The 115,343-nt window shown below is 37.1% G+C and carries 88 protein-coding genes, 1 tRNA gene and 1 pseudogene (2 of these 90 cut by a window edge); 35 read left to right on the top strand and 55 right to left on the bottom strand.

Translation table 11 applies throughout. From position 1 onward, the window contains the following. The 7 genes from ACZ1GR_RS10255 to ACZ1GR_RS10225 form a co-directional block, all read right to left on the bottom strand. Positions 1 to 61, bottom strand: partial view of a WecB/TagA/CpsF family glycosyltransferase gene (locus ACZ1GR_RS10255; RefSeq protein ID WP_472608891.1) — the start only. 677 nt of this gene lie to the left of the window's left edge; only the first 61 of its 738 coding nucleotides appear in the window; the start codon lies at positions 59 to 61; the stop codon falls past the left edge of the window. After that, positions 48 to 920: a delta-aminolevulinic acid dehydratase gene (locus ACZ1GR_RS10250; protein WP_472608890.1), complete on the bottom strand. Its 873-nt coding sequence runs from the start codon at positions 918 to 920 to the stop codon at positions 48 to 50. Before ACZ1GR_RS10250 ends, ACZ1GR_RS10255 begins: the two co-directional genes overlap by 14 nt. A gap of 315 nt (positions 921 to 1,235) precedes the next feature. Continuing rightward, positions 1,236 to 3,386, bottom strand: a complete 2,151-nt coding sequence (locus ACZ1GR_RS10245; protein ID WP_472608889.1) for a bi-domain-containing oxidoreductase — start codon at positions 3,384 to 3,386, stop codon at positions 1,236 to 1,238. A 10-nt stretch (positions 3,387 to 3,396) separates the two neighbouring features. Further along, complete coding sequence (locus tag ACZ1GR_RS10240; protein WP_472608888.1) at positions 3,397 to 4,737, bottom strand: phenylacetate--CoA ligase family protein; 1,341 nt, start codon at positions 4,735 to 4,737, stop codon at positions 3,397 to 3,399. 5 nt (positions 4,738 to 4,742) lie between these two features. Then, on the bottom strand, positions 4,743 to 5,786 hold the full coding sequence (locus tag ACZ1GR_RS10235; RefSeq protein ID WP_472608887.1) for a CapA family protein: 1,044 nt from the start codon (positions 5,784 to 5,786) through the stop codon (positions 4,743 to 4,745). Further along, positions 5,783 to 6,892, bottom strand: a complete 1,110-nt coding sequence (locus ACZ1GR_RS10230; protein WP_472608886.1) for a glycosyltransferase family 4 protein — start codon at positions 6,890 to 6,892, stop codon at positions 5,783 to 5,785. The genes ACZ1GR_RS10235 and ACZ1GR_RS10230 overlap by 4 nt, the downstream gene beginning before the upstream one ends. Next, positions 6,867 to 7,760, bottom strand: coding sequence for an O-antigen ligase family protein (locus tag ACZ1GR_RS10225; protein ID WP_472611811.1), 894 nt, complete (start codon positions 7,758 to 7,760; stop codon positions 6,867 to 6,869). The genes ACZ1GR_RS10230 and ACZ1GR_RS10225 overlap by 26 nt, the downstream gene beginning before the upstream one ends. On the opposite strand from ACZ1GR_RS10225, the gene ACZ1GR_RS10220 reads away from it, so the two are divergent. Then, on the top strand, positions 7,699 to 7,965 hold the full coding sequence (locus ACZ1GR_RS10220; RefSeq protein WP_472611848.1) for a hypothetical protein: 267 nt from the start codon (positions 7,699 to 7,701) through the stop codon (positions 7,963 to 7,965). The genes ACZ1GR_RS10225 and ACZ1GR_RS10220 overlap by 62 nt on opposite strands. Positions 7,966 to 8,127: 162 nt before the next feature. Here the strand turns inward: ACZ1GR_RS10220 and ACZ1GR_RS10215 are convergent, their stop codons facing one another. The 15 genes from ACZ1GR_RS10215 to ACZ1GR_RS10145 all read right to left on the bottom strand — a co-directional run bounded on the left by ACZ1GR_RS10215 (position 8,128) and on the right by ACZ1GR_RS10145 (position 23,662). Beyond that, positions 8,128 to 9,012, bottom strand: coding sequence for a hypothetical protein (locus tag ACZ1GR_RS10215; protein ID WP_472608885.1), 885 nt, complete (start codon positions 9,010 to 9,012; stop codon positions 8,128 to 8,130). A gap of 242 nt (positions 9,013 to 9,254) precedes the next feature. Further along, positions 9,255 to 9,416, bottom strand: a complete 162-nt coding sequence (locus ACZ1GR_RS10210; protein WP_472608884.1) for a hypothetical protein — start codon at positions 9,414 to 9,416, stop codon at positions 9,255 to 9,257. Between the two features lie 73 nt (positions 9,417 to 9,489). Next, positions 9,490 to 10,398, bottom strand: coding sequence for a hypothetical protein (locus tag ACZ1GR_RS10205; RefSeq protein ID WP_472608883.1), 909 nt, complete (start codon positions 10,396 to 10,398; stop codon positions 9,490 to 9,492). A gap of 1 nt (position 10,399) precedes the next feature. Further along, on the bottom strand, positions 10,400 to 11,245 hold the full coding sequence (locus ACZ1GR_RS10200; RefSeq protein ID WP_472608882.1) for a hypothetical protein: 846 nt from the start codon (positions 11,243 to 11,245) through the stop codon (positions 10,400 to 10,402). A gap of 75 nt (positions 11,246 to 11,320) precedes the next feature. Further along, entirely contained in the window at positions 11,321 to 12,625 is a 1,305-nt protein-coding gene (locus ACZ1GR_RS10195; RefSeq protein WP_472608881.1) for a polysaccharide biosynthesis protein, read from the bottom strand. Next, positions 12,622 to 13,848 (bottom strand): UDP-N-acetyl-D-mannosamine dehydrogenase, encoded by a 1,227-nt coding sequence (gene wecC / locus ACZ1GR_RS10190; protein ID WP_472608880.1) that lies wholly within the window; start codon positions 13,846 to 13,848, stop codon positions 12,622 to 12,624. The genes ACZ1GR_RS10195 and wecC overlap by 4 nt, the downstream gene beginning before the upstream one ends. A gap of 2 nt (positions 13,849 to 13,850) precedes the next feature. Next, positions 13,851 to 14,927, bottom strand: a complete 1,077-nt coding sequence (gene wecB / locus ACZ1GR_RS10185; protein WP_472608879.1) for a non-hydrolyzing UDP-N-acetylglucosamine 2-epimerase — start codon at positions 14,925 to 14,927, stop codon at positions 13,851 to 13,853. A gap of 95 nt (positions 14,928 to 15,022) precedes the next feature. Next, a complete protein-coding gene (locus tag ACZ1GR_RS10180; RefSeq protein WP_472608878.1) occupies positions 15,023 to 16,012 on the bottom strand; it encodes a hypothetical protein in 990 nt (329 codons plus the stop codon). 118 nt (positions 16,013 to 16,130) lie between these two features. Next, positions 16,131 to 16,994, bottom strand: a complete 864-nt coding sequence (gene rfbD / locus ACZ1GR_RS10175; protein ID WP_472608877.1) for a dTDP-4-dehydrorhamnose reductase — start codon at positions 16,992 to 16,994, stop codon at positions 16,131 to 16,133. Then, positions 16,991 to 17,536 (bottom strand): dTDP-4-dehydrorhamnose 3,5-epimerase, encoded by a 546-nt coding sequence (gene rfbC, locus ACZ1GR_RS10170; protein ID WP_472608876.1) that lies wholly within the window; start codon positions 17,534 to 17,536, stop codon positions 16,991 to 16,993. Before rfbC ends, rfbD begins: the two co-directional genes overlap by 4 nt. Then, a complete protein-coding gene (gene rfbA, locus ACZ1GR_RS10165; RefSeq protein WP_472608875.1) occupies positions 17,533 to 18,402 on the bottom strand; it encodes a glucose-1-phosphate thymidylyltransferase RfbA in 870 nt (289 codons plus the stop codon). Before rfbA ends, rfbC begins: the two co-directional genes overlap by 4 nt. 35 nt (positions 18,403 to 18,437) lie before the next feature. Further along, entirely contained in the window at positions 18,438 to 19,481 is a 1,044-nt protein-coding gene (gene rfbB / locus ACZ1GR_RS10160; RefSeq protein ID WP_472608874.1) for a dTDP-glucose 4,6-dehydratase, read from the bottom strand. Positions 19,482 to 19,548: 67 nt separating this feature from the next. Beyond that, positions 19,549 to 21,234, bottom strand: coding sequence for a DUF6909 family protein (locus tag ACZ1GR_RS10155; protein ID WP_472608873.1), 1,686 nt, complete (start codon positions 21,232 to 21,234; stop codon positions 19,549 to 19,551). A gap of 59 nt (positions 21,235 to 21,293) precedes the next feature. After that, entirely contained in the window at positions 21,294 to 22,787 is a 1,494-nt protein-coding gene (locus ACZ1GR_RS10150) for a GH3 family acyl-acid amido synthetase (RefSeq protein WP_472608872.1), read from the bottom strand. A gap of 5 nt (positions 22,788 to 22,792) precedes the next feature. Then, complete coding sequence (locus tag ACZ1GR_RS10145) at positions 22,793 to 23,662, bottom strand: M23 family metallopeptidase (RefSeq protein WP_472608871.1); 870 nt, start codon at positions 23,660 to 23,662, stop codon at positions 22,793 to 22,795. A gap of 176 nt (positions 23,663 to 23,838) precedes the next feature. On the opposite strand from ACZ1GR_RS10145, the gene ACZ1GR_RS10140 reads away from it, so the two are divergent. The 3 genes from ACZ1GR_RS10140 to ACZ1GR_RS10130 all read left to right on the top strand — a co-directional run bounded on the left by ACZ1GR_RS10140 (position 23,839) and on the right by ACZ1GR_RS10130 (position 26,737). After that, positions 23,839 to 24,033, top strand: a complete 195-nt coding sequence (locus ACZ1GR_RS10140; RefSeq protein ID WP_377767577.1) for a twin-arginine translocase TatA/TatE family subunit — start codon at positions 23,839 to 23,841, stop codon at positions 24,031 to 24,033. A gap of 209 nt (positions 24,034 to 24,242) precedes the next feature. Then, on the top strand, positions 24,243 to 26,279 hold the full coding sequence (locus ACZ1GR_RS10135; protein ID WP_472608870.1) for an OmpA family protein: 2,037 nt from the start codon (positions 24,243 to 24,245) through the stop codon (positions 26,277 to 26,279). 287 nt (positions 26,280 to 26,566) lie between these two features. After that, entirely contained in the window at positions 26,567 to 26,737 is a 171-nt protein-coding gene (locus tag ACZ1GR_RS10130) for a DUF6747 family protein (RefSeq protein ID WP_377767579.1), read from the top strand. Between the two features lie 55 nt (positions 26,738 to 26,792). Here ACZ1GR_RS10130 and ACZ1GR_RS10125 read toward each other — a convergent pair whose 3' ends face one another. From ACZ1GR_RS10125 to ACZ1GR_RS10115, 3 genes are all read right to left on the bottom strand, one after another. Next, positions 26,793 to 27,785, bottom strand: coding sequence for a DUF4837 family protein (locus ACZ1GR_RS10125; RefSeq protein WP_472608869.1), 993 nt, complete (start codon positions 27,783 to 27,785; stop codon positions 26,793 to 26,795). A gap of 245 nt (positions 27,786 to 28,030) precedes the next feature. Then, entirely contained in the window at positions 28,031 to 29,647 is a 1,617-nt protein-coding gene (locus tag ACZ1GR_RS10120) for a LysM peptidoglycan-binding domain-containing protein (protein ID WP_472608868.1), read from the bottom strand. 107 nt (positions 29,648 to 29,754) lie between these two features. Then, a complete protein-coding gene (locus ACZ1GR_RS10115; RefSeq protein WP_472608867.1) occupies positions 29,755 to 30,945 on the bottom strand; it encodes a phosphoglycerate kinase in 1,191 nt (396 codons plus the stop codon). A 350-nt stretch (positions 30,946 to 31,295) separates the two neighbouring features. On the opposite strand from ACZ1GR_RS10115, the gene ACZ1GR_RS10110 reads away from it, so the two are divergent. The 15 genes from ACZ1GR_RS10110 to ACZ1GR_RS10040 all read left to right on the top strand — a co-directional run bounded on the left by ACZ1GR_RS10110 (position 31,296) and on the right by ACZ1GR_RS10040 (position 43,060). After that, the gene (locus ACZ1GR_RS10110) at positions 31,296 to 32,024 is read left to right on the top strand and encodes a hypothetical protein (protein WP_472608866.1); all 729 of its coding nucleotides are present in this window, start codon (positions 31,296 to 31,298) and stop codon (positions 32,022 to 32,024) included. A 1-nt stretch (position 32,025) separates the two neighbouring features. Continuing rightward, positions 32,026 to 32,760: a DUF6090 family protein gene (locus tag ACZ1GR_RS10105; protein WP_472608865.1), complete on the top strand. Its 735-nt coding sequence runs from the start codon at positions 32,026 to 32,028 to the stop codon at positions 32,758 to 32,760. Continuing rightward, entirely contained in the window at positions 32,753 to 33,523 is a 771-nt protein-coding gene (locus tag ACZ1GR_RS10100; protein WP_472608864.1) for a DUF6090 family protein, read from the top strand. Before ACZ1GR_RS10105 ends, ACZ1GR_RS10100 begins: the two co-directional genes overlap by 8 nt. Before the next feature lie 8 nt (positions 33,524 to 33,531). After that, positions 33,532 to 34,284 (top strand): DUF6090 family protein, encoded by a 753-nt coding sequence (locus ACZ1GR_RS10095; protein ID WP_472608863.1) that lies wholly within the window; start codon positions 33,532 to 33,534, stop codon positions 34,282 to 34,284. 31 nt (positions 34,285 to 34,315) lie between these two features. After that, positions 34,316 to 35,065, top strand: coding sequence for a DUF6090 family protein (locus tag ACZ1GR_RS10090; RefSeq protein ID WP_472608862.1), 750 nt, complete (start codon positions 34,316 to 34,318; stop codon positions 35,063 to 35,065). A 320-nt stretch (positions 35,066 to 35,385) separates the two neighbouring features. Then, positions 35,386 to 35,661: a GIY-YIG nuclease family protein gene (locus ACZ1GR_RS10085; protein ID WP_472608861.1), complete on the top strand. Its 276-nt coding sequence runs from the start codon at positions 35,386 to 35,388 to the stop codon at positions 35,659 to 35,661. Then, on the top strand, positions 35,658 to 36,476 hold the full coding sequence (locus tag ACZ1GR_RS10080; RefSeq protein ID WP_472608860.1) for a DUF6090 family protein: 819 nt from the start codon (positions 35,658 to 35,660) through the stop codon (positions 36,474 to 36,476). The genes ACZ1GR_RS10085 and ACZ1GR_RS10080 overlap by 4 nt, the downstream gene beginning before the upstream one ends. 31 nt (positions 36,477 to 36,507) lie before the next feature. After that, positions 36,508 to 37,521 (top strand): DUF6090 family protein, encoded by a 1,014-nt coding sequence (locus ACZ1GR_RS10075; protein WP_472608859.1) that lies wholly within the window; start codon positions 36,508 to 36,510, stop codon positions 37,519 to 37,521. A 44-nt stretch (positions 37,522 to 37,565) separates the two neighbouring features. Beyond that, positions 37,566 to 38,243 (top strand): DUF6090 family protein, encoded by a 678-nt coding sequence (locus ACZ1GR_RS10070; protein WP_472608858.1) that lies wholly within the window; start codon positions 37,566 to 37,568, stop codon positions 38,241 to 38,243. 31 nt (positions 38,244 to 38,274) lie between these two features. Beyond that, entirely contained in the window at positions 38,275 to 38,970 is a 696-nt protein-coding gene (locus tag ACZ1GR_RS10065; RefSeq protein ID WP_472608857.1) for a DUF6090 family protein, read from the top strand. A 196-nt stretch (positions 38,971 to 39,166) separates the two neighbouring features. Next, complete coding sequence (locus ACZ1GR_RS10060; RefSeq protein ID WP_472608856.1) at positions 39,167 to 39,904, top strand: DUF6090 family protein; 738 nt, start codon at positions 39,167 to 39,169, stop codon at positions 39,902 to 39,904. Beyond that, on the top strand, positions 39,904 to 40,665 hold the full coding sequence (locus tag ACZ1GR_RS10055) for a DUF6090 family protein (protein WP_472608855.1): 762 nt from the start codon (positions 39,904 to 39,906) through the stop codon (positions 40,663 to 40,665). The genes ACZ1GR_RS10060 and ACZ1GR_RS10055 overlap by 1 nt, the downstream gene beginning before the upstream one ends. Next, positions 40,662 to 41,441, top strand: a complete 780-nt coding sequence (locus ACZ1GR_RS10050; protein ID WP_472608854.1) for a DUF6090 family protein — start codon at positions 40,662 to 40,664, stop codon at positions 41,439 to 41,441. The genes ACZ1GR_RS10055 and ACZ1GR_RS10050 overlap by 4 nt, the downstream gene beginning before the upstream one ends. A 54-nt stretch (positions 41,442 to 41,495) precedes the next feature. Further along, complete coding sequence (locus ACZ1GR_RS10045; RefSeq protein ID WP_472608853.1) at positions 41,496 to 42,647, top strand: DNA polymerase III subunit; 1,152 nt, start codon at positions 41,496 to 41,498, stop codon at positions 42,645 to 42,647. An 11-nt stretch (positions 42,648 to 42,658) separates the two neighbouring features. Further along, positions 42,659 to 43,060: a DoxX family protein gene (locus ACZ1GR_RS10040; protein WP_472608852.1), complete on the top strand. Its 402-nt coding sequence runs from the start codon at positions 42,659 to 42,661 to the stop codon at positions 43,058 to 43,060. Between the two features lie 7 nt (positions 43,061 to 43,067). Here the strand turns inward: ACZ1GR_RS10040 and ACZ1GR_RS10035 are convergent, their stop codons facing one another. From ACZ1GR_RS10035 to ACZ1GR_RS10000, 8 genes are all read right to left on the bottom strand, one after another. Next, positions 43,068 to 44,393 carry a hypothetical protein gene (locus ACZ1GR_RS10035; RefSeq protein WP_472608851.1) on the bottom strand — a complete coding sequence of 442 codons (1,326 nt, stop codon included), beginning with the start codon at positions 44,391 to 44,393 and terminating at the stop codon, positions 43,068 to 43,070. A 215-nt stretch (positions 44,394 to 44,608) separates the two neighbouring features. Next, complete coding sequence (locus ACZ1GR_RS10030; protein ID WP_472608850.1) at positions 44,609 to 45,115, bottom strand: OmpH/Skp family outer membrane protein; 507 nt, start codon at positions 45,113 to 45,115, stop codon at positions 44,609 to 44,611. A gap of 223 nt (positions 45,116 to 45,338) precedes the next feature. Continuing rightward, positions 45,339 to 46,169: a class I SAM-dependent methyltransferase gene (locus tag ACZ1GR_RS10025; RefSeq protein ID WP_472608849.1), complete on the bottom strand. Its 831-nt coding sequence runs from the start codon at positions 46,167 to 46,169 to the stop codon at positions 45,339 to 45,341. Beyond that, positions 46,147 to 46,689 carry a hypothetical protein gene (locus ACZ1GR_RS10020; RefSeq protein WP_472608848.1) on the bottom strand — a complete coding sequence of 181 codons (543 nt, stop codon included), beginning with the start codon at positions 46,687 to 46,689 and terminating at the stop codon, positions 46,147 to 46,149. The genes ACZ1GR_RS10025 and ACZ1GR_RS10020 overlap by 23 nt, the downstream gene beginning before the upstream one ends. A 77-nt stretch (positions 46,690 to 46,766) precedes the next feature. Further along, the gene (locus ACZ1GR_RS10015; protein ID WP_472608847.1) at positions 46,767 to 47,195 is read right to left on the bottom strand and encodes a hypothetical protein; all 429 of its coding nucleotides are present in this window, start codon (positions 47,193 to 47,195) and stop codon (positions 46,767 to 46,769) included. 38 nt (positions 47,196 to 47,233) lie between these two features. Further along, positions 47,234 to 49,102 carry a tRNA uridine-5-carboxymethylaminomethyl(34) synthesis enzyme MnmG gene (mnmG, locus tag ACZ1GR_RS10010; protein ID WP_472608846.1) on the bottom strand — a complete coding sequence of 623 codons (1,869 nt, stop codon included), beginning with the start codon at positions 49,100 to 49,102 and terminating at the stop codon, positions 47,234 to 47,236. Positions 49,103 to 49,107: 5 nt separating this feature from the next. Next, entirely contained in the window at positions 49,108 to 49,530 is a 423-nt protein-coding gene (ybeY, locus tag ACZ1GR_RS10005) for an rRNA maturation RNase YbeY (RefSeq protein ID WP_472608845.1), read from the bottom strand. Beyond that, positions 49,520 to 52,984 (bottom strand): hypothetical protein, encoded by a 3,465-nt coding sequence (locus ACZ1GR_RS10000; protein WP_472608844.1) that lies wholly within the window; start codon positions 52,982 to 52,984, stop codon positions 49,520 to 49,522. The genes ybeY and ACZ1GR_RS10000 overlap by 11 nt, the downstream gene beginning before the upstream one ends. A 74-nt stretch (positions 52,985 to 53,058) precedes the next feature. On the opposite strand from ACZ1GR_RS10000, the gene ACZ1GR_RS09995 reads away from it, so the two are divergent. Together ACZ1GR_RS09995 and gltX are read left to right on the top strand one after the other, a co-directional pair. Next, positions 53,059 to 54,105: an alkane 1-monooxygenase gene (locus ACZ1GR_RS09995; protein ID WP_472608843.1), complete on the top strand. Its 1,047-nt coding sequence runs from the start codon at positions 53,059 to 53,061 to the stop codon at positions 54,103 to 54,105. A 49-nt stretch (positions 54,106 to 54,154) separates the two neighbouring features. Beyond that, positions 54,155 to 55,687 (top strand): glutamate--tRNA ligase, encoded by a 1,533-nt coding sequence (gene gltX / locus ACZ1GR_RS09990; protein ID WP_472608842.1) that lies wholly within the window; start codon positions 54,155 to 54,157, stop codon positions 55,685 to 55,687. A gap of 4 nt (positions 55,688 to 55,691) precedes the next feature. On the opposite strand, the gene ACZ1GR_RS09985 is transcribed toward gltX, so the two are convergent. From ACZ1GR_RS09985 to ACZ1GR_RS09975, 3 genes are all read right to left on the bottom strand, one after another. Beyond that, entirely contained in the window at positions 55,692 to 56,087 is a 396-nt protein-coding gene (locus tag ACZ1GR_RS09985; RefSeq protein ID WP_472608841.1) for a hypothetical protein, read from the bottom strand. 142 nt (positions 56,088 to 56,229) lie between these two features. Continuing rightward, positions 56,230 to 56,901 carry a DUF4386 domain-containing protein gene (locus ACZ1GR_RS09980; protein ID WP_472608840.1) on the bottom strand — a complete coding sequence of 224 codons (672 nt, stop codon included), beginning with the start codon at positions 56,899 to 56,901 and terminating at the stop codon, positions 56,230 to 56,232. A gap of 119 nt (positions 56,902 to 57,020) precedes the next feature. Beyond that, positions 57,021 to 57,647, bottom strand: coding sequence for a hypothetical protein (locus ACZ1GR_RS09975; RefSeq protein ID WP_472608839.1), 627 nt, complete (start codon positions 57,645 to 57,647; stop codon positions 57,021 to 57,023). A gap of 180 nt (positions 57,648 to 57,827) precedes the next feature. On the opposite strand from ACZ1GR_RS09975, the gene ACZ1GR_RS09970 reads away from it, so the two are divergent. Beyond that, positions 57,828 to 58,754, top strand: coding sequence for an SPFH domain-containing protein (locus ACZ1GR_RS09970; RefSeq protein WP_377767610.1), 927 nt, complete (start codon positions 57,828 to 57,830; stop codon positions 58,752 to 58,754). Then, complete coding sequence (locus ACZ1GR_RS09965; protein WP_472608838.1) at positions 58,747 to 59,874, top strand: FG-GAP repeat domain-containing protein; 1,128 nt, start codon at positions 58,747 to 58,749, stop codon at positions 59,872 to 59,874. The genes ACZ1GR_RS09970 and ACZ1GR_RS09965 overlap by 8 nt, the downstream gene beginning before the upstream one ends. Positions 59,875 to 60,042: 168 nt before the next feature. Here the strand turns inward: ACZ1GR_RS09965 and ACZ1GR_RS09960 are convergent, their stop codons facing one another. Further along, on the bottom strand, positions 60,043 to 61,728 hold the full coding sequence (locus tag ACZ1GR_RS09960; RefSeq protein ID WP_472608837.1) for a glutamine--tRNA ligase/YqeY domain fusion protein: 1,686 nt from the start codon (positions 61,726 to 61,728) through the stop codon (positions 60,043 to 60,045). 245 nt (positions 61,729 to 61,973) lie between these two features. On the opposite strand from ACZ1GR_RS09960, the gene ACZ1GR_RS09955 reads away from it, so the two are divergent. The 6 genes from ACZ1GR_RS09955 to ACZ1GR_RS09930 all read left to right on the top strand — a co-directional run bounded on the left by ACZ1GR_RS09955 (position 61,974) and on the right by ACZ1GR_RS09930 (position 82,172). Continuing rightward, positions 61,974 to 64,232 (top strand): T9SS type B sorting domain-containing protein, encoded by a 2,259-nt coding sequence (locus ACZ1GR_RS09955; protein ID WP_472608836.1) that lies wholly within the window; start codon positions 61,974 to 61,976, stop codon positions 64,230 to 64,232. A 7-nt stretch (positions 64,233 to 64,239) separates the two neighbouring features. Further along, complete coding sequence (locus ACZ1GR_RS09950; protein ID WP_472608835.1) at positions 64,240 to 66,405, top strand: PorP/SprF family type IX secretion system membrane protein; 2,166 nt, start codon at positions 64,240 to 64,242, stop codon at positions 66,403 to 66,405. 408 nt (positions 66,406 to 66,813) lie between these two features. Continuing rightward, positions 66,814 to 80,505 (top strand): T9SS type B sorting domain-containing protein, encoded by a 13,692-nt coding sequence (locus tag ACZ1GR_RS09945; RefSeq protein ID WP_472608834.1) that lies wholly within the window; start codon positions 66,814 to 66,816, stop codon positions 80,503 to 80,505. Between the two features lie 17 nt (positions 80,506 to 80,522). Then, the gene (locus ACZ1GR_RS09940) at positions 80,523 to 81,470 is read left to right on the top strand and encodes a PorP/SprF family type IX secretion system membrane protein (protein WP_472608833.1); all 948 of its coding nucleotides are present in this window, start codon (positions 80,523 to 80,525) and stop codon (positions 81,468 to 81,470) included. 38 nt (positions 81,471 to 81,508) lie between these two features. After that, positions 81,509 to 81,865, top strand: coding sequence for a dihydroneopterin aldolase (folB, locus tag ACZ1GR_RS09935; protein WP_472608832.1), 357 nt, complete (start codon positions 81,509 to 81,511; stop codon positions 81,863 to 81,865). A 236-nt stretch (positions 81,866 to 82,101) separates the two neighbouring features. Further along, positions 82,102 to 82,172, top strand: a tRNA-Cys gene (locus ACZ1GR_RS09930). 21 nt (positions 82,173 to 82,193) lie between these two features. Here ACZ1GR_RS09930 and ACZ1GR_RS09925 read toward each other — a convergent pair. Genes ACZ1GR_RS09925 through rnr form a run of 3 tightly spaced genes read right to left on the bottom strand, consistent with a single transcriptional unit; the run spans position 82,194 to position 85,807 of the window. Continuing rightward, the gene (locus tag ACZ1GR_RS09925; RefSeq protein ID WP_472608831.1) at positions 82,194 to 82,865 is read right to left on the bottom strand and encodes a LysE family translocator; all 672 of its coding nucleotides are present in this window, start codon (positions 82,863 to 82,865) and stop codon (positions 82,194 to 82,196) included. A gap of 8 nt (positions 82,866 to 82,873) precedes the next feature. Then, entirely contained in the window at positions 82,874 to 83,563 is a 690-nt protein-coding gene (locus tag ACZ1GR_RS09920; RefSeq protein WP_472608830.1) for a head GIN domain-containing protein, read from the bottom strand. A gap of 54 nt (positions 83,564 to 83,617) precedes the next feature. Then, the gene (gene rnr, locus ACZ1GR_RS09915; RefSeq protein WP_472608829.1) at positions 83,618 to 85,807 is read right to left on the bottom strand and encodes a ribonuclease R; all 2,190 of its coding nucleotides are present in this window, start codon (positions 85,805 to 85,807) and stop codon (positions 83,618 to 83,620) included. Positions 85,808 to 86,401: 594 nt separating this feature from the next. Here rnr and rpiB point away from each other — a divergent pair. Both rpiB and ACZ1GR_RS09905 read left to right on the top strand, forming a co-directional pair. Further along, complete coding sequence (rpiB, locus tag ACZ1GR_RS09910; protein WP_377766956.1) at positions 86,402 to 86,833, top strand: ribose 5-phosphate isomerase B; 432 nt, start codon at positions 86,402 to 86,404, stop codon at positions 86,831 to 86,833. Positions 86,834 to 86,849: 16 nt separating this feature from the next. Then, positions 86,850 to 87,289: pseudogene (locus ACZ1GR_RS09905) on the top strand (GNAT family N-acetyltransferase). 5 nt (positions 87,290 to 87,294) lie between these two features. Here ACZ1GR_RS09905 and ACZ1GR_RS09900 read toward each other — a convergent pair. The 10 genes from ACZ1GR_RS09900 to ACZ1GR_RS09855 all read right to left on the bottom strand — a co-directional run bounded on the left by ACZ1GR_RS09900 (position 87,295) and on the right by ACZ1GR_RS09855 (position 102,189). After that, on the bottom strand, positions 87,295 to 87,909 hold the full coding sequence (locus tag ACZ1GR_RS09900) for a hypothetical protein (RefSeq protein ID WP_472608828.1): 615 nt from the start codon (positions 87,907 to 87,909) through the stop codon (positions 87,295 to 87,297). Next, on the bottom strand, positions 87,910 to 89,136 hold the full coding sequence (gene dcm / locus ACZ1GR_RS09895; protein WP_472608827.1) for a DNA (cytosine-5-)-methyltransferase: 1,227 nt from the start codon (positions 89,134 to 89,136) through the stop codon (positions 87,910 to 87,912). A 91-nt stretch (positions 89,137 to 89,227) separates the two neighbouring features. Beyond that, entirely contained in the window at positions 89,228 to 91,078 is a 1,851-nt protein-coding gene (locus ACZ1GR_RS09890; RefSeq protein ID WP_472608826.1) for a PAS domain-containing protein, read from the bottom strand. A 138-nt stretch (positions 91,079 to 91,216) separates the two neighbouring features. Continuing rightward, positions 91,217 to 91,603, bottom strand: coding sequence for a response regulator (locus tag ACZ1GR_RS09885; protein WP_472608825.1), 387 nt, complete (start codon positions 91,601 to 91,603; stop codon positions 91,217 to 91,219). Between the two features lie 3 nt (positions 91,604 to 91,606). Beyond that, positions 91,607 to 95,620: a chemotaxis protein CheB gene (locus ACZ1GR_RS09880; protein WP_472608824.1), complete on the bottom strand. Its 4,014-nt coding sequence runs from the start codon at positions 95,618 to 95,620 to the stop codon at positions 91,607 to 91,609. Between the two features lie 110 nt (positions 95,621 to 95,730). Further along, the gene (locus ACZ1GR_RS09875; RefSeq protein ID WP_472608823.1) at positions 95,731 to 97,359 is read right to left on the bottom strand and encodes a S41 family peptidase; all 1,629 of its coding nucleotides are present in this window, start codon (positions 97,357 to 97,359) and stop codon (positions 95,731 to 95,733) included. Continuing rightward, positions 97,343 to 97,729, bottom strand: coding sequence for a ribonuclease P protein component (gene rnpA, locus ACZ1GR_RS09870; RefSeq protein WP_472608822.1), 387 nt, complete (start codon positions 97,727 to 97,729; stop codon positions 97,343 to 97,345). Before rnpA ends, ACZ1GR_RS09875 begins: the two co-directional genes overlap by 17 nt. Before the next feature lie 68 nt (positions 97,730 to 97,797). Next, complete coding sequence (locus ACZ1GR_RS09865; RefSeq protein ID WP_472608821.1) at positions 97,798 to 99,654, bottom strand: M1 family metallopeptidase; 1,857 nt, start codon at positions 99,652 to 99,654, stop codon at positions 97,798 to 97,800. A gap of 1 nt (position 99,655) precedes the next feature. Further along, entirely contained in the window at positions 99,656 to 101,305 is a 1,650-nt protein-coding gene (locus ACZ1GR_RS09860; protein WP_472608820.1) for a S8 family peptidase, read from the bottom strand. A 23-nt stretch (positions 101,306 to 101,328) separates the two neighbouring features. Next, positions 101,329 to 102,189: an MBL fold metallo-hydrolase gene (locus ACZ1GR_RS09855; RefSeq protein ID WP_472608819.1), complete on the bottom strand. Its 861-nt coding sequence runs from the start codon at positions 102,187 to 102,189 to the stop codon at positions 101,329 to 101,331. A gap of 133 nt (positions 102,190 to 102,322) precedes the next feature. Between ACZ1GR_RS09855 and ACZ1GR_RS09850 the strand changes: the two genes are divergently transcribed. Together ACZ1GR_RS09850 and ACZ1GR_RS09845 are read left to right on the top strand one after the other, a co-directional pair. Continuing rightward, entirely contained in the window at positions 102,323 to 104,527 is a 2,205-nt protein-coding gene (locus tag ACZ1GR_RS09850; protein WP_472608818.1) for an amino acid permease, read from the top strand. A gap of 48 nt (positions 104,528 to 104,575) precedes the next feature. After that, entirely contained in the window at positions 104,576 to 106,411 is a 1,836-nt protein-coding gene (locus ACZ1GR_RS09845; RefSeq protein WP_377766966.1) for a cation:proton antiporter, read from the top strand. Between the two features lie 6 nt (positions 106,412 to 106,417). On the opposite strand, the gene lepA is transcribed toward ACZ1GR_RS09845, so the two are convergent. After that, on the bottom strand, positions 106,418 to 108,214 hold the full coding sequence (gene lepA / locus ACZ1GR_RS09840; RefSeq protein ID WP_472608817.1) for a translation elongation factor 4: 1,797 nt from the start codon (positions 108,212 to 108,214) through the stop codon (positions 106,418 to 106,420). Between the two features lie 99 nt (positions 108,215 to 108,313). Between lepA and ACZ1GR_RS09835 the strand changes: the two genes are divergently transcribed. Next, on the top strand, positions 108,314 to 110,734 hold the full coding sequence (locus ACZ1GR_RS09835; protein ID WP_472608816.1) for an outer membrane beta-barrel protein: 2,421 nt from the start codon (positions 108,314 to 108,316) through the stop codon (positions 110,732 to 110,734). A gap of 237 nt (positions 110,735 to 110,971) precedes the next feature. Here ACZ1GR_RS09835 and ACZ1GR_RS09830 read toward each other — a convergent pair whose 3' ends face one another. Genes ACZ1GR_RS09830 through ACZ1GR_RS09815 form a run of 4 tightly spaced genes read right to left on the bottom strand, consistent with a single transcriptional unit; the run spans position 110,972 to position 114,417 of the window. Then, complete coding sequence (locus ACZ1GR_RS09830) at positions 110,972 to 111,175, bottom strand: hypothetical protein (protein WP_472608815.1); 204 nt, start codon at positions 111,173 to 111,175, stop codon at positions 110,972 to 110,974. Continuing rightward, on the bottom strand, positions 111,172 to 112,566 hold the full coding sequence (locus ACZ1GR_RS09825; RefSeq protein WP_472608814.1) for a radical SAM protein: 1,395 nt from the start codon (positions 112,564 to 112,566) through the stop codon (positions 111,172 to 111,174). The genes ACZ1GR_RS09830 and ACZ1GR_RS09825 overlap by 4 nt, the downstream gene beginning before the upstream one ends. Then, positions 112,538 to 113,308, bottom strand: coding sequence for a prolipoprotein diacylglyceryl transferase family protein (locus ACZ1GR_RS09820; RefSeq protein ID WP_472608813.1), 771 nt, complete (start codon positions 113,306 to 113,308; stop codon positions 112,538 to 112,540). The genes ACZ1GR_RS09825 and ACZ1GR_RS09820 overlap by 29 nt, the downstream gene beginning before the upstream one ends. Next, positions 113,296 to 114,417: a TolB family protein gene (locus ACZ1GR_RS09815; protein ID WP_472608812.1), complete on the bottom strand. Its 1,122-nt coding sequence runs from the start codon at positions 114,415 to 114,417 to the stop codon at positions 113,296 to 113,298. Before ACZ1GR_RS09815 ends, ACZ1GR_RS09820 begins: the two co-directional genes overlap by 13 nt. Before the next feature lie 123 nt (positions 114,418 to 114,540). On the opposite strand from ACZ1GR_RS09815, the gene ACZ1GR_RS09810 reads away from it, so the two are divergent. Continuing rightward, a protein-coding gene (locus ACZ1GR_RS09810) for a M28 family peptidase (RefSeq protein ID WP_472608811.1) crosses the window boundary here: on the top strand, positions 114,541 to 115,343 show its 5' portion. The gene runs 418 nt beyond the window's last position; 803 of the gene's 1,221 nt are visible here — the first part of the coding sequence; it begins with the start codon at positions 114,541 to 114,543; its stop codon lies off the right edge, out of view.

Below are 115,343 nucleotides of genomic sequence, written 5' to 3'. Positions count from 1 at the left end.
TCAGTGTTTCAGACATACTCAAATTATCAATATACGTCTGAAGAATTTTAATTCGAGCCATTATTTTTTTGATTTATTATATAGTAACTCATTGAATACATCATCCATGATTGAGCCCATCTCATATAAGGGATTTTAGAACTTATCACTTTCTTTTTCTGGTAGTAAAAGAAGCCTCTTTTATCCTGCATATTTTCTATTGTCCATCCCAAAACTTTTTCTATTAGTTCCTTGTTTTCTTGGAAACAATTCATTTTGCAAATGGTAACAATTAGTTGAGCTGGAGCGTGAATATCTATTGGGTATGTCTTATTGTTGTAATATTTAGCCCTACCGTCTTCAAGAAAAAAATTTTCCAGATAATATTTTAATCCTTTATTAATGCTATTTTGAAAAGCTTTATCCCCTGAAATTTTAGTGTATACATAAAGACATTCAAGGTTAAATCCAGTGTGAAAGCTATCAATCCACTGATGGTGAGGAAGGTTGCTATAAACCCAAGAGCCATCCTTATTTTGTTTATTGCTAACATAGTTACAGATTTTTTTTGCCTCACTTAGGTATCTGTAGTCCCCACTGTATTTATAACATTGAGAAAGCAGTTTTGCCCCCAATAAACCTGCATTAAAAACCTGAGTTTTGTCTAAGGGAGAATATGAAAGTGTGTAGTTTTTGTTTTCATCATAAGTTCTATTCAGGTCATTAAGCACAAATTTTGAGCTGCTAAGAGCAACTTTTTTGTATTCGTCTTTTCTGGTAAGATCAAAAGCCATAAATAACGCTTCAACAACAAAACTAGTAGCAACTACTGTTGGTGTTCCTTTGGGCTGAAAAAAAGCTCTGGCTTGCCAATCGAAGTTATATCCCCAACAAGCGCCGGAATAGTCGCTTGAACTTAGCTTCACTAATTTATTTGCCAAGAATTCAATCTTTTTTAGGGATTCCTTCTGGTCAATTTTCGCTTTGTACATATTAGAATAAGCAATGACAAATAACCCGAGCCCTTTAGGATTATAACCTTTACTTACTCCAAAAACATTCCTTAGATTAACAGGGTTTCTTTTGAAAAGTTGTATCCAGGCTAGTCTAAAGTAACTCGATTTTCCTAAAAAAGTATGCTGAATTAGCCAACTATTCAATCCATCATAAGGATCCCAACCTTTATAGTTTTCTTTCTCACAATATTCTCTAAGTCTTTTAAAAGATTCGTTTATAATGAACATCACGGAAGAAAATCAATTTATTTGTTGTGGAAGTCCCGTAGCTAAAGAGTCCAGGATTTTAAATGTAACCAGCGTGGTGTAATAAATAGATTCAAAAGTCAATGGTGTTTCTTTTTCTTTATCCTTTAATGAGTTTAAAAAAGCATTTACTTCTTGTCTATGGCCTTTCCCTGATTCCTTTAGCTTGGTTTCTTTGTTGTTCTTATGTATAGAACCTTTCCTAAAATCAAAAATTCTTCCAATTTTACCTCCAGAAAATACTTCTACCAATTCTTTTGGCATAGATTTATCCCCATTGCCCAAATAAAGTAAGTTTCCTACGGAACCATCTTCAAATGAAACAACCACCGAAATATTGTCCTCAGGTGTAATCAGGGCATTACTGGTTTTTATACTCTCCGCATAGACCTTAATTGGTTTTGCGTCGGCAAAAAATTGAAAAAGGTCTATAAAGTGGCACATCTCTCCAATAACACGACCTCCCCCGAGTTCTGGGTTTTGCGTCCAATGTTCCTTTGGTATAAATCCAGCATTTACCCTAATGTTAATGACCTTTGGCTCGCCATTGCTTTCAAATTCATTTTTTATTTTGGTTGCCAATGGAGAAAACCTTCTATTGAACCCTACCATTAATTGGCCTTGATTTAGTTCATAGGCATTCTTCACCTCTAAAAGCTCATCAAGGTTCATGGCTAAAGGCTTCTCAACAAAAACATTTTTCCTCGCTTGTAAACACTCAATAACATATTTAGCATGAGAATTGTGTGGGGTAGCTATGAAAACCGTGTTAATTTCATCATTGCCAACCACATCCACAGAAGAAGTAGAAGCATGGTTAAACGAAAACTTAGAAGCTACATTTTTTGCAGATATCCCTTTTGTAGTGACCACCGTTTCCAAAGAAGCACCCCATGATTTCACAGAAGGAATAAGGTAACTTTGGGCAAAACTTCCAGCTCCGATAAACCCTACGTTAATAATTCCAAGCGCATTATTATTGGACATCGAAACCAATGTGGAGTCCCTACCTTCTGATTTTGGATAAGACAGTAGAATTCCTATGTGCGGTTCTGGATTATTTCCCATTACAATCTCATAGGCTTTTTCCGCTTCCAATATGTCAAAAACATGGGTGGTCAGTTCATTAAGTTTGATTGCTCCTTGAGAAACTAAATCTAAAAAAGCTTCCATGTTTCTTTGCTCTGTATAACGTACATAGGCTAGTGGATAGTCCTGTCCATTCTCTTCATAGTTCACGTCATACCTCCCTGGGCCGTAAGAACAAGACATTTTTAATTCTAATTCTTTCCTATAAAAGTCTGGATCTCTCGGGACATCCATTTTAACCGCTCCAACGACAATTACTTTCCCTTTTTTTCGACTAATAACAGCTGAAAGTTCTATCGGATCATTTGAAGTTGTGGCTGCGGTTATTATTACACTGTCAAAGCCGTGTCCATTGGTGAAATTGTCCACTGCTGTCAACAAATTTTCGTCATTTCGTAAAAGCGCTTCATCCGCTCCACTGTTCTTTGAGATTTCCACCAAATTTGGAGATAAATCCATACCGAAAACCCGACAACCATTTGCTTTGAGCAATTGAACCGTAATTTGGCCCAAAAGCCCCAATCCTATAACACATATCCTATCTCCGAGCCTTGGTTCAGCTTGTCGAACTCCTTGTAGGGCTATTGCACCAAGAGTTGTATAGCTGGCTTGTTCGAAACTAACATTATCAGGGATTCTGGCAATTAAATTCTGGGGCACTCCAACAAATTCTGAATGGGATGCATAATCTTGACCTGCACATGCAACCCTGTCCCCAGGTTTGAACGCCCCATTGCTATCAAGGGATGCTTTTACAATGCCAGAAGTACTATAACCTAGTGCCTTGAGAGAATCAAGTTTTGTACGTACCTTTTCCAGGGTTGCTTTTACTCCCTCCTTCTTCATGTTTTGAAGGACTTGCGCAACCAAATCTGGCCTTTGTTTGGCTTTGCCTATCAGATTGGCTTTTGCAACTTTTACGGTTCCTCTCTCCGTTCCAGAACTGATAAGTGAAAATTTGTTCTCTACCAAAACCATCTTATCTGTAATTGCGGGAACAGGAACATCATCTATATATAAGTCTCCTGTTTTAAAATTTTGTATGACCTGTTTCATAGTTCAATTTCTAGTCACTGATTTTTTGTATTAGAAAAATATGTTTTCCAGTAGGTGTTTTTTCTATATTGTCACAAACCTTCAAATTTACACTTAGTTTTCCATTGACAGAATTTTCAAGCTTTTGCCTAAAAAGGATAGTATCAAAATTTATTTCATCTTCCAAGACAATTCTAACCAACAATTTACCTTTTTCCGCTTGTTCTAATTGCAACTCTTTGATTAATGCAAATTCATCGAAATGTTGTCCAAAAATAAATGCTGTCAAAGATACCTTTGTTTTGTCATCTAAGTAAATATAATCTTGTTTTCTGCCATGAATTCTTCTAAAGCTTCTTCCTTTAAATCCACATTTACAGGAATCAGTATCCGCATATTCCGCCTCGTCACCTGTATCATAACGAATTAAGGGCATCGCTTTGTTATCATATCCAGTAGCTACAATTCTTCCTTTTACAAATGGTTGGGTAATTGGCTGATTTCTTTCGTTTAAAAGCTCCGTAAAACCATAAAAAGGGTAAATGTGAAAGTCATTTGAATATGCACAGTTGCCGGCATGCACCAGTCTTTCCGAATGACCATACCAATGTACTATTGTTGCATTGGTTTTGGTTTTGATATATTCGCGGTCTTTTTCGGACAACCCTTCAGAACCTAAAAACATGGCCAATATGGAAGAAGGTAGCTCTTTACCAAAATCATCAACTATTTTTATAAGATTTTTAAGTGCAGATGGATAGGCATGAATATATTTTGGTGAAAAGTTTTTGATTCTTTCAAGTACTTGTCCAACATTGTCTTTGTTCAAAAGATAACAAGAAATAGCCAGTTTATTACCTATTGGTTGATACTCATACAGCTTGTTGTTAGATAGTGCCTCACCTCTTACCATCAATACTTTATCTCCATCCTTATAACCAAATTGTCCCCAGTACCAATCAAAATGGGCTTTTTCCTTTGGGCGAGAAATATCGGACTCAAGATAAAATTCGAATGGGGTTCCACTGGAACCTCCCGTATTGGAAAGCAATCTCTTTGTATGGTTCGAATTACAAAAGTCTTCAAAGTTATCACGTACCATGGTTTTGTCGATGACTGGAAAATCCGAAAGCTCTTGGAGTTTCTTTCCCTTATAAAAACCTATACTTCTAGTCGCGATACTCAACTGTTTCATTAATAAGTGCTCAAAATTAGCGTTGAAATCAATTCTCCGTCCGTACTTTACATAGAAACCTCCATATTTAATGTTTTTGGGGATAAGTTGATATGCTTTACCCAAAATCCATTTAATAGGATATGGAAGCTTTTTGTAAAACTTCAACAAACCATACAAACTATCTTCGAAACTCATACGGGTCAATATTTTAACTTTCTTGTAATTATGGAAGCAAAATACGTGGAATAATGTCTCAATGCCTTAAGGGGGTTTTTTCTAAATCTTTCTGCCATAGATTTTATTTCCCTCATGATCAAAACCTTTCTTAAACGACTATGATAATATTTGCTGTCTCCAATTTTTGAGTTTACAAAGTCTTGGTACAACAGTCCTTGTTCGCTTGCATCAACTAAAGGCAACTTACAATCCAAATCGTAACGATACAGTTGTGGGGTACATGAAAGGATTGAATTTTTATCAAATTCCAGATTAAGACAAAATGAAAAGTTTCGTTGAGCACCTTGGCTTTTGGAGAAACCTAATTCTTCTTCAGGGATGTAAATAAAACTTCCCAAACTGTAAGCTATAATTCCGTGGGCATATTTCTCTATGCCCTGAACAATGTGAGGGTGGTGTCCTATTACTGCGGAAGCACCAGAATCGATAAACGAACGCGCATTTTTTATTTCTTTTTCATGTGGGGCATCTATCAACTCAGTCCCCCAATGCGGGTATACAATAACATGGTCACATGCTTGCTTTAAAGAGATAACTTTATCTAAAACTGCTTTTGTATCATAAGGGTCAGGGCCTTTACGTCTATCCTTCCTGCTCCACCTTCCTTTCTTTACAAATGCAATTACCCCAAACTCTATTCCATTGCAACTAAATCTTAAAACATTGAAATCCTTTTTCCCGAAACCAAAAACTGAAATTCCTTTAGAAATCAAAAAATCTCTCATGTCCAATACACCCTCCAACCCATAATCCATACAATGGTTATTGGCCAAACCATATGCATTGAACCTATCTAAGCTCAATGATGTGAAGTACGGAAAGGTCACCCCATATTCATCTGGAACATCATAAAAATTCTTGGCCCTTCCGTTTGGAATCACAAACTCCATGTTACCAATATTATAATCGGAGTCTGGCAATACAACTTCATGAAATGGGTCGATACCCATTTCTTCATATTTTCTAAAAATTGAAACATCCCCAACAAAATTTATTGATGCTCTCATTGTTTGATCAACTCATTAAATACCTTCAGCATGTTCATTTCAAAACTTTTTATGGTATAGTTCTCTTTAAAAGAATGTTGCGCCTCGGATGCCATTTGATTTATCTTTTCACCATCGAGTAAAAGATTTTCTAAACAATCGGCAAGGCCTTCCACATCTCTTTCATTTATTGTAAATCCATTCCTTCCAGAAGAGATTATTTCAGGTATGGCTCCATTGGTCGTGGAAATGGGAACAAGACCCATCATCATGGCTTCTAATATTGAAAGTGGAAAACACTCGTTTGCATAGTATGTGGGAAAAACAAAAATTCCACAGGAGGAGAACATTTCCCATTTTTCATCATCATACCTTGGACCCAGCACCGAAACTTTTTTCTCCAGGCCTTTCTTTAGAAGGATATCCTTAAGCTCAAGTACAGTCAAGTCATTTGTATTCCCTCCTACAATTTTGACAGCGAAGGGAATTTCTTTTTCGTGTAGGATTTCCAAAGCCTTTACCAAATCCATTATACCCTTGCTCTTCTTTAGTGCAGAAAGATACAGTATGCTTTTATGTTCCCTGTTAGAATCATCCTTTTTCTTGCATAAAGGGATTCCATTGGGAACAATAAAAATCTTGCCTTTATGGACATCTTCAATATCATATACCAAAAGTTTGGAAAGACATATTACACTGGTATTATTGAAAACAAAACGATAAAGGGTTCTTTTAAAGAATGAATCTAGATTATTGGAAATACCCTTGCCATGAAGATGGTATAGTATGTTACATTGAAAAACCTTTAAAACCGTTACAAACAATGTGTCTCTAAGGAAAGCCCCGCCAACAGGTGACAAAGTAAAATAAACCAGTCTATATCTGTTTCCGGCTAGGGCCCACAGAAGTTTCCACATAACTCGAAACATTTTCAAAAGTTTTACCAAGGAGAAACTGCCTATTTGGCTTACCTTGTCAACAAAATCCAAATCGATGATTGTCACTGCATATCGTTCCCCTATACGATTGCTGCTCGCTAAATATTGATTCATTAACGAAGCACCATGCACAGGTGGCGGCATCTGCGTGAGAAATAATATTTTAGGGCGTGGGTCTTTCCTTGCCATGCTGATTAATTGTTTGGGTGTTTTGAAGAAATATGATAAAAAAGCTAAAGAAGATTATGCCTTTGTTAATGGCCAAAACTTCTTCTGTAATACTAGTAATCATCAATAGAACCATTAATGAAAAAAGTAAAAAATTTCCTTTGGAAATGGCCCTGTAAAGTCCGACTGCAATAAACATTACAAATAAGCAAAATCCTACTAGACCCATTTGGACCAAATATCTCAAGTACATATTGTGGCTTGTATAATTGGCTTCTAGGCCCAAGGCAAATCCCTTTTCTTGGTACATTTTCAAAAGTTCAATCTGGGTGCACCCAGTCCCCACACCAAAAGGGGCGTTTGTTTTATAAACTTCCAATGCACAATCCCATTTTGCCAATCGTACATTAATTGAGTTCCACGCCGGGTTTTTTGCTGGGGTTTCATAAGAAAATTGAAACATTCCGGGTTTGATGCCTCTAGCTTTTTTAGCAAAAACAACTATGACGATAAGGCACAGAACAGTCACTAGAACAACCATTCGCCTTCTTGACAAACCCTTGTTTTTAAGAACTAGGATAAAAGTAATTCCAATTATAGCAGTCGAAAAAATTACTGCAAATGAATTGAGTAGATAAACCTGGAATAACGCCCAAAAGAAAAGAAGCCAAATAAAAAATGGCTTTTTTTTGAGGAATCTCCTCTCAATGATGCCAAAATAAAGAATGATAAACGCTGAAAACGCAGTAAAAATGGAAAGATAGGTGGCATGGAATCCAATATTGCCACTTAATCTGTGATATCTGAAAAAATTTTCCAAAACAAGATTGTCCTCATTAAAAATATATGGTGAGCCATTTTCAAAAGCCCTAAAACCGGCAATCACCATTGCTATTGTTAGCGCTAAAATCGTGGTCAAGGAAAATGCGAGCACCATAACCCGTAGCTGGGATTTTGACAATTTAATAGTGCCTAAAACAAAAGGGAATAGAAAAAATGCTGTGGTTTTTTCTATTTTCTTTAGCCCCAAAGAAAAATCACAAGAAAACAAAAGCCAGATGACAGAAGTTAACAATAATAAGACCAAAAAATAGCCAAGTCCGATATTGCCGTACAAAAATGACCTGTTCTTTGTCAGGGCCAAAATTGAAACAAGCACCAATAATCCTATCAGTATGTTATTTATGACCATCGGTAAAAGAAGCGATATGCTGGTCATGACCAACAAATAATATTGGACCTTATGCAACGTGTTATCAAATTGTGGCATCTAATCTTTTTCTTATATCCAATTGTATAAACAGTTCATAAAAGAGAATCACAGTAAAATATTCGAACCAATAGTCCAGCAAAAAAAACGAAAGCATCAACAATAGTATGGGTTTTCCAAATGTGAGGTTAGAAAAAGTATCAATGCTTTTTCCAAGGTATAAAACTAGAAAGGCAACAAAACCTAACATGCCATATTCACCAAAAATCTTGTTGTAAAAAGAAAAAGGCTGATTGGCAGTCCCGTCCATATAAGGCTTCTTCAAAAGCTCCGAATTCCATAATGAATAGTGTCCCTCTTCAAACTTCCTGGACATATAAACATAATTTTCGGGGTACCATCTCACATAATCGCCAGAGGTAAGAAAAGCTGCTCTAGAAGAAAATTTTCCTCCACCTGCCCCAAAAACAAAACTATCCAAGCCAGAAAAAAGATGGTCTGCAGTCTTGCTGAAGGAAATCATTTTTCTTGCTTGGTTTTTGTCACTAAACACTTTTTCACTCAAGTTTTGTTTTACGTAGTTCACATTTTGGGGACTTACAATGGAAAATATCAAAATCCCAAGAAACAACGAAATGAGTATTTTAATCTTTTTTGAAAAAGAGAGAAAGAAAAAGGCAAATCCAGATATTACCACCAAAAAAATAAAAATACCGCTCATATAAGTAGATGCCAGCATTAGTAGGGCGGCCATTACAGCCAATTGAATATTCTTGGAATAGAAGAAATATACCGTGTAAAAGGAAAAAACTATCATTGACACGGAAGAGTTTGCAAAAACTCCTTTTATAAAATCTCCGGACCCCATACTTACCATATAAGGTATGAATGCCCCTTTTGCGATTGCAGTATGAATATATTGGAAGGCCATTAATACAAAATTCAACCAAAAAAACCACAAGAGTACCTTTTTAATAGATTGAAGGGACAACTTTCGTAGCAATTGAGAAAGAAAATAAGAAAACCCCAGCATCAAACCCCACATTAGAAATACAATACTTGTGTTTATTGTATATCCCATAAGATTTTGCCCATCCAAGTAGAAAGGCCATTGTAATATGGTAACCACCCCCATAAAGAAGTAAAAAGTAATCCAATGGTTGGTCTTTAGTCTTAATTTAAAAAAAAAAATGATATAAAAACAGTTCCCAAACCTCCTGCGAGTTGCATAGCAGGGTTTCCTGCGGACACACTAAGCAAAAAAATTAATAAAAATAGCATCGCCGTTTTGCGGGTTGAAAGTTTTATGCCTGCCATTTTTTTCAATTTATCCATATAATAGGATTGCCTATAGTAATTATACGGTAGGCCCGTTACCTGTTATTATTTAAATTCAACATATATCGATCTAATGGTTAATTCCGGCTTTAATTAAAGCTTCATCAACAATCTTTTTCACATTGAGCTTCGATTTGAAAATTCCTGATTGATTCAACATAATTTGATAGTTCTTAAAAAAAATCTGTTCAAATTCCATGATGTTTTCTGAATCTTGAGCAAGGGTTCTAGTGTTTAAATCATTTAAAAATATCATCTCACCTATCGGTGCTTTTTTAATTTCAGATTTAGTTTGTAAAGATAAATAGTGAACTGGCTTCCACGGAGGAGTAATGTGTTTTTTTACATTCAACCTGTGTTCTTTTAAATATGACTTATCTATTAAGTGAAGATTATATGAGTATATTCTTATAGGTCTAAGATACGGATAGACAAAGCCTTCACTATCAATTATAGATAAATCATCTGACCAGATTTCTTTTTTTTCAATATCTTCTAAAATAGCATTAGTTTTCCCAGTGCCTCTCCACCCCATTATTACGGAGACCTCTCCGTTTTCATAAATAGAGGAAGCATGAACAAAGGTGGCACCATATCGCTGTAGAATGATTTGAAGCAAGGGTTCAATAATTTCATCAGATATATGCCTGCCCGGTGTTACCCTTTTGAAAGGGATTCTGCCTCGTTTCACTTTAGTTGGTATTCCCACCTTAAGAATATTATCCTGATCTCTTATAAAAAAATGTCCGGAACTAAGTATTAAAGTTTTTTCATCAAAATACCCATCTTTTCCCAAAGAATATTTCTTATTAATTTTAGGAATTTCATCTGTCACCACTACTTTTAGAATAAATTTTGGACTTTCGCATTTTTCATCAAAATTTTCATATATTTTTTTCAAAAAACTGATACAGTCGTTAGATAGTTCACCTGAGATTTCTACGTTTATCCTTTCAGCAATCGAAAACTCTCTTTTCATTTTATTTTAGGTTTAATATTAAATCTATTGCAACCGCTATATTGTCCAGTCCTTCTGAAATTTCTAGCTCATAAGTAGCTACCGTAGCGGCTAAAATAGGTTTTCTCGGAAAACTACTTAAAGGGTCTTTAAGATTTAAGTAAACAACTCCTTCTTGCTCCTCGTTATTTATTTTGAGTAATATTGCCGCCAAGGTTCCTAACTTAATTTCTCGCATTTGATTTTTTTTTCCTCGATTCAAATAAATAATAAAATCTGTATTACTTTCATATGCTTTAGGGTAACCACTAATAGAACGCCCATAAAAGGTTGGTTTAAATATCTTTGAATCTCCTCCTCTCATTGGCTCCTCAATAGTTTTGACACAATTATCTTTTAAAAATGCATAGTTATCCGATAAAACTAGAACATCCAGTTTTTTAACCAATTGCTTAATAAGCGTTGATTTACCTGCTTTACTTCCCGCAGCGACTACGAAAGTCCTATCCTGATAAATAAACACACTAGAATGTACAAGACTCCAGCCCTGTTGATACTTGTAGAACTCCAAAGGTTCTAAAATCGACTTTCTAATTATTGCTAAATATAACTCAGATATTCCTACAACACTGGCATTCTTATTTATAAATTTATAGCAACTTCTTATGAATGCTCTATAAAAATCAATTTCACACAAATATGTTATAATAGATTCTTCCTTTATCTCTCTTTGATAAGTAAATAACCTATCCTGGATAACATTTGCTCCTTCACATTTCCCAAACTTTAAAAAAACTTTTTTATGACTTGGTTTTTTTTTAGAAACACTCCATCTTTTGAAAAAGAGATGCATGAAAAAAGAGGTCAAGAAACCTTTTGGTTCGTATTGAATCTGAAAATTTAGATTTTCCCATTGGGTTGTAAAGCTTTTCGTTTTCATATTCTACACGTTCTGTTTCCGAAAATTTATTAAAACAAAAAAACCAAATATCACTAATGAAATTAGAAAAACATATAAATTTTGTCCTAGAAAATAAGCCAAGGAAATGAATATAATTGTCGGAACTATTAATTTTATTACTTCTCTCATCCTTTTTTTCATGTAACCTTTTTCATTTAGTGAATCAACATTAAATATTGAGATAATTATTTCGCCTAACAATACTGCCAAAGCAATCAAATAAGGTTTATTCCCAAAAATCAACCAAAAAGCAATTCCAGTTATAATAGACACAATGGCTGCTATAATAAGATTTTTGCTGTAATCAGCATCTTGTTTTCTCAATAACAACCGAGTGCCCGAACTCGTGGTAAAAGAAGAAATAAATCCTGCTAGGCCCAAAATTCCAAATGTAGCTGTGTAAGTAATATATTTAGATTCAAACAACAACGAAATTAATACTTCAGGATAAACAATAATAGATAGAAGAAAAACCAATCCCGCCACTATTGCGAGAAAATCAACTTTTAATGCCACCTTAAAGTCTTGAAGTTCTTTAAAAAAAGATTGTACAATAATTCTACGAACACCCTTAAAAATCATATAAAGTTTTAAGGCCATATAACTAACAGCTATACTTTCACTTGTGTAGAAATAAGACATAATGTTTATTATTCCAATACCTACAAAAAAAAGGGAAAAGCTAGCAATGCCAATAGTAAAGTTATCAATATATTTTTTTAGACTTTTTATTCTTGGAACAACTAGATAAGGTATTTTCAACACATAAGAAACTATTAACCCGGCAACAAAGTATGTTAAAAACAAACTCAAAGAAAACAGTAACACAATTTGTTGTTTAAAATATAATGAAGATATTATCAGCACCAAAGAGGGTGTCATTATTCTGGCAAAAGCAATTAACGCTCCTTGAATTGGTTTTCCTCTTCCATATAATGCATAATCTGCATTCAAACTTATCGCTGGTGCTATTAAGAATAAATAATTTTTTGTAATAAAAAAGCCTGAAGCCCCGAAAAGCGCAAGAATTAAAGCTAGTGTAAGCCTAGCTGACTGAGTTTCATATAACTCTTTTTTCCAATTGGTTTGTAAAGCAATATTTCTCGTTGAAGACAATTGTAGGCCAAAAGCAATAATTGAGACTATGAATAAAGAAAGTGAGTCTATCTCACCAATAAATGCTACTGTGTCTTCATTGATATATGTAGCGATATATTTTAGAGAAAACAAAGTTGTCAAGTGTCCTAATCCGGTGACAATAGCAACTATTACTAGCCTTTTTATCATTTAGTTATTCCACTAGTTATTCCACAAAAATCTAAAACTACTTTATCTTCAGATAAGTTTAATTCTTTGAATTCCTTATGGGCTACTAGAAAAACAATAATATCAGCTTTTTCAAAAGCTGCTTGATAATTAGTAAGCTTAAATACTTTATGCTCTTTTATATTAGGTTCAACAATATAATATTCCTCATCATTAGAATTCTGCAATACTTTTTGAACAATGTATTTTGCAGGAGATTCCCTTAAATCGTCAATATTAGGTTTAAAAGCCAATCCCATTAAAGCAATACTTGGTTTTCTGCCATTTTTAATCTCAAACTCCAATTTAGCAGTTTTTACTTTTTCTGCACACCAAAACGATTTATAGTTGTTTATCTCTCTTGCAGTTCCTATAATTTTCGATTCCATAGGATAATCAGCCACTATAAAATAAGGGTCAACGGCTATGCAATGTCCTCCGACTCCACAACTTGGTTGCAAAATATTGACTCTTGGGTGTTTGTTTGCCAAGTTGATTAGCTCCCATACATTTATATCTGCTTTGTCGCATATAAGAGAAAGTTCATTAGCAAACGCTATTTGTACATCTCTTGAAGAGTTTTCAACTAACTTACACATTTCGGCAGTTCTTGCATTAGTCTTGTGTAAATCTCCTTTTATAAATTCTCTGTAAAAGCTAACTGCTTTTTCTGTTGATTTTTGGTCAATGCCACCTATAACCCTGTCGTTGTTGACCAACTCATACATTACATTTCCTGGAAGTACTCTTTCTGGACAATATGCAATGCCTAAAGTTCCTTTAAGTTCTGGACGTGAATCATATATTAAAGACATCATTATTTCTGTAGTTCCTATAGGGGAAGTTGATTCGATTATATATAAATCGTCCTTTTTTAATAGTGGAATTATTGCCTTAGTTGCAGCCTCTACATAAGAAATATCGGGTTCATTTTTATCTTTGAAAGGAGTGGGTACCACAATAATATAGGTATTGGCTTCAATTGGTTTAACACTAGCTCTTAGATAACCTTTCTTAACAGCCATAGAAACCGCTTCATCCAATTCTGGTTCAATTATGTGTATTTTCCCTTGGTTTATGGTTTCAACCACTTTAGGGTTTATATCTACACCATGAACTTGCGTTTTATTCTTTGCAATTAAAGCAGCGGTTGGAAGGCCAATATAGCCTAAGCCAATCATTACAACTTCAGGCTTATAATTCATATTTAATCTTTTAGTATGTGTTGAACAATTCTAGTACACGCATTACCATCCCCATAAGGGTTATGAAGTAGACTCATTTTTTTGTAACTCTCGGGACTATTTAGTAAGTTTTGTGTCTCTTGTAAAATTTTTGTTTTATCTGTTCCTACCAATATTACAGTTCCTGCATTAACAGCTTCGGGTCTTTCAGTAGTATCGCGCATAACCAAAACTGGTTTTCCCAGACTTGGTGGCTCTTCTTGAACTCCACCGCTATCCATAATTATTATGTAAGATTTTTCCATGAGCCAAACAAATGCAGGATAGGAAAGAGGAGGAATTAGCTTGATGTTTTCAACATTTCCTAAAATCTCATAAACTGGCTTTTGAACTTTTGGATTTAAGTGTACAGGATAAATTATTTGAATATTAGGGTTTTCAATCCCTATTTGTTTTAACGCTTTGCAAATATTTACAAATCCTTGGCCATGATTTTCTCTTCTATGGCCTGTTACCAAGATTAACCTTTCACTAACATTTACCAATTTTTCAAGGCTATCAATCTCTTTATCTTTGAATCCTTTACCGTTTACTTTACCAACACTATATTTTAGCGCATCTATAACCGTGTTTCCCGTGACAAGAATTGAAGTTTCTGCTTTGTTCTCTGCTAACAAATTCTTTTTTGAAGTTTCAGTTGGTGAAAAATGGATAGTGGACAACACTCCAGTAACACGTCTGTTCATCTCTTCAGGAAAAGAAGATTTCATATTCTGTGTCCTAAGTCCAGCTTCAATATGACAAATTTTAGCTCCTGAGTAAAAAGCAGCTAAGCTTGCAGCCATGGTGGAAGTGGTATCTCCATGTACGTATATATAATCTGGCTCAAACTCTTCAAGAATAGGTTTTAAATTAACTATTATGTCACCTGTAAGGGAATACAAGTTCTGATTAGGTTTCATTAAATCTAAATCATAATCTGGAATAATTTCAAAGAAAGAAAGAACTTGATCTAACATTTCTCGATGCTGAGCCGTAACACAAACCTTAGTGTCAAATTCACCTTCTCTTTTTTGAAATTCTTTAACCAAAGGTGCCATTTTTATAGCCTCAGGACGGGTTCCAAATACGATAAGATTCTTTTTTTTTTCAATTGTTTTTAATCTAAAGTTTATTACTTCAAATCGAATTCGATTTATAAAAGTTCTTTTGCCTTTTTGCTTAGATAGAATAGAAAAGATGTGATAAAAAAGCCTCCTAAGAAAATAAGAGGAGTCAGAACAGTCGTCTTCCCGTAAACCGCTTTTTGAACTTCTTGGGACTTGCCAAAATTAATAACTTTGATAGCTTCCGTTCGTTCTATCAGTTCCAATTTCTTTGATTCAATGTCTTTTATTAAGCTGTTTTTAAGATTAAATAGCCCTGTAATATCCATACGTTCTTCATTGTCCAATACTATCCTATCTGTGCCGGATAAATTATCACTCTGGGTCATTTTTTTGGCGTAATTGGATATTAACTCATCAACTTGTTTCAACAATGATTTATTTTCCTCTATTCTGCTTTCAGCATTTTCCCTATAAATTTCTAATAGCCCATCAAAATATTCATTGGAATTAATATATGCTATTACTTTCTCAGCAAATAGTCTTCCTTTACTGGTATCTTTGTAAAAGATGGTAATACGATGGTTAAAAGAACTTTTGTTTTGTAATTCCGCTCGTACGATATCTGCAACTGCATCATAATTTTCAAAACTTTGAAGGAGCTCCAAAAATTTCATTTCACTTTCAGAACTTTTTTTACCGTCGTCCACTGGGGCAATGCTTATCTCAAGTCCTGATAAGTCTTCAATATCCAATCCAATCTCTTGAAAGAATTCAATATTTTTTGATTTAATATTCGCCTGAATCTCATCTACAACATCATACAAATAGTTTTTACTTTCCATTTGGGGCTTAACAATTACCTCCGTTTTCAATTTTTTGGTTATAATCTGATTTAGCCCATACCCAATGGCAGTACCTAAAACTATAAGGCTCAAAAGAATTAAAGCATTCTTTTTGATATAGAGAAACAGCCTCAAAAAGGCTTTAAAAAGCTTATTGAAACCCTTCCCGATCATCTGAAATAGCTGCCACAAATCTATTTCATCTGAGTTGTTATTTGTTTGGTTATCTGCCATGATTAGTTAAGAAATTAGTGTTCTAAAAATTTAGCTGCCACAAATATAGTAGGTTTTTACCTCAAGATAATGTCTTGGTTAATTATAAAAAACTCACCCTTTTAGCAAATTTCAAAATTTACTTCTTAACAGCTAAATTGATTAAGCATTCCTTTAAGCTCTCTTTCCATTGTGGAATAGCAATTCCTAAATTATCATTAAGTTTTTTCTTATCCATAACGCTATATACAGGGCGACTAGCGGAATTGACAAAGTCTTTTGCTTTAACAGCACGTATCTTAACCTTAATATCACTCAAATCAAAAATAGCAGTTGCAAAATCATACCAACTTGCCACACCTTCATTGCTATAGTGATAAATACCAAAAGGTATTTTATTGTTTTTTATGATTGAAATAAGTACTAACGCCAAATCTCTTGCATAAGTGGGAATCCCTTTTTGGTCTGAAACAACTCGCACTTCATTTTTACCCTTGCCCAGTCGAAGCATGGTCTTCAAGAAATTATTTCCATATTCTGAATAAAGCCATGAGGTTCTAATAATAAAATAGTGCTCTAATACTTCCTCAACTACCTTTTCGCCTTGCAGTTTTGTGATGCCGTAAACATTTAATGGGTTGGGCTCGTCAACTTCTGTATAGGGTTGTGTTTGTTTTCCATCAAACACAAAATCTGTAGAAATATGGATTAAAATAATATTGTTATGATTACAAGCCTTTGCAAGATTTTCCACTCCATAAATATTGAGTGCTTCTGCCGCATCTTTATCAGATTCTGCTTTGTCAACAGCGGTATATGCAGCGCAATTGATACAATAATCAATAGGGTTCTTTTCGAAAAAAGCATTTACACTCTCCCTGTTGGTAATATCCAGTTCAGCTTTATCTGTAAAAATGAAATTCAGTTCTTTTGAACTTTGCACAACATCTTTAATACACCTCCCTAATTGCCCATTGCTTCCAGTTACAAGTACGCTTTTCATAATCTAGCTTCGCTTAGAGTAGGCAAGTTTAAGTCTCTCTCTGAAGCCTTAATTTTATCCGACTCAATTCTCCAATCAATATTCAAGGTAGGGTCGTTGTATATTATCCCTCCTTCACTGCTCTTATTATAGTAATTGTCACATTTGTAAAAGAATTCTGCTGATTCTGATAGCGTTACAAATCCATGGCCAAAACCTCTAGGAATAAATACTTGTTTCTTGTTAGTATCACTTAACTCTATGGCAATATGTTGGCCAAAAGTAATAGAGTCTTCTCGCAAATCAACTACTACATCCAATACTTCTCCCTGCAAAACGCGAACTAATTTTGCTTGTGCATATTCCCCGGTTTGATAGTGTATTGCTCTAATAACCCCTTTTGTTGAAAAGGATTGGTTGTCTTGTACAAAATTGACCTCAGCACCGATTCCTTCATCAAAAACCTGTTTGTTGTAAGATTCAAAAAAAGAGCCTCTTTTATCCTTAAAAACATCTGGTTCTAAAACGAAACATCCCTTTAGTTTGGTTTCTGTAAAAGTCATTTGTTCTTATTTAAAATCCCCAATAAGCTTTTACCATAACCGCTTTTCGCCAAAGGCTTAGCTAAAACTCGCAACTGCTCTTCATTAATATAGCCCATCTCAAAAGCTGCAGCCTCTATTGCTCCAATTTTTAGACCTTGGCGCTCTTCTATTACCTCAACAAATTGGGAGGCCTGCATTAAAGATTGAAAGGTTCCCGTATCCAACCATGCGGTTCCTTTATCTAAAATGCTGACATTAAGTTTATTCTCTTCTAGATAAGCTTTATTAATATCTGTTATTTCCAACTCTCCTCTTTGGCTAGGTGAAATCTTCTTTGCAATTTCTACTACGTTATTATCATAAAAATAGATTCCTGGCACCACGTAATTCGATTTAGGATGCTCCGGTTTTTCTTCAATACTAATAGCTTTACCATTTTCATCAAATTCAACGACACCATACCTTTCTGGATCAGTAACACGGTACGCATAGATAACACCTCCATTTGGGTTAGTATTAGACTGTAAAAGTTTATTTAACCCAGAGCCATAAAAAATATTATCTCCAAGGATTAAGGCGACTTTATCATTTCCAATAAAATCTTCTCCAATAATAAATGCTTCTGCCAATCCATTTGGTTTCTCTTGTACAGCATATGAAAATAAGCAACCATATTTCTCTCCATCACCTAACAAGTCTTTAAATAATGGCAAATCTTTTGGTGTAGAAATTATCAAAATTTCATTAATTCCAGAATACATTAAAGTAGATAAAGGATAATAGATCATCGGCTTATTATAAATAGGCATCAATTGCTTACTTATTGATAAGGTAAGTGGATGTAACCGTGTTCCAGAACCACCTGCTAAAATTATTCCCTTCATTTTTTAAGTATTAAAATCTCTTTAATTAACTATTCCTATAAATACATTTTCGAATAGTATTCTTGATACTCCCCCGATGTTACATTCTTTAACCATTCTTTATTTTCTAGATACCACTTAATTGTTTTTTCAAGGCCTTGCTCAAAAGTGACAGAGGGTTTCCACCCTAGTTCTGTGTTTATCTTATTGGCATCTATTGCATATCTTAAATCATGCCCTGGTCTATCCTTTACAAAAGTTATGAGGTTTTGCGATGTTCCTGCAGGGTTATTCAATTTGCTATCCATCTTGTCACAGAGCAGTTTTACTAAATTTATATTCTTCCACTCATTAAACCCCCCAATATTATAAGTTTCTTGGTTGGTTCCTTTGTGGAATATTAAATCTATAGCTTCAGCATGATCTTCTACATACAACCAGTCTCTTGTGTAATTTCCATTACCATATACTGGCAAAGGTTTTTTTTCGATTATATTATTGATAAAAAGAGGAATCAATTTTTCCGGGAAATGATTTGGACCATAATTGTTGGAACAATTGGAAATCACATAAGGTAAACCGTATGTTTCCCCATAAGACCTAACAAAATGGTCAGAACTAGCTTTTGATGCTGAGTATGGCGAATTAGGGTCGTAAGGTGTTTTCTCGGTAAAAAGACCTTCACTTTCTAAAGACCCATATACCTCATCCGTACTAATATGGTAAAAACGTTTACCTTCAAAATTGCTTTTCCATAAATTTTTTGCTGCATTTAAAAGATTTACAGTGCCAAAAATATTGGTCTTAACAAAAGCTAATGGGTCTTTTATAGAACGGTCTACATGAGACTCTGCTGCTAAATGAATTATTCCGTCAAACCTATATTTCTCAAAAACTCGGTTTACAAAAGATGTATCAACAATATCTCCTTTTATAAAAGTATAATTCGCAGCACTCTCAATGTCTCTTAAATTTTCTAAGTTGCCCGCATAAGTGAGCTTATCGAAATTAAAAATATGATACTGAGGATAATTTTTTACCAGTCTTCTAATAACATGAGACCCTATAAAACCTGCTCCTCCTGTTATAAGTAAATTCATAAAAAAGATTATAGTGTTCTTAGAGTGTGGCCAAAAATCCCATTTTAAATCATAAATATAGATTGTGTTAGTTGCCGAACACTTGCTCTAAAATTTTATCCGTGATTAAATAAGTAGGCTTCACGCCTGTAGTGCCAAGTCCTCCAGAAGCTAAAGTACTACCTGTTTCCAATGGATTATCAGAGGCGTAATACGCATATCTAACTTTAACCTCTTTACTTATGCTTTTACGTATTTGAGAAGCCGATTGAATTGCTTTTTGATAATGTACGCCTTCCATCTCTAGACCAATAACGTTCCAGGTGGAGTCGTAAAAAAACTGCAAAATATCCTTATTCTGTAGAGAGGTTCCTAAAACGGTCACCATAGTACCTTCCAATACTTTTAAGCCATGCCCTTTAAAGTCTTTGGCACAAAGTTCGTTCTTGAAGGGATAGTTATCCGCGGTGCCCTCAAAAATATGGGCAGAGGGAATCATTAAATCTCCTTTACCTCCTTCTAAAATTCCAGCCTTACCCATTATAGAAACCGAATCAACGTTTAAAAATAATTTCTCACCATCAACTTCATAAGGCTTAAGCAACTCATCGATAGTTTCGTAAGCCTGCTCTCCAAAGGCGTAGTCCATTACAAATATAACAGGTTTTTCGGCCTCAGGTCCGTCCTCAGAAAAATTGTAACAACAGGCTGTCTTAGCTGCTTTTGCCATGTCAAAAATTTGAACATCAATGTTTGCTCCTGATTTATCATCAATATAAATCATCCCATTTTTAGTGGCCATTTCCGTCACTTTCTCCCTTAAATCTTTGTTTGAAGAAGAACTAAGTGTTTCATAAATGTCGAGGGAATCGGTATTTGGAAACTCTTGTTTCAACGCCTTTTTGGCGAACAACGAATTCATAACACTGTGCATATTGGCGCTGATAATATGAAGCGGCCTATGGAATAATCCGTTTTTCTTAAGCGTTTCTTTTATGGTATCCGCCCATCGCTCACCGTGAATATGATGTCCAATTCTTTCTCGAAGAAGCGGTGTAAAAGTAACCGTTCTTTTATCGCCGGTAGTTTCTTCTTCAATCGCTAATTTTCCTAACCAATACACAATATTCAAAAAGCGATCTGGTCGGCTTTTGGACTTTAGTTTATCATGGATATCGGAAACCTCATCGAAAGACCTTCCTAAAATATTGGCCGTATGGATAAGGGCAACTTCTCTTTCAGCATCCGTTTTGTCTGGTTTGAGAATAAATTCTGCCAACTTTTCCCAATCGCGTACGGTTGCTTTTCCATCCTCTATTAATACTCTGTCACAAATCTTACCAGATTCAACATAAAGAAAAGTCAAATGGGTAAGAATGTCATAAATATCGGAACGCCCCCTAGTAATTTCTATATTCATTTGCTCATCATCGATACGATAGCAATTTCTTCTTCTTTTTGGAGGAACTATCGGTTTTAGATGCGATTTTGAAAAACCTTCATCTGAAGTTAGATTAATGAAACGGCACTCTTCAATGCCTATCGGAAGTCGCTCTAAAACGTAAATAAGTCCGTTCAATTCTGCCTTTTCTTCGGCAATAGTGCCATAAATTTCGGGTCGTAACGAAAGTAAAGCATTGCGAAGGGCATTACCCGAAACTCCTGAAGGTTTATAAAAACCTCTATTCAGCAAATGGCGCATGGTAATGTACAAGCGCTCAATGGCGTTTGTGGATTCTTGAGCTCTAGTTGTTTCTTTGATTTTTGTACCCATATCGACTTCTTTACAAAAGTACATGGAAATTCCTTGAAAAGTAAATGGCGGACTTTAGTTTATGTCGTGAAGGGTTGAATTGCATCCGCTACTTTTCTATCGTTAGCCAAGCGTTGTACTTTATTTTGCCCCCCCAATTTGCCCAGTGTTTTCATATAATTTTGAAAACCATCTTTAGAAACTTGCGTTACTTTGAGTTGCTGCAGAATTTTACCGTCGATCAAATCAAAATAATAACTGTTCTGTTTTTGCATTGAAGTATCTAAAATGGAACAGAATTTTTCTAGCTGAGTGGGTGGTTTTTCAAACTCGACAAACCATTCATGATAGGGCAGGCCTTCCTTTGGTGTAGTTTGTGGTGCTACCGTGAATTCATTTACTTCAGCATCAGTTTCTTCAATGGCCAGTCGCATCGCTTCTTCTACTTCTTTAGCAATTACATGTTCTCCAAAGGCTGAAATAAAATGTTTAATCCTTCCAGAGACTACTATTTTATAGGGTTTTAAAGAAATAAACTGAACGGTATCTCCTAGATTATACCCCCATAAACCAGCGTCGGTACTAATAATCATAGCGTAGTTAACCCCTAGCTCTACATCTTTGATAGTAAGACGTTGAGGATTTTCAGTGTAAAAATCATCTGCCCTTACAAACTCATAAAATATCCCTGAATTGAGTAAAAGCAACATCCCCTTTTCTTTTTGGGAATCTTGATAGGCAAAAAAACCTTCACTTGCGGGAAATAGTTCGATACTATCCACCTTTCGGCCAATCAAATTTTCAAACTTTGAGCGATAGGGTTCATAATTGACCCCACCATAAATGAACAATTGAAAGTTTTCAAACAACTCACCTACCTTTTTACCAGTTTTTAAAGTTAATTTTTCAAAATACATCTGAACCCAAGATGGTATACCGGCTATAACGGACATATCTTCATTTTCGGTCTCTTTGATGATTTCGTTGACCTTGGTTTCCCAATCTTCAATACAGTTGGTTTCCCAACTGGGCAGTCGGTTTTTCTGTAGGTAGCTCGGCACATAGTGCGCCGATATGCCCGAAAGCCTCCCTAATTTAATGCCGTTCTTATCTTCCAGAACCGGACTGCCTTGCAGAAAAATCATCTTACCATTAACAAAATCTGCATTACCCGTTTCATGTATATAATTTAGAATGGCATTCCTTGAAGCTTCTACCTGATTCTTAATAGATGATTTGGTAATGGGAATATATTTAGCGCCAGAAGTGGTACCGGAAGTTTTTGCGAAATAAATAGGCTTACCAGGCCAAAGCACATCTTCTCTGCCTTCTATAATTTTTTCAACATAAGCCTTAAGCTCCTCATAATCTCTTATCGGCACCTGCCTTGTAAAGTCTTCATGGGTTTGAATAGATTCAAAATTATGGTCTTGGCCAAACTGAGTGGTTATGGCAGTACGTATAAGATGATTAAAAACCTGTTTTTGGGCTTTATGCGGATTTAAAATCCAATCGGTATTTTTTTTTGCTATTCTTTTGGCGAAGAGCTTCGCGGCAAATGCTTTAAGCGACATAGGTATCAATTAAAGTCGATATAATCTTGCGGATTCAAAGGTTTTCCTTTCTTCCAAAGCTCAAAATGTAAGTGAGGCCCCGTAGTTAGTTCGCCCGTATTACCAACACCGGCAATTACCTCTCCTGCTTTTATGATATCACCTTGCGATTTGCTCAGCGAGCCATTATGCTTATACACAGAAATTAAATCCTCTTTATGTTCTACAATAATAACGTAGCCTGTATCTGAAGTCCATTCGGCAAAAATAACGGTGCCGTCCGCTACCGCTTTAACGGGAGTGTCCTTTGTGGCTGAAATATCGGTGGCATAATGTTTTTTCTGTAAATCATACCCTTGGGTTACCGAGCCGTTTATAGGTGAGAAAAGAACTTCTCCAGCATTTCCGGTATTTCGTTCAAAAAGGTTGTATTTATCTTCAAGCTCCACTTGTTCACGCAGTGCCAAGTCTTCTCGAATAGGCTTTAAATCGATTGTAGAGGGGTCGAGCTTAAACTGTTCAAATAAAGAATCTCTATTTATTTCGTTGTTCTCAATATCACCGCGTAGCACGAGCCGAACGTTTGCTAAATACTTATTGGTATATTCTAAAACTGTCACCAAAGAGTCCGTTTTATAGGTCAGTTCCGTTGCCTGCCTTTTTAGACGTGTAGAAGAATAGCCAGGAATGTACTCTCTTAAAGGCGTAAACGCCACTAAGAGCGTTGTTAGCCCAATCAAAATAATGATAAACAATGTGCCGGTGACGAACACATTTAGCCTGCTTAATTTGAAGGATATTTTCTCTTCAAAAGTACTTTCGTTAAGTATCACCAAGCGGTACTTGTGCAGTAGCTTCCGTTTTATTTCTTTGCCTTTTTTTTGCTTTTTGGCCATAATACACAAATATAATCTTAGATTTTAACATGGGCATTATCCATCTAAAATTGTGAAATCTTTAGCAAATCTCTAAAAATCAATGAATACTGCAATTCTTAACGTAATTTTACGTTATCAAAAATAGGTGCATCTTCTTTTTTTGTACTTTTGAAATCTATTTAAAATTTAAATTCATGATTGCTCAAAATATATTTCTTGGTTTAGTTGGTCCTTGGCAGATAGCCATTATTGTTTTGTGTATTCTTTTACTTTTTGGAGGAAAGAAAATTCCTGAATTAATGCGCGGACTTGGTAGCGGCATCAAAGAATTTAAAGACGCCTCCAAAGAAGACGAAAAACTTGAAGACAAAACGAGCGAAAACTCTTAAACTTCAAGCTTCCCAAGTATACTCTAGACACACTATTTTGTGGGTAACATCGATTGAAAACATCTTTAAATCAAGATTCACCCCGTAAACCTTCGTTTTCACAACAAAAACTAATTCCTTTAAGCATGATAGCGTACTTTCGACGTTATTACTACAAGACTTTTGTGTTAAAATCACAAAAAAATGTAGTAGTCGAACTAAAGTGAATCATGACCAGAATTAATTTCATATTTATTTTCTTGATAACATTTGCCCTTAATGCGCAAAAATTATCGGAAGACGCCCTTGCCAGCATTCAAACAGATACCACAGACCAAATCGTGTCCGAAGGTGAAGATGCTAACCCCAAAAGCATTTCTGATACTAAAGAAAAAACCAAGCTTGTTAGAAAAGCCGATGGCCTTTTTGATAAGATGTGGTATGCCGAAGCAGCCAAGTATTATGATCTGGCCATCGAAGAAAGTGAAGGAGAACCATCGCAATACTTACTTTCAAGAGCAGGAGATTCTCACTATTTTAATTCGAACATCAAACAGGCTTACGAGTGGTACAATAAGCTTTACAAGAACTACGAGAATGAAATCTCAGATAATACCCTTTTTAATTATGTACATACTTTAAAAGGAACCGGAAGAAAAAGAAGGGCAAATCGCGTAATGGCCGTGCTCAACAAAAAAAATGAACGAGAATTAAGAGAAGATGCCGCAAGCCTAAAAGAAACACTTGAAGAAGATTCAAGGTTCGACCTTAAGAATCTTAACATAAATTCTAAATACTCTGATTTTTCGCCGATGTATTATGGCAAAGACAAATTACTATACACTTCCGCTAAGGATACCTTGTTTTTAAATACCAGAAAGTATAGATGGGACAATCAACCTTATTTAGATTTGTACACGGCAAAAGTAGATTCTGCTAAAAATGATGCTTCAGGCACCTATCGTTTTTCTAAAAATGTGAATACCAAATATCACGAAGCGTCGGCCTGTTTTTCTCCAGATAAAAAAACCATATTTTTTACGAGAAATAATTACGGAAAGAAAAAGAAAATTAGAAGGGATAAAAAAGGGGTAAACCACCTAAAGTTATACATGTCAAAAGAGATAGATGGCGAATGGACAGAAGCGGTAGAACTCCCTTTCAATAGCGATAACTATTCTACAGGCCACCCTGCATTGACCGCAGATGGCAAAAAACTCTATTTTGTTTCTGATATGCCCGGAGGCTACGGTGGAACTGACATTTATGTCGTAGATGTATTAGAAAACAATACTTTTTCTGAACCTAGAAACCTAGGGTTAGCCGTAAACTCTAACAGAAAAGAAATGTTCCCCTTTATTACGGATGAGGCGCTATATTTTTCTTCGAACAGAACAGAAGGCTTAGGAGGATTGGATATTTATAAGTCTGATTTTAGTGCAGAAGGTTTTGATAAAGCTGAAAACCTTGGCGCTCCGTTTAACAGTACAAGAGATGATTTTTCTTTAATTATTGATGAGCAGACAGAGAAAGGTTACTTTGCTTCTAACCGCCCTGGCGGAAAAGGAAAAGATGATATCTATTCTTTTACCCCCACACGAAAAGAGATGCCTAACTTAAATGAAATCTCTGGATACATTGTTGATAGAATTACCGGAGATTCATTGCCAAATGCCATGGTATCATTATATGACAACGAAAATGTGCGTATTGGTGAGATTAGAACTAATGAAAACGGAAGTTTCCGATTTAACAACCTCAAGTCAACAACAGATTATACCCTACAGACCATTTTAGACGGTTATTTTGAACAGACTACACCTATCGCCACAAAAGACAACGAGGTAATAGATTTTGTACAGCCTATGAAGCGCCTGCAAGAAATGATTGTGGTTGAAGAAGGTGTTAAGAAGTTGAAAACAGAAATGATATTCTTTGACTTTGATCGCTTCAATATCAGAACAGATGCATCAAAAGAACTTGACAAGCTGGTTGAGGTCATGACCGAATATCCAAGTATGGTTATAAAAATTGAATCTCATACCGATGCCATTGGTAATGCGGCATACAATAAATACCTCTCTGGTAAGCGTGCAACATCAACCAAAGAATACCTTATCTCACAAGGTATTGATGCCTCAAGAATTGAAAGCGCTATCGGTTATGGTGAAGAAAGGCTACTTAACGACTGTAGCGACGTGGTACGATGCGGTAGAGACAAACACCGACTCAACAGACGATCTGAATTCATTATCGTAAAAATGTAAAAACAATAAAACACCTATATAAACAAAGCCACCTCTAAGCAGGTGGCTTTTTCTTTTGAACTATTAGAGCAAGCCCTTTTCTAGAAGAAAATCATTTTATCGAAGAAGACTATCGTTGAACGGCATTGCGAAAGAATCCTCTTGACGATTCAAAATACCCGTTCATCTATATGTTAAAAAGTGCCTTGTATTTTATCCTAGTTTAAGTTCGTTTTGTCTTTTTAGTTATACTAAAGTTCATGGTTAGTCTAATCTTTGTGTTGTACACGAACATAAAATGACTACTTATGAGAAAATTATTACTTATTAAAGAGATTTACTTAGAAGGATTTAGAAATTTAGGAAGCATTATGGTCAAGCATTATTTCAAATTGTTTTCTTGGTTTTGCTTTGCCATGTTTTTTGTCGTACTATATGCTTTCATATATAGAATACTAACTGGTTTCGCCTTTCAATAGTAAAGACAAGACTTTTTATCACCTTAAGGTAAAGTGAGTTAAACGCAATGTTTAGCTACGACTGGTTATTTTCAAATTTGAGGGTTTTCATAATGGCCTCCAGTTCCAATAAATCATCGCGTTTATTGGCGGAGGGCGCGAAAATAAAACCTTCGAGTATCAGTTTTCTTTTATTGGCCTCATCGTTTATGATATAAGTCAGAAAAGGGCCCGCCATTGGGTATCCGCTAATTTCCCAAATACCTCTGACTTCGGCAGCTTTAAAGCCATTCACTTCTGCCGGGAAAACGTACGGGGAAAAGGCCTTTTCCGTTATCATAAATGTGCCATCATATGGGCCGGGCACATATTTCTTGCCTATAGAATCACGCATTTGTACGATATCTTGAACAAAAGTAGAGTCGTTGCTAAAAGCATCCCAAGGCATGGCGTATGCAATAATATTCATATTGCCTTTTAAGATCTGTCTATCGATCCAAACGAAGTTTTCTTCATGCTTTCCTACGCGATATACCGAAGGTATGTCCAATTGAATACCAAGTTCATCTTTTAGGTCGGTTTCGTTGTTCAAAGACTTTTTAAAACGTCTTTGTGCCTCGCTTATCTCGTTGTTTTTAAAAGCGGTTACCGCCTTTTGAGCCACCCCTTCTATGTTTAAAAGCAATTCGTCATTGGTTCTACCCTTGACTACCGCTACTTTTTGCGGTACCGAGTATACATTGGACTTTACATGACCAATCGATAAGGTGTCTTTCTGTACGAACAATACCGATCTCGAATGACTTGTGGCCCCTCTAAAAACCTGTGGAGGTATCTGTGTAAGCGAGAAAATCGCTTCACTCTGTGGAACGGCCAATACGCGATCTGCAAATACTTCACGTACTTTATCGCCGACTTCGCCTTGCCAAAGGTTATTATCCATCACCACCATTAACGAGTTTACCGCTCCGGTAGAAGGTGGCAGGTATCTTTTATTCTCTGAATTATCTCTACAAGAAGTGAATGCCAGAAGGGCAAACAACAGCACTGTTCCTAGTTTTTGCATCATAATTCTAAAATAATCAATTTATACAAACCGATTGTATTAGAATGAGTGTAATGCACTTTTTAGTGAGTGTTAGGAGTAAATTTCCTTGTTTAATATAAATCGTTAGTTCGAATCTTTCTCAAAAAGGGAGAAGTATCAAAAACACGTGTTTGTCTTCCAAAATTCTATTCTCGATACGATTTTTTTTCATTTCATTCTAAAAAATCACTCGAATTGACGAATTCCTTCAAAATGTTCTAATTCGATCAAGATGAGCAATTACACAACCTCAGCTTTGTGCCCGGCTTGAGATTGTTGCCCGTAAGACCGTTCCACTTTTTAAGATTATCGATTGAAATTCCGGGATACTTCCTAGAAATGGTCCAAAGAGAATCTCCAGATTGTACTACATGAATCTTAGAGGGGTCTTTTGGTAATGCCCCAACAGGTTCAGCTGCTGCCTGTTTTGTTGCAGTACTCGCCACTTTGGTCGTAACCGGCTTTCTGGGATAAATCGTTAGGCGTTGACCGACCCTTAGGTTATTGCTTCGAAGGCCGTTCCAGCCTTTGATCTGGCTTACCCCTACACCATAGCGTTCTGCTATTTTACCTAGGTAATCGCCACTTCTTACTTTGTATCGTACCCTATCATTACTTGTAATGAGTTGAGGCAGGGGTTTCTCTACGGTTTCCAATTCTTTTTTGGCATAGGCATAAATGGCCTCTTCATTGTTTACAAACTCGCCAACATGCTTCATTGGTAAGCGTAAAGTGTATGTTTTGCCTTCAACTTTAGGAATGATATTTAGTTTGTAGGCCGGATTCAAAACCTCTAATTCCTCAACCGAAATACCCACCATTTTAGAAATTTGGTCAAAGGTAATCGTGTTCTTTACATGTATGGTATCGGTTTCAAAATAAGCGCGGTCCGCTTTTTTAGCTTTTAGCCCGTGTTCTTCGGCATACTCAAAAAGATACATTGTTGCCAAAAAGGCTGGCACATAACCTGCGGTTTCGCGAGGTAGGTTTTGTCTAATGTTCCAATAGTTCTTATACCCCCCTGAGCGTCTTATGGCTTTGTTTACATTGCCCGGGCCAGAGTTGTAGGCCGCCAGGGCCAAATCCCAATCATTGAAAATATCATATAGCTTTTTCAAATATTTCGCCGCGGCAGTGGTCGAGTTGATAGGGTCACTACGCTCATCGACATAGCTACTTACATCTAGCTTATACATTCTGCCCGTACCGTACATGAACTGCCAAAGCCCCGTAGCACCTACCCTGGATTTTGCTTTTGGATCCAATGCAGATTCTACAATGGCCAAGTATTTCACCTCTAGGGGCACATTATAATTATCCAATTCTTGTTCAAAAAGCGGAAAGTAGAACTGACTTTTTGTTATCATTCGCTCCATAAGGCCCCGCTTTCTTGAGAGAAAAGACTTGATAACACTTTCTAAGGAAGGGTTATAGGCAATATTAAAAGGTGTTTTTTCATTAAGCCTTTTTAGACGGGCCTTTAAGGTGTCCGTAGATAATTCGGTTATGTATTCGTCAGCACTGTTCGGATTGGTTACCTCAGCATACATTTCATCAAAATAGGATGCGTTTTTGTATAGCTCATCCATCCAAAGGCTATCATATCTATACGCCTCTTCCAGGTCTTGAAGCTTACTTTGTTCTGATTTATCTTCGACCGCCGGAATATTCAGCACAGTCTTCGCTGTTTCCTTTTCAGCAATGGGGGCTTTTTTCTCAAGATTTACCAAAAGAGAATCAACTGCTTTAACCGCAGTTGTATCTGTTTGTTGGGCATTAACTGTTATCGCAGTCAAAAACAGTAAGACCCAAAAATGAATTTTAATTCGTTTCATTTCGGTCATAGTTTATTCGGGACTAGCGAAAATGCAGTTTTTTATTGAAAAAATAAAGGATTATGGGCAAAACCATCAAAATTTAGGATAAAGTCCGTTAATCGATAACGTCTTTACTAGCCTAATATTGCGGCGATACCGGGTAGTGTTTTACCCTCTAAACTCTCTAACATTGCCCCGCCACCAGTGGATACATAACTTACCTTGTCTTCAAAGCCGAATTGTTTTACCGCAGCAACCGAATCTCCACCACCAACAAGTGAAAAAGCCCCATTTTGGGTGGCTTCGTCAATAGCGTTACCAATGGCAATGGTTCCTTTTGCAAAACTTTCCATCTCAAAAACACCAACAGGGCCGTTCCATAATATCGTTTTTGACTTTAGAATCACTTCTTTAAAGTTTTCTAATGTGGCCGGCCCGGCATCTAAACCTTGCCAACCATCTGCGATAGTGTCTACAGGGCTAATCTGAGTATTTGCGTTGGCGTCGAACGCATCGGCCGCTATAACATCGACGGGCAAATGGACTTCTACCCCTTTTTCGGCGGCCTGTTTTAGAATGTCAAGCGCTAATTCCATTTTATCATCTTCACAAATAGAATCGCCTACTTGCCCGCCTTTGGCTTTTACAAAAGTATAGGTCATTCCGCCGCCAATAATCAAGTGGTCTACCTTGTCCAATATATTTTCGATAATGGTAATTTTAGAAGACACCTTAGCGCCACCCAAAATTGCAGTAACCGGTTTTTCGCCAGTGGCCATTACCTTTTCGATGGCTTTGATTTCTTTGGCCAATAAATACCCAAAACACTTGTTTTCGGCAAAATAATTGGCAACTACCGTTGTTGATGCGTGTGCTCTATGCGCCGTGCCAAAAGCGTCGTTCACATACACATCTCCATATTTAGATAGTTTTTCGGCAAATTCAGCATCGCCATTGGTTTCTTCGCCATAAAAGCGAAGGTTCTCTAACAATAAAATTTCGCCACTTTCTAAATTAGCATACGCTTCATCTACTTTTTCACCAACGCAGTCATCGACAAACTTTACCTGCACTCCAATAATATCAGAAACAGTGTTGCAAATATGTTGTAATGACATATCGGGATTGCGCTGGCCTTTTGGTCTGCCTAAATGACTCATTAAAACGGCACTGCCACCATCTTCCAAGATTTTCAAAATTGTAGGCTTTGCCGCTTCTATTCTACTAGTATCCGTTACATTAAATTCTGCATCTAAGGGAACATTAAAATCTACACGGATTAGTGCTTTTTTATCTTCAAAATTGAAATCTTCCAGTGTTTTCATGAGTTACTCGGTTTGAATGCCAAAAGTAAAGATTTCTTTAGGCTTTAGGGTGTTACCAAACCGCTAAATTTTAAGGTTTTTGTGGTGTTTAAAGTGGTCGGTTTTAATCCAAATGGCTGAAATTGAACACTTTTTGTTAAAATGAAGAGCCTATTGCCTTATATTTGATGCTAGCACTCCCCCACCAACCAACCAAAATCAATGATTAAATTCTTCTGCGGAATTCAAGAAACCACACTAAGTCATTTCGATATGAGGAATCCCGATAGCTATCGGGAGACGATTGAGAAATCCAGATTTCTCACGTTGGCAAACTCGGTTCGAAATGTCCAAAATAACCAACTAACCATATGATAAAATTCTTCAGAAAAATACGCCAAAAATTATTGCAAGAAAACCGATTTTCTAAATATCTTCTTTATGCCATAGGCGAGATTATCCTCGTCATGATAGGTATTCTCTTGGCCTTACAAGTCAATAACTGGAATGAAAAAAGAATCAAACACGAGCAACTACTTTCGGTATACCAACGCATTCTAACAGATATTGAAAATGATGTTCAAGAATTGTCTTCAAACTTAAATTACTACACAGAAATAGAATTTATATTTCAAAGAGTCATTAAAGATTCTATCACGCCAGATTTGTTTGATGTGGGCCTTTCTAGAATATTGACAAATTATATCGCCTCAACTAATTTAAATACAACCGGAGTAAACCAATTAAAAGCATTGAATGTTAACGATAGTTTGTCCTTAAAAATCATAGATGTCTATGACAAAATGGGCCTTGTAGTGATTGACTATTATGAAAAAAGAATCAATCAACAATCTGAAGAACTAGTAAATATTTTTAGGGACAATTACGATTGGTATCCTGAATATATGGGCAAAAAAATAATGCAAGATAATAGCAGCAAAGAGCTACAAGATTATTTTTTATATAGTTCTGAATATAGACATCGCGTTATTAGCAACTACCAATTATATTATGTGAATTATTCTAGTGTCTTAAAAGCTTCGATTGAAGCACTAAAAGAAACTGGGGAAGAATTAAGGCTAACACTAAACAAATCTTAAAATGATTAAATTCTTCCGTCGCATTCGCCAAAACCTTCTCATAGATAACAAAACGGGCAAGTACTTTAAATACGCCATTGGCGAAATACTATTGGTTGTCATAGGAATCCTTATAGCGCTACAAATTAACAACTGGAATGAAAACAGAATAAATTCTAATAAAGAAACTGCGATTTTAGCAAACATTCATAAAGAGTTTCAACAAAACCGAAAACAGTTAGATTCTGTTGTAGCTCAACATAAAATTTCACATAACAATAGTACAAAGATTATAAAGTTATTTCCAATAAAATCAAAACCTAAACCTGCAGTTTTAGATTCCTTAAGTTTTCAACTATTTTGGTCATTTGCAGGCGCTACTTTTAATCCTTCACAAACGAGTATTAATGCACTTGCGAGCACCTCATCTTTTGATATCATTAAAAATGAAACCTTACGCGATTTATTGATTTCTTGGAATGATTTGATTACTGATTATCAAGAAGAAGAATTACGTTCAAGAGATTATATAATAAATCAATATGACGCATATATGTCTAAACATTTTGACTGGAATTATAATTTTAAAGATGAGCGAAATAATTTTGATGCATTACAAACTTTAGAGTTTGAATATTTAGTAAAAAATAATTACGATTTAGTTAATCAAATATTAGTTTCTAGTGGAGAATTGGAAAAAGTACAGGAAGCTTTAGATAATATTATCGAACTTTCAAAGCCTACAACAAATGATTAAATTCTTTAGAAAAATCCGTCAAAAACTATTATCCGAGAACAAATTCTCAAAATACCTCATCTATGCCATTGGTGAAATCGTTCTTGTCATCATTGGTATACTAATGGCACTTGGTATCAATAACCAGAATGACCAGAGGAAAAACAATGCATCAGAAGCTACTTACTATTGCAAGCTCTTAGCGGATTTTGAAGCAGATATAATACTTCGTGAAGAACTTAATTTAAAGGCAGACGAAAGGGTTAAACTTAGTAAGGAACTTATGCTAGAATTAGCATCAGGAGAAAAGGACAAGAGCTTTTTGGTTAATAAATTTTTGAAAGCGTACAGAACAGACACCTACTTGCCCAGAAATATTACCTATCAGGATTTAGTGTCTTCAGGAAACATTAAACTATTAAGAGATGAGCGCATTAGGAATAGCCTGCTTGAGTTTAATAGCCAATTAGACGACAAGCTCATCATTCTTAGGGAAAATAGAGAAGAACTAATTAATGAGATTTTTAAGCTCATAAACACATCCATTGATTTTGGCATTTACGAATTTGATTATGTCAATGACTTAATTGGTGCTGAAGTTGTGGCTACTCTTCCAAAAAATGATTGGCACAAAGACCCAAGTAGTGGCTATTACAAAAACTTACAAAAGGTGTTGATTTTTAATGTTGCGATTGCAGATAGGCAAAAACAGCATTTTGAAATTATAAATACGCTAATGGAAAAACCTTACAAGTTATTAAGTGCTAAGTGCGGTGCAGAATAAAACAATCCATGATTAAATTTTTTAGAAAAATCCGTCAAAACATGCTTTCAGAAGGTAAAACTACCAAGTACTTTAAATACGCCATTGGTGAAATTATACTAGTAATGATTGGTATTTTACTAGCCTTACAAGTAAACAACTGGAACCAAAACCGCATCGAACAAAAGGAGGAAAAAGAGGTGATTGCAAAATTGCATGCTGATTTTAAAGAAAATAAAAAGGTTTTAAAAGATTTTTTGACTGTAATTAAAAGTCAAGCGAATACTGAAAAGAAACTAATGAGTTTAATTGGAGTATCAAAAGAAGAACTTTTTAAACATAATTTAGATAGCCTACTCTATGTAGCTTTTAGCGCAAGTGAATTTGCTTTTGCTGATAATACTATTAAAAACATAATGCAAAGTGGAAAATTAAACCTTCTAAAAAATGATATTATTACTGACTTACTTTATAAATGGAATACACTATCTGAAATTAGAAAAACACGCATGGGCAAATTAGATAAATGGTCAGATGAACAGTTTGTACCTTACTTATTAGATAAAGTATCCTTTAAGCAAATGGATATGAATAGTAATTATTCTTGGTCTGGAAAATCTAAAGTAAAACCAGATTATTATCCATTGTTTCAAGACATAGCATTTGAAAACTATTTAGACAATCATCTTTGGTATAATCAACAAGTAATTGAACGTTGTGAAGAAACAGATAAACTTATTGACCAAATAATTGATGCAACCAAACAAAAGGCCAATGATTAAATTCTTTCGGAAAATTCGTCAAAACCTTCTCATGGAAAACAAAATAGGTAAATACTTCAAATATGCTATTGGTGAAATTTTACTAGTTGTTATTGGGATTATGATTGCGTTGTCAATTAACAACTGGAATGAAAGCAAAAAAGAAAGAGCTCAAGAACAAGAATTGTTAACCCAATTACATTCAGAATTTAAAAGTAATCTAGAGCAATTGGACCAAAAAATTGAGATGCGCAAACAGAAGATTTCTGCGTCATTAAAATTACTTCACAACATTGACTATCCAGAAACTCGAGATACGGATTCTATTATAATATACATAGGACATACAGCAGTAAGTCCGACCTTTGACCCCATTGTTAATGATATTAATAGCTCTGGAAGAATACAGTTACTGCAAAATAGAAATCTTAAAGAGCGTCTGGCTCGATGGACGAGTGAAGTCATTCAGGTTACCGAAGAAGAGCAGGCTTGGATGCTTGTTAGAAATAATGAATATATGCCTATGCTAGCTCAAAAAGGTATTGTAAGAAATCTTTTAAATCGATATTGGAAAGACAATGTTCTCGCATCTTTCCATTTAGATAAAGGCACAAAAACAGAGATTGATTTAGGAAATTCTGCAAAGAAAATAGAGGTGTCAAAATTATTGGATGATGAACAATTTGAAAGTCATATTGCGCAATGTGCTTCTTATGCAAAAATAGCCAATAGTCAGGCAATTAGTTTACGACAGCGTATTGTAGAAATGCTTGATTTAATTGAACAAGATTTAAACGAATGATAAAATTCTCTCGCAGAATCCATCATATTAAATTCCCCTCCTGGGAGGGGACAAAGGGGTGAGTAAAACTATGAGAAAAATCATCCCATACAACCCCAAACATGTTGCCTACACCAAAGAACAGCTCAAGCATATGACCCTTGGCGAAATTGCCCTGTGGTGAAACATAAAACCGATTTGTCATTCCTGCGAAGGCAGGAATCCACAAAGAATAAATAAGTATAATGCATAAAAATGTTCATCAGTATTACTTATACATACTATCAAATAAGTATAACGGAACATTATAGATTGGAGTTACTAACGATTTAGAACGTAGAATGTTCGAACATAAAAACAAACTTGTTGAAGGCTTCACTAAAAAATATAGCCTTAATCGATTAGTTTATTTCGAAACCTTTCAATACGTCAATGATGCGATTAAAAGGGAAAAGAACATGAAAAATGGAAGCGTCAATGGAAAAAAGATATCATTGAAGCAGAGAACCCTACTTGGAGCGACTTATCAAAAGATTGGCCTAATTTTAAAGATGTATAAAATGGACTTGCAAGTGGATTCCTGCCTTCGCAGGAATGACAAAAACACTAAACTATGATTAAATTCTTCCGTAAAATTCGCCAGAATCTGCTCACTGAAAACAAAACCAGCCCGAATGACTCGGTCGGGCGGGCAGGTAAATACTTCAAATACGCCATCGGCGAAATAGTCCTCGTTATGATCGGGATTTTACTCGCCTTGGCAATCAATAATTGGAATACAGATCGCCAATTAAGAGCAAGCAATAAGGTATATCTCAACAAAATGTTGAATGATCTTAACGCCACCAAAGCCAGATTACATAAAATAGCCCTCGAAGGCATGGAACGCAAAAATGCTTTCAGTTGGCCCAGTCTAAAGGAAGCGGCAAAAGATTGTGATTCTCTTTTGCAGCTAACCTATAAAGGTTTGGACGAAAACGACTTTGACTATTTGGTAACAGCACGAATAAATGCAGGCGGTTCATTACTTAATATACCAGATAATACCTACACCGAGATGTTGAATACGGGTAAAATTTATACACTTAAATCAGATACGTTAACAACTGCAATTACAGGCTATTATAAGATGTGTCAACGCGAAGCCGACTACAACGTCATAAACACAGGGTTTGTGGAACGTGGAATTAACAAATACGAAGATGGTTTTGGTAAATTGATATTGGACTATGATTACAACAAGGCCAATTTTAAATTAGAGGATTACCCATTTTATTCTGATTCTGATTCTGAGGCCTACAAAGATTTTCAGATAGGGTTGAATTTGATGGCCAACGGCCAGGAAAGTAACATGAGGAAGATGATTTACATTATTGAAGAAACAGAAAAATTGATTGCTACTCTTACTAATGCACTGAAGCAGTATGATTAAATTCTTTAGACATATCAGAAAAAATCTTCTAATGGAAAACAAAACATCCAAGTATTTCAAATACGCCATCGGCGAAATCATCCTTGTGGTGATTGGTATTCTCATTGCACTTCAAATCAATAACTGGAACGAGAGCAAAAAAATTGAAAATGAAATAACTCAAACCATTAGTGATTTAGAAAATGACTTAACTTATAATCATAAGGAAGCACAAAGGATTCTAAAATTTTACTATCAAATGGATAGTTTAACCAAATTAGGTATTTATAAAAAACTCAAAAAAGAGGATTATTATGAAAATAATTTTCTTGATTATCTCACTACTAACTGGGATCAGCTAAGACCAAAGACCAGTAACATCATTAAGTTAATAGATTACGAAAAAGATGCAAAAAAAGAATACAAAGAAGTCATTGAGGAAGCTAAATTATTGCGAGATCAAAAAGTAGATTTAGATAGCAATTGGGAGCATGTAACTCAAGTTATTAGTGATGAATTAGAATATATGAGTCAGTATCTTTTTATATCAGCCAAAGACAGTATTAATAAAGAAGCCAAAATTAATTTCTTTTTACATAATCCTGAGTATGAAAAACGACTTTATAAGAGTTGGTCAATGAATCAAGTGTATTACGATAATATATCAAGATATATGGCTATAAACTTAGCAACATTATTAAAAATAAAACAGGCTAATAAAAATTTTGACACCTCTCAAATGAAGCAGTTATTAGCACATTATAATATGAACCCTTTTAAAAAAGCAGCGTGTTCAGAGTCACAAATTACATCGCCTCAATACAGAAAGTATAGAGCGTCTCATCTACTTGTAAACACCACTAAAGATTCGGTATTTCTAAATTTATATTTTGATAAAAAGGCAACAAGTCAACTTATACTAGAACCATACCAAATGGCTCGTAGCTATAGCTATTTTGTAGGCATAGATGGGAATCAAAATATCCTGATTGAACAAGTAGATAATAGCGGCAATTGCATTAAAAAATTTAGAGCTACTCAGAACGGTTATTTAATAATTGAATAAAGCCAATGATTAAATTCTTCAGACATATCCGCCAAAACCTAGTTATGGAAAACAAAACAGGTAAATACCTCAAATACGCCATAGGTGAAATTATCCTAGTAGTCATTGGGATTCTCATAGCACTTCAGATTAATAATTGGAATGAGCAAAGAAAAAACGAAACATTTGAAAACGAGATTCTGACTCAAATAAGAGCAAATCTCATTAAAGATAAATTAGTATTAAATAACTATACTACTAATGCCGAAAATGCAGTTTCATCACTTGATAAAATTTTAGCAGAAGATTCATCAATAACAATTAACGACAGTATTAAATATTGGCTAGGTGATGTTGTACGGTTCGATAGGTTTAGGGCATTAACCAATGCTTACGAAGTACTTAAATCTAAAGGCATAGATAAAATATCCAATAACCAACTTCAATTTCTACTCGGTATGTATTACGATGATCAAGCGGTTGCGGCTAATATAGCATGTTATGACCTAGAAAAAATGTTCAATAATGATTGGATACCCATTCTCAAGAAAAATGTAGTAACACACAATTTTGGAAAATTAGTCGATTTACAAGATTACTCAGAGTTAAAAATTGGTGGCGAAATTAGAAACCTTTTAATCCTAAATCGAGATAACTGGAGTGGCAGTAATGGCAGACTCCTAAAAGTCTCGACCCTAATAGACAGAATTATAGAAATTATAAACAAAGAGTTGAATGATTAAATTTTTTAGAAAAATCCGCCAAAACCTTCTCATGGAAAATAAAACAAGCAAATACTTTAAATACGCTATTGGCGAGATTGTGCTTGTGGTTATTGGTATCCTCATTGCACTTCAGATTAATAACTGGAATGAAGTTAACAAAAAAGACGCTGAAGAGCGAGAGTACTTGGTGAATTTATTAAGTGAATTTGAAGCGAATCAAGAAGAATTAAAAAGAATTAATTCCTATCACAGATTTGTAAAATTAAAGACAAAAGAACTGTCAGATTTAATAAATCCTGATCCGAAACAAATTTCTTTAAGTAAGCTTGATACTTTGATGTGGGCAGTAGCTTTTATACCAGAATTTAAAGCTCTTAACGCAATGATATCTTCAGAAAAACTTGAAACGATTAATGATTATCAGCTCAAAAATGAAATTGCAAATTGGAGATTAACTTATGAATTGTATAGCTATAGTTTAAAGTTAACTTATGACCAATTTAATAGTCATATTTATCCATTTTTGACAAAAAATTATCAATCAAAAAATTTCAAGCATTCTATATTAAAAGATGACCAAAGCTATTTTCCAGTTAATCAAAAATCAATTTTATCAAATCCAGTTTTTGAGAATCAAATTAAAATAAGGAATATAAATGCAGAAATGATTTTTCAACGGGCAACAAAATTAATTGATATACAGCAAAGTATAATTAATGATATTGAACGGAAATTAGAAAAATAACAAAAGTACGACCACTAACTAATGATTAAATTCTTCCGCCATATACGTCGTTCACTAATTAACCAAAACCATATATTTTGTCATTCCGACGGAGCAAAGCGACGAGGAATCTCATTTGAGATTTGGCTACGCCGAACTCACGTTTCTCAATTGTCATTTCATTCCTCATTTCGAAATGACAAAAAAAACAAAGATCATGATTAAATTCTTTCGCAAAATTCGTCAAAACCTGCTTTCAGAAAATAAATTTTCGAAATATCTCATCTATGCCATTGGTGAAATCATCCTTGTGGTTATTGGTATCCTCATTGCACTGCAAATCAATAATTGGAATGAGAACAGGAAAGCCAGACTAACTGAGGTTACTAAACTCAACAAACTTCTCGAAGATCTTAAACTAGATTCTATTGCTTTCGACTCAAATCTTAAAGTGCTATCAGAAATAAATAGCTTACACCAACAACTTTATAATATTGGTTACAAAAACTCTAATGAGCCATTAACTGAAAACCCAAGAAGCATTAGACGTTACGTAACTTTTGAAGCACCGAGTTTAAAAACGTCATCATTATTAGTAAGTCAATTAAATAATGAGACGATTAGAAAAGAACTTATTGATTATAATGAAGATTTAAACTTAGGAGTAATCGAAATGAATGAGTTTATTAGTATCGTTAAAGATAAAATTAGACCCTATTTAGGGCTAAAGGAAGCTTATAATTTAGAGAGCCAGTTTGAGACTCTAGATGCCGACAAAGTAAATATGATAAGTAAAGAAGATCTTATAAAAATTAGCAAGAACACTGATTTTCAACAAATTTTATTTGAAGCAAATTTTAAATTAAAATCCAACATAAACGGAATTAAGAATAGAAGTTTAACACTTAATAACAGCCTACGAAATTTAATAGAAACTGAACTAAAAGCCTATTAATGATTAAATTCTTTCGAAAAATCCGTCAAAACCTTCTCATGGAAAACAAAACAGGCAAGTATTTTAAATATGCCCTTGGTGAAATTTTACTTGTGGTCATTGGGATTCTAATTGCACTTCAGATTAACAATTGGAATGAGGCGAACAAATTACAAGAAGAAATCAACACCTATCTTAACCAAAAATTGGTTAACCTTCATGAAGACCAAATAAGACTAGTTGAATTAAAAGAATTTAGACTAAATGCAGCAGAAAAAAGCCGACAATTTCTTGATTTAGGCTTAGAAAAAACAGATGTGTTCGATGTTGTTGAAACCACAAAACAGATTTTTACAGAACGTAGGTTTACTACTACCGTAGAAAGAAATGAGACATCAACCGCCAAGTATTATTGGAGTGAAAAAAAAGCTGTAATAAATAATTTAGAGCAAGAATACATGCGGTTAGTCGAATTGGTTATGTTCGAAGAAAACCGGTTAAATGCATTCAGTGAAACCATTGAACTAGATTTATGGAGGGGTGGTTACTTTACCGATAATCATAAATTATACAATTCTATGATTAAAAATTTAAAACCATCTGATTTTAAAGATGGTACGATACCTTCATTAATTCTAAACGAAGCCAATGGACAACAATCTCTACAAGGAATATTAAACCGTAATGAAATAGCGAATCCCAGTATCGCACTTAAGCTAAAAGAACTTATTGAAACCAACAAAAAACTAATTTCTACAATTGAAGATTATTTAAAATCATGATTAAACTCTTCCGTAAAATACGCTACAACCTTATGAGTGAAAACAAAATGGGAAAATACTTTAAATATGCCATTGGTGAAATACTGCTGGTGGTCATTGGGATTCTATTGGCACTTCAAATAAACACCTGGAACCAACAACGAATTGAAGACAAAAAAGAAATAGAATTACTGACTAGTTTAAAAGAAGAATTCAAATATAATTTAACTTCGTTGGACGAATCTATCAAGGTTAATAATAAAGTCAATCAATCTTGTGCTGCTCTTACTCAAATCATACGATTAAATTCATTGGAAGAAAATCCTGACTTGGTCGATGAATTATTGATTAACATTGGTGCTTTCAATTCTTTTGATGCCATAACTGGGGTTTCTAGTGAAATAGTGAATTCGGGAAAATTAAGCATTCTAAAAAACGGGGCAATCCGGGAACAATTGGGGAATTGGCTAACCTTAATTATTGACTGCGAAGAGGATATCCTTTTTAGATCAGATAATTACACCATGAATTTAATGCCATTTTTGATGAAACGATTTCCACTTGCCAATGGAGAGCTCACCAAAAAATTGCCTTTTGATAAGAACAACTATTTGAAGACTTACAAAGAAAAATCACCTTTCAGGTTTAATTTACCAAAAGAAGATTTAATGGAATTCGAGAACCAAGTATGGCATCATAAGCATAATCACGATTATGTAGTCATTAATGACCTGAACCTAAAAGATTTTATTTTGTCCACCATAACTATGCTTGAAAAAGAGCTGGAAAAACAATAACCGTAACCAAATTCTTCTCTAAAAACCTGTTACACTAAAACGTATATTTGCTTTATGCAGTTTAAAGAGGTCTTAGGGCTTGGCCATTTAAAAAAACACTTGACCACAACGGCAGAAGCTGGCCGCATACCGCATGCACAGCTATTTGTAGGATCAGAAGGGTCAGGAACACTTGCTTTGGCCATAGCCTATGCGCAATACGTGCTTTGCCAAAACACAAATGGGGAAAACGATGGCGAAAATCAAGTGTGTAACGCCAAATGCGCTTCTTTAACCCACCCTGATCTGCATTTTGCTTTTCCGGTATCTAACTCCGATAAGGTGAAAAGCCATGCGGTTAGCGACCACTATTTAGAAGACTGGCGAAAGTTTGTAAAAGAACAGCCCTACGGAAATCTTTTTGATTGGTACCGCGCTATCGGAATCGAAAAAAAACAAGGCCAGATTGGGGTTGATGAAGCACAGGATATCGTTAAAAAACTTTCTTTAAAATCGTACGAAGGTGGCTATAAAATCCTCATTGTTTGGATGGCCGAGAAAATGAACATTGCTGCCTCAAACAAGCTTTTAAAACTGATTGAAGAGCCACCAAATAATACGGTCATTCTTTTTATTACCGAAGACGAAGAGCAAATCATAAATACCATCAAATCTAGATGTCAAGTCATTCATTTTGCTCCGCTACCACAAAGCGTAATAGCAAGTGAATTAATGAAAAAAGGGCTTGCCGAGGCAGAAGCAAATCGTTTGGCGCACGAGGCAAATGGAAACTTTAATAAGGCTCTCGATTTAATGAACAACGATTCTGAAGATTTGGTTTTCGAAAAATGGTTTGTGCAATGGGTGCGCAGTGCTTTTAAAGCTAAGGGAAATAAAGCGGCCATTCATGAGCTTATTAATTGGAGCAATGAGCTAGCAAAGCATGGTCGCGAGGTCCAGAAGAAGTTTCTGCACTACTGTATTACAATAATGCGCCAGGCAATGCTGATGAACTTCAATGCCCATGAGTTGGTCTATGCCAAAATACATATGGATGGGTTCGATTTAAAAAAGTTTGCCCCCTTTGTGCACGAAAACAATATTCAAGACATTACAACAGAATTGGAAGAGGCTATTTTTCACGTGGAACGTAACGGAAATGCAAAAATCATCTTTACCGATCTATCTATAAAACTAACCAGGCTTCTACATACCAAAGCCGCCTAAAACCAAACATTATGCACCTTCACTTTTACGAAAATGCTACTGAAACCGTATTACTGATATTTTTGATTATCACCTTTTTACAAAGCGGAATCGATAAGGTTGTCGACTGGAAGGGGAATCTATCATGGTTAAAGGAACATTTTTCAAAATCATTATTTAAAAATTCCGTGCCTTTATTGTTAGGTGTCATCACCGTGGTTGAACTCGTAGCCGGATTATTGTGCTTGGCCGGTATCATACACCTACTGTTGCATAACGATAAAACCTTTGCGCTTTACGGTGCACTCACCTCGTGCTTGGCATTGCTAATGTTATTTTTAGGGCAGCGTATCAATAAAGACTATGCCGGTGCGATGACAATTGTAATCTATTTATTGCCTACTGTTTTTCTGTTGTTTTTGTTGCAAGCTTAAAAAATAGCTACTGCTTTAACTTCCGTATCCAGTACCTATCGTCTTTGAATATGAATGATTGTTTATCTTTCTTATCAAAAAAGAAAAGCTCGGTGTGCTCATAACCATTGTCATGCTTTAGCGTAATGGTATTTCCTTTTAAGTAGTAATTTCCTGTATTTGCAGCGCCATTATTTTTTTGTGATGTCGTACCACCGCCAACACCACTTCCGCTAACCACAGTGGTGCCCCTTGTACCAGTTTTATCGCTCTTGCTTACAGTTTGTATAGATGGGCCTGTTGTACCTCCACCAATAGATGAATTGTCTTTCATTGAAAAACGACTCATTTCAAAGCGTCCGTTGGTTTTAAATGTAATACTGTTTTCCCAAGAACCTCGATACTGGCTTCCGCCTGTAGTAATGAATTTTTTGTTTAATTTTTCATTAGCCTGAGTAGCAATTACCCTATTTCCTTTTAATGTTTTCCAAGTACCTTTCTTCTTATTCTTAATTTGGTATGATGCGCCAGCTTTTCTCCAGATAGTCCATTTACTTGGTTGTAATTCCTTTGATTTTTTTACTAATAGTTCATTTGGAGGAATTTCACAATCAGTATAAACAGTACCATCTTTTAAGAAAAGATAGGTGTCAACTTTAATACCCCCCATTAACACATCTACCCCACTATCTACCCATAAAACATGAATTTGCGATGGTTGAACTCCCTTTCCTGGTTGGGTTCTAATACGTTTTTCGGTCAATAGTCTTTTTTCTTTTGATGTGAGTTTTGACTTTTTAGTTGGGGTATTCGTTTTTTTAGATGTACTGGAAGTAGAGGTGCTTTTTTTACTTACGGAAGACGAGTTGGCCCAACTCTTTTCTTGCTTAAAAATTGATTCTGCGTCTAGCATTACATTTTTAAATTGCTGGCCATATTTTAATAGTATGGCTACATCAGAACTTGAAATCATCTGTAGCATATAGACCTTGCCATTCGACAATTTTTTACTAGCATAACCAGCCGACATTTTTTCATTTTGATTATTGGTGTAGGCATTACTTACACTCCAACCTCCCTTTGTTTCTTGTTTTAATTTCCAAGGAGTTTCTGCCACTCCTAATTTGCTATGCTCTTTTTTTGCTCTTGCCAATAACCAATCCTTTTCTGATTGACCATTTAAGTCTGTGGGTTTAAAGAATATGTAGTTAAACTTTTTTCCTTGTTTGATAGTGATCGGTGAATAGATTAAGTTGTCGCCAGATATTGTTTTTGTCCAACCTTTCTGGGCAAGTACAACTTGAAAATTTAAAAATAACGACCCGAATAGTACCAGAATACGTACGTTTTTCATTGCTTGGTTTTAATGGAATTTAGTGTAAATGAAATGAATAGGGACAAATATCATTCCAAACATATACCTAATTATTTAAAACAAAAGTAAATTCAAGCTTGTTTAGGCTTACATCAAGCTAGAGCACTATCGAAACTTATATCAGTAATCCTTTTAAACCCAATAAAAAAGCCCCAACAAAAATGTTGAGGCCTAGCTTAATGTTATACAAGAATTTATTTCTTGTAATTATCATTTAAAATTTTAAGGATTTCTTTTGTAAGGTCTTGTGCTTCAGATCCATAGAGTACGCTTCCGCCATCACCACCACCTAAAATATAGGTATATCCGTTGGCTTTGCCATAAGCTGCAATTTCTTTTTTTACCTTGCTTACAACGGTGTCCATTTCTACTTGGCCGGCAGCTTGCATTTGCTGCTCTTCTTGCTGTAATTGCTGCCCCATAAATTGCCCTCTTTGTTGAATTAGGCCATACTCTTCTTGAGCTTTGCTCTGAGACATTTTTTGAGCCTTACTTTGAAATGCTTGCACTTCAATTTGAAATGCCTGCGAAATACTATCTCGTTTCTTGGCTAAGGCATCTGCCTTAGTTTTAAACTTGGCTTCAATATCAACTTTTTCTTGATACCCATCCATCAACTTTATATTGTCAACGTAACCAATTTTATTTTGCTGACAAGCTGCTAAGAAAACAACCAATACAAGCGCTAATAATTTTTTCATTGTTTAAATTTTAGATTCGGCAAAAATATAAAAAGCGATTTCAAATTCTTGAAAGTTTATGATTTTATTGTTTTTGCTCTAAAATAGATTTTTTCTATTTCTTTTTTAAATTATAATTTATTCTGTCTATTGATTTTTGACTTATTAAACAGGCCTATTTTGCATATAATTTTATTTGACATAGCAATAAGTGCCCATAATAACAAAGTGCCCTTAAAAGGCCTTAAATGCCTTTTTTAAGGATATAAATATGTGAAGAGTATTCTTTAGAGCTATTTGCCTTAAGGTTAGATTTAAGACCGATCCAAAAAGCCTTTATCATGCGCTGTCTTCCGGATTTGTATTTTTCAGAAAGCAGGGAAACATAAAACGAATCAAATAACATTGGCTTACTTTCTATAAGTTGTAATCCTTGAGGCTTAAAAAGTTGCTCGATTGATTTTTTTGAAAAATGCCAAAGATGTCTTGGCACATCAAAAGCCGCCCAAAAATTACCATAATGTTTTGCATCGTATGATTTAAAATTGGGCACGGCAATAACCAAGGTTCCATTTTCTGCTAATAAGGAAACAATGTCCTTTATTTGTTTCTCAAGATTGGGTAAATGTTCCAGTACATGCCAAAGGGTAATCACTTCAAAACTTTTACTTTTTAGTTGCTCTAGGTTAGAATGAAGATGTATTCCTTTTTCCTTTGCTCTAGCCCTAGCATTTGTATTTGGTTCTACTCCTTCAATTTGCCAGCCATGATTTTTTGCAACGACAAGAAAATCTCCTGTTCCCGCTCCAACGTCCAATACTGTTTTCTCTGAAGGTGAAAAAGAATTGATAAGGGCAAGTTTTCTTTTTAGGCTATATCTTTTTACCAACTGGTAAATTTTCTCAACTATTGATTTTTTAGCATCGGTATGAGAAATATACGCCTCGCTTTCATAATACTTTTCTAAGTCTTTAGGCTCAGGAAATGTAACCAACATATCGCGCTCTTCATCATAGCGTAATTCAAACTCTTCTTGAGAAACAGAATAGTCTTTAGTTTTTAAATAAGGTTTCATTATAATTATGCGTAGAAAGGTATTCCTCTTTTATCGCTCGAAGATAAGATAAAACTTCGGCTCTTGAAGGGGAGTTTTCATGTAAACAATCCTTCTCCGTAGCACTAAAAACCTCAATGGCGATATACCAATTGCCATCTCTTGTTGCATAAGAATCTGATAATATGGGCTCACTATCTGAGGCTACCAAAGCGACATCGACTGCCATGGGTAAAAGATTCAGTGATTTATCTGGTATCTCTACCTCGTAAAAAGAAAGAAAGTATTCGTTATCATCAATCTTAAATGGCACCTCTACATCAACATAGTAATCTTCAAGTTGATACTTGATATTAATATAGTTGTAGAAAGCTTCGGCATCTTTTGGGTCTTCAAAAGCAAACACCGTTTTTTCGGGCAGTCCTTTTTTAAAGCGTTTTCCTTCGGTTAATTTGTAATCAGAAATCGTTGGTGCAATACGCAGTGGGATGCAGGCGTTAAAGAACACCAATGCTAACACTAAGGCGATGGCTTTTCTCATTTTGGTTTTTTAATTAGTTGAAATCACTAATATCAAAAACTAGACCAAAACAATGTTCCACGTGGAACACCTCTTGATTAGAAACGGGTTTCTACACCAAGAAGCTCGCCCAAATCATTGGCCTTGGTTTCTGCCAAAGACCTAGATTTCGTTCTTAATAAGGTAAAATACTGCCTGCCTCTAAAAATTCTTACGACATAATTTTGCTCGCTTAATTTCCCGTTCATCGCTGCAACCGGACCCCAATCTGAACCTTTAGAACTGCTTGCAGAAAATACCGTCACATATTCTGGTTCAATACAATGCAACTTCCATTTAAATAGGCTCAAGCCAAACAACTTGAAATGTTTTTTGTGAATATAATCTTGCCTAATTTCAAAAGAAATTGAATACGATAGCAAAATTAAACTGATGCAGGCCATCGTAACAACGGGCTCTAATTCGTTTATGTTTTCCATGGCGGCAAGCGCCGCTAATACGCCAAAACTTATGCCCAGTATTTTCACAGTAAGCGGTTTCTGCTGCCTAAAAAAGATACTGTTAATCATCTGCCCAAGAAAACCAACAAGACACTGATATCGGATGGCGAAACACCACTTATCCGCGATGCTTGAGAAATGGTAACCGGCCGAATTGCCTCTAACTTTTCACGAGCTTCGTATGACAATGATTTCAATTTTCTGTAATCAAAATCCTCTGGTATTTTAATATTTTCTAAGCGCAATAATTTATCTGCGTTGTTTTTTTCCTTGGCAATATATCCTGAGTATTTTACCTGTACTTCCGCCTGCTCCAAAACCTCGGTGCCTAAATTATGTTCAGCCACAAAATTGGAAACAGCATCTAATCGCAGCATATGGTCCATAGTCACATTAGGTCGTGAAAAAACCTTGAACATTTTATCAGATTGCTTTACCGGAGAAGATGAAACCTCTTCAAGAATTGGATTGATTTCCTCTGGAGTAAAACTCGTGTTTTTAAAAAACGCAACAAACTTATCGGAGTTCTTTTCCTTTTCTTCCATCCTTCTAAGACGTTCTACTTTGGCCAAACCTAGCTCATAACCCTTTGGAGTCAATCTTAAATCTGCATTGTCTTGACGTAACAAAGTTCTATACTCGGCTCTTGAGGTAAACATACGATAAGGTTCTTCTGTGCCCTTTGTGATTAAATCGTCTATTAAAACCCCTATATAGGCCTCATCCCTTTTAAGCATAAAAGGCTCTTTCTCATTAATCTTTAAATGGGCATTGATGCCTGCCATCAAGCCTTGAGACGCCGCCTCTTCATAACCAGTTGTTCCATTAATTTGACCTGCGAAATACAGGTTATTCACCAACTTCGTTTCCAAAGTATGTTTCAACTGAGTAGGTGGAAAATAATCATATTCAATAGCATAACCCGGTCTAAAGAACTTTACATTCTCAAAACCTACAACAGATTTCAAAGCTTTATATTGAACATCTTCTGGCAAAGAGGTAGAAAATCCATTTACATAGACCTCAACCGTATGCCATCCTTCCGGTTCTACAAAAATTTGATGTGAACTCTTATCCGCAAACCGATTTATCTTATCCTCTATCGAAGGGCAATATCGCGGGCCGATACTTTTAATCCTACCATTAAACATTGGGGATCGGTCAAAACCTTCGCGTAATAAATCATGCACCAATTGACTTGTATGGGTCATGTGACAGTCGCGCTGTTCCTTTAATTTTGGTGTCTCTAAATAAGAGAATTTTTCAGGATTATTATCGCCTGGTTGAAGAATCATTTTAGAATAATCCAACGACCTTCCATCAACTCTTGGTGGCGTGCCTGTTTTCATACGACCACTTTCAAAGCCAAAATCAACCAATTGTTCTGTTATTCCTGTTGCCGCTTTTTCGCCTGCCCGGCCGCCACCAAATTGTTTTTCTCCAATATGTATTAGTCCATTTAGAAAAGTTCCGTTTGTCAACACAACCGCCTTTGCCCTTACATCTATGCCTAAAGACGTTCTGACCCCAACAACCTTGCCTCCTTCCACTAGCAAGCCGGAAACCATCTCTTGGTAAAAATCCGCATTTGGGGTATTCTCCAAAGCCAGACGCCACTCTTCAGCAAAACGCATTCTATCATTCTGGGCCCTTGGACTCCACATAGCAGGGCCCTTAGATTTATTAAGCATCTTAAATTGTATTGCAGACTTGTCGGTTACAACACCACTATATCCACCTAATGCGTCAATTTCCCTAACTATTTGTCCTTTTGCAATTCCGCCCATAGCAGGATTACAGGACATTTGCCCAATAGTCTGAAGGTTCATGGTAATCAACAAAGTTTTTGACCCCATATTGGCAGCGGCGGCAGTTGCTTCTGCGCCTGCATGACCTCCACCAACTACTATTACATCGTATTCTTTATCAAACATAATTCTTATTGTTCCACGTGGAACAATTCCATCATTTCATTTTCCTTATTTCGCATTACGGCCTTCTCCTCTTCGCCCTTATCATTGTAGCCTAGTAAGTGTAGAATGCCATGACTCATCACTCTCAACAGCTCCGTTCTAAATTCAACCTTAAACCCTTCCGCATTCTCCTTCACACGCTCTACAGATATAAAAACATCACCAGATATGGTGTTGTTTTCTGTATAATCAAATGTAATAATATCGGTAAGCGTATCGTGGTTTAAATACTCTAGGTTGATGCTACTTAGGTACTCATCATCGCAAAAAATATAGCTCAAATTCCCTAATGATGAATTCTCCTTTTCTATAATCCTACTTATCCAATCGGAAAACTTTAAACTATCCTCTAACCTAAAATCTAGTTCGTAGTGAAAATCAACCTTCATCTTTAAAATAGTTCTTAACCTTTTGCTTATAATTTTGCCGCAAAGGTAAGGCTTGTCTATTTAAAATCTCAATGGTATTGCTTTTGTTGTTCAATAAGGTCGGTTTTGTCAAAATGGGATTTTCAAACTGGTTTACATTTGTTTTGCTTTCTCGCTCTTTTTTCTCCCCTTGCTTCAAAGCCGCATTTTCTAATCTTAACAACTGCTGTTGAATTCTATTCATCTTATTCACCGTGCGCTGCGTTATTCCGTTTTCTAACAAATCATTTTCGAAATCTTCCATTTGTTGAACCAACTTTTTTGCTAAGTCCTGTTTATCCCGTTGTAGAATATTCTTCAACTGCTGTTCTAGCTTATTGCGCAAAACTTGCTGTTCCTTATAAATTTCAAAGATTTCTCTTAACTGTGCTTCAGATTGTCCATTGCCTCCTTGACCTTCACTATTTCCTTTTCCATCACCTTTTTTTTCATTTTTTCCTTCACCATCTTTGCCATTTTCACCATTATTCCCTCCATCACCCTCTTTGCCAGAACTACCTTCCTTTCCTTCATTTCCTTCTTTTCCACTTTCGCCATCTTTACCTTTCTCGCCTTTTCCTTCTCCTCCCTGCTTTCCTTGTTTACCAGATTGCCCCTGTTGCCCCATCTTTTCTTGTAAACTTTGTTGTCCTTTTATAATATCAGGCAACTGTGAATCGTCTCCTTTACCCTGGCCAGAACCAGACTGCATACTCTGCTGCATATTGTCCAGCAGCTTGGCCAAAAAATCCGATAAGGTGTTGGAAGCTGTCAATACATACTGCTGATATGAAGCCCCTTGATACATCTGATTATCCGCTATACTCTCCAAAGATTTATCTATATTATAATACACCTCCGTTATCTGCTCATTGACCACTTCAGAAAGTTCGGCCCTACGCAATGATAGGGCAAAAAGACTGTCATCTACATGTTCAAAAAGTCCCCGTAATTCTTTTTGTTGCCGTACTGTACTTGAAAACTCAGAAATATTACCTCTAGCTTCTTGAATATTATCAAATAACTTTTCTTGCTTAAACGAAAATGTAATAAGATTGTCTAAAATCTGTCTCAGCATCTCAGCATCCTCTGCAATAGATGAACCGCCTCCGGAGGAAGATGAACTTTGCTCCAAACTTTCGCTCATCTCTTTCATTTTTTGTGCGGCTGACTTCTGCTTTTTTGAAGCGTTATTCTCGGCATTTCGTTTTTCTTCACTCTGCGAAGACTCCTCTATACCCTGATGCTTGTTTATTTCTTCTAAAGCGTCTTGCTGATCCTTTTTAACCGCTTCTTGTTTTTGTTCACTGATATCAATATCCAATGGCTTCTTTAAAGCTTGATTATCTTTTTGGAGTTCATATAACTCTTTGGAAATTTCTTCAAATCTGATATTCAACCGTTCTTGCTGTTCATTAGAAAATTCTTCACCAAGTTTCAGCTCTGATAGTAACCTCTGTCGTTCAGCCAGTTTGTCCAATTCTTTTGCCAACTGTGAAGCTTTCTCCGTTACATAATACCGCTTGGTCAATTCTAAAAGCTGCTCTAAATTACGTTCACTATTGCTTTGTTTCTTACTGAGCTCTTCCAATCGTTTCTTTAAATCTTCTTTATTAATCTTATCGGCAACTTTATTTAATTCTTCTAAAAGCTTTTTGTTCTTTTCTGCCTCCAATTCTTGACGCTCTAAACGCTCTCTTAACAGTTCGTTCAACTCATCATTATTCTCACTCTTATTCAGATTATCTTTAAGTTCTTTGCTGAACTTTTGCATCATCGATTCTTGACGCTCCTGCTTTTGTAAATAATCCTTTATTTGATTCTGTTCATTGAAATTAAGATTACTGTTCTCCTTCTGTCTGTCGTTAATTTTCTGTAGCTCTTCTTTTTGCTCCTTGAAATTCTCCAAAGACTTATCTAAGTTCTGCAAAATTGACTTTTGAGACTCTAACTCCTTGTTTTTCAATTGATTATCATCCAATACAGTAGTGCTAAACACTTGACTTTTAGTAGATTTGCCATTTCGTAGGCCGTCATTATCCACCACCTCGAAGTATAAATCATAATCCTCACCCTCTTGTAAGTTTATGCCTGACGGAAATGTATAATAGAACTGTTCTACATTGCTTTTGGCCTGAAGCAAAACCAATTTTTTACCAAGCTGTGGTTTGTTTTTAGGATAATAGACCAAGCTAATACTCTTCAATCCAATATCATCGGCAGCCAACCCAGAATAATACGATAGATTTGGATTCAAAGAGTCTAAGGTTTGTTCGACTTTAACCGAAGGGTAGGCATCTTTAACAACCTCTAGTTGGTAGCCCAAAGTTTCGTAAGCCTTCACATTAGCGTTTGATGTGACCAACTCATAATCTAAATCTGAATAAATCGATTTTGAAAGCGTGAATCGCGCATCCTCCTTTAGAAAACCACGTATTGTGTCTCTTGTTATCAAATCTAATGCATCTGTGTGTGCGCCAATAATACTCCAAGTAACTTTTGTTCCTTCAGGAATTGTAGCATTACCCGTACCCTTTAAAACTTCATTTCGTTTACCAAGATATCCCGGGTACGCCAAATTCATTTCAAAATTTTGAATTGTTGGAACTTTTCCTACGATAACGCTATACACTTTAGAATCAAATCCGTTCGCTGAAAAGTAAAAATCAGTTGAGCTAAATGGAGCCTGAAAAGTAAATTGAAACTGTCCGTCCACTTCTTGCATAAATAGTTCTTTTCCATCAATGACTACTGCAACGTTTTCCGGTCTTACCTTTCCTTCAGTAATTAAATTTAGTGTGAGAGCCTCATCCTCTAATACATTTAAGCTCTCATTGAGCAGTTGAAAAGAAAATGGCGCAGGTGGTTCATACGCCACATCATAATTTACTACCCGTTTATACGACCCAAAAAAAGCTGCGATATTACCAGAAAACCATATCAACGCAAACAACAAAACAGGAATAAGAACGTACTTCGCATATTTAATATTCTCCTTAAAATCAACCGCTTTCACAAAAGGGATTGGTCTCATTTCTTGAGAGCGTTGTTCTATTGCCGCAACAAGCAAGTCTGACGCTTGATTGCTCTCAGCCAAATCTAAAAGGTTAACCAGCTTGTCGGCCACATTAGGAAAATGCTTTCCGATTAACAAAGAGGCCTCTCTTTTTGAAATGCCCTTTTTTACCTTAAACAGATAAATCAAAGGGGTCAAAATAAAACCATAAAGAAGAACCAACTCGATGCCAACAAAAACCAATAATAATATAAGACGTAAGGTAGACCCCAACCAAAGAAAATACTCCACAGCTGTTATGATCAAGAAAAAAAGTAGCCCAAGGGTTATAAATAACAGAAGCCCTTTTACCAAAAGTTTAGTGTAATACTTTTTGGTAAAGGCGTTTAGCTTTTCAAATATGCTATTAAAACTGTCCAAAATCCGCTATATTTAATACCAAGATACCCGTTGTTTCAAAATGGGGCTGAAAATTTTATGTTAAAATAGACGATATGAAGGATTTAAAGTATCTAGCGGCCTTAACGATACCAATCTCTGCTGCAATCAGCATCTATTTTAAAGGATATATGAGTTTTTTTACTCCTTTTTATGCCTTTGTTATTATACCCGTACTTGAGGTTTTACTGCCTCATGATACTTCTAACCTAGAGGTTGAAGAAGTTGAAATTAAATCGAAAAACAAGCTCTTTGATTGGATGCTCTATCTAAATATTCCTATAGTCTTTGGGTTTATGCTATTTACCTTATGGGATATTACCCAACAATCTTATGCACTTTATGACTTTATAGGGCTAGTATTTTCAATAGGCATCGTATTTGGCGTAAACGGTATTAATGTAGCCCATGAATTGGGGCACAGGCAACAAACCTTTGAGCGCTACTTGGGCAAACTATTATTGCTGCCGTCTTTTTATATGCATTTTTATATTGAACATAACTTTGGGCACCACGCCCACGCCGCTACAAAAGAAGACCCAGCCACCGCACAGTATAATCAATCTGTTTATTCGTTTTGGTTTACCTCAACACTGCGGCAATATCTAAACTCATGGAAAATTCAACACAAACTCTTAAAGACTGAAAATAAAAATTTCTTCTCTTTAAAAAACGACATGTTTTTCTATACCCTTATTCAGCTTGCTTACCTTGCTTGCGTCTTCATATTTTTCGGACCACTAGGAGCCTTATTCGCTTTAGCCGCCGGTGTGGTCGGTTTTCTCTTATTAGAAACCGTTAACTATATTGAACATTATGGTTTAAGACGTTTCAAATTGCCTTCAGGCCGTTACGAAAGAGTGAGGGAATGCCATTCATGGAACAGTAATCACATCATCGGTAGAATTGTGCTTTACGAACTAACAAGGCACAGTGACCATCACTACAAATCTTCAAAAAAATACCAAACTTTAGATTATCATGATATCTCTCCGCAAATGCCCTATGGGTATCCTACGTCCATGGTTTTATCTTTTATTCCTCCGCTTTGGTTTAGCATTATGAACAAGCGTATTCCAAAAGAAATGAGACTGACTATATAGTAGATTCAGCTTAAAAGAGTTCATTACCTTTGTGGCTCAATTTTTAATAATGAGTCAAAAAGTTCGGGTTCGTTTTGCCCCAAGTCCAACAGGGCCACTTCATATCGGTGGTGTTCGCACGGCATTATTCAATTATTTGTTTGCCAAAAAACATGGTGGAGATTTTGTGTTGCGCATAGAAGACACAGACCAAAACCGTTATGTAGAAGGCGCCGAAGACTATATCATTGAAGCTTTGAACTGGTGCGGAATACCTTTTGACGAAGGCCCTTCGACTCCGCTCAAAACAGGCCCGGGAAAAGAAACGCGTTTTGGTCCATACCGCCAAAGTGAGCGAAAAGACCTATATAGTCAGTATGCCTTAGAATTAATAGAAAAAGGACATGCCTATTATGCCTTTGACACTTCTGAACGATTAGATTTTCATCGCAAAGACCATGAAGCCAAAGGCAAGACCTTTATTTATAATTGGCATAATCGCTTAAAGTTGGATAACTCTCTTTCGCTGTCTGCGGAAGACACAAAATCAAAACTGGATTCTGGTCAGCCCTATGTGATTCGTTTTAAGTCTCCACAAGATGAAAAATTGCATTTAAATGATATCATCCGTGGTGATATTGAAATCGATACGAATGTTTTAGATGATAAAATTCTCTTTAAAAGTGATGGCATGCCCACCTATCATTTAGCGAATATTGTAGATGACCACCTGATGGAAATTACCCATGTTATTCGTGGTGAAGAATGGTTGCCCTCTTTGGCATTACATCAGTTATTGTATAATGCCTTTGGTTGGGATGCGCCCAAATTTGCACATCTACCATTAATCATGAAACCGACCGGAAAAGGGAAACTGAGCAAGCGCGATGGTGAAAAAGGAGGGTTCCCTGTTTTTCCATTGTCTTGGAACGAGTCTGAAGGCTACCGAGAAGCAGGTTATTTTTCAGAAGCCGTCGTTAACTTTTTAGCGATGTTGGGCTGGAATCCTGGAACGGAACAGGAGCTCTTCTCTCTTGAAGATCTTGTTCAAGAATTTAGTTTAGAGCGTGTAAATAAATCTGGAGCTCGCTTTGACCCTGAAAAGACCAAATGGTATAATCATCAGTGGTTACAGCTCAAAAGCAGCGCAGAATTGGCTGAATTGTTTGGTTCGGTGTTGGCCGAAAAAGAAATTTCTCGCGAAGCTGGAAATGACAGCTATGTTGAAAAGGTAGTAGGATTGATAAAAGAAAGGGCAGACTTCCCCTCTGATTTTTGGGAATTGGGAAGCTACTTTTTTGAAGCGCCAACTACTTATGCCGAAAAACCGGTAAAAAAACAGTGGAAAGAAAACACCCCACAAATTTTGCAAAATGTGGCAAAAATTATTGGAAATACTTCTGATTTCACCTCTGAAAATTTAGAGACCAAAATCAAAGAATGGATAGCCTCTAACGAACTTTCCTTTGGTAAGGTCATGGGACCACTACGCTTGGTAATCGTGGGCGACTTAAAAGGCCCCCACCTCTTTGATATTTTGGCAATGATAGGTAAAGAAGCGTGTTTGGTTCGTATAGAGAACGCAATCAAAACTTTGGGCTAGGCATCTAATCCAAGTCCTCTAAAAGTATCTCAAACTCGTACTTAAAAAACCGTTTGGAAGGTTCACTGGATTTCCAATCCCTTACATTGTAGATGTTTTTGCCAGGACTATTTTCCTTGTAAACTTTCAGTACTTCACCTGCCTGATTTTTAACAACAATGGAATCAATATCCATAAATGTAGGCTCTAAATAGGTGCTGCCAATATCAAAACCTTCTTGAAAACGCTGTGTTTGATCAGGTGCTACCTGTAAAGTTGTATCTAATTCCACTATTGCGGAAACAACGTCTATAATCAGGGTTTGGGAAGTTAGGTTCTCAATATCCGCTTCCATATCTGAAACTGGGTCACAGCCCAAAATGCTTAATGCTCCCAACAAAATAAAAGTAAGTCTTCTCATTTTCTAGTGTTTTATGTATAAACAATTTAAAGGCACTTTGCCCTAATCTAGAACCTGTTATAAATATGTTAAATAACTGGATACAACTTATAAAAAGTCTGTTTTTATCAATGCTTTGCAAAAAATCGGTTGTTCAAAGTTTTTATTTGCTATTCACTATCATCCACTTATTGGTATTTACCCCTTTTATCAATAGCCAACACATTAAGAGCAGTTCAGAAATATGTGTAATGATAAGAAAAGGGCTGGTCCATAATGATGATTCCTCATTCTCCATTAGAAACCCTTGGAAAAAGTGTATTAAATAGCCGAAACATCCTATCATAAGAAATATACCCAAAAATTTTGGCAAATACCCTGACTTATAAACCAAAAACCCAAGAGGAAAGAGCCAAAGTCCAAAAAATATGGACACAATTAAACCGCCATATTTATGTAATTCTAAGAAAAGTAGCATTTGGTCAACATTATCAGGTGCGAGAAGATAAGCCGCAAACTGATTAAGTTGATTTAACATAAAAAGAGGAACAGGAACAAGGGCAAGAAGGAGCATAAGCATTGCATCCTTTTTACTAACCGACTTCAACAACCTGTATAATCCGAAAGCATAAAAAATAAAGACAGTCTCCATAATGAGACTGCTAACGAAACCCACACGAAATAAAGACCCTGAATCAATTAAGTTCTGAGCAGTTAGCAGGGCGTCGTCTTTACTGATTAGCTTCGAATTGATCGAATGCGTTAAAGATCCACTGATAAGCACAATTATGCCAATCAATCCCGTTATTCGTGCAGCCTTACTAGGAGATTTCATTCGTGTTGTTGGTTGGTCTTAATTTTAGACGACCTACACACAGATTTGTTACTGAGGCAAAGCCATAATTAGTTCATTAGCAATATCTTGATGATTAATTACCTTTCCTATTCGATACTTTACTTATCTAGCCGATGTTTCTTATACTTTAAAATAAGGCCTTCAACAGCGCGAAGCATCATTGGTTCGGCACGGGTTGTCCAATTAAGGGCGCCATCTTTGTCCAATTCAGAATGGCTTTCGGTATCTATTGCGTTTGCATTTGAAGAAGATATAAGTGTTCCGCTTTTTAAGTCGTATATTCTAATTGCCACTGAAGACCTATTACTTGTTGCATAACTAGAACTATGGTTGTTCCTGTAAAAGCTACTCGCATTATTTGATATAATTTCTCCTCTTACATTGATTAAAAAATCAGAGTCAGAATTTCTATGTAGTTCCTTTAGCTCTGATCGACTGGGTTCGAACTTTATATCTGGTCCGATTAGTGAACTGTTTCTCAAGGCTATTAAATCGATTAAAGAATCACCTAATATTTTTTTAAACTCCTCATAAGATTCTTCATATAGCTTTTTGCTGTATCTGATTTTTGAATTGGACTGCACATTATTAAGAATCCATTTGCCCGTGCTAAAATCAAGCTCTTTTCCGGAATCAAACTCATAGGTATATTTTCCGCCAACACAAGATGAACCTAGAAAGATTATCAAAATACCAATTACAAAAATTCCGTTTTTATGTCTCATATAAACTTTTCCGTTTTTATAACTAATTAATATATGGCTCACCAAGATAACAAATCTTCACCTATGTTACGGTTTCGAAAAGTCATGCCATTTGCTATTTTGTAACAATTCTCTATTAAAAGCTACTAACCTATTACTCTCTTTTGTATTTTAAACACATAAACTAAAAACACTATTACTATGGGCAGTTATATTTGGATTCCTTTGGCATTTTTTATCGTTTTGACAATACTCTCGGGTGTATTTATTGTAAAACAACAGACCGCCGTTATTATTGAAACCTTCGGTAAGTTTACCAGTGTGCGACAATCGGGTATTCAGTTTAAAATTCCTTTTGTGCAACGCATTGCGGCAAGGGTCGGTCTAAAGATTCAGCAATTGGATGTTATCATTGAAACCAAAACTTTAGATGATGTATTTGTAAAACTCAAGGTTTCGGTACAATATGTAGTTATCAAGAGTAAAGTTTACGATGCCTTTTATCAGTTAGAATATCCTCATGATCAAATTACCTCTTACGTATTTGACGTAGTACGTGCAGAAGTACCTAAAATGAAATTGGATGATGTCTTTGTAAAGAAAGATGATATCGCCATTGCGGTAAAAGGTGAATTGCAAGATGCGATGTTAGAATACGGTTACGATATCATCAAAACCTTAGTGACCGATATTGACCCTGATGCACAAGTAAAAGAAGCGATGAATAGAATTAATGCTTCGGAGCGTGAAAAGATAGCAGCGCAGTTTGAAGGTGATGCCGCACGTATTTTAATCGTTGAAAAAGCTAAAGCAGAAGCCGAAAGCAAAAGATTGCAAGGGCAGGGTATCGCAGACCAGCGGCGTGAAATTGCCCGTGGTCTAGAAGAATCTGTTGAAGTATTGAACAAAGTTGGTATCAATTCTCAAGAAGCTTCGGCGCTAATTGTGGTAACACAACATTATGATACTTTGCAATCAATTGGTGAGGAGACCAATACCAATTTAATTCTTTTACCAAATTCTCCTCAAGCTGGTAGTGATATGTTGAACAATATGGTGGCTTCTTTTACAGCGAGCAATATGATCGGGGAGCAAATGAAAAAAACGAACCCAAAGAAAAATGGTTAAATCATTATTGATTTTTTTGATGTTACCAGTAATGGTTTTAAGTCAAGAAAATCCTTTTTTTAATCCCGGCGGCTATTTTTTAAGCCTTGGTGCGGCAGAAATTAGAACCGCTTCCATAGCTACTGGTGATGTGGATGGTGATGGCGACTTAGACGTAGTTACCGCAGAAGGCAGGCACTGGCCGGCTCCCAACAGTGTTTTTTATAATGTGGGAAATGGTGTGTTTAGGACATCCCGCGTATTGGATAGCGAGTGGTCTTCATGTTATGCTGCAGAATTGGGGGATTTGGATGGTGATGGCGATTTGGATATTGTAACAGGAAATGACATGCATCCTAATATTTGGTATAGAAATAATGGAAAGGGTCTATTTGAGCGTGCTGGAAAAGTTGGTGGGGAAACGACCCCGACAAGAAATGTTGCATTAAGCGACATTGATGGTGATGGCGATTTGGATGTTCTTTTTACCAATAGGGGCAGCGCCAATGAAATTGCTATTAACGATGGAAGTGGAAATTTTAACAAAATCGTTCCATTTGGCTCAGATGAAGATTCTACCATAGACATTGTAGCTGATGATATGAACCAAGATGGTAAATTGGATTTAGTACTGGCAAATCGTGATGAGCAGCAGAACTTTGTATATCTGCAAGAAGGCTCTCTTGTATTCAAGGAAAAAATTCCATTCGGTACAGGTAAAGATGAGACCCGTTCTGTAGCAATTGGTGATATCAATAATGACGGCTATCCAGATATCGTAACCGGAAACTTAGTTGGTTCAAACTATGTGTATCTAGGTAACGGAAAAGATTTCAAGAATAAGATACCTTACGAAAAGGAAGACTTGGCAACCGCGAGCGTCAAAGTTGCAGATTTAAATAACGACGGTTTTTTAGATATCGTCAACGCAAATGGAGACGAGGTAAATTATGTATACATCAACACGGGGAAAAACTCTTTTGAAAAAATTTCGCTTAATCCGGAAATTAAGATGGACACTTATGATATTCACCTTGCAGATATTAACGGTGACAATTACTTAGATATTTTGGAAGCGAACTCCGGAGATTTGAACCTCTATTACCTAAATAGGTATGGCAGAATAAAAAAAGACAAATAAGGCTATTTACAAGGGCTTCTATACCAACATGGAACATCTGGGCGTATAATTAGACAAAGGGTCTTCAATTAGCTCAAAAACCCTTGTTTTTTATAGAAAATACCGATTGATATATTCAATCAAATAGGATTTTCTTATACGAAGATTTTTCTTTCAAAGTCTTAACTATTAATTCTTCTGCTGAATTTTCGCCCAAGTATCCCTCAAAGTAACCGTACGATTAAAAACTAAATTTTCGGGCTTTGAATCGGTATCGACATTAAAATATCCTAAACGCTGAAATTGAAATTTTTCTCCAACCTTGGCTCTTTTGAGATTAGGTTCCAAATATCCGGTAATTGTTGTCAACGAATCCGGATTTACAAATTCCATAAAGTCTTTGTCCTTATGTCCATCAGGGTTTTCGTCATTGAACAGTCGATCATACAATCTTACCTCTGCGGTGATAGCATGTTTAATCGAAACCCAATGCAGGGTTCCTTTTACTTTGCGTAAACTTTCTTCTGTTCCACTACCACTTTTACTTTTAGGGTCATAGGTACACTGCACTTCAACAATATTCCCATCGGTATCTTTTGTGCATGACTCCGCTTTAATAATATATCCGCTTTTCAATCGAACCTCACCACCTAATTTCAACCTAAAGAACTTTCGATTGGCTTCTTCCCTAAAGTCTTCTTGCTCTATATACAGCTCTCTAGAAAATGTTACTTCCCTCGTACCTGCACTTTCATCTCCTGGGTTGTTTTCGGTTTCCAATAATTCCTCCTTATCCTCAGGGTAGTTTGTAATCACTAATTTTAAGGGATTTAGAACCGCCATTACTCTTGGTGCAATCTCATTTAAATGTTCACGAACGTGAAATTCCAATAATGAAACATCAACAAGATTATCGCGTTTTGCAATACCAATGGTATCTGCAAAATTGCGGATAGATTCCGGTGTGTACCCTCTTCTGCGCAATCCGGAAATCGTAGGCATCCGAGGATCGTCCCAGCTCGAAACAACACCTTTTTCTACCAACTGGAGCAGTTTTCGCTTGCTTACTATCGTGTGACTCAAATTTCTACGCGCGAATTCCCGCTGTTTGGGTCTTAATTTATCAGAAGATACCAATTGGTCTAAACACCAGTCGTAGAGCTCTCTATGTGGCAAAAATTCTAAAGTACATAGCGAATGTGAAACTTGCTCTAAATAATCGCTTTGCCCATGCGTCCAATCATACATTGGATAAATACACCAATCGGTATTTGTTCTGTGATGCGCTTTATGTAAGACGCGATACAAAATAGGGTCGCGCATCAACATGTTTGGCGAAGCCATATCTATTTTGGCCCTAAGCACATTTTTCCCTTCATCAAACTCGCCATCCTTCATTTTTTGAAAGAGTTCTAAATTTTCTTCTACAGATCTATCTCTATAAGGTCCGGCAACCCCAGGTTCTGTGGGGGTCCCTTTCTGTTTTGCCATTTCCTCCGAAGATTGGCTATCTACATATGCCTTCCCTTCTTTGATCAATTGAATGGCCCACTCATAAAGCTGCTGAAAGTAATCTGATGCATAACATTCTTTATCCCACTTATACCCAAGCCATTCTACATCCCTTTTAATGGCATCAACATATGCTTTTTCTTCTTTCGCAGGGTTCGTATCGTCAAAACGTAGGTTTACCGGGGCATTGTAGCTTTCGCCAAGCCCAAAATTTAGGCAAATTGAGCTCGCATGGCCCAAATGCAGATACCCATTTGGTTCGGGAGGAAAACGAAAACGTAAATCGTCTCGTTTATAATTATTTGCTAAATCTTCTTCGACAATATGTTCAATAAAATTGAGGGCTTTTTCGGCCTTTTCCATCAGAATTAATTTGTAAGCGCAAATGTAGGAAAAATGCGGTGTATCGTACGTTTTTCGAGTCTACTCCAACAAAAAAATCGAATTCACAACATATTTAGGGGTGTGTACAACAATAAGTTTCCATTGCCCCTAATATCAATCATATTTGTATATAGAATACCGTATTACCATCTGAGCCAGTGAAATACACCGTCTCAAAATCTTAAAAAGCAAGAAAAGCGACCCCAAAGCTAAACCATTGCCTTATGAAAGATGTAAACCTATGTAGAACACTTATGCTGACCGCATGTATTGCGCTGTTCACCAGCACAATAGCAATTGGTCAAGTATTGAACAAACCTGAGCCTGCACCAAATGCGAACATCGGAGCGACCTCTCCGTGGACCGCTGCATGTGCCTCTGCCGATTTCAACGAATACTTTATGAACTTCACTTGGAGCCCACCATTAGTGGACTCTGCCAATGAATTCATTCTTGAGCTTTCCGATGCTTCGGGAAATTTTGATGCCCCTACAGAGTTGGATAGGGTTAGTGACAAGAATACCAATTTTGATTTCGATTTTAGCTTTTCCCTAGCGACAGACGTGCAGGGTGATGGCTATCGCTTTCGTGTGAGAAGCACAAGTCCTGCACTTATGAGTCCAGAGTCAGACGCCTTTTCGATGTATTATATTGGGTATAATAACCCTATTCTTATTAGTAAAGATGGTAGCGGAAACATTCCACCTGGTGGGGTTATAGAAAATTGCAACAACGGCAATGTAACATTAGCGACACACAACGTACCAGACCCCGAGAATTACAACTATAATTGGTACCGAAGCGGAACCTTATTAAGCGAAAAAACAAACTCCATTACGGTGACCCAAGATGGAATGTACTTTGTGGAAATCGATTACGGCCCCAATTGTTCCGGTTCTGCAAATACTTTATCCAATACGATAGAGATTCAAACAGGTGCTTCTTCCGGAATCGCCATTGCTGCTTCTTCTGGCACTACTTTATGTGCGGGGCAGACCGTTGACTTAGTTGCAAATATAGATGACCCTACTTGGACCTATACGTGGTACCAAGATGGTACGGCAGTAACATCACCAACTTTAGGCGACAGTTCATTTACAGTGGATAGTTCCACAGCAAACTTTGAAGGAGACTACACCCTACAAATTGAGGGTAGTGGTGTATGTACAGAAACTACAAACGCCATCACCATTTCGAATGCCGGAAACTTTTCTGTTTCCTTAGGTAATGATACCAATATCGTTTTACTACCAAGCCAAACAAGAACCTTAAGCGTTTCTTCTACAGCTTCAAGTGCAACATACCAATGGTATAAAGATGGAAGCCCCCTCGCTGGTGAAACAAATACGACATTAGAAATTTCTGCTGTAGGTGTTTATTTTGCGAGAGTAACCGAAAATGGTGGTGCCTGTTCAGGAAACACAAAAGATTCTGAAAACACTACTGCAGTGTTACCAGCCAGCTTTGAATTTACTATTGATTTTTCAAGTAGCTATACTTCTTGTGAAAGCACAAGCGCAGTATTGGCTTTAACACAAATCAACGCGGTTGCAACGGATGGCACTAGAACCGATGTGACTGCGGACCTATCAGCTGACTTCTCTTATCAATGGTTGAAAGATGGCATAGCCGTAGCCGGTGAAACAAGTAATACCATTTCTTTGGCCTCTGCAGCTGAAAACGGCAACTACACATTAGAAGGTAGTTTAGATTCTTTTAGCCCAAACTCCAATGAAAGAAACGCCACATTGGCTAGCGGAGAAACCGTTACTATTAGCAGTACGGACTTAGCCCTTTGCGATGGCATCAATAGCGTTACCCTTACGGCAGACATTGATTTAGCGAATGAAACATTTACATGGACAAGGGATGGCAATACCGTCTCAACAACCGACCGTTCACTTACCACTAGTGAAACTGGGGTTTATGAATTAGAGGTGCAACGCACTGGTTGCCCGGTTAGATCCAATCAGGTTACAATTATTCAGTTTGATGAATCTATCGTTACTGTAGATGCTGATGAAAACATCATCTTTCAAGAAGGTAGTGCCCAAACTATCACTGCCTCAGGAGCCCAGTCTTACGAGTGGTACGATGAAGGCAACACCAGAATATCAAGTACTGACTCGGTCTCTTTGAGCGAAGAAGGAACCTACCTTTTGGTGGCCTCAGTAGGCAGCTGTCAAGTAACAAGAACCTTTACCGTTTCTTTTAGGGACAATTTTGCAATACCCAACGTAATCACAGCAAATGGAGATGGCATAAACGATTTATGGGTATTACCTAATACCTTTTCGAGAAAACCAGACGTGACCGTTATTATCTATAATGAAAATGGTGAAGAGATTTTAAATCAACCCGATTACCAAAACAACTGGCCACAATCGTCAACGGCATTTACCAAACAAAACATGATTTTCTATTACCGAATTCTTAATGGCGGTAAAACATTAAATCAAGGAACCATAACAGTTATTCGCTAAGCTCATCATGAGAAAGATTCAAGCACTTAGTATTCTTATAGTCACACTTATGTGTTCAGGCATGTATGCACAAGAGGAAAATCCTTTTTTGACCTACGAAGCCCCATCACAGAACTTAATAAAGTTCAACAGGTTTTTAATTAACCCAACATTTTCGACGGTAAGAGAAGATAAGTCTTATATTAATCTTTTTCATAGAAACCAATCGGTATCTTTTGATGACAACAATCAAACCTACTATCTGAGTTATAGCGGTAGAATAGGGGATAGGAGTGGTCTTGGACTAAGTCTTTATACTCAGCGTGAAGGTCTTTTTAGCAATCTTGGCTTATTGGCCAACTACGCCTATGGAATTAAATTAAGTGAAAAAAGCAATTTCACTTTTGGTGCCAACTTCTCGTATTACACAAGTGGTTTTGATGAAGGCCGTGCAAATACCCTAGACCCCGATGATGTTGTCTTAAATAGTTTAGATGACAGTTCTTTAATATCTTTTCAACCTGGTTTTAATATTTCTTACGGGCAATTTGATTTTGGTGTTTTTGCAGAAAATCTTTTTGATTATAATTTAAAAACAAGTGAGTCGAATACCGAGTTTAACGAGAAAACGTATTCTGGCCATTTACAATATACCCATCAGTTTAAAACTACTGAAGGTATTTTTGAAAGTGGTCGTCTTATGCCTTTAGCAAGAGTTAAAAGGGTCGGCGAAGACGGTTATACCCTTGGCGGAAATCTTATTCTTGACCTTCCAAAATTAGGATGGCTACAAGCTGGATATGATGATTTTTATGGCGCTGCAGCCGGTATTGGTTTTAATTTAACAAAGAATATTTCGTTAGGGTATACCATTGAAAAAGGTTTAAGCGAACAAGCCCAAAATTTTGGGGCTACTCATGAAATTTCGTTGGCCTATTCTTTTACTCCAAACTTGACGGAAGACCGTGTAATGCTTGAAAAAGATTATGAAGACCTTGTTGTAAATGAAGAGCCAGAAGTAGAAGAAATCTCCATAACCGAAAAAGACGCCTTGATAGCTGACTTACAACAGAAACTGGCCGAAAACGACGCCATTCTTGATGAGTTGTTGCTTCGTCAAGATTCTATTGAGCGCACTAGGGAGTCCGATCTGGAGCGTAGGTTCAATATGGTGATGCGAATGGTTCAGAGAGAAACAAATGGCAATCCTAATTTAAAGAACAAAGCCCGAAAGGCTTATTTTCAAGACGCGGATAGTATGGGCATCGCCAACAATGTTAAAACTGACAACCCTATTTCGAATCAGGGCATAACCAGTTCGGCTTCTACAAAACAGGGCATAGCCTTAAAGACGACTCCAAAAACTTCTCGTATTTCTAATAACGAGATAAAGACTTCTTCTAAGAAAGACGCAATTTCATTACAAAACAATATCAAAAAGAAAGCCGCTATAGCAGCTAATACAGATACTCCAAGTGCTGTAGTAAAAGATAAGATTTACCGACCAACTACGGCCAAGCCTTCTAAGAAGATAAACAGTAGACTAAAGGCCTTCAATATTCCTGATGTAGAGAGTGGTTATTACATTGTGGCCAATGTATACAATGGAGAAAAATACATGAACACTTTTTTAGAAGATTTAGAATCTCAGGGTGTTGATGCAGATTATATAGAAAATCCACGTAACGGGCGCAAGTATGTCTATTTAAAGAAGTTTGCCAATAAACAAGAAGCCATGACCGCCTATGCTTCAAAAATGGGCGGAACTTACAATAATGATATGTGGGTAATGAAAGTGAAAGGCACAGATGATTATACCAATGACATCGCCGCTACTACTAGCACATCTAAGTACGGGGCAAATACCCTTCAAAAGAACATTGTTGAGAACAACAAACAAAACCCAAATGAAGTAACTGCAAAAACCTATAACCTGAACGGAGTTGGTAGCGGGTACTATATCATCGCCAATGTTTTTGCAAATACCTCAAATGCAAATCGATTTGTGAAAAAACTAAATGCACAAGGTTTAAATGCGGGTTACTTTATTAATCCAGAGAACAACTACAAATATGTGTATTTGAAAAAACACGAAACTTGGAACAACGCACTTATATCTTATTATGATAGGTTAGATGATGCCTACGATGATAAAATGTGGATAATGCGTGTTAAGCCTAATAAAATAGCTTAGGCCAAGTTGTTTTGTATGCTTTAAAACTCATTACGCACCTCGAGCGTTTTCCGGTTCTCACTTTTATTTTCTCGAAGATCAGTCGACTTTTCTGTTGCCAAATCATGTAGAAACATATTCTTATCTCAAATGAACATATGTCTTTGTCTTAAAAAACGCACTGTTCATCTATGCTCTCTTGTTTGTAACCCCATTAAAACTAGGGCTTACCATGAGAAATCCTGCTTTCACAACAGAAAGTAACCCTGCTACAACAATAAGTTTACGACCTCAGTTTTAAGGCTAATCTTTGTTATTAGATAAGATTGTAGTAGCCCTATTTCAAATAGACAAATAGCTTAACTCTATCACTAAAACAGTGCCAAGTCGCCCCCGGTTTGGCCCAGTTTTATTAAACCGACGAACTAAATGAAACTATCTTTTAGGATACCAAAACCTACTTTTCTTTTTTTACTTTTCATACTCTGCTGTGTGGGTATAGCATCTGCACAAGAATACAATACTTTCGAAGTTAGATACCAAAGTAATTTAAGGGGTGACCTTACTTTTATTGGCAACAATATTCTTAATAGGGACAGCGGCACTAGTGGCGAAGGCCCGAACGATGACTATAATAATCAGCTCAACAACAATAATGGCTCCACCAACAATGATAGCAGTGGTTTCTACAATTACAATGATTTTAAAAATATGCAGTACATTGATGTAGATAGTGATTCATCTACATTTAGTTCAAGTACTTCAACATTTACATTTGAACAGGCCGATTGTAATTTAATTCGCTATGCCGGGCTTTACTGGTCAGCAACCTACCCTAGTGCAACGGCGAATGGCTCTTATAATAGTTCAGGCTATACCCCCAATACCGTAGCTGTCGGAACGGGAAGACAAACCGATTTTAACCAAGTGAAATTCAGGGTTCCTGGAGGGGCGTATGTAGATATTACTGCTGATGAAGTATTGTTCGACGGATTTAACAGTACCGATAATACTGTAAGACAAAATAGTCCATATGCCTGTTATGCCGACGTGACTTCTATGATTACGGCATTAGCCAATCCCGAAGGAGATTATACCGTAGCAAACATCAGGGCAACAACTGGGGGCTTGACTCCTGGGGGCGGTTCAACCGGCGGTTGGACCCTAGTAATTGTTTATGAAAACCCAACGGTAACCGGTAAGTTTATAACCACATTTGATGGTTTCGCAAGAGTAAACGGAACAAACACTATCGATATCGATTATAGTGGTTTTGAAACTATTCCTTCAGGACCTGTGGAAGCTGACCTAGGTGCCGCTACACTTGAAGGGGATTTTAGAATAGATGGTGACGGTTTAAGTATTGAAGCCTCAAGCAATTCAGGTTTTACCGCAATAGGCAACGCCACCAATCCAACAGATAATTTCTTTAACAGTAATATTACCTTAGATGGGATCGTAACTGCCAATAGAAACCCGGCAAGTACAAATACGCTGGGCTACGACACCGATATCTTCCGCCTAAATAATGCGGCCAACTCCATAATACCAAATGGTGAAACGGCAGCAACATTTCGGTTTTCTACAGATGGAGACCAATATTATCCCTTCTTTAATTCCTTCAATGTTGAGGTTATTGAACCCAATATTGTTCTAGAGAAAAGGGTAGAAGATATTGCTGGAAATGATATTACTGGCGCAGGTGTAAACCTGGGCCAATTTTTAGATTATGTGCTCTCTTTTCAGAATATCGGAAATGATAATGCGACAAACTATACAATACGTGATGTTTTACCAATTAATGTCACTCTCGATGAAACAAATCTAATCTTACCTGCTGGGGTTACCTATGTTTATACGCCAGCTACAAGAGAAATAACTTTTACAATACCCAATAATTTAATCGAAGAAAACGATCCTGCCTCTAGCATTAGAATGCGGGTAAGGGTAGCTGAAAACTGTTTTGATTTTATTGATGCCTGTACTGATCAAATTCAAAATGTGGCGTTTTCTACATACCGTGGCCAAATCAATACAGCACAAATAACCGATGACCCCAGTGTTAACGATTTTGATTCATGTGGTTTTGTAAATGCAGGTGCAACTAACTTCTTGCTAGATGACTTGGATGCCTGTGATTTTTCAAGAACGGTTCAATTGTGCGGTGATAGTGTGGTACTTGATGCCGGTGATAATTTTGATGCCTACTTCTGGTATGTAGATGAAAATAATGACGGTCTAATTGATGCAGGTGACACCCTTATTTCGGGTGCTAATACAGATACCCTTCTAGTAACTGAAGTAGGGACATATATTGTTGACAAACAAGTTGCTGACCCCTGTAAAGGTTTTCAAGAAATCATAACTGTTACCTTGTTTGGCACAACCCAAAGCAATCCGATAACAGCATTGATAAATGATACCTCAAATACTGTAGAAGGAGAGGTCGTCGTTTGTCCAAATGACGGTGAAGAACTGCCGGAAATATTCCTTTGTGGACTTAATGACACTGAACTTATTCAAATTAATATCCCTGATGCAGATAGTATTGTTTGGGAGCAATTGGATGAGGCAAGCTGTACTGCTGCTACTGAAGACTGTGCCAATAAAAACAATACCTGTACATGGAATACGGTCGAAACAGGAGGTGATTTTACAGCATCGGATGCCGGTCAGTATAGAGTGGTCATCAACTACGCCAACGGTTGTTTTTCAAGATTTTATTTTAACATCTTCAAAAACCCTCTCGACCCACAATTCAACAGCAGTGATATTATCTGTAATACCCCTGGTAACATTACTGTCACCAATATGCCTTTAGACTATGAATTTCAACTTGTTGACGCTACCAATGATGCCGTTTTAGTGCCATATAGTGCCAATAATGGTCCTAGTTTTGATATAGCGGCCAACGGTGCGTATCGCGTTGAAATGAGACAACAAGGTGTTGTAGATGGTTGTGTTTTCATACTTGACAACATAGGCATTCTCGATAGAGATTTTCAGGTTGATGTGACTACCAGAGATACTGATTGTACCGGTCTTGGGGAGATTTCAATTTCAGCACTTAATGTTGAAGCGCAATACTATTACGAAATCTCACAAGGGGGCACAACGGTTGATACGTTTGGTCCTTCCAACGACAACAACTACACTTTTGAAGGTTTAAATGATGGTGTTTATGATATCACACTAACCACAGATGACGGGTGTAATTATACCGAACAAGTAACGATAAATGACCTTTCAGATTTAGATCTCTCAGCAAGGGTTTCTCAACATATTACGTGTAGAGAGGGAAATATTCAAATGGACTCCTCGGGAGGCCAAACGCCTCATAACTATGCTATCTGGTCTTATGTTGATGATAACGGGGTTACTGTTACTTCCTATCCTACCGTTAATGATATTCCGGCTGGTGAGTTTCAGACTAGTGTGATTTTTGACATTCTTAATCCTGGAGACTATACGTTCGTTGTTGTTGATAGAAATAACTGTAGTGCTATTTCCAATACGGTAACTATTGAGTTTCAGCCTTCGGCTGATTTTAATCCCACTGTAATAACTGATGTTGCCTGTTTTGGGGATTCTAATGGCGCAATAGTTTTTGACCTGATAAGCAATAATGGCTATCAGCTTACCTTTTACCTGTTTGATGCAACTAATTTTGATGAAGATAGTTATGACGTTAACAATGCCTTGGCGACCAACGGCTCAGGAAATTTCCCTGGACTGCCAGCGGGAGACTACGTAATAGTTGTAAATCAGCGAAAGGGAAGTGCTTCCTGTGATTATCTTGAGTACCAGACTGTCTCAGGTCCAACCAGTGGCGTAACGGGAACTGCTGCCCTAACCCAAGATTATACCTGTACCCAAAACGGTGTAATTACAGTACAAACTGCAAGTGGAGGAGCTGCTCCCTACGAATATAGTATTGATGGGGTAAACTTTGATGGTTCTCCTGGCGCCGATGTTTTTGGTGGCTTAACGGACGGAACATACAACATCTCTATAAGGGATGCCAATAATTGTGTTTTTATAACACCAGATATTGTCATAGACCCCCTAAACCCAACAACCGATCTAACATTTAATGCTACTAATCCTGTTTGTCCCACATTGGTTTCTGATGTTACAGCAACTGTTGTAGGCGGTAATGCACCTTATGTGTTTGAGATAATTGCACCATCTTCTGTTACTGCTAGTTCCTCTTCCGGAAATTCAGCTGATTTTAATGGTCTTTCCCCAGACACATACACGTTTAGGGTAACTGATGCCAAAAACTGTGTTTACGAAGAAAATTTCACAATAGCTCCCGTTGCACCTATTACTGTTGTTGGACAGTTGATAAATAATATCACTTGTTTTGACGATACTGATGGCGAAGCGCGTTTTACCATTTCAGACTTCAACACCTCTTTTGATTATACAGTGACCGGTCCTTCCAATTTTTCCGGAACCAACGAAACCAACGGGGTAATCAATTTAAATAACTTAGACGATGGAACGTATACCATCACGGTAACGGACAATGATACCAATTGTACCGCAACTACGGATGTAACCATCAATGGTCCTCCATCTGCAATTGCATTAACTGTTACTGAAACCCAGCCCACGTGTACAACCGTCGGTGCTGCACAAATTACAGCAACTGGAGGGTGGGGCAGTTATACGTTTGTCCTTAACAATCCAGATGGTTCTCCAGTAACAACGAACACCAACGGCGCTTTTGCAAACCTTACGCAATATGGAATTTACAATGGTACCGTAACGGATGTGAATGGTTGTGAAGAGCCTTTCTCTTTTGAACTTTTTGAGGCTTTTCCACCAGTACTTGCAGTAACACCAAATGATTTTTGTTACGATGACGCTACCGGTCTTACCCTTACGGCTACGGTAACCTCTGGAGGAGATGGAAATTTTGAATACAGTTTGAACAACGGTCCTTTTGGAACTTCCAATGTGTTCACTGGATTAGGTCCTGGGACCTACAGGGTGGATGTTAGGGACGGTAACAACTGTACTGCTTTTGTAGAAAATCTTGTAATCAACCCAGAGTTGTCCATAGTGGCAACAGCGCCAAATATTACAGCATGTGGCACTGATACCAACATAGACATTACAGCCGCCGGAGGTGATGGAAATTACGTTTATGCTGTTGTTACAGATGGAGTAACACCAAACTCAGGAGATTTTTCCACAACCAACCCAGTAACTGTTTCATCTGTAGGTGATTATGATGTTTACGTTAGGGATAATTTAGGAAATGCCGGTTATTGTGAAGCTGTTTTTGATATTACGATTTCCCAAGATCCAACCCTTGCCATTTCCTCTACTGTAACTGACGTGGACTGTTTTGGTGGCTCCAACGGAGCAATTACCATAATTGGTTCTGGGGGTGAAGCACCATATACCTATAATTTAAATGGTGGCGCATTCAGTTCGGGAGCTACTTTTTCAAATTTAAGTGCTGGCAACTATACCATCGGCGTGCAAGATGCCAATAGTTGTATAATTACTACAACTGTCACGGTAGCAGAACCAGACCAAATTATTGCAGAAGCGACACTCACACAGGCTTACACCTGTACTACACTTGGTGAGATTACTGTAGGTAATGTAACGCCAACATCCGGAGGTTCAGGAGATTTTCAATATAGTTTGAATGGTGGGGCTTGGACCACAAGCACTACGGGTGGTCACACCTTTACTGGTTTAACTGATGGAACCTATTCCATTCAAGTGCGAGATGCAAATGAAACCAGCTGTTCCATTTCGTTGGCAGATATTGTCATCGCACCGTTGCCCGCTGAACCTACTTTGAGCTTCAACACAGATTACGATTGTGATGGTAACGCAACTATCACGGTATTGCCAAACGACCCCAGTTATACCTATTCCATAGACGGAGGTGCTTTTCAAGCAAGCAATGCGTTTGATGGAGTTCTTCCTGGCAACCATACGATTGCGGTGAACTATGGAAGCAATTGTACTACCAGTGCAGATGTCTTCGTTGACAGTGGAAATGCCTTTGCTGCTTCAATAACTACTTTCTCAAACATAAGTTGTAACGCGGGTAATGATGGCAGTATCACTTTTGAAGTTGAAAATTTTGATGCTACATTTGAATATCAAGTTAATAGCGGAGGATTTTCTGCGCCACAGAGTTCTACTCCTGTAACCATTACGGGGTTAACTGCAGGGGATTATGACATCGATGTTAGAACTACCGACAGTCTTGGAAATACCTGTACCGTTTCCTTTAGTCAAACACTAACTCAACCCAATGCAATTTTACTGAGCAACACCTTAACACAACCAACCTGTGTTGCAGATGGCTCAGTGATTGTTGTTGCAACTGGGGGGACTCCTGGTTATACCTATGAAATTAGTGGTCCAAATGGTTTTACGGCTGGTCCACAGAACAATGGCTCTTTTACCGGTCTTACGGAAATAGGGGTTCATACCATTACCGTTACAGATAGCAATGGTTGTACTGGAACGGACACTTTTACAACAGTTACCCCAGATAACCCGTCGGCAAGCATTGATGCTTCTTCTGATCTTTGTTATAGCTCAACCAATTTAGCTACAATCGTCGTTGGAGCTACAGGTGGTGCTGCGCCATATTTTTATAGTGTAAATGGTGGTGCCCAAAGAACCTCAAATACGTTCTCTGATTTAGTTCCGGGAAGCTACACCTTTACGGTAACCGACTCCAATGGATGTACGGATACTGTTTCTCAAGATATTGAACCGGCAGTGACCGCAAATTTGGTGCTTACCAAAGACATTGATTGTAGTTCGTCGCCCAATGCTGTTTTGACGTTAAATATTAATGGGGGATATGCTCCATATACTTATGAATTAAGTTTTGACGGTGGTGCATATGCTGCATATACTGGAGCATTGCCCTACAGTACGGGAACACCTGGAACCTATCGGTTTAGAGTAACGGACAGTGAGGGCTGTACAGGTGAATCAAATATAGTTACGGTAACAGCTGCAATAAATCCCCAAGCCACTGCGGATATAACTGAGCCTACATGTAATGGTGATTCCAATGGAATAGTAGAAATTATTCCTGACACTGCTTTTGGTCAAGGTCCATATGAGGTGGATTTTGATGGTGCTGGTTTCAGTAATCAAACAGTTTATCCTGGGTTGGCGGCCGGAACCTACTCCTACACGGTTAGGGATGCCAACCAATGTACTTTTACGGACACGGTAACCTTAACCGACCCTGCATTATTTACTGCTGATGTTACACCTTTTGATGTGAGCTGTGGTGGAGCCGGTATTGGAGATGTTCCTGGAAGAATTGAAATTGACATACCAGGAACCAGTGGGGGTGTAGCGCCTTTTACCTACACGCTTTATGATAACTTAAACAATATTGTACCTGTAACAGGGTCCAACCCTATCGTGAACACTTCTAGCACATCCGTTGTTTTTGATGGTCTTGACTTTGGGGATTATTACGTAAGGATTATTGATGCCAATGGCTGTGAATATTATGAAAATCCTGTTCGTGTTCTAGCTAGCCCTTTCCTTAACCTAACATCTAACGTTATTGTTAACTGTGCAACGGGGGGTACAGTTCAAGTAACAGCTGATAGTGGTTCTGGTAATTATCTCTTTGAAATATTTGGTCCAGGAACTGCACCAAATAGTACTACGCCTGGAGCTGGAACAGATGTAACTGCAACTTTTACCGGACTAAATGCAGGACAGACCTATATTTTTAAAGTTGAAGATTTAGACACCAACTGTTCCAGTTATGTTGAGGTGGATGTAGATCCTGTTTCCCTAATAGATGTTGTTCCAGACCCAACAGTAACAGATGTTTCTTGTCATGGAGACACCAATGGTTCTATTTCTTTTCAATTTGAACAATATGACGGAACTGTAACTGCTGTTAATTATGAAATTAGGGAAAGACTTACCAATAATCCTTTGGGGGGTGCCTATAGTGGAACAGCAACTGGACCTCCAGGACCTGGCCCAACTACTTTGGAAACGGTAAACAACATACCGCCAGGAGATTACGTGCTTTTCTTTATTGAAGCTACAAATCCTTCTTGCTCCAATACGTTTGAATTTAGGATTATAGAACCTAATCCAGTAGACTTAAGATTAGTGGACATCAATAATGGAAATTGTAACGATGATGCCCAGGTAACCGTTGTTGCTTCCGGTGGAAACGGAACATTTACTTATGCATTTGTTGAGGATGGAGCTTCACCTGTTGGTAACTACACTACAAGCAACTATGCGGAATTAGACCCTTCAGTAAATACGGATTGGGATGTTTATGTGCTTGACGGCAATAACTGTGCTGGTCCTGTTTTAGATATTACAATAGCTGATGACCCATCTCCAGAAATAACATTGACCGTTGATCAATGTACTGCGGTTGAGGGCGATTTTACAATAACAACAACCTTGGATGTTGCAGGTGTTGGTCCATATACCCTCCGATTGGATGGAGGGTCTCCACAATCAACAACACTGTCTGTAGCTGGGGATACTTTTGATTTTACCGGACTTAGTTCTGGAACACATACTGTGGAAATTATAGACGCAAACGGTTGTGGTGAAACAGAAACCGTAGATGTTTTTCCTCCAACGGCAGTTACTGCTGATGCTACCGTTCTACCATCATGTATTGGTGGGGATGGTGAAATTGTAATCACGGCATTTGGTGGTTCCGGTGTTTACGAATATGAGTTGTTCTATGCCTCTGGGCCTAACAATGGCCTTAGTGTTACTGGAGGAAGACAGTTATCGCCAACATTTGGTGGCTTAGATGGTGGTCTTTATACTGCTTTTGTTTATGATGTAACTTTTGTTGGGTGTGATTCTTCTACATCAATAGAATTAACAGTGCCAACGCCGGTGTCATTTACCACAGCACCTACAGATGTAACATGCTTTGGAGGTTCGGACGGAACCATCACGGTTACTTTAGATCCGGGAATGGATAATCCGCTATATACCTATCAATTATTTGATGTTACTGGATTGATCCCCCAATCCGGCGTACAGTCTTCAAACATTTTTGTGGGCCTTTCCGCCAATGATTATGTTGTTAGGGTGTACTCTGGTAGGGCTGGATGTTTTGCCGATAGACCAGAAACTGTGGGCTCACCTGCTCAAATTACGGTTCCAAACCCAACAGTAGTTGAATTTGGTTGTACTACCGGAAACAATCCTAATAATGCATCAATCACAGTAAATGACATAGCTCCTTTTGTACAAGGCGGCAGTGGAACTTATGTTAGATATGAATTTATTGAGGAGGATGATCCCAGCACGCTTCTTATTGAAGCTCAAGTGGTGGTTCAATCAGGAAATAATCCAACATATATTGAAACCGATTTTGCTGGAGGCTCCTATACCATAAACGTTTATGATGAAAACGGGTGTGTGGGCAGTACTACAGCCGCAATAGCTCCTTTTGATGAGTTGTTGTCTGCTTCTGTTGCAGTTGATGAAACAATCTCTTGTACCAACGGCGGTGAAGATATTACCATTACCGCAACAGGCTCATTGACCAATTCTACAGCTGATCCAGCCAATTATCAATTCAGAATATTGCCTAACGGAGCTTACCAAGCTTCTGGAACATTTCTTGATTTAGCCGCTGGCACTTACAATTTTGAAGCACAAAATATTAATACAGGTTGTGTAACAACTGTTTCCCATACGGTTGCAGAACCAAATACTTTTGATATAGTTGTTGATGTACAAAGTAATGTAATCTGTCATGGAACGGCTACTGGCGAAGTTGTGTTCTCTATTACCGATCCAACATACGCTGCTGGTTTTGATTATCAAGTTTTTGAGCAAGTGACCAACACTCCAGTTACAGGTGTTCTAAACCATGCCAACCTTGGTCCAACACCAGTATTAAATTTAAATGCTGGCGATTATTACGTGGTCATTACACAAGACAACAATCCATTTTGTACGAATCAAGAAAACTTTAGTATTGCTGGTCCAGATGCTGCTATTACAGGCGATAGAATTGTAACTGAAATTACATGTGTTCCTGGAAACGATGGTGTTATTGAAATTGTAAATGTAGAAGGCGGATGGGGCGGATACCAATACTATGTGAGTACAACACCAAACCCTGATCCAACGGACATTTCCAACTATGGGCCAAATCCAAGGTTTGAAAACCTAACCGCTGGAACTTACGAAGTTTGGGTGATAGACCAATTTGGTTGTCCTGAACAATTAACAGATGTTGTTTTAGCTGACCCAACACCTATTATTGCGGACTTGCAAATTAACAACTATAACTGTACCAACCTAGAAGGAGAAATAGAGGTGGTTGGTATTCCGTCTACCAATCCGGTAAGCGGAGGACAAGGAAGCAATTATACGTATCAATTGGTAAGAAATGGTTCTAACGTGGGCTCTCCTCAGACTTCAGCAATCTTCTCAGGGCTTGGTGCAGGTTCTTACGAAGTTTACATTCTAGATCAATGGGGTTGTGATACAACCGTTGGTCCTGTTGTCCTAACAGATGCAATGACCGCAACAGCTAATGTTGTAAAACAAATTGATTGTACGGTTGATCCAGGTGGTCAAATAACAATAAACGTAAACGGTGGGTCATCAAACTTGGATTATACTGTTACGTATCCCGACCTTACTACCGTTGTTTCACAAAACAATGGAATTTTTACCAATCTTACACAAGATGGGGAATATGTGTTCGTAATAACGGATTTAGACACTGCCACTCCGTGTACTTATGAGGTAAGGCAATCCTTGGATGCGCCAGTAACGCCAATTCTTTTGGATGCCGTAATAGAAAATGTTAGTTGTTTTGGTGGCAGCGATGGCAGTATTACCGCGGTGCTAGATGGAACAACTGACACAAATCCAGTGTATCAATACGAACTCATTGGGTTAAGTGCCGGGGCCCCAAACAGGCCTTTACAGGACAGTCCATTGTTTAGTGACCTGCCTGCTGGTGATTACCAAGTTCGCGTAATCTCTGGTAGAGGATGTGAGGATGTGAAAAACGAAACTGTAACGCAACCCAATACACTACTTGCTTCGGCGACTGCAACTCCTTTTTCTTGTAATGTCAACAACACAGTGAATACCTCCACGGTTGAGGTTGCCGCGACTGAAGGTACGGCGCCATACGTCTATAGCTTTGATGGCAATGGTTTTGGTTCGTCCAACACTTATCAGGTAATTGATAATGGTGTTGTACAAACCATAAATTATATTGTAAGGGATTCCAATGGTTGCGAATACCCAGATAGTATTTCCATTGATCCATTGAACACTTTTACAGCATCTATAGTTGTAAATACGGATATAACTTGTGTGAATCCGGAAAACATTACAATTACAATAAATGAGAGCAACCCAACAGGACATACCTATACGTTTGAATTGCTGCCAATAGGAAATCCTAACGGTTCCAACGCAAGCTCAACTAGTACTTCTTCCACATTCAACTTAACTGCTGCAGACACCTATACATTTAGGGTTACTAACGATGTAACGGGTTGTTATGTTGATGTAGTGCATGTAATTGATGCGTTCGATTTAATAGATGTGACCGCAGTTGCAACAACCCCAGTTACTTGTTTTGGTGATACTAATGGCGAATTGGAAGTTACAATTAATGATTACATAGGTTCCTTCAGCTTTGAAGTCTTTGATCAAAACAATGTTTCTGTTCAAACCAATACGGGGACATCCAATGCCAATCCTTTTACTTTAGCTGTAAGCGGTCTTTCGGGTGGTAATTACTATGTTAGGGTAACCGAAACCGGTGCTGGAAGTTCATTGTGTAATGATGATACGAACATGGTGACCATAGTCTCTCCAGATATGGCCTTAACCGCAATCGTAGATTCTGTTGCGCCTGCAACATGCTACAACGACAGAGGTGAGATTCTCGTTGATCCTTCTGGTGGTTATGCTCCTTATGATATAACCTTAACCAATAACTCAACAGGAGCTGTAACACAGGTAGATAATGTAAACAGCCATATATTTACTGGTTTGTCTGCGGCAACCTATTTGGTAAGAATAGTTGATGCAAATAATTGCGAATTATTGGATTCTGAGGCTATAATAGCTCCAACCCCAATAATAACAGATATTAACGCGTCTACCTTAATGTTACAGTGTAATGGTGATACAAATGCTTCTGTATTTGCAGACCTTCCTACTGGTGGTAGCGGTGAATACCAATATGTTCTGAATGAATATGCGAGCTTTGGTGACACCACTCCAATATTTACTTCTGGCGCACAAACAAGTCTGACTTTTAATAATCTTGGTGCTGGGGTGTATAGTATTACTGTTGTTGATGGTTGGGGATGTGATGTAACTACAAACCATGTTCAAATAGATGAGCCTACAGAAGTAATGCCAAGTCTTGTGCAATCTGCCGAGATGACCTGTACCACAGGAGCAGAGTTAATTCTGACCGCTACAGAGGGTACGGCTCCATACTTCTTTTATAATGATACTACGGCAAGTTGGGAGCCCTTCAACAATGGAAGCTCACATACTTTTAGCAACGTAGTGCCTGGGGATTACCAATTTGTGGTAAGGGATGCCAATGATTGTGAAGTGCCTTTATCCAACCAGATAAGTGTTGAGCCTGTGCCACCATTAGAAATTACCATTGATGATAGCGCTGCGTTCATAAATTGCACAGGAGAGGCTTCCGCAACAATTGTTGCAAATACAACTGGTGGTCTTGGCAATTACAGTTATGAGTTGTTTGGTGATGCTACTTTAACAAATCTTATTGCAGGCCCACAATCTGAAAATACGTTCAGTGGTTTGCCTGCAGGAAGTTATTATGTTAGGGTAACCAGCGATGACTGCGTTGAGGTTGCTGGTGAAACGTTAATTGTTGATCCTGCACCGCTTCAAATTGATAGGGAAGAGTTTACAAATATTACTTGTGCTGGAGAAGAAAATGGAACCATTACTGTTGAGGTTTCTGGTGGTACTGGCGAAATTCTTTATGCGATTTCTCCAACTTTAAATCAGTTTGATACGGTGAATGTTTTTGATGATTTAGCTCCTGGAGATTATGATGTTATTGCTCAAGATGTAAACGGTTGTTTTATAGCATTTGATTTTACAATTACTGAACCTCAGCCATTACAAATGGATGCGGTCGTCGTAACTAATGAAATTTGTGAAGGAGATCAAGATGGGTCTGTTGAGGTTGAAATTACAGGGGGTACCGCTCCATATAGCACGGCATTTAATTCAAATGCTGATGCAGACTTTGTGCAAGATCAAACTTTGTTTACTGATTTGGCGGCTGGAACGTATGTAATATTCGTAAGAGATGCTCAAGGATGCGAACAAAACATCATAGTAGAAATCGAGTCTGGTGTGAACTTAAATGCCACGGTTACTCCTATTTATGAATGTACGGGCGATACTCCAGATAATTATATCAATGTAGCATTAGAAGACCCATCCATAGGCTCAGATGTGTTATATGGATTGGATTCCAATCCAATGCAATTGGAGCCCAATTTTACAAACATGGCGCCTGGCCTACATACCCTAACTATAGCACATGCTAATGGGTGTATCAATACCATTGAATTTGAAATTCAAAACTTTGAGCCTTTGACCTTGGTTTTAGAACAAAACAATGTTAACGAAATTACTGCCGTCGTAACAGGAGGTTTAGAAGATTATACCTACTATTTTGATGGTAATGATAATGGAAACAATAATGTCTATTACATTAATAGAACTGACACCTATACGGTGCGGGTAGTTGATGCCAATGGTTGTGAGGCCATTGCTCAAATAGAAATGGAGTTTATTGATATTGAGATACCAAATTTCTTCACACCGGACGGCGATGGTACAAGAGACACTTGGATTCCTGATAATCTTGAAGGGTTCCCAGAGATACTAATTATACTTTACGATCGTTATGGTAGAAAGCTCGGTGAAATGGGCCAAGACCATAGAGGTTGGGACGGAAAATACCAAGGCCATGAATTACCAACAGGTGATTATTGGTATGTGATTAAACTTAATGGAGCAAATGACGAAAGAGAATTTGTTGGCCATTTTACCCTATACAGATAATGTATTAACCCAAAGCCATGAAAAAGACCCAAATCTTAATTCTATTAATGCTGGTAGCCTTCGGCGCAAAAGCACAGGAGCTGACTATTCCTCAGCTCTCACAATATATTGCTGACAATCCATTTTTAATGTCTCCGACCTATGCGGGTGTTGGTGACCATATCAAAATTCGGTTAAATGGGCTAACTCAATGGGTAGGTATAGAAAACGCGCCTGACACACAAACTTTAGCGGCCGATGCCAGAATAGGCAATCGCTCTGGTATTGGAATGCTCATGTATAATGACAGTAACGGAAATACCCGGCAACGTGGTGCCAGAATATCTTTTGCGCATCACTTAACCCTAGACCGTTATGATGATGAATTTTTATCCTTAGGTATATCATATAATTTCAACCAATTTAGAATTGATGTTGAAAATTTTAGAGATGAAAACGGACAGATTCCTACAGACGACAAATCAACAGTAAATCACAACTTCGACATTGGGGTACTTTATCGTTTAGATAAATTTTACTTAAGTCTTAATGCATCCAATATTCTGCCAAAAAACCTAGAAAACTTTAACCCAACTTTTGAGCCAAATACATTACGAAATTACTACGCCTATTTAGGATATAGCTTTTCTAAAAACAAGAACAGTAAAGTCGAGGTTGAACCATCCATATTTTTTCAATGGTTCGAAAGTGATGGTCGTTCGGTCACCGATTTAAATACAAAGGTTCGTTTTCATGACTATGAAGATTACTATTACCTAGGCCTGACCTATCGTTTTTTGAACGATCAAGTTGGTACACCTTTATATATCGCCCCTATAGCTGGTTTTAAAAAGAATAATTTTTATTTTGGTTATTCATACCAAGTTATTACCAATGAGCTTTTAGGCTATAGTTCTGGTACCCATGTAGTAACCGTAGGGCTAGACCTCTTTCAAGGAATTAGTAACTGCCGTTGCACCTACTAAACTAATATTGCTTTAAATTTGCCCTTTTACTATAACCAATGGGTGAAATTAAATTAAACAATATAAGGGTTCATGCGTGGCATGGATGTTTAAAAGAAGAGAGTATTATCGGTAGTGATTACCGTGTAGATTTGAGCGTTTCCGCTGATCTTTCAAAGCCCTCAATATCCGATAGTTTAAGCGATACCGTTGATTATGTTCATCTAAATAATATTGTGAAAGAAGAGATGGCGATTAAGTCAAAACTTCTTGAACACGTTGCCAAACGCATTTTAAATCGTATTTTTTCTGAAATCGAAACCATTTCAGATGCAGAGGTTTCGGTATCTAAAATAAACCCCCCTATTGGTGGTGATGTCGAGAGTGTTTCGATAAAAATGAAATATTCTAGATAAACGGTATCGCTATTGTTTCGAGTCGTGCATTTAAATTTCTAGATTTGTAGTTCACAAATGGCATTGTGGTCGAAATGGATAGGCGGGACCCCGCAAGGGTCTTTATAGTGGTTCGAGTCCACTCGATGCCTCAAAGTAGAAAAATTCCCCCGGTTTAATATTAGTTATTACTTTGTAGAAAATGATTCGTTTAATAATCATTTAACTCCATTTTATTTTATAATTTTGCGCCTTACGGCATCGTGGCCGAGTGGCTAGGCACAGCTCTGCAAAAGCTTGTACAGCGGTTCGAATCCGCTCGATGCCTCAAAAAAAACCCAGTAAAAGTTTACTGGGTTTTTTGTTCTTTAATACGTTCAATACCGTCGTGGATATTAAATTGCTCTTTGGGTAGAAATCCCTTTATTATCAATACCAAACCACATATGGCAAGCACAGCTCCAAGGCCTTTTTTAATCAGTTTAATTCTGTCTTTGGTCAGCTTTTTGCGCAGTTGTTTAGCAAGTACTATCTTAAATAGATCCGTAATAAAATAAGCTGCAAGCATCGTTCCAAAAAAGATAAAAATTCTATTCGGTTCATTATCTAGGCTCGGTCCTACGATTATTAAAACCCCAAGCCAAAAAACCAATACGCCTATATTGATGAAGTTTAGCAGAAAACCCTTAACCATTAAGTTTAGATACGTTCCCTTCGTGCTTTTTGCTTTTTCTTCCTTTGGGGGTTTCTTCACAAAAATCACTATTCCGTAAACCAATAATATCATACCGCCAAAAACATAAAGTCCTGGCTGGTTGCTAAGGTTTTCAAGCAATTGAAAGCTACTAAAATAAGCGATGAAAAGAAAAAGAATATCAGCTAGAATAACACCAATATCCAGGGCCAATCCTGCTCTAAAACCCTTAGTTGCACTAGTTTCTAAGAGTACGAAAAACACAGGGCCAATCATAAAGCTTAATAAAAAGCCTAAAGGAATCGCTGCCTGTATATCTTCTATCATTTACTTTTTTATTCCAGTCGCTCTATAGTGCCTCCAAAAACCGTTTTCTCGTCCATTTTTTCTGGATCACCATAAACTTTTACTTTTCCACCGCCTTTAACGTCTGCTTTCACATATTTTATTGCATATACTTCGGCGTTACCCCCTGCGCTCACGGTTATGGTCGTAAAACTTGTTTTAAAAGCTTTTCCGTCATAGGTGCCGCCGGTGTTTATCTTAACATCTTGGTTATCTGAAAAACCAGTGGTAATAATATCTCCACCTGTTACCGATTTAATCAATAATTGTTCTGTTTGACAATTAAGATTTATTTCTCCACCTTCTTGTGCCTTTAATTCAAGTACTTTTTGTGTAATCGTTTCTTCTGAAGTAATTAAGGCATCTTCATTGACATCTATAACTAAAAGTTCTTCTGTATAATAAAGATCTATAAAAGTTCTAAAACCACTGAAAATTTTATCTATTTCCATTCGTATTTTTAAAACTCCGCTCTTATTGACAATAGCAACTTTCTTAGTATTTACGCCTGATATAACCGCTCGATTTACATCTGACTTAATAAGTTTTATAGAAATACCGTCAAAAGCCTTTAGTTCTTTAAAAGCTGTGAGTTCTTGGGTGATTTTCTCTTCTTGACCGAACAACAAGGAGAAAAAAGAAAAGAAAGAAAAAAATAAGATGAATCTAATAGTTTTCATATATGTTTCTGATTGGTATTCAATAACATAAACAAATTTTTTTACAAAAAAGTATTAGTTTTTCTTACCGATTAACGAAAAATCAAGATGTCTTTTAATAAGGTCTGAATTCTTTACCATTACAAAGACTTCATCGCCTAATTGGTATACTTTTTTTGAACGCTCGCCAACTATAGCGTACTGCTTTTCATCAAAATTATAGTAATCATCTTTAATATCACGAATACGAATCATTCCTTCACATTTATTCTCAATAATTTCTACATAAATACCCCATTCGGTAACCCCAGAAATTACCCCAAGAAACTCTTTGTCGCTGTGGTCTTGCATAAACTTAATCTGCATATATTTAATAGAATCTCTTTCTGCACTTGAAGCTAAAATCTCCATACCAGAAGAATGTTTGCACTTTTCTTCATAAACCGCCTCGTTCGCAGATTTTCCGCCATCTAAATAATGTTGTAATAGTCGATGTACCATTACATCGGGGTACCTTCGTATTGGTGATGTAAAGTGACTGTAATAGTCAAAGGCAAGACCATAATGGCCAATATTATCAGTGGTGTAAATCGCCTTGCTCATACTTCTTATAGTCAGGGTATCTACTAAATTCTGCTCTTTTTTACCCTTTACATCGTGTAGTAATTGATTTAAAGAACTGCTTATACTCTTTTTATCCTTTAGATTAACACTATGACCGAATCTTGAAATAACCCCATTTAAAGCCATTAGTTTTTCTTCATTAGGCTCATCATGAATTCTATAAACAAATGTTTTCTTTGGATTTTGTTTTCCTATATACTCCGCTACCTTTCTATTCGCGAGCAACATAAACTCTTCTATTAGTTTATTTGCATTTTTAGACTCTTTAAAATAGACCCCCTCAGGATTACTATTTTCATCCAAATTAAAACGCACTTCTATTTTGTCAAAAGAAATCGCCCCAGAATCCATGCGTTTCGAACGCATAATTTTAGCAAGTTTATCAAAAATTAAAACTGCCTCAACTACATCTTCACCGACAGTATAGCCCGTTTCACGAATTGATATTTCATCGGGTATTCTATTTGCCGATGTTTCTATAATGTGTTGTGCTTCTTCATATGCAAAACGCTCATTAGAATTGATGACCGTTCTACCAAACCACTGATTTTTTAAAACTGCCTTATCATCTAGTTCAAAAATCGCAGAAAATGTATATTTTTCTTCGTTTGGTCGCAACGAACACGCATTATTAGACAAAATTTCTGGCAACATGGGCACCACCCTATCTACCAAATAAACCGAAGTTGCACGATTATAAGCTTCTTCCTCTAGTATGGTATCGGGTTGTACATAATGCGAAACATCCGCTATATGAACACCAATTTCAAAGTTGCCGTTCTCTAGTTTACTAAATGACAGAGCGTCGTCAAAATCTTTAGCATCTTTTGGATCAATGGTAAAAGTTAAGATATCTCTCATATCTCTTCTTTTAGCTATTTCCTCTGGTTTTATACTCGTATCTAATGTTTTAGCAAACTGCTCCACTTCGTATGGAAACTCATAAGGCAGACCATATTCAGCTAAGATTGAATGTATCTCGGTATTATGTTCCCCAGGTTTTCCAAGAATTTCTATTACTTTGCCGTAAGGTGAGTCCGCATCTTTAGGCCAATTTCCTATGGCTACCAAAACTTTATCACCATCATTTGCTTTCTTTATATCTTCAAGGGGAACAAAAATATCGGTATACATTTTAGAATCTGTAGGTCGAACAAAAGCAAAGGTTTTTTGTTTGTCCAATATGCCAACATAAGTAGCCTTTTTTCGTTCTAAAACATTTGAAATTTCACCTTCCAATTTTTTACCGCTACCCTTCTTTTTTAAGAATACCTCAACTGTATCACCATGTAGTGCTCTATTCAACTTATGCTTCGGAACAAAGATGTCATCATCCATTTCCTCTACCAAAATATAGGCGTTACCGCTAGATGTTAAATCGACCTTACCTTGTATTAAAGTATGTACAGATGGTTTTTTCTGATACCTGCCGCGCTCTACCTCAACAATACGTTCTTTCTGCTTTAATTGACCAAGCCTTTTTATAAGGTCGTTTCTTCCTTCGGTATCGTCTATGCTTAGTTTTGCCGCTATTTGTTTATAATTAAAACTTTTTGAAGGTTCTTTTTCAAGTATTGTAAAAATGCCTTTTGTAATCTCGTTCTTTCGCTGGCTTTTAGCTCTCTTTCTCTTCTTTGACATTCAATTTTGTTATTTGGTGAAAATTACAAATTATAATTCGTGAATCTTAAATTACGCAGAGAATCGTTTCATTTAGACTTTATAAACATATTATAATATCATTATTTTCTTTTTCTTAAAATTTAAATAATTATGATTGTTATGATTGCTTGTTAAAAGGTGTAATAAAAAAAACAAATTTTACTTGCTCTTAACAAGTATTAAAGTTTATTGACAAGTTGTAGTTGTTCAATAGTTTTAAAAATCAATTAGTTGAATAGTTTAATAACATTAGTTAACAACTGTTTTTAACATAGAAATACTAATAACTAAATGTAATTTTAATGTTGATTAGTTTGGTTTTATGTTGAACAATAGTTGATTATTTTCTAATTGAATTTTAGTTGGATATTTAAATTAAGATTGCATTGGTAAAAATCCCTTTAAAAAGAAAAACTATTAATAAATAGTTCTCTTCTGTTTGTCAACAAAACCATGATTTTGATAAAAGTTTGATTTAAAGCGTATTGTATTTATTTCATAAACTTTATAAACAATGCAAATTTAAAAGTATTGTACCTTTGTGATAGACCTAAATATCTTAAAGAACAAACCATGAAAATAGCCATAGGAAATGATCACGCCGGTACGGAATATAAGCTTGCCATAGTAGGAATGCTAAAATCTAAGGGTATAGCCGTCGCCAATTATGGAACGGATGGAACGGATAGCGTAGATTACCCAGATTTTGTTCACCCAGTTGCAGAGGATGTTGAAAAAGGCAATGTCGATTTCGGTATTGTTGTATGCGGAAGCGGAAATGGAGCAAACATGACGGCGAATAAACATCAAGCAATACGTAGCGCTCTTTGTTGGTCAAAAGAAATTACCAAGTTGGCTAGAGAACATAACGATGCTAACATTCTAAGTCTCCCTGCACGTTTTATAGCGCTACCGCAAGCATTGGAGATGGTAAATACTTTTCTAGAAACAACTTTCGAAGGCGGTCGTCATGAGCGTAGAGTTGAGAAAATACCTTGTTCGTAAATAGTTGAAGATAGAGATGAAGGTATTTATCAAATCTTTCAATGAATTAAATCTAAATCAACTTTACGAACTTTTACAATTACGAAGTGAAATTTTTGTGGTTGAACAAGACTGTATTTATCAAGACATAGATGATAAAGACCAAAAAGCCTTACATGTTCTAGGAATTAAAAACAATAAAATAGTTGCCTATACAAGAATATTTAAACCAGGCGATTATTTTGAAAATGCGAGTATCGGGCGGGTTGCAGTAAAAAAAAAGAACGTAAATATGGTTTTGGAAAAGAAATCATGTTAACTTCAATCAAAGCCATAAAAGAAAAATTACACACCGATAAGGTTGAACTTTCCGCGCAAGTTTATTTGAAAAAGTTTTATAATGATTTAGGTTTTCTAATAATAGGAGAAGAATACTTAGAGGATGGAATTCCGCATATAAAAATGATTAAAAAATAAACACTTTATACTAATCTGCGCGCTAGTTTGTGTTGTATTAAAAACTCTAACCGAAGAATTAGATTAATAGGCCGTTCTGACTTATTCTCTTTTGAAACAAAAAGATAACCTTCTTTTCGCTCATCTAATTCTTTCATGCCATGCTTTCCATGCCGACCTCGCACGCTATTTAATTGTTGAAGAATAGAAGTTTGATTAACACCTTTTGTATGTAAAAAGGATATGAGCTTTTTTCTGTTTACTAAAGTTATTTTACAAGATGTATAAGAATCAGGTTCATCAGAATAAATTGCGGTGATTAAGGAATAAAAGTCTGTTTTTTTATGCTCATCAAATAACCACCCTTCTTTAGCTTTTCCATTTTTTAAGTATGAAATCTCGAAGGCGAATGTTGGTAAATCATCATTTATATAGTCTAATTGAGCTTTTTCATCTATGTAGTAAGTGATTTCTTTTTTATGGTGTTTAAACAATACGTCAACGCCTTTAAACTGCTCACTTAAATTGGTCACTCGTTCAAATGAGTAATTTCGTAATTCAGATTTGTAACAAGAGTCTAAAAGAACGGACAAAAGCTTTTCTTTCTTAAGGTCCTCTTTAAAATTACTTTTCAAACCCATTTAGGCATTGATTTTTTCAATGAGCGAATTTGCAATACGCTCAACGACCCCGACCACCAAGGCATTACCCATAAAAAATGCTCTTTTGGTATCTGTAACACCTTCAAGCTTGGTGTGATTGTCAGGAAACATGTTAAGTCGCTCCAGTTCTATAGGAGTAAGCCTACGGAGGCCTTTATTTGTTTGTATTACATGTTTAAACCGCGAAGGCGACTTGCCGCCCTCTCCTGTAATTATTGTTCTAGAAGCTTTATCCAACGCATCAGGAAAAACCATTGACCCTTCTGAGTAATTATAGGTAAAACCTTCTTTAGTTGTTCTTAATTCTTTTTTCCCTCCTTTTAAATATTCCCATTTAGGTAGTTCTGTTTCAGAAATGAAATAGTCTTCCGATACTTCGCCATTTTGTAAAATATCTGAAAGCAGGGTAAAATTACCATCATAGCTCGGAATGGTTTTTATGGTAGAAACTTTACCATCTATACAAACACCACTATTAAAAAAAGGAGATAATTTTTCACCTTTATTGAAGTTTTCGGAAATGTTTAGAATATCAGCTTCAAGACTTAGATGGTTTAGTTTTATGGTGCTTTGGGATACAGGAAAAACGTTGGCAAAAATGCCTTTTTCCAATAGGATACTTGCTGAACTTAAAGTATTATAGTTTGAAAGCAAAGATGAAGATTTATGGATACCCACAATAAAAACACGCCTTCTGCGCTGCGGCATACCGTATTCAGCGGCATTGATTACACGCCATTCAACGGCATAATCTAAGTCGGACAAACTTTTTAACATAATGGCAAAATCCCTGCCCCGTTGAGAAGATGGTGATTTTAGTAAACGATCTACATTTTCGAGAATCAGGTATTTTGGTTTATTTTTTCTCTCTGAAAGTATACGATGAATAGACCACCACAAAACCCCTTTTTTACCAAGCAAGCCTTTTGAGTTTTTTAAGGTGGTAGCAACGGAATAGTCTTGACAAGGAAATCCACCCACTAAAACATCGTGATCAGGAATATCTTTAGAAAGTACTTTTTCGATATTTTGATTAGAATGGTTTTTTGAACCAAACCTGGCTTCGTAGACCAACGAAGCATGTTGGGTTTTGGTTGAAGGCTCCCATTGATTGCTCCAAACTACCTCAAAACCACCGGTTTTCTCTAAACCTAGTCTAAAGCCACCAACACCGGCAAAAAGTTCGCAAACTTTTAGTTTCTGCATCTGTCAAAAATAAGGATTTGAAATACTACAAAAAAAGCGGGCTCTGGAAGAAGAGAGCCCGCTTGTGGTATATGGTGCGATGAAAAACTATTTATTCATTAGGAAAATAAACCTTAAAAACACTACCTCTATCCAACTCGCTATCCACTTCAATTTTACCCTTCATAAGTTCAACCTGATATTTGGTGAGATATAGCCCCATTCCTCTAGAACGGTCTATGCTATGCAAAGTTCTATAAAGCGCAAATAGTTTGTCGCCTACCTGTGAAAGGTCCATTCCCATACCATTATCCTCTATAGAGAAGATGGTATGTTCTTTGGTTTTCTCGGCACTAATAACGAGTATTGGTTTTTGATCGTCTTTTTTAAATTTTATGGCGTTTACAATTAAGTTGCTTAAAATGTTTTCTAAATAGTTAGGTATTGCCATTACCGTAACATCATCAGCTATTTCATTGAATATTTTCGCCCCTTCTTGCTTGACCAGCCCGGTATAATTCTCTAGAATTTTGTAAACATAATCATTCAGCTTTAAGGTTTTTTTCTCATCGTCGATTTTATATCTGATATCCACTAATTCTCTAAGACCTTTTATGCTTCCGGTGAGATTTTCTGTTGCCTTAAAAAGCATTTTCAGAAGATTCTCACGCTCAGCGCTATCCTTTTCGGTATTTAGAAAATTTAATAGCAAATCAAAGTTAGTCGCGTGTGATTTAAGGTTGTGTGAAACCATGTGTGAGAAGTGCACCAATTTGTCAAGTTCATTCTCAGATTTTTGAATGCCCTGGGCCATTACTTCTTCTTTGGCTTTGTATTTGGTCACGTTTTCACAACTTAAAAGAATTTTTTGGCTTGTAGTATTAGCGCTAATAGTTTTTCCCTTAAGCTTCAAATAGATTTGTTGACCATTACCTAAAGTAAGCTCTTTTTCAATAGGGCCAAAAACGTTGTTTTGTTCGAGCTCTTTTGCCAATTGTACATACTCAAACCTTGTAAACGATATGAATGATTTATAGTTTTTGCCAACAAATACACTTTTAGGCTTGTGAAGCAATTGTAACAGATGAGCGTTTATGTCTATAATCGCCCCAGACTTTAAGTCAATAATTGCCATACCCGTTGGGGCGACATCAAAAATTGGTTGAACAGAAGTAATATTTTTTGCTTCTTGTTTATCCTCTTTTTGAGGCATACTTTCCGTTATGTCTTGAACGGTACCTATAATACGTACGCATCTACCATTTTTAAATTTGGGCCTACCAATGGTGTTTACCCAAATAGACTTGCCGTCAAAGGTGTTGATTTCTAAATTTTTATTCCATGGCTTGCCAGAGGCAATAGCCGCCTCCACAAGATTGTTAATGGCCTCTCTTGAACCGCTTTCTTCACTAAAGAAAGAAATAGAAGCATCAAAAGTTGGTTGATAGTCCTTAGGAACGCCGAAAATCGACCTAATCTCATTGGACCAATACATTTTTTTGGTATCTATTTTATATTCCCAGCTGCCTATTTTGGCAATTTTACTTTTTTCATTGAGTAAAATCTGAGTTTGCTTAAGCTCAAGTTCCAGTGCCTTTTTTTCAGTTACATCTTTTACGTTTAGAATGACCCCAACGGTTTTTCCGTAACCATCTTTCCAGGGGTTAAGAAGCCAAACAAAATCTTGTTCGGGCTCTTCTTCAGGCGGCATTTTGTCAATTACCTTTATATCGGTAAGCCCTTCAAGGGCATACTCCAAACTGTCTTCCCAAGACTCTGAAAAGTGCGGAAAAAGACTTAAGAATGATTCCCCAATAACATTCTCTCTTTTGAAATCGAAAATTTTGAACCAATTAGATGATGCATCTATAAGGTTTAAGTCTGCGTCTAAAAGCGCGGTTGACGATGGTAGCTGCGTTATCCATTTGGTTGCAGTAGGTTGATTAGTTGTAAGATTATCCATACTATGACTATTTTTCCCAAATTTAAAGTAAGGAAAGGATTACAATACAATTATGTTGTAAGAATAGTAATATTTGTTGTAAGAAAAAGATTATTTGTTGTCAACTGATTGTGACCTGCATTTCATCGATAGAAGAATCTAGAAAAACTTGGTAAACACCTGTTTAAGCGCATCTATGTTAAGAGGCTTCATCATAATATCGTTGACTTCCTCAAAGTCTTTTACAATTTCTGTGTCTTCAGGACTTAATGAGGTTGTAAGAATAATACATATAGCGTTTGCTTTTTCTGCACGTTCAACTAATCTATAGTTGGTAAAAAACTCCCAAGCGCTCATTGTTGGCATATTAATATCAACAAAAATAAGTTCAGGAAATGGATTTTCAGTGTTATTGAGATAGTCCAAGGCGTCCTTGCCCATTTCAAATGAAACTACCGCCGCATTATACGGAGACCTAGAAATAAATTTTCTATGAATATAATTCGTTGCAGAATTGTCATCTAAAAGTAATATGGTATTTACCATAAACTAGATTTGTGAATTTAAGGTAAAATGAAACGAACTGCCTTTTCCAAGCTCTGAATCTACCCAGATTTCTCCGCCGTGAAGTTCAACAATTCTTTTGCAATGCGCAAGACCTATGCCGGTTCCTTCGTATTTATCAGAATTGTGGAGTCTTTTAAAAATGTCAAAAATCTGCTCTTTATGTTTTTTGTCAATTCCAATTCCGTTATCGGATACCGAGATGGTATAGAAAACCCCTTCTTTTTTAGAATTGATTTTTATAACCGGACTTATTTCAGGAGGCACAAATTTAATAGCGTTACCGATGACATTTAAAAACAGTGAATGTAGCTCATGTTCATTGCCCTTAATTTTCGGCAAGACATCATTTTCAAAAACGACATTACGGTCCAATATTTTTAGGTGGAGGTCCTTTTTTACGTTTTCAAGAATCTTATCTAAATCCACCTTAGTATTTTCGCCGACCGCCCCAATTCTTGAATAAGCCAATATACCCTTGACCAGCTGCCCCATTCGATTAGAGGCTTCAGAAATAAAACGCATGTATACTTCGGCATTTTCGTCAAGTTTTGCAGTATAATCTTCTTTTAATAGGTCTATAAAATCGTTTATGGTCCGTAAAGGCTCTTGAAGGTCATGACTGGCAATGTAAGCAAAACGTTCCAAGGCCTTATTACTCTGACTTAAACGTTGTTGTACCGCTTTTAAATGTGTAATGTTGACGTGACTGCCCACCATTCTTACCGGTTTGCCGTCTTTGTCCCATTCTATGACACGTCCTTTGCTCCATACCCAAACAATACTTCCATCTTTATGATAGTAGCGCACCTCGATATCATAAGGAATTTCACCCTTACTTGTCATGTGGTTTTCAAGGGCTTCATGAACACTGACCAAATCATCTTTATGTATGAGCTCTTGCCAAGATTTCGGACCAGTTTCTAAGTCAGCTTCGTGGTAACCGAACATTTTTTTGAAAGAAGGACTCATGTATTCCGTACCTTCTTGAATGAGCCAATCCCAATAACCTGCCATGGTAGCCTCTAAAACTTGCTCAAAAGCCTTGTTTTGGTACGCATATTTCTGTTCGGCCTCTTGAATATCGGTGACATCTCGCCAGCTACTTATAAAATGGCTTAATTTGCCGTTGTCATCAAAAATACTCTCAGCATTTAAACGTATAGGAATCTTATTTCCTTTTTTGGTAGTGATAACACGATAAAGGTTGCTTAGTTTGCCTTCTTTTTTTAGAAGTTTGATATCTTCTTTTGATTTTTGAACATAGTCGCCATCCATTATTTTGTATAGCGGAACATGTACCAGTTCATCCATTTCTTCATAACCTAAATTCTCTACCAGCTTGCGGTTACAGTTGAGAATTCTACCGTCTAGACCAACACTAACAAACATGTCTGGAGCATTATCGTAGAGCTTTCTAAATTCAGACTCACTGTTTTTAAGGGCCTTTTCAGCTTTTTTAAGTTCATTGATATCAATAAAACTGATAACGACGCCATCAATAGTTTGATTGACATTGTAGAAAGGAATGGTTCTTTGTAAAAACCAGTTACCCTCGCTATCAGCAACCTCTTTTTGTATGAACTTTCCTGATTTCAAGACTTCATCGGCAATCTCGAGAATTTCTTTACCGCTATTGCCAAAGCTGTTCGAGAAATGTTCAAGAGGTCGTTGGATATCGTTTTCCCTAAGATTAAAATACTTTCTGATTTTAGGGGTGAACTTTCTAACCTTCATTTCCCTATCCAAGAAAATGGTGCCGATATCGGTACTTTTTAAAAGGTTATCCATATCTACGTTTACCGTAGCCAAATCTTCTACCTTTTGCTGTAATTCGGCATTAACGGTATGTAATTCTTCATTTACACTTTGTAATTCTTCATTGGTGCTTTGAAGCTCTTCGTTTGCCGATAATAATTCTTCATTTGCCGCCTGTAATTCTTCGTTGCTTGTTTCTACTTCTTGTAATAAAGTCTGTAGGTTTTGCCGGGTATCTTTAAGTTCGGCCTCCAACTCCGCAACATGAATGTTCGATGATCCAGCGGTATAGTCTTCAATAGACACGGCAGAACTCTCTTGTTCTTCCTTCGGAAAAAACAAAATGAGATAATTGGATTCTTCTTGGGAAATGCCCATTGAAAAGGGACAAATAAGCAAATCAACGAGAAGTGTCCTGGAGTCTTGCCTGAACTTAATAGAATTAAACTTTATTTTTTCATGGTTTTTATTGACCTTTCGAATAGCCAGGCTTATCGCCGAAGAAACATTTTCTGGCACCATTTTTAAAAGGTTGACACTAAAACCTCTCTCGGGTAACTCAATATAATTCTTAAACTCACCAATTGCATTGACAATGTTGTATTGGTTGTCTATACAAACCCCGGCCACACCCAGTTCGTCGGCTATAGTTTCGTTCATGGCCTCATACATTCTGTTTTCAGCCAGTTTTTTTTGTGCCGTTTGCGGAGTAAAATTTCTTGCAGGAGCTATATTGGGATAGTTTAAAACCTCCATGCCCAAGGTTCGCGCAGGGTGCAGGTTTCTATATATCTTAAGTTTTCGATTAATCTCCTTGAAAACTTTTTTGTAATCACCAACAGTTTCACTTGAGCCAAGCACTAAAACACCGTTGAGGTTTAAAGAGTACTGCAGAATACCTATGATGCGTTTTTGGGCTATTGGCTGCATGTAAATAAGCAGGTTTCTACAAATACTCAAATCCATTTTGTTGAATGGCGGATCTTTAAGTACGTTATGATGGCTAAAAATCACCATCCTGCGAATGCTTTCTTTTATTTGGTATTCGTCCCCTTTTTTTAAGAAGTTTTCATTTAACCTTTTTCTTGAAACATGTGCTACGATACTTTCGGCATACTGCCCCCTGCTTCCTATTTCTAAATGTGTTTTCTCAAGATCTGTAGCAAAGATTTTAACTACACATTTCTTCTTTTGCTTGTTTAGCTCTTCGTTGAGTAGAATAGCAAGACTGTAAGCCTCTTCTCCTGTACTAGTGCCTGCACACCAAATTTTTATAGTATCGTCGTTTGATTTTGACAATACTATTTTTGGAATAATTTCTTTTTGCAAGAACTCCCAAACCTCAGGGTCTCTAAAGAAACTAGTAACACCTATTAAAAACTCCCTGGCAAGAATGTGGCATTCATTGGCGTTTTCATATAAGAAATCTTTATAGTGTGAAAGCTCATCGAGCTTATTCACGCTCATTCTTCTCGAAATTCTACGTATTAAAGTCGGTCTTTTATAATGCTCAAAATCAAAATTCGTGAGATGGTTGAGGTGTTTGAGAATTTTTAAAATTGTAGGCTCTTGCTGTTCTATTATTTTTTCAAGATCACCAGTTGCATCAGGGTGTTCGATATAATTGATAAGCTCACTGGCCAAATTCTCAACAGGCAAAACATAATCTACCAAACCTGTATTTAGCGCACTTTGAGGCATGCCGTCAAACTTTGCCTGCACCGGGCTTTGTACCATGACCATGCCATTGAATTCTTTTATATTTCTCACCCCACTGGTGCCGTCACTTCCAGTACCGCTTAAAACGATTGCTATGGCTTTTTCTTTTCGTTCGGTTGCTAAGGACCTAAAGAAGATATCAATGGGAAGGTTTAGCTCATTAGTGGTAGGCTTATCGGTAAGAACCAATTTACCGCCAAAAATGGTCATGTTCTTTTTTGGAGGAATTAAGTAAACTTTTCCTGGTTCAACCCTAGTATTATTTTTTACCTCTTCAACAGGCAAGGAAGTGTTTTTCCCTAAAAGTTCCGCCATATGGCTTTTGTAGTCTGGACTTAAATGTTGCACTACTACAAAACTATGCTGGCATTCAGCAGGAACATGATCAAAGAAAGACTTCAATGCTTCAAGACCACCCGCACTTGCACCGATGCCGATAATTGAAAAACTGTTGCTATGATGATTTGGCGCCATTGCATGACCATTTGAGGAAAAAACAGAATCTTTAGCAGCTTTGGCCATTTAATAAAAGGAGGTTGGTCTAAAAAGAAAATAGTATTGTTGGAGCGTAAAGCTAAGCAAAATCCTACAATTTCTCAAATAAAGGACGACTTGCAATTTGAGCATTATAACTACAACTTGAGGAAGGAACTGTACTTTTTAGAATCTTCTAAAAGCGCTGCCGCAGAAAGAATAGCATCATCATTTTTTAGATTATAATCATAAAGACCATCTCGATAGAAATAACGCTTTATAATTTCATCTTCTAATTTTTTGGTGATTTCTTTTTTATAGGTGTCCAGCGCTGAAAATTTCCCTCGGTTTACGGCAAGTAGTAAATCTTTATATTTCTCTTGAACATCTGAGCCCAAAAGGGAATCATCAGAATTCAGACTTTCTTCCAAAAGCTTTTCTGTTTTAGTCTTAAATGAAAAATCCTTGCTATTTGCGAAGCTCTTGAACTCGTTATAATGGCTTTCCGAGAACTTAAAATCAGCTACGCTGTTGAACTCATTTTTATAGTAGAAATCCGTAGCAAAATCAAAAATGATATTATTGCCCAACAAGGCATCTGTTAAGGCATTTGATTTTGATGATGCTATTTCAACATCGGGCATTACGCCACCACCGTCTTCAACCACTCTTCCATTTCTTGTTTTGAATTGATTGAATTCTGTTGTTCTCACCGCTTTACCTTCTTCATCCCTATTCCAATAATCCAAGGACTGAATACACCTTCCCGAAGGGGTATAATAGCGAGAAATGGTAACTTTTAACTGAGTTCCATAGGTAAGTTTTAAAGGTCTTTGCACCAGACCTTTTCCAAAACTGCGCGCTCCCATAACTACTGCACGATCTAAATCTTGTAGACTTCCCGAAACAATTTCACTTGCCGATGCACTTCTTCCATTTACCAGAACTACTAGCGGAATAGCTAAATCTTCAGCCTTATTTTTGGTTTTATAGGTTTGATTGAATTTTTTTACCTTGGATTTTGTAGTAACAATCAACTCTCCCTTTGGCACAAATAAATTGGTAACATTTATAGCTTCAGAGAGCAAGCCGCCAGGATTACCTCTTAAATCTAAAATAATTTGAGTCGCTCCCTGGCCTTTTAAATCTTGTAGAGCCGATTTGGTTTGGCTAGAGGCTTTTCTATTGAATTTGGCCAAAACGATGTAACCGGTTTTATCATCTACCATATTGTAGTAGGGTACAGCATCGACCTCTACACCTTCACGGGTAATAGTTGTTGTTTTAGTTGCACCTTGTCTTTTAAAAGTGACGTCTACACTGCTATTGTTGGCCCCTTTTAATAACTCGCTTGCATTATCTTCAAAATCGGCCACGGCAATTTCTCCTATTTTTATAATCTCGTCTCCAGCTTTAAGTCCGGCCTTATCTCCAGGGTAATCTTTATAAGGCTCTACTACGACCAATTTGTCTTTATACGAACGAACAAGGGCACCGATACCTGAATATTCACCCGCATTATTAATTTTGTATTCTTCAACATCTTGTTCATTTAAGAATTTGGTGTAGGGATCAAGCTCTTCCAGCATATTCTTAATGGCAGAATCCATTAATTCACCAGGGTTGGTCTCATCTACATAATTCATGTTCAATTCTTTGAACAGCGTGGTGAAAATTTCAATTTGTTTAGCTATTTCAAAAAAGTCGCTTTTAAAACTAGTTCCTACAACTAAAAAAACAACGGCAAAAACCGGAATCAACAACTGTTTTTTATAAAGATTTTTCATGAAGTACGGTTTCTTTAAATTTTTTCAATAGCCCTTTCATTTTCGTATCAACAAAGTCATACGTGGGCATTTCTTTTCCAAGATATAAAATCATGAACGCAAAATCTCCCTCAATGTTGTTAAAAACGAGATGCTTGTTTAAGCGATATGCCTCTCGCAGTAATCGCTTAATGCGATTTCTTTGTACTGCTTTTTTAAAGCTTTTTTTTGGAGCGATAACACCTGTTTTTATATGACATCCGTCTTCAAAGTCAGTTTTAAGGTAGATGAGCTTTAGGGGGAAGTTGTTTATACTTTTTCCTTCGACAAAAAGTTGTTCAATCAGCTTTTTGCTTTTAAGTTTTTCTTTTTTTGAAAAGGAAGAGTCCATTTATAAAAGTAAAAAATCCGTTTGAGAACAAGCACCCAAACGGATTCCATATTAAAATTATATCTTGATTAGTTAGCCTGAAAGATATTATTATTTTGATCTACATCGGCCATCAGTTTTGATGGGTCTACGACTACGCCTACAATATTTTCAATGGGCTTATCAATAATCATTTCGTACGTATTACTGGCCCATGCCCAATCGTCAAGAACGGTTCTTTTTAAAGAGGGATACGGATTTTCTTTTTCACCACGCATCATACGCAAAGGAACATAATAGGTTTCTTGATTTCCGTTAGAATCTACCACTAAAATATCCAAGGGCATTGGCATTAGTCCGATACGCTCAAGAATAATCTTGGTTTTTCCTTCATCGGCCACCACCTCTTTTATTCCATAATCGATGGTATTTGTGGTTTGCGTCCAATCTGTTAAATACCAATCAAGCTCTATTCCGGATACTTTTTCAGCAGTTCTTTTAATATCATTAGGAACAGGATGCTTGAACTTAAAATCCTCATAATATTTACGAACCGTTTCCATTAATTTATCTTGACCAATAACGTAACCAAGTTGAGATAAAAAGACAGCTCCTTTATTATATGCCGCTATTCCGTAAGGCGTATTTTCGTTGTATCTGTCTGCATGGGTGCTTTGTGGTTGTTCTTTACCAGAATTCACTAAATAATAATAGCCTTTGTAAGAGCCCTCAAAAGGATTTTCTTTGTTTTTTCCCAATATTTCATTGCTACAAAGGGCAGAGATAAAAGAGGTAAAACCTTCATCCATCCATTCATGCTTGGCTTCGTTGGTAGCCAAAACATGCTGAAACCAAGAGTGGGCCAATTCATGGATCATGGTACCAACGACACTGCCGGGTTTGTCTCCACCGGTAATAAGTGTTGACATGGCATATTCCATGCCGCCATCACCACCTTGTATTACAGAGTATTGCTTATATGGATATTCGCCAATGTTTTTATTAAAGAAGTTCATGGCTTTGGCCGTAAGCGGTTGTACTTTCTCCCAAGTTTCCTTAAACTTTTCATCATTCTTATATAAGAAATGTAAGGTCGGGCCATTTTCCATTTGTAAGGTATCATGCACATATTCAGGGTCGGCAGCCCACATAAAATCATGCACCATAGGAGCCTTAAAATGCCAAGTCAGCGTTTTTCCTTTTGTTTTCACCTTGGTTCCCGGCGTTTCATAACCATGACCAATTTCATTTGGGTTTTGTAAATAGCCCGTACCTCCAACAGTGTAGCTTTTATCGATTGTAAGTTTTACATCGAAATCGCCCCATACCCCATGAAATTCGCGGGCGATGTAAGCATCTGCATGCCAACCTTCAAAATCATATTCTGCCAATTTTGGATACCATTGACTCATAGAAAGCGCAACACCATCTCTGTTGTTGCGACCAGACCTACGTATTTGAACGGGCACTTGGCCTTTGAACTCCATGTCAAAAGTAGTTTTACCTCCAGAAGGAATAGGTTTTGCCAAATCAACGACTAGCACAGTACCTTCTTCGCTAAAATCTACAACTTCGCCATCTTGCAGCAAAGAGGTAGCATGCAAATACCCTATTTCCGAGGGAGATAAAGCAGCAATTCTACTCTTTTTGTCCGCGGTGACCATTCTGCCGTCAGGATCGGCAATATTTTGCAAGCGCATGTCCATCTCGCTACCAGGCTGAAAAGCGTTAAAGTACAGGTGAAAGTATACACGGCTTAATTCATCAGGCGAGTTATTTGTGTAAACTAATTTTTGAGTCCCGGTATATTGATAATTTTCAACATCCATCTCAACATCCATGGTATAATCAACATGTTGCTGCCAATACCCGGTATTGTTTTGGGCAATAAGCGATGTTAATCCACATAAAAGGATAAAGACAATTTTCTTAGCTAGTTTGACCATATTATTCTGCGTTAGAATCTAAAGTTAGTTTTCCTTTTGAAATGTTTTCAGCTAAAAGGAGTGCATTGTATGCATTGACCATTTTTCCGGATTTTGAAATTTCCGAGAACGATTTACTTTTTGAAGGGTCTCCGGCAACAATTACGGAAGCCTTTGACCGCAGACCAGATTGCATTAATACATTTTTTACCTGAGAAGCCGATAAGTTTGGATAATAAGAGCGGATAAGAGCAGCGACGCCAGCAACCGCTGGTGCGGCCATTGAGGTTCCGCCTTGAAAGTCATATTTATTATTTGGCATAGTGGAATAGATATCGTCACCAGGAGCGAAAACATCTACATTGGCATTACCATAATTGGAGAACGAGGCCACCATTTTAGAACCATAGGCTGGCGCAAGCGCCCCAACGGTAATGACGTTATCGCTTATTTCTGCACCGGCATACTTGTGATCATTCGGAAAATTAGGATTGTTCGAATCATCTAAGTTGGCACCATCGTTACCTGCAGCATGCACAATTAACACATCTTTTGATCCTGCATATTTGATAGCGTCATACACCCACTCTGCGTTAGGCGAAAATGACTTTCCAAAACTACAATTGATAATTTTTGCACCATTGTCAACCGCATAACGAATACCTAAGGCAATATCTTTATCATACTCATCCCCGTTTGGTACCGCACGAATACTCATTAATTTTACATTCTTGGCGACACCGTTAACGCCTTTTCCATTATTGCGCTCTGCTGCGATAATACCCGCTACATGGGTTCCGTGACTTTCATCTTCAACACGGTTGTCTGGATTACCGTTACCATAATTTCTATCGTTAAAATCATAAGGATCATCACCAACAATTTCCCTGCCATTAAATTCTTTGTTGAGGTTATAATTGGCTTGTTCTGTAAAGTAAGTTACACCCTCTGTCAATTCTTTAAGTACTTCATCTATGCTATCTGCATACTGATACATTTGAGATAGTATACCCACATTTTGTTGCATTTGTTCAGTTGAAGGCTTCATGGCCAACAGCTCTTTTTTTGTGTAAGAATCCTTTCCTAATGCAGATTTTACCTCTTTATCTGCGTTTTTAACGGCTTGAAGAATCTGCTCATATTGTTGTTTGTTTTGAAGCGCTTTCGGATATTCTTTATCCAACTTTATTTGCGCTTTTGCCCTTTCTGAGGCATCTCCTACCCCTAAGCGCAGCATTCTTACATATTCCAATTGTTCATTATAAGCCTCTCCGAGAAAATTATACCCGTGTATATCGTCTACATATCCATTATTGTCATCGTCCTTTCCATTGCCTGGCTTCTCCCCCTTATTTGTCCAAAGCACATCATCCAAATCCTCGTGGTCAAGGTCCATACCAGAATCTAAAACAGCAACAATTACAGTTTGCCCCCTCTTATTGCCTATCAATTCATTGTAAGCTTTATCAACACTCATACCAGGAATGGTATCTGTAATCAAGTCTGTGTGGCCCCAATTTTTTTTCTGAGCGTCAGATAAATCTGCAATCTTTAAGGGAACCGTATCGATATTTTCGACAGGGGTCGAAACCAAAGAAGTTGCCCCGCAACCTGCAAGAAAAAGACTTCCTGAAACAAGTGCAAAAAGTGATTTTGAATATGTAGTCATCATAAAATGTATTTTGAATTGTAATATTAGCTTAACAGGTCTTTAAATAAAAATAACTCGTTTAGCCGTGCTCCTTTTTCGGTGTTTTTTAGTGTACAGAGCTCATTGTGAGCATCATGTTCAAAAAATAGAACAAATTCATTTTTTACCGCTTGCTCAAGAAACATGCCTTTTTCATCCATACTTAATAGCGGGCGGGTGTCATAACCAGTTACGTACGGAAGCGGAATATGACCAACAGTAGGCATTAAATCTGCCATAAATACGACAGTTTTTCCTTTGTAATTGATATGAGGTATCATTTGTTTTTCTGTATGCCCGTCAATAAAGAGAATATCAAAACCTAATTCCGATTTTTCTAAAAAAGCATTTGTGCCCCTCTTTACAAATTGAAGCTGCCCGCTTTCTTGCATGGGGAGAAGATTCTCTTTTAAAAATGAAGCCTTTTCCCTAGCATTTGGTTCGGTCGCCCATTTCCAATGATTTTCATTTGTCCAAAACACCGCATTTTTAAAGGCCGGTTCGTATCCAGTTTTGTCTTTATTCCATTGAATGCTTCCGCCACAGTGGTCAAAATGCAAATGGGTCATAAAAACATCAGTAATATCGTCTCTATGAAAACCTATTTTTTCAAGCGAACTGTCTATGGAATGATTACCCCATTTGTAATAATAACCAAAAAACTTTTCCGATTGCTTATCTCCCATTCCGGTATCAATAAGAATCAATCTATCACCATCTTCGATAAGAAGACTACGGGCGGCAATATCGATCATATTATTGCTATCGGCAGGATTGGTTCTCGACCAAATAGATTTTGGCACCACACCGAACATGGCACCGCCATCAAGCTTAAAATTTCCGGTTTCAACGGGATATATAGTCATCAAAAAACAAAATGACGGACAAAATAAGAAAACGAGGTGTAATTGCCTTTAAAACACCCAATTATTGGATGTATTTTAACAGAAATGATTTTTAATTCAAAAAAGCTATTTTTAGGCCTTAGACCAAACCTATTTGAAAAAATTAGAACGTAGCTTATCCCTAACTTCTGTAATTGCCATTAGTATAGGAGGCATGTTGGGCAGTGGTATTTTTGTTTTGCCGGGCATAGCGGCAGCAAAAACGGGTTCTTCAGTTTGGGTAGCTTATCTAATAGCCGCAATCTGTATTCTTCCTGCCGCTTTATCAAAATCAGAATTGGCCACAGCGATGCCTTCTTCGGGGGGCACCTATGTTTATATAGAAAGAGCTTTCGGCCCTTTATTTGGCACTATTGCCGGTTTTGGTCTTTGGCTGTCATTACTTTTTAAGAGTGCATTCGCTTTGGTAGGCTTCGGCGCATATCTTTCCATACTAATTAATATTGATCCGGGACTTACAAAATACATTGCTGTTCTTTTTTTAGTGCTCATTTTGTTCTTGAACATTCTAGGGGTGAAAAAAGTGGGTAAGGTCCAGGTTTTTATTGTTAGCATTAGTCTTACTGCTTTAGGACTTATTCTTTTATTCGGACTTCCTCGAACTTCTTCTGAATTATTAGACCCCTTTTTATTAAAAGGAAAAATGGGCCTGTTTTCAACAGTAGCTTTTGTATATATCTCTTACGCAGGTGTCACAAAGGTTGCTGCCATAGCAGGTGAGATAAAGAATCCCGGCACAAATCTGCCCAGGGCGATGATTCTTTCATTGTTCATTATGACCATTATTTATGTATCAGTAGCTTTTGCTTTGGTGGGAAACCTGCCTTTAAACGAACTTAAATCTGATATAAAGCCCATCTACACAATATCAAAACTTTTAGGGGGCAATGTTATAGGGTATACTGCAGCGCTAATAGGAGTCATTACCCTAATTTCAATGGCAAACTCAGGCGTTTTGGCAGCATCAAGATTTCCATTTGCAATGGCTATAGATAAACTATTGCCAGATTTTATGGCGAAGATTCACAGTAAGTATTTAACTCCTGTTGTGACCATTATCATGACCTGTTTTTTAATGGCAATGGTCATCTTATTTTTAGATGTAGAAAAGATAGCCAAATTGGCAAGTGCTTTTATGGTTATGATGTTTATTTTGGTAAATGCTTGTGTAATCGTTCTTAGGGAAACCTCGGCACAATGGTACAAACCGCCTTACCGTTCGCCTTTTTACCCCTTTGTTCAGCTATTTGGAATTTTTAGCGGGATAGCCCTACTTGTTTTTTTAGGTATAGGCCCGATGCTTGCCATTCTAGGAATTTTTATTTTAGGGTTTATCATCTATTTCTTTTTCGGAAAAAATGCAACAAGAACAGGGATCCTTAGAAAATATGGACATCGCCCAGCCTTGTATCTGCTCTACAAGAAAAAAAGAGACGCTAAAATCACCTATAGAAATAATCAATCGGTAAGTCTTCAGAATTTAGATGGAAAACTAGCTTCAAATGCCGGTGTTGTCGTTCCGCTTTTAGGAAATGAACGTTCACCAGAAATGCTTGTAGAAATTGCCGCTGCCATCAACAAGCGCGAAAAAATACAGGTCGTAAATGTAACCGAAGTCCCCAACCAAACTTTTTTGGACGCCATGGTCGAAGAAAACCCAAGGATAGCGTCTTTAGAACGACGGGTGACCAGACTAGCAACATCACAAAACATCGATGTAGATTTTGAAGCTGCGGTTACCCATGAAATTTCAGACACCATACACGAGCTTAGCAATCAAACCCATTGCGACTGGCTTGTAATGGGCTGGAACGGACGAGCGCATAGCGGTATTTTGGTGAGCAATCCCATCGGGTGGCTTTTGACACATATTAATTCTGATTTTGCACTTTTTAAGGATGACGGTGTTCGTTATATAGGTAAAGTGTTGCTTGCGTTGAGACCCGGCAGGAGAGACAAAAATTTTATTGCAGTGGCCGATAGAATATGTTCTTTTTACAATGCGTCTTTAACCTTGCTACATGTTGTTTCAGAAAAAACGGATAAAGAAACCATTGAGAATATGGAAGAAAACTCCAAAAAACTGCTTCAAAAAGTAGAGCGGCAGAGTATGGTTGTTATTCAAAAAGACGATGATCCTATTAACGCCATTTCAAAAGCATCTGCGAGTTTTGACCTACTTATTCTCGGTACCCCACAAAAAGATAATTGGGTAGATATTTTGTTCGGAACTGGCAAGGATAAATATACCGAAAAATCGGCATGTTCTGTCTTAAGACTTACCATGAGGGATAATTAGCCCTCAAAGCAAATGTATAATCCTTATTTTTACTAAAATTCAAAACCAATGATAGAGCTTGCGGGAATTATTATTTTAGGCATCATTGCTCAATGGGTAGCTTGGCGACTAAAATTGCCTGCTATTTTACCATTAATCTTAATAGGATTATTAGTTGGGCCTATTGCCACTTTATATACTGAAAATGGAGCAAAGCTTATAGAGCCTATTTGGAACGGCGAGAAAGGATTGTTTCCCGGAGAAGGCCTCTATTATTTTGTATCCTTGGCAATAAGCATTATTCTTTTCGAAGGCGGACTCACCCTGAAACGCGCCGAGATAGCCAACGTTGGGCCGGTAATCACCAAATTAATTACTGTCGGTTCTGTAGTTACCTTCTTTGGCGCTGGCGTCGCTGCCCACTATATTTTTGATCTTTCTTGGCAAATATCTTTTCTTTTTTCTGCGCTTATAATAGTTACGGGCCCTACTGTAATTACCCCTATTTTAAGAAATATTCCGCTTAAAAAAGACGTGTCAACGGTACTAAAGTGGGAGGGTATTTTAATCGACCCGATTGGTGCGTTGGTAGCCGTTTTGGTCTTTGAGTTTATTAGTGTTGGCGAAGGAAGTGGTTATACCCAGACCGCGTTGATAGAATTTGGTAAAATCTTATTGTTCGGCACAACCTTTGGCTTCACTTTTGCGCATGCTTTAGCTTTTGCCATAAAAAAGAACTTAATTCCACATTATCTAATGAATGTGGTATCGCTATCTGTTGTATTGTTGGTTTTTGTGGAGTCTGACTTATTTGCCCATGAATCTGGGCTTTTAGCTGTAGTGGTAATGGGTATGGTTCTTGGCAATATGAACTTACCTAACCTTAAAGAGTTGTTATACTTTAAAGAATCGTTGAGTGTCTTATTGATTTCTATCTTATTTATTTTACTAGCAGCCAATATTAATATCAGTGATTTAGAACTATTGATGAATTGGAGAACAGCGGCCTTGTTTGTTTTGGTTGTTTTTCTAATTAGACCGATCGGAGTATTTCTTAGCACCCAAGGCTCTAATTTAAAGCTCAACGAAAAATTGTTTATTGGCTGGGTAGGGCCTAGGGGTATTGTGGCAGCAGGAATCGCGTCACTTTTTGGCTCCAAACTTCTAGCTAAAGGTGAGCCAGGGGCAGAGTATATTACGCCATTGGTATTTATGATTGTATTGGGCACCGTGTTGCTCAATGCGACGACTGCGCGTCTTTTTGCCAAATTGGTTGGCGTATTCTTGACCAAATCTGAAGGAATCTTAATTATTGGAGCTTCTAAAGTATCTCGCTTGATTGCGAATTATTTAAAGAAAAATAAACGCCATGTTGTACTTATCGATAATAACCAGACCAACGTAGAAAAAGCCAAAAAGCTTGGTATAGAGGCAATGGCTGCCAATATTTTTTCTGATTCGTTGACCGATAATATCGAGTTGAACGATATGGGATATCTCATGGCATTAACGGGGAATTCTGATATCAACAAATTTGCCATTGATAAGTTTAAAAAACAGTTCGGTGAAAATGGAGCTTTTAGAATAGTGAATACGGATGAGATGAATGACCCTGAAAACAATCCCGAAGAGGGCTTGTTCTCGCATACCGACGATTTTATAAAACTAACGGATGCAGCAAGAAAATATCCGTCAATAAACGAAATAGAGCTAAAAGATCAAGAGCATTATAACGGGCTAATAGAAATCACGAAAGCCGATAATGATATTATCCCCCTATTTCTTAAAACACCACAAAACGACCTTAAAATTATATCTGCGTTCAGCAAAGAATTTACGGATATTAAAGAAGGTTACAAATTGGTATACTTAGGCAAGGTCTTTGATTTTGAGGAAGAAAACTAATAAATGCTAGTCGTTCAACTTCAGCACCGCCATAAATGCTTCTTGAGGCACTTCTACATTACCCACTTGGCGCATACGTTTTTTACCTTTTTTCTGTTTTTCAAGTAGCTTACGCTTTCTCGAGATATCACCACCATAACATTTTGCGGTAACGTCTTTTCGAAGTGCCTTGGTAGTTTCCCTTGAAATAATTTTGGCCCCAATAGCAGCTTGTATTGGAATATCAAATTGCTGCCTTGGAATTAGCTCTTTCAATTTCGCACACATTTTTTTGCCAATCGTAACGGCGCTATCTGCGTGAATTAATGCTGAAAGCGCATCAACTGGCTGGGCATTTAATAAAATATCAACACGAACCAATTTAGATACCCGCATACCAATGGGGGCGTAATCAAATGAAGCATAACCCTTAGAAACTGTTTTTAACCTATCATAGAAGTCAAAAACAATTTCGGCCAAAGGCATGTCAAACGTTAGCTCGACCCTTTGTGTAGTTAAATAAGTCTGGTTTGTAATTTGCCCTCTTTTTTCGATACAAAGCGACATTACGTTACCCACAAAGTCAGATTTTGTGATGATAGTAGCCTTTATATAGGGCTCTTCTACACGGTCTATGCCAGAGGGATCTGGCAAATCGGTAGGGTTATTCACAACAATTATCTCATCAGGATTTTTTCTGGTAAATGCATGATAACTTACGTTGGGTACTGTGGTAATAACGGTCATGTTAAACTCGCGCTCCAAACGTTCTTGAATAATTTCCATGTGCAACATCCCTAAAAAACCACAGCGAAAACCAAAGCCTAAAGCCGCACTACTTTCCGGGGCGAAAACCAAAGAGGCGTCATTTAATTGGAGCTTCTCCATTGAAGCTCTTAGTTCTTCAAATTCGTCAGTGTCTACGGGATAAATGCCCGCAAAAACCATTGGTTTTACGTCTTCAAAGCCTGCAATGGCATTTTTTGTTGGGCTTGCTGCATCCGTAATAGTATCGCCTACCTTTACTTCACGGGCATCTTTAATACCAGTAATCAAGTAGCCAACATCACCAGCTTTTATACTTTTCTTCGGATGTTGTTCCAGTTTTAAGGTTCCGACTTCGTCGGCAAAGTAGTCTTTATCGGTAGCGACAAACTTTATTTTTTGACCTTTCGTAATTTCTCCATTGATAACCCTAAAATACGTTTCTACGCCTCTAAAAGGATTGTAGACTGAATCAAAAACCAAGGCCTGTAAGGATTCATCAAGGTTTCCCGTCGGAGCAGGAACTCGTTCTATAATAGCACTTAATATTTCCTCGATTCCAATACCTGTTTTAGCACTGGCTGGAATGACCTCTTCGGCATCACAACCTAAAAGATCTACAATATCATCGGTAACCTCCTCGGGGTTTGCACTTGGTAAGTCTACTTTATTGAGGACAGGAATAATTTCCAAATCATTCTCTAAAGCCAAATATAAATTGCTAATGGTCTGTGCTTGAATGCTTTGTGCCGCGTCAACGACCAATAGCGCTCCTTCGCATGCGGCAATCGACCTTGAAACCTCATAAGAGAAATCAACATGACCTGGAGTATCGATAAGATTTAGAATATACTCTTCCCCTTTGTAGGTGTATTCCATTTGAATAGCGTGACTTTTTATGGTAATACCACGTTCACGTTCTAAATCCATACTATCTAGCAGTTGGTCTTGTTTTTCGCGTTCGGTAACTGAGCCTGTAAAGTCAAGCAATCTATCTGCTAAAGTGCTTTTACCATGGTCTATATGTGCAATAATGCAAAAATTTCTAATCTTTTTCATACCAAATGCAAATATAGTTCTTTTGCCTAGCAGGATAGCGAATTATCGATTTCTAGTCGGAAATATTTTCTTAGATTTGATACTCGACCCGAACCTCAAATGAAGAACCCGCTACTTCCCATTTTATTGGCATGTTTCACAATTGGAAGTTGTTTCTCACAAACTTTTAAGATTACAGGAAAGGTTATAAATACAGAGAACGAAGTACTTCCTTTTGCCAACATTCTTCTTTTAAATGCTGTTGACTCCACTTTCGTAAAGGGGACATCTGCTTCTGAAAACGGATTTTTTGAGCTTACCGAAATTCAACCTGATCTGTATTTACTTCAGGCAAGTTATATCGGAAAGGGCTCTAAACCTTTAGCGTTAGATATAAGAAAAGATATTGCTTTAGGGGCTTTAGTAGTACCAACTGTAAGTGAAAATTTAGATGAAGTAGTGGTAACTGCACGCAGACCAACAGTTCAAAGGTTATCGGATAGGTTGGTATTTAATGTAGAAAACACAGTAGTTTCTCAAGGAAACTCATGGGACATTTTAAAGAGTACTCCAGGGGTAATCGTTAATCAAAACGACCTTCAGATTAGGGGTCAGAACGCAACTGTTTATTTAAACGATAGAAAGGTACAGTTATCAGGCCAAGAGGTCCAGGATTTATTACAAGGATTAACAGGAACCGCAATAAAGTCAATCGAAGTAATTGCGAACCCTCCCGCTCGGTATGATGCAGAAGGAGGCCCCATTTTAAATATTGTAACCAGTAAAAGTATTGTCCCAGGTTATAAAGGCAGTGTAAATGGCTCGTTAACGCAGGCGGTATTTCCAAAATTCAGCTTGGGCACAAGCCATTACTATAAAACAGATAAGCTTAATTTTTTCGCTAATTACAGTATTAACCCTAGAAAAGAACTGAAAAAAGGAAGAGAAGGAATAAATTTTAGGGACAATACGAATTCAGTTTTTTCGGTTTGGGATATTAGTTCACAAGAAATAATAAGAACACAAGCGCACAGCGGCACCTTTATTTTAGATTATGATTTTGATGAAAAGAATAGTCTCAACTTCACCTCAAATATTGCTGTAAACCCTAACCAGAGAAGAGAGAAACTAATCGATACGGAAATTAAAAATTCCCAAAATGTAATTGACTCCACTTTTACTACCGATAATGCAGTATCTAAAGACAATACCAATTTGGCATTTGACTTGTCTTATACAACTAAACTTGGCAAAGAAGGATCTCAATTGTCATTTAATGGGCACTATACCAATTATGATGAAGGTTTTGCGCAGCGAATAGACTCACGTTATTTTAACAATAACCAGAGTTTTTTTAGGGATTTTGGATTTACGACAAACTCGGACCAAAATATTCAAATTTTCACAGGACAAATTGACTACGCCACACCTATAGGGAACGCTTCTTTTGAATCTGGACTAAAAATTTCATCTATTCATTCTGAAAATGAAATAGACTACTTCAATTTCTCAGGTTCCAGCACTACCGTAGACGAAACACTATCGGATAATTTTCTTTATGATGAAAAGGTGTATGCGGGATATGTAAGCTTTGTGAAAAACCGGGAAAAATGGTCGATGAAACTAGGTTTACGAGGTGAACTCACCGAAGCAGAAGGCGTCTCTAGAACATTAAATCAGGTAAATAACCAAGATTTTTTTCAAGCTTTTCCGTCTATTTATCTTCTTTATACGGCGTCTGAAAAACACAGCTTTGCCTTTGACTATGGAAGAAAGGTTGAACGCCCCAGATACAATGATTTAAACCCTTTCCGTTTTTTCATTAACGAAAATAATTTTGAAGAAGGCAACCTTACTTTAAGGCCTAATTTCAGCCATAACTTTAATTTCAACTATACATTCGATAGCGAGTTCTTCGTCGATTTTTATTATCGTGATAATGGAGAGTTCATAAGCCGTAGACTTGTATTTCAAAATAATGAAAACCAAACTTTGAGGTCATCAAAACAAAATGTTTTAGAAAGCACTTCTTATGGCTTAGATTTTACACTAAGCAAAAGTATTTTTTCAGCATGGTCAATATATACGTATTTATCTCTTTTTTACGAAGATGAAACCTTTTTGGCGGAAGAGAGCGGTAATCAACCATTTACCAATGAATTAGAAGGCTATTATTTATATTTTGGCAATTACTTTAATTTTTCAAAAGACGGCACCCTAACAGGTGAGCTTTCGCTAACTCATTTTTCTAATTACTTGTTTGGATCTTATATTCAATCGCCAACTACTACTTTAAATGTTGGATTCCGAAAAACGCTGTGGCAGAACAGAGCAGTAGTTTCCGTTGGTGCCGAAGACTTACTAAGAAAGGCGAATCCCCGGTATACTTCCCAGTACTTGAATCAAGATAATTTTTATAGGACTAGATTTGAAACCCAATTCATCAGAGTTGGCTTCACCTATAATTTTGGGAATTTTAGACTTCAAGATAATAAGCGAGGTATCGATAAAAAAGAACGGGACCGTTTAAATGAAGAATAACAACCATTTCTTAATACCCGCTCATTAGAACTCCACAAACACCGAGGCTGACTAAAAGATAGACACCCATAAGTATAAAAAATATTTTCCCTGCTTTTTTCTTCTGCTTTGCAAATAAAATAAGGCCTATAATGAGGAATAAAAGGGCGGGTCCGAACATGACCAAAAAAATGAGGACGACCAAACCGTCTAAATTGCCCACCTCTAAAGAAAAAATCGAAAACATTGTAATACAGTTTAAATTAGTTCACCTATTCCACACAATCCTGCTGCTATAAGCAAACAGCAGCCAGAGATGATTAAGAATATCTTTCCAGGCTTTTTTTGTTTTGCAATGAACAGTATTATACTTATCAATAAAAATAAAATAGTAGGCCCAAACATAAAGAAGCCAATAGCCGAAAAATCATTAAAATACAGCTCTAAAAAGAATATACTCATAGAGATTCATTTTGTAATTCTTTCAACCGTTCAATCTTATCATCCCGATAAAACAGATTCATCGTCTCAAAAGGAATGATTTTATAGTCTTTGTTCACAATATGTACGCAACTCTTTTTAATGGCCCTAACATCGAAGTTATGGGCATCGATAAATTGCATAATGATAATACGAAAGAGATTATCGTATCCCAATTCCGGCGCATCTATTTCAGGTAGGCAGCACATAATGCTTTTTAGATTTTCCGAAGCTCTCTCAACGGAATTTCCCGTACTGAACAATTCAATCATTTTGCCATGTAATTGCTCATCTTGTTCATAGATTATGGTGTTCTTACCTTCGTTCAATAAATCATCTGGATTGATATACCGTGTTAACGGACTCACCTGATCACCCAATTTCAGTGCGTAAGCCATGACCAAGGCATCTGGGTTACAAGGCACAGGAATTAAATCATCGGATTCGAAAATAGGGGATTGCTCTAAAATTTTTCTTCGTACTTCAGTCAGTGTAATTCGATTTTCATCAACTTCAAAATTTTCTAAACGACCGGCAATTTGAGTGGGCTGAAAAGTCACACCACGAATACACTTTTGCTTCAGAGCAAAATCTATGGTTTCTCCCATCTCATGGTCATTCAAACCCTTTTGAAGGGTAACCACCAAGGTGGTAGAAAGGTTTAGTTTGTTGAGGTTTTCTATGGCTTTTAAGCGAGTATCGGCAAGATCCGCGCCACGTAGTGTTCGCAAAACCTGATTATCTAAAGAATCGAACTGTAAGTAAATTTCAAAATCAGGAGCATAGGTCGCCAACCGTTGCGCAAAGGCAAAATCTTTGGCGATTTTAATGCCGTTGGTATTGACCATTAAATGCCGAATCGGTAAGGATTTGGCATAGTCCATGATTTCAAAAAACTGTGGGTGTATCGTGGGCTCGCCCCCACTAATTTGCACAACATCGGGTTCACCCTCATTTTTTACGATGACATCGAGCATCTTTTTGATTTCCCCTAAAGTACGATGTCTGCCGTAAGTCGGCGAGGAGCCCGCATAACAAGTCGGGCATGTTAAATTACAACGGTCCGTTACCTCTACCACGGTAAGACATGAATGCTGCTCGTGGTCGGGGCACAACCCACAATCGTAAGGGCAGCCATAATGCGTCTTTGTATTGAAGGTTTTGGGGTATTCCGAGACTTTGTTATAGTTTCGAATGTTTTTATAGTATTCGATATCATCTGCAATCAGAACCTTTGACCTACCGTGCTCTTTGCAGTTTTTCAACATATACACCTTATCGTTTTCGAAAATGATTTTGGCATCAACCCTTCGAAGACAATCGGGGCAAAGGCTTAATGTAAAATCATAGTAGGTGTAATTTCTTTCCGGCATATTTAATTGCTTGAATGATGGTTTTATAGTAGTATAACCAACAAATTAAGCATAATAGTTGAATGCTGCTCAGGCCTAGAAAGAAAAAGGTATTCGGTTTGAAAAATTCGATACAAAACCGGAATCCGAAATAACAAATCATAAAAATCTTGAACGAAATGCCACTTTCAAAAGAAACGGGTCGCTTTTGAAATTTTCGAATCCAAATAAAAAGAAAGACCAAAAATACGATTTCATAAAGCGCTATGGGATGCCGATTCATACCATCTCCTAAATCCATGCCCATAAAGGAAGAAGTGATAGTGCCATAAGTGAATTCTTTTACCCCAGCTAAAAAACAACCTACGCGACCTATGATAATACCCAAAATAATAGGAAGGGTAAACAAATCACCTGAAGATTGTTTTTCCCCTATAATTTTTTTGGCAAGTTCGACTCCCAACAAACCACCGAAAAGTCCACCCATGATGGTTTTGTTGTTAAGAATGGCTAACCAACCCTGTTCAAGATGTAAGGCCGGATTTTCTAAAAAGGCAACAAATCTAGAAAAGAAAAGTGCACCGAAAATAGCACCGATAATGATTGACAATCTATTGTTCGATGAAATGGGATCAGCACTATTCTTTCTATGGATTACATAATACCGAAAGGCTACAAAGAAAGCCACATACTCTAGTATTAGGTGCATGTTCAATTTAACACCGAATAGTATAGGTTCAAATGGGAGGTCTATTCCTGCCATTCGGCAATGAACAAATTCGTATCGCGGGTACCGCCATTATTGCGGTTACTTGAAAAGGCCAAGTATTTACCATCATTAGAGAAAACAGGGAAAGCATCAAAGGTTTCCCCATGGGTAACACGCTCTAGGTTTTTTCCGTCAATATCAATAAAGTACAGATTAAACGGGAATCCCTTTTCGGCTTCAAAATTACTAGAGAATAAAATTTTCTCTCCGGAAGGATGAAAAAACGGACTCCAATTCGCGTTGCCCAAAAAGGTCAACTGCTTTAAATCCGACCCATCGGCATTGCAAATAAACAGCTCCATTTCAGTGGGCTCTACAAGGCCATCCGCTAATAAGTCTTTGTATTTTTTGATTTCTTCAGGGGTTTTTGGTCGGGAAGCCCTAAATATCAATTTAGTGCCATCGGGGGAGAAAAAAGCGCCGCCATCATACCCCAATTCATCTGTAATTTGTTTTACATCTGAACCATCTAAATTCATAGTGTATAGTTCTAAGTCGCCACTTCTATCTGAAGTAAAAACAATTTTATCACCCTTTGGAGACACCGTAGCCTCTGCGTCATAGCCCACTTCGTCTGTAAGTTGCGCGGTGATATTTCCTTCTAAATCGGCTACAAATATGTCGAACGAATCATAAACAGGCCAAACGTAATTCCCGTTTTTACGAAGAGGAACCTCTGGACACTCCTTGTCAACTAAATGCGTAGAGCCGTAGACATAATGTTTGTTATCGGGCAGAAAATAGGCACAGGTGGTGCGCCCAAACCCGGTACTGATCATTGGTGGCTTTTTATCCTTGAAATTCTCGTCGATATTCATTAAAAACATCTGGTCGCATTCCATTCCCCAATCTTCATTATTCGATTGAAAGATCATTTGCTTATCGTCCCAACTCCAATAGGCTTCTGCATTATCACCTCCGAACGTAATTTGACGAATAGATTTAAAATATTTTTCCTCAGGATAGATGAGCGTATCACTTCCGGCCATTAAAGAGTTTGTATTTTCTTTTTCCGGAGCAGCTTCCGTTTTCTTGGGCTCTGACTTGCAGCTTCCGATTAGAAATAGGAGTATTAAAACAAAAGGAATTCTCATTGCATACATATTATTAGTGAAACCCCAATTTTAAGAGTTTAAAACGAATTAAAATTAGGAAGTTGAACCAATCCTGAAAACTTTCAGGGTCTTTTTATGTTTTATCTTTACGCTGTTTATTTTACAAATATCATGAATAGAACTGTTTTTTACCTGCTAATAATCCTTTTTATATCCTGTAAACAGGAACCGCCTAAAAAGGTCTCTTTGAAAGATGATGTCTCATTTTTAGCGGCCGATAGTCTGTTGGGTCGTGAAACAGGAACTGCTCAAGAACTTATGGCCGCAGGTTATCTGCAAAAGCGAATGGAAAATATAGGACTGCAACCAAGAGGAAACGCTAGCACTTATTTTCAGACCTATTCCTTTAAGCCCAAAACAGACCCACATTCCGAAGTGCAGTATATTTCAGGCGATAGCACTATTACGGGCACTAATGTAATTGGCTATGTCGATAATCAAGTAATGAAAACGGTGATTATTGGAGCACATTACGACCATTTAGGCATGGGTGGACAGGGTTCGCTCTATGCGGATGGGGAGGCAATTCATAATGGCGCTGATGACAATGCAAGTGGTGTAGCCTTGATGCTTCGGCTTGCAGAAAAATTGAAAGATACCTTAGTAGGAAGCAATTATTTGTTCATCGCATTTTCAGGTGAGGAAATGGGGTTGTTGGGCAGTAATTACTTTTCGAAAAACCCGACAATCGATTTAGCTATGGCCAACTACATGATCAATATGGATATGGTCGGTCGCTTGCGCGAAGAAAAGACACTTTCCATAAGCGGAACGGGTACGGCGCCCATTTGGAACCAAGTTTTGAATTCCACCAATCCAAGCTTCAAATTGGTGTTGAGCGAATCAGGGGTCGGCCCCAGCGACCATACCTCGTTCTACTTACAGAACATTCCTGCTTTGCATTTCTTCACTGG

This window comes from Croceitalea sp. W27 (assembly GCF_055693185.1).
The sequence above is the reverse complement of the archived record's forward strand: the minus strand, read 5'-3'. Positions and strand labels throughout refer to the sequence as shown.

Bases quoted from the DNA above. Each gene is read 5' to 3' on its own strand.
- ACZ1GR_RS10065 (WP_472608857.1), top strand. From the start codon at position 38,275: ATGGAAAATAAAACAAGCAAATACTTTAAATACGCTATTGGCGAGATT.
- ACZ1GR_RS09825 (WP_472608814.1), bottom strand. From the start codon at position 112,566: ATGCCGGAAAGAAATTACACCTACTATGATTTTACATTAAGCCTTTGC.
- ACZ1GR_RS10135 (WP_472608870.1), top strand. From the start codon at position 24,243: ATGACCAGAATTAATTTCATATTTATTTTCTTGATAACATTTGCCCTT.
- ACZ1GR_RS10245 (WP_472608889.1), bottom strand. From the start codon at position 3,386: ATGAAACAGGTCATACAAAATTTTAAAACAGGAGACTTATATATAGAT.
- ACZ1GR_RS09860 (WP_472608820.1), bottom strand. From the start codon at position 101,305: ATGATGACTACATATTCAAAATCACTTTTTGCACTTGTTTCAGGAAGT.
- ACZ1GR_RS10240 (WP_472608888.1), bottom strand. From the start codon at position 4,737: ATGAGTTTCGAAGATAGTTTGTATGGTTTGTTGAAGTTTTACAAAAAG.
- rfbC (WP_472608876.1), bottom strand. From the start codon at position 17,536: ATGACTTTTACAGAAACCAAACTAAAGGGATGTTTCGTTTTAGAACCA.
- ACZ1GR_RS09890 (WP_472608826.1), bottom strand. From the start codon at position 91,078: ATGGATAATCTTACAACTAATCAACCTACTGCAACCAAATGGATAACG.
- ACZ1GR_RS09985 (WP_472608841.1), bottom strand. From the start codon at position 56,087: ATGAGAAGACTTACTTTTATTTTGTTGGGAGCATTAAGCATTTTGGGC.
- ACZ1GR_RS10230 (WP_472608886.1), bottom strand. From the start codon at position 6,892: ATGGCAAGGAAAGACCCACGCCCTAAAATATTATTTCTCACGCAGATG.
- ACZ1GR_RS10080 (WP_472608860.1), top strand. From the start codon at position 35,658: ATGATTAAATTCTTCCGTAAAATTCGCCAGAATCTGCTCACTGAAAAC.
- ACZ1GR_RS09950 (WP_472608835.1), top strand. From the start codon at position 64,240: ATGAGAAAGATTCAAGCACTTAGTATTCTTATAGTCACACTTATGTGT.
- ACZ1GR_RS09995 (WP_472608843.1), top strand. From the start codon at position 53,059: ATGAAGGATTTAAAGTATCTAGCGGCCTTAACGATACCAATCTCTGCT.
- rfbB (WP_472608874.1), bottom strand. From the start codon at position 19,481: ATGAATTTACTTATAACAGGAGGAGCAGGTTTTATAGGGTCTCATGTT.
- wecB (WP_472608879.1), bottom strand. From the start codon at position 14,927: ATGGCACCTTTGGTTAAAGAATTTCAAAAAAGAGAAGGTGAATTTGAC.
- ACZ1GR_RS10130 (WP_377767579.1), top strand. From the start codon at position 26,567: ATGAGAAAATTATTACTTATTAAAGAGATTTACTTAGAAGGATTTAGA.
- ACZ1GR_RS10125 (WP_472608869.1), bottom strand. From the start codon at position 27,785: ATGATGCAAAAACTAGGAACAGTGCTGTTGTTTGCCCTTCTGGCATTC.
- wecC (WP_472608880.1), bottom strand. From the start codon at position 13,848: ATGAATTATAAGCCTGAAGTTGTAATGATTGGCTTAGGCTATATTGGC.
- ACZ1GR_RS09945 (WP_472608834.1), top strand. From the start codon at position 66,814: ATGAAACTATCTTTTAGGATACCAAAACCTACTTTTCTTTTTTTACTT.
- ACZ1GR_RS10025 (WP_472608849.1), bottom strand. From the start codon at position 46,169: ATGAAACCTTATTTAAAAACTAAAGACTATTCTGTTTCTCAAGAAGAG.
- rnpA (WP_472608822.1), bottom strand. From the start codon at position 97,729: ATGGACTCTTCCTTTTCAAAAAAAGAAAAACTTAAAAGCAAAAAGCTG.
- ACZ1GR_RS09880 (WP_472608824.1), bottom strand. From the start codon at position 95,620: ATGGCCAAAGCTGCTAAAGATTCTGTTTTTTCCTCAAATGGTCATGCA.
- ACZ1GR_RS09900 (WP_472608828.1), bottom strand. From the start codon at position 87,909: ATGGGTTTGAAAAGTAATTTTAAAGAGGACCTTAAGAAAGAAAAGCTT.
- ACZ1GR_RS10180 (WP_472608878.1), bottom strand. From the start codon at position 16,012: ATGGCAGATAACCAAACAAATAACAACTCAGATGAAATAGATTTGTGG.
- ACZ1GR_RS09845 (WP_377766966.1), top strand. From the start codon at position 104,576: ATGATAGAGCTTGCGGGAATTATTATTTTAGGCATCATTGCTCAATGG.
- ACZ1GR_RS09885 (WP_472608825.1), bottom strand. From the start codon at position 91,603: ATGGTAAATACCATATTACTTTTAGATGACAATTCTGCAACGAATTAT.
- ACZ1GR_RS10150 (WP_472608872.1), bottom strand. From the start codon at position 22,787: ATGTCGCTTAAAGCATTTGCCGCGAAGCTCTTCGCCAAAAGAATAGCA.
- ACZ1GR_RS09955 (WP_472608836.1), top strand. From the start codon at position 61,974: ATGAAAGATGTAAACCTATGTAGAACACTTATGCTGACCGCATGTATT.
- ACZ1GR_RS09875 (WP_472608823.1), bottom strand. From the start codon at position 97,359: ATGAAAAATCTTTATAAAAAACAGTTGTTGATTCCGGTTTTTGCCGTT.
- rpiB (WP_377766956.1), top strand. From the start codon at position 86,402: ATGAAAATAGCCATAGGAAATGATCACGCCGGTACGGAATATAAGCTT.
- ACZ1GR_RS10095 (WP_472608863.1), top strand. From the start codon at position 33,532: ATGATTAAATTTTTTAGAAAAATCCGTCAAAACATGCTTTCAGAAGGT.
- ACZ1GR_RS10085 (WP_472608861.1), top strand. From the start codon at position 35,386: ATGTTCGAACATAAAAACAAACTTGTTGAAGGCTTCACTAAAAAATAT.
- ACZ1GR_RS09920 (WP_472608830.1), bottom strand. From the start codon at position 83,563: ATGAAAACTATTAGATTCATCTTATTTTTTTCTTTCTTTTCTTTTTTC.
- gltX (WP_472608842.1), top strand. From the start codon at position 54,155: ATGAGTCAAAAAGTTCGGGTTCGTTTTGCCCCAAGTCCAACAGGGCCA.
- ACZ1GR_RS09925 (WP_472608831.1), bottom strand. From the start codon at position 82,865: ATGATAGAAGATATACAGGCAGCGATTCCTTTAGGCTTTTTATTAAGC.
- ACZ1GR_RS09970 (WP_377767610.1), top strand. From the start codon at position 57,828: ATGGGCAGTTATATTTGGATTCCTTTGGCATTTTTTATCGTTTTGACA.
- ACZ1GR_RS10235 (WP_472608887.1), bottom strand. From the start codon at position 5,786: ATGAGAGCATCAATAAATTTTGTTGGGGATGTTTCAATTTTTAGAAAA.
- ACZ1GR_RS09940 (WP_472608833.1), top strand. From the start codon at position 80,523: ATGAAAAAGACCCAAATCTTAATTCTATTAATGCTGGTAGCCTTCGGC.
- ACZ1GR_RS09855 (WP_472608819.1), bottom strand. From the start codon at position 102,189: ATGACTATATATCCCGTTGAAACCGGAAATTTTAAGCTTGATGGCGGT.
- ACZ1GR_RS10060 (WP_472608856.1), top strand. From the start codon at position 39,167: ATGATTAAATTCTTTCGCAAAATTCGTCAAAACCTGCTTTCAGAAAAT.
- ACZ1GR_RS10045 (WP_472608853.1), top strand. From the start codon at position 41,496: ATGCAGTTTAAAGAGGTCTTAGGGCTTGGCCATTTAAAAAAACACTTG.
- ACZ1GR_RS10090 (WP_472608862.1), top strand. From the start codon at position 34,316: ATGGAAAACAAAATAGGTAAATACTTCAAATATGCTATTGGTGAAATT.
- ACZ1GR_RS10155 (WP_472608873.1), bottom strand. From the start codon at position 21,234: ATGGGTACAAAAATCAAAGAAACAACTAGAGCTCAAGAATCCACAAAC.
- ACZ1GR_RS10035 (WP_472608851.1), bottom strand. From the start codon at position 44,393: ATGAAAAACGTACGTATTCTGGTACTATTCGGGTCGTTATTTTTAAAT.
- ACZ1GR_RS10030 (WP_472608850.1), bottom strand. From the start codon at position 45,115: ATGAAAAAATTATTAGCGCTTGTATTGGTTGTTTTCTTAGCAGCTTGT.
- rnr (WP_472608829.1), bottom strand. From the start codon at position 85,807: ATGTCAAAGAAGAGAAAGAGAGCTAAAAGCCAGCGAAAGAACGAGATT.
- ACZ1GR_RS10100 (WP_472608864.1), top strand. From the start codon at position 32,753: ATGATTAAATTCTTTAGAAAAATCCGTCAAAAACTATTATCCGAGAAC.
- ybeY (WP_472608845.1), bottom strand. From the start codon at position 49,530: ATGAAGGTTGATTTTCACTACGAACTAGATTTTAGGTTAGAGGATAGT.
- ACZ1GR_RS10105 (WP_472608865.1), top strand. From the start codon at position 32,026: ATGATTAAATTCTTCCGTCGCATTCGCCAAAACCTTCTCATAGATAAC.
- ACZ1GR_RS10210 (WP_472608884.1), bottom strand. From the start codon at position 9,416: ATGGATAAATTGAAAAAAATGGCAGGCATAAAACTTTCAACCCGCAAA.
- ACZ1GR_RS09820 (WP_472608813.1), bottom strand. From the start codon at position 113,308: ATGGCAGGAATAGACCTCCCATTTGAACCTATACTATTCGGTGTTAAA.
- ACZ1GR_RS10020 (WP_472608848.1), bottom strand. From the start codon at position 46,689: ATGAGAAAAGCCATCGCCTTAGTGTTAGCATTGGTGTTCTTTAACGCC.
- ACZ1GR_RS09975 (WP_472608839.1), bottom strand. From the start codon at position 57,647: ATGAGACATAAAAACGGAATTTTTGTAATTGGTATTTTGATAATCTTT.
- ACZ1GR_RS09865 (WP_472608821.1), bottom strand. From the start codon at position 99,654: ATGGTCAAACTAGCTAAGAAAATTGTCTTTATCCTTTTATGTGGATTA.
- ACZ1GR_RS10075 (WP_472608859.1), top strand. From the start codon at position 36,508: ATGGAAAACAAAACATCCAAGTATTTCAAATACGCCATCGGCGAAATC.
- rfbA (WP_472608875.1), bottom strand. From the start codon at position 18,402: ATGAAGGGAATAATTTTAGCAGGTGGTTCTGGAACACGGTTACATCCA.
- ACZ1GR_RS10145 (WP_472608871.1), bottom strand. From the start codon at position 23,662: ATGGCCAAAAAGCAAAAAAAAGGCAAAGAAATAAAACGGAAGCTACTG.
- ACZ1GR_RS10205 (WP_472608883.1), bottom strand. From the start codon at position 10,398: ATGAAAAGAGAGTTTTCGATTGCTGAAAGGATAAACGTAGAAATCTCA.
- ACZ1GR_RS09960 (WP_472608837.1), bottom strand. From the start codon at position 61,728: ATGGAAAAGGCCGAAAAAGCCCTCAATTTTATTGAACATATTGTCGAA.
- ACZ1GR_RS09980 (WP_472608840.1), bottom strand. From the start codon at position 56,901: ATGAAATCTCCTAGTAAGGCTGCACGAATAACGGGATTGATTGGCATA.
- ACZ1GR_RS10055 (WP_472608855.1), top strand. From the start codon at position 39,904: ATGATTAAATTCTTTCGAAAAATCCGTCAAAACCTTCTCATGGAAAAC.
- rfbD (WP_472608877.1), bottom strand. From the start codon at position 16,994: ATGAAAAGCGTACTTGTAACTGGAAGCAATGGGCAATTAGGGAGGTGT.
- folB (WP_472608832.1), top strand. From the start codon at position 81,509: ATGGGTGAAATTAAATTAAACAATATAAGGGTTCATGCGTGGCATGGA.
- ACZ1GR_RS10195 (WP_472608881.1), bottom strand. From the start codon at position 12,625: ATGATAAAAAGGCTAGTAATAGTTGCTATTGTCACCGGATTAGGACAC.
- ACZ1GR_RS10225 (WP_472611811.1), bottom strand. From the start codon at position 7,760: ATGGTGATTGCCGGTTTTAGGGCTTTTGAAAATGGCTCACCATATATT.
- mnmG (WP_472608846.1), bottom strand. From the start codon at position 49,102: ATGTTTGATAAAGAATACGATGTAATAGTAGTTGGTGGAGGTCATGCA.
- ACZ1GR_RS10110 (WP_472608866.1), top strand. From the start codon at position 31,296: ATGATAAAATTCTTCAGAAAAATACGCCAAAAATTATTGCAAGAAAAC.
- ACZ1GR_RS09830 (WP_472608815.1), bottom strand. From the start codon at position 111,175: ATGAGTATATTCTTTTTAGAGCTGTATTTTAATGATTTTTCGGCTATT.
- ACZ1GR_RS10050 (WP_472608854.1), top strand. From the start codon at position 40,662: ATGATTAAACTCTTCCGTAAAATACGCTACAACCTTATGAGTGAAAAC.
- ACZ1GR_RS10070 (WP_472608858.1), top strand. From the start codon at position 37,566: ATGGAAAACAAAACAGGTAAATACCTCAAATACGCCATAGGTGAAATT.
- ACZ1GR_RS10140 (WP_377767577.1), top strand. From the start codon at position 23,839: ATGATTGCTCAAAATATATTTCTTGGTTTAGTTGGTCCTTGGCAGATA.
- lepA (WP_472608817.1), bottom strand. From the start codon at position 108,214: ATGAAAAAGATTAGAAATTTTTGCATTATTGCACATATAGACCATGGT.
- ACZ1GR_RS09965 (WP_472608838.1), top strand. From the start codon at position 58,747: ATGGTTAAATCATTATTGATTTTTTTGATGTTACCAGTAATGGTTTTA.
- ACZ1GR_RS09815 (WP_472608812.1), bottom strand. From the start codon at position 114,417: ATGTATGCAATGAGAATTCCTTTTGTTTTAATACTCCTATTTCTAATC.
- ACZ1GR_RS10120 (WP_472608868.1), bottom strand. From the start codon at position 29,647: ATGACCGAAATGAAACGAATTAAAATTCATTTTTGGGTCTTACTGTTT.
- ACZ1GR_RS09835 (WP_472608816.1), top strand. From the start codon at position 108,314: ATGAAGAACCCGCTACTTCCCATTTTATTGGCATGTTTCACAATTGGA.
- ACZ1GR_RS10040 (WP_472608852.1), top strand. From the start codon at position 42,659: ATGCACCTTCACTTTTACGAAAATGCTACTGAAACCGTATTACTGATA.
- ACZ1GR_RS10215 (WP_472608885.1), bottom strand. From the start codon at position 9,012: ATGGCCTTCCAATATATTCATACTGCAATCGCAAAAGGGGCATTCATA.
- ACZ1GR_RS10115 (WP_472608867.1), bottom strand. From the start codon at position 30,945: ATGAAAACACTGGAAGATTTCAATTTTGAAGATAAAAAAGCACTAATC.
- dcm (WP_472608827.1), bottom strand. From the start codon at position 89,136: ATGCAGAAACTAAAAGTTTGCGAACTTTTTGCCGGTGTTGGTGGCTTT.